Here is a 98,198-nt window from a genome sequence, read left to right as displayed (position 1 = left end):
CCTTGCCAGCCCGCTCAAGATGTGTATAAGAGACAGAGTCGGACCTGTGCGCGAAAGACGTAGTGGGCGTCCATTCCGGCTCAGGCGTTGCGTTCGGCTTCGATCAGGTCGGCCATCTCGATGTCGGCGTCGGTGATGCCGCCTTCCTCGTGGGAGGTCAGTCGGATCTCGACTTCGGCGTAGCGGATGACGATCTCGGGATGGTGAAACTGCGCCTCGGCGATTTCGCCGACCATCTGGGCGAAGTTGACACCACGGAGGTAGTCGTCGAACTCGTAGGTGCGGACGATTTCATCCCCCTCGCGCGTCCAGTCGGCTGGAAGCTGCGCCTCGATTTCATCGTCGGAAAGCAGGTCGGCCATGGTCGGTCGAACGGAACGCAATCAAATAATGATTGTGCCACGCGTGGTCGAGACGGACCCAAACCCGACGTTCGACGGGTCTTCATTCGCCTCGGCATTTGACCTCACCGACAGGGACTTACCGGCGAGTCGAGTACGTGTTGACAGTGTAATGTGTGATCTGTCTGCGGATTGCTCGAACGACGAGACCTGCCAACTCGTGCTCCGAAACGAGCACACCGGCATCAAAACGACAGAGTACTACTGCAAAGCCCATCTCGTTTTGCGAATCTGGGAAGTCGAAGACGACGATACGTTCTGCATCGTCAACGCGACCAAGCTCTGGCGCTGACCACCCCTCGCTCGTTGCTGTCTAATCGTCGTCAGTCGCCTCAAGAAGGGACTCGGAGACGACCGAGCCGGCGTTCATCGGTGGGGCAATCGGTCCGTCGTCGCCGCTGAAATCCGGATCGAAGAGTTGGAGAGCGGTGTTGATCGTGCTCCAGTCGTCTTCGGCGGCAGCCTCTCGTAGGCTTCTGGTTGGCGGTGCAAGCAACTGGTTGACCAGTGCGTCGGCCATCGCCTCGACGACCTGACGCTGCTCGTCGGTGAACTCCTCGCCTTCGAGACGTGAAAGTGCGGTTTGGAGTTCGCGTTCTTTGATCCGGTCTGCGGATTCGTACATCGCGGCGATCACCTCATCGGCACGCGCTCGCTTGTACTGTTCACAGAGCAACGCGAACTCCTGATCGATCATCGACTCGACCTCGCGGGCCGCATCGGCGCGCTGTGCTCTGGTTTCCTCGGTGATCGTCTCGAGGTCGTCCAGATCGTAGACGGTGACGGTCCGTAGCGAGTCGGTCGCCGGAACGACGTCGCGCGGCTGGCCGAGGTCGACGACGACTGTGGCGTCGGCAGCGTCGGCATCGAACTGGTTGGGGCCGAGTATCGGCTCCTCACTGCCGGTCGCCGTGACGACGACATCCGCCTCGCTGGCGGCAGTGTCGAGCGCCTCCAGCGGGACCGCACGGGCTTCGACCTCGAGTTCGGTCGCGAGGTGGTCGGCGTGTGAGACCGTTCGATTGGCGACGACGAGCTCCGAGATGTCTTCGGCGGCAAGACTTCGGGCGGCGAGTCGTCCCATCTCGCCAGCCCCGACGACGAGGGCACTCGCGCCCTCGAGCGGGACGGTTCGGCCGGCGAGTCGCGTCGCGGCAGAGCCAAGCGAGACGACGCCTTCGTTGATTTCGGTCTCCGTTCGGGCGCGTTCGCCGACGTGAATCGCCTTCGTCACGGCGGCTTCGAGCATCTCGCCGATGCCGCCGGCACTGCGGGCGTCCTCGTAGGCGGTTCGGACCTGTCCGATGATCTGGTCTTCGCCAAGCACCACCGACTCGAGGCCGGCGGCGACCGAAAGCAGGTGACGCAGGCTCTCGTCGTGGTCGGCCAGGACGACGGCGTCGTCGTCGACCGGATCGAAAAACTCGGCGAGGGCGGCCTGCCCGACGGCGCTGTCGGTGGCGACGACGTAGGCTTCGACGCGATTGCACGTCGAGAGCACGTACGCCTCCTCGACGGATGGGACGGACAGCAACTCGGCGACGGCGAGTCGCTGGCTCTCAGGCGTCACAGCGGCGAGATCGTCGACACTGCCGCTCTCGTGGGTAACTCGTGCAGCAGTGACGACTCCTGCCGGAATCACTGCCGGTCACCCCCAGCGGACAGTTCGGCGTCCAACACGTCCTCAATCACTTGGCAGCTATTGGAAGTACCTGTACGTAAAGCTGTCCAAATATCCGGCGAATTGACGACATCGGTAACGATCTCGCGTCGCCGTCCGGGGTCGACATCGCGCGATTTGAGCTCCGTCCGAAGTCGGCCACAGACCGTCGCCATCGGGCCAGCCCCCGCAAGCGTCTCCTCGAGGTCCCGTCGAAGATGCTTGCTCAGTGCCGGGGCCGTCCCACCCGTTGCGACCGAGACGACGACGGGGTCGTCGCGGACCGTCGCGGGGACGACGACGCTGCCGGGGTCGCGCTCACCAGCCTGATCCGCACGATTGCGAAGGATGCCGCGGTCTCGAGCGGCCGTCGCGACGGCGTCGTTGACCGCTTCGTCGTCCGTGGCGGCGACGACCAAGGCGGGGTCGGTTCGCTCGAGCCAGCCGCCGATCTCATCGGGTGTCGGCGCAGCCCGAACCAGTTCAGCTGTGCCGAAATCGCGGTCAGCGAACGCGGGGCTGATGACGAGTACCTCGGCTTCGCGGGCGAATCGACGGGCCTTGCGGGCACCGACCGGACCGCCGCCGAAGACGAGCACCGTCGTCCCCGTGAAATCGTGCAGGAGTGGAATCATGGGTACAGTGGAGGGACAGGGTCGCGTTATGCGGATTCGGTGTTGGCCGCCGCACGCTCGTCCAGCCGAATGCCGGTCTTCTTCAGGATCTGGGTCGAGAACAGCGAGTCCCAGTCGTCGTCGGCGACGTCCCAGTAGCCGGCCATCGTCTCGCGGACCTGCTCGATCCGGCGCTGACTCTCGGCCTCGCTGCGGCCGTGGGTCATCGCGAAGAAGTTGTACGGCCAGACGCCGTCGTGGCGGGGCCGTTCGTAACAGTGGGTGACGAAGGGGAGAGCGGCGACCTCGGGACCGATCTCGTCGACGACGTCGTCCGGGACGTTCCAGACCGTCATCCCGTTTTCAGTGTAGCCGAGCGCGTAGTGGTTCGGCACGACGCCGATACGGCGGATCTTTCCTTCCAGTTCGAAGCGTTTGATCGTCTCGAGGACCCACTCGAGATCCTCGCCGAGCGCGTCGGCGACGTCGGCGTAGGGCGTCTCGGTGACGGGGAGGCCGCCCTGAACCTCGAGGACGAGGTCGCGTTCGGCCGGCGACAGCGTCGACGCCTCGGTCGGGGAGACGTCCGGGCCGAGGGCAGTACAGTCGACGCCGGCGGGGCCGTCGCTCCCGTCGAGTGGCCCGTCGACGTAGAACTTCGCCTCGACGCGGAACTCCTGTTGTTTCGGCAGGTTGTACGTCTCCTGTCCGGTTTCGGCCTCGATGTCGTCGAGGACGGTCTCGACGCGGTCCTCGTCGGCAACGCTGACGACGAACCAGACGTTGAGGTGTGGGTGTTCGCGCTCGTAGTTGTGGGCTACCTCGCGGTGGTCGTTGACCATCTCGACGACCTCGTCGAAACGGGCTTCGGGGGCGTGCATGGCGACGAGCGTCGCTGCGCCGCCGATCTCTTGGGCGTTGACGAGCGGGCCGAACCGAGAGAGGACACCACGCTCGTCCAACTCGCGGATCGTCTCGAGCAGTTCGGTCGCGTCGATGTCGACCCCGCGATCACACATAGCGTCGGCAGCGGCTTCGAAGGGGCGCTCCGTGACGGGAAATCCGCCCTGAAACGCGTTGACGACCGCCCGTTCGCGCTCCGTCAGGTCGACGTCCGTAGTCATAGCTGGAACTCGGAACTGACCACCTATAAGGAAATCGGACATGGTGTGCTATCGACACACGAAGCCGTGTCCGAACCCACGTTCGCCGTCGACGTACGTACGGCTGGTGTCAGGTACCGCCACGCACCGATGCCGCCCGTGATCGGCGGGATATCGGGACCACAGCCCGTCTCATACTACTGGACAACAATCAGTAAACACTCAATCGCGCTGTGACCGGCCGTCGGACCGCTGACGGCCGGTCGCGTGCGATCGGTGTGTGAACCGTTTTGTCCGGTAGTATCAGTCGCCGCGGACGCCCGTCACTTCGTGGCCGAGGTCGCGGATATCCTCGAGGATCGCCTCGTGGTCGGCGGTCGCTCGGTAGTAGATGACGATGTCGAACGAGCCCTGACGCAGCAGTTGCTGGCACTCCCAGACGAATTCCTCGTCCTCGAGGGTGAGTCCCTGATGCTGATTCGAGGAGAAATCGGTGTCGTCGTTGCCCGAGTAGACGTAGCAGTCTTTCGGGTCGTGACCCGAGTGTTCGGCGATGATGTTACCGACATCGATCGTCGCCTGCATCATCTGGACGTCTGCTTGCCCATCGTAGTCGGTGTGGACGATCGCGCCGTTGAGTTCGATCTCGCCGGGCTCGAGCAAGGCTTTGGTCCGCTGATAGAGGTCGTCGTCGATTGCGTCTGCCATTGGCCGGGGTGACGGCGGCTGGACTGATAGCCATCACGATTTCCGGGGCGCACTCGAGCGGAATACGGCCTCCCTCGAGATCGCTGTCGTGTCTCCGTGTGCCACACAAAACACATAGGGTACCATAACATACAGCCGTGCAATGAAGCGGTGGCTCCGTCGGCGTGTCGATGCAGCCTACGAGCGGGTGCTCTCGCGAGAGATCTCCGGTGCACCGACACACGTCGCGGTGATTCAGGACGGGAACCGTCGGTACGCTCGCGGCAAGGGAGCCGACGCTCCCGACGGCCACCGCGCAGGGGCCAAAACGACCGAACGCGTCCTCGAGTGGTGTCAGGACATCGGCGTCGAAGAGCTGACGCTGTATGCGTTCTCGACAGAGAACTTCGAGCGGCCGGACGAGGAAAACGAGGCGCTGTTCGACCTCCTCGAGACGAAGCTTCTGGAGTTCGCCGACGCCGACCGCGTCCACGACAACGAGGTCCGCATCCGCGCACTCGGCGAGGTCGAGCGACTCCCCGAACGGGTCCGGAGAGCCGTCGACTACGCCGAAGCGCAAACCCGCGGCTACGACAGATTCGTCCTCAACATCGCCCTCGCCTACGGCGGGCGCTCACAGCTGCTCGAGGCGGTCTCCGGCGTCGCTGACGACGTCAAGGCAGGTGCGCTCGAGCCCGACGAGATCGCTGTCGAAACGATCGAAAACCGACTCTACGACCAGCCGGTTCGCGACGTCGACCTCATTATTCGAACGGGTGGCGACGAGCGGACCTCGAATTTCCTGCCGTGGCACGCAAACGGCAACGAGGCCGCGGTCTTCTTCTGTACCCCCTACTGGCCGGAGTTCTCGAAGACGGACTTCCTGCGCGGGATTCGGACGTACGAACACCGCGAGGAGTCGTGGCGTCGAACTCGCGCCCGACGAGCGCTCGCGTTACTCGGGGCGATCAGCGACCCCGAACTCGTCGAGGCTCGGTCGGTCGTCGAGCGATTCCGTGATTCGTTGCCGACGGCCGAACAGCCCACGTCGGAGGAGTTAGCGGGTCTCGACGCCGACTCGAGCGACGGGATCGACTCGAGTAGTCAGACCGCAGACTGAGAACCGGATACACCTCGGGGGACAAGCCTCGAGGCACTCGTCCTGTTCTATCTGTAGACATTACAGCGACCGCTTCGCGCTACTGTCCGAACCGACGGGATCGGTTACAGTACTCCCGGACCGCGCGCAAGAAGTCTCGCTTGCGGAAATCCCGCCAGTTGACGTCGGTGAAGTACAGTTCCGAGTAGACCGATTGCCAGATCATGAAATCGGAGAGTCGTTCCGCCCCGGTCTTGATCACGAGATCCGGCTCCGACGGAAAGATCAGGTGCTCTTCGACCTGTTCGTCGTCGATCTCCTCGGGCTCGAGTGCGCCCGCCTCGACGCGTTCGGCGAGGGTCCGAACGGCGCTGGTAAATTCGTGTTTGCCGCCGAGTCCGATCCCGATACGGATCGGTGCGTCCGCGCGGGTTCGGTCGTCCGGGCCGCGGACGGCCACCTCGCGCGGCGCGTCGATCGTCTCGAGTTCGCGGCGCAACGCGGGGACGGCCGCGGCGTCGAGGACGCTGACGTAGACGGTAACCTGCGAGGCGTACTCGAAGGCCCAGTCGAAAAAGTCCGTCAACGTCTCGTACGCCCCGCGCTCGAGGAGGTCCCGTTCGGTGATCACGAGCGCGATGTGATCCGGTGGATGGCCGTCATGGCGGCGAATCCTGAGGGCGAGATACCGTTCGTACAGTCCCACGCGCTTGCGTTTCCGGGCTAGTCGTATAGGGCTACGGATTTTGACGCCCCATTGATTCCGAGCGACGAACGGGACAGGAATATACGCTCGCCGCGGCTCACTCGTGACGACACGGCACGGTTTGATCGGCGTCGTGTTCGGTCCGGTCGCCGTTGAAGACGTTCTGTCGTTGGAGACAGACCGTTTTTCTATCGGATCACATGTTTGCCGTCGAACAGGGTTGAGACCCGCAAAAACGGCCACAGCGTGGTTCACGAACCTTCAAGTGAACGCCACAGAAAGGACTCGATATCGTGACAGCACCCGTCCGGCGAGCGAGCGTCTTTGCGATCATCAGTACGTTCGCACTCGCCGTCCCCTTCGGTGGTCCCTGGGCCGGGGCTGCACTCGCAGCCGTGGTGATCCTTGGGGCGCTTGCAGTAACCGATGGCCCCATCTTCGATCTGCTCGCCTATCCGAGCGACTACGAGGACGGTCGGCTGTACGGACTCATTACGTTCGTCCTCGCGGCCGTTGCGCTCGGACTGATTGCGGTGACGACGTCGATGACGCTCGCCGTTTTCGCCGGGACAGTGTTGCTCGTCGGCTACGGCAACGCCGCAGCGCAACTCGTTCGCCAGCGGACGGACAGCGACGTGGCAATCGTCACCGCCTTCTGTCTGGTTGCGACCGTCGCCGCCATCGTCGGACAGGCCGTTACGGTCGCGCTTACCGACGGCACTGGAACGCTCGAGGCGATCAGTTCGACAGGTCCAGTCATGGTCTTTCTCGGCGGGAGTGGCGCGTTGCTCGCTGCCTTACTCCGCGATGTGCTGTATTCGAACGACGATCCCATCGTCATGCTCTCGGTTGGGTTGCTGTGTTGGCTCCTCGTTGAACTCGAACCGACGCAGACGATGCCCGGAATCGTCGCCGCCCTCGCCGTAACGATCGCGCTCGGATACGTCTCTTACGCGCTCGAGACGGCCTCGATCGCGGGGATGCTCACCGGCATCCTGCTCGGCCTGCTGACGATCGTCCTCGGCGGCTACGGCTGGTTCGTCGTCCTCATCTCGTTTTTCGCCATCGGTGGGCTCTCCTCGAAGTTCCGTTACGAACAGAAAGAGACGATGGGCGTCGCCGAGGACAACAACGGCGCTCGCGGCAGCGGTAACGTCCTCGGCAACGCTGCTGTCGCGATCGTCGCCGTCCTCGGCTATGCGGCGAGTTCGGCAGCACTGATGCCCGGCGATCCCGATCCCGGCCTGTTTCTCTTTGCCTTTGCCGGCTCCGTCGCGACCGCCATGAGCGATACGCTCTCGAGTGAGATCGGCAGCGTCTTCGAGTCGCCGCGTCTGATTACGACGTTAGAACCCGTCGAACCCGGCACCGACGGCGGCGTCACTTGGCAGGGCGAAGTCGCCGGTCTCGCCGGTGCCGCGGTCGTTGCCAGCATCTCCTACGTGCTCTTTCCGGAAGTCACGACCGTCGGCGCGGGAATCATCGTCGCCGCCGGGGTCGTCGGCATGACTGTTGATAGCCTCCTCGGTGCGACCCTCGAGGGAACCGTCCTCGGCAATCAGGGCGTGAACTTCCTCGCGACGCTCTCCGGTGCGCTGATCTGTGCGCTGTTGGGGCTGTCGTTTGCCGTGCTCGGCTAGGTCTGACAGGTTCTCGAGTAGCCTTCGATGTGTCTCGAGTCGAAACACCAGTGCCGATCGGTGCGATGAGTGGGGACACCCACCCCACGTTTCCGACGTATCGTGGCGAGAACGGTGGGTGGGGTGGGAACGAGTTGGTGGTATCCACCCACCCCCCGCGTTTCCGTCGTTTCTGGAAACCAAGCCGGCCGGTTACCCGATGGGGGCAATCACACCTAAAAGAGTCCGTGAACGTATATCTGGAGTGGTGCTACCGAGAGCCAAGCAGTAATACAGCCCAACGGCGGAACAGCGAATAGTGAGGCGAAGCAGCGAGCAGTAACGAACAGCAAGTAACGAGACAACGCAGCAAGTAGCGATTGGGAACAGATGAATTGGGAACAGATAGATTGAAATGTGGTTGTTGAGAACACCCCAGTGACTGTACTTCGTGTACTGATAGAACAAGGAACCTTCGTTCTATCGGACGAACAAACGCCTCTCGAGGTCTCGCTGACTTGTTCTTGAGACTGCAGTACAACGGCGCGTACCGCCACTTTTCGTTTTCGAACGAGCTCTTCAACTCGAGCCCCCACTCGCGGACGAATTACGACGGAAACGTGGGGTGTGTGGGAAACGCAACGCAGCCGACGATCCCACACCGATTGCCCACAGTCCCATCACACCAATCGAACCAAGAAACGCACGAAATCGAGGAGGACACCACGCACAGCCGTCGTTCGACGGGGTGTCCAGTGACGGTCAGTGACACCGCGATTCGTTGCAAAACGTCGGAAACACGGCCATCATGACAGTAAACTGATTTCCTATACAGAACACCTCTTAAGGCCCAATCCACCAGTTCTACGTCGGAAACGTGGGGTGAACGACTTCACCAGTTTTATACGCACTCAACACTCACGGCAGTATACTAGATGACGCCAGATTCCTCATCCAGTTCCGTCGACGACCCGCTTTTTGACTCCGGACACCGGATCTTCTCGAACAAGGACCTCCTGAAGATCGGTCACGTCCCGGAAGCCGATCGGATCGTCGGCCGTGATGAGGAGATTTCGAAGCTAGCGAAACGACTGAACGGCGCCGTTCACGGCTACTCGCCGGAGAACGTGATGATCTACGGGAAAACGGGTGCTGGAAAGTCACTGGTCTCGAGACACGTCTGCCAACGGGCTCGAAACGCGGCCGAGGCGGGTGTCGACATCGGGACGGCGTACATCGACTGTGCGGAGGACAACACGGAGACACAGGCGGTGTCGTCGCTGGCGGCGAAACTGAACGATGACGCGATCACCGAGATTTCGGTTCCCCATACCGGACTGAGTACGTCGAAATACTACAAACTCCTCTGGAAGGTGCTCGATGCGCAGTTCGACTCCGTGATCATCATCTTAGACGAGATCGATCTGATGAACGATGACAGCGTGTTGATGAAGCTCTCTCGAGCCGAGGAGGCGGGGAAAATCGACTGTAGCATCGGCGTCATCGCGATCAGTAACAAGATCCAGTACATCGACAAGCTGAACGAACGGGTACGAAGCAGCTTCCAGCACAAGGAACTGTTCTTCAAGCCGTATGATGCGAACCAGCTCCGTGAGATTATGGCCAACCGAAAAGACGCCTTCCGAGACGGCGTTCTGTCCGAGGAAGTGATTCCACTGTCCGCCGCCTTCGCCGCCCAAGAACACGGTGACGCCCGGAAGGCAATTGATATCCTCCGCCACGCTGGCGAGGTCGCCTACGAAGACGGGGCCGAGACAGTACAAGAGAAACACGTCCGACAGGCCCAACAACACGCCGAAAAAGACCGCTTTCGCGAACTCGTCAACGGCGCACCCACACAGGCGAAAGCCGCGTTACTCGCCCTGACCGAGCTCAGCATCAACGCCGACGATGACGCGTTCCTCACGAGTCGGGTGTACGACCAGTACGAACGGATCTGCGACCACCTCGAGATGGACGTGCTCTCGGTTCGTCGCTTCCGAGATATCCTGAAAGAGCAGGCGTTTCTCGGCGTCGTCGAAATCGAGAAAATCAACAAGGGAAGCGCCGGTGGCATTCATCTGCAAAACCGACTCATCGAAGACCCACACGTCGTCCGCGAAACGATTCTCGAGGATGCATGGATGCAAGACTGGGCCACGGAGTGACACTCCTGCCGAGTCGACCAACGACAGAAACCCGGGGTGGGCCGGGGTGGGCCGGGTTGAAACGACGGAAACATGGGGGGAGCAGGGGCAAACAGACGTCGGAAACGTGGGGTGCGACGGGGACGACGAGCCGGACAGAAACGTCGGAAATGAGGGGTGTGGGTCAGTTCGACTCCGTCTCGGGCGCGTGTTCTGCAACGTCGTCAATCGCGTGAATCCGGACCGCCGTCGGCCGTTTGGTAAACTGTCCGAGCGAGCGGGCGATGATCCGATCGACGCCGCGGTCGGCCGCCACGTCGAGGAGCTGCTGTCCGAGAATATCATCGAGGATGATCGTCGATGGGGTACCCTCGAGTGACTCGAGGGTCTCGAGGGTGTCGCCCGCATCGGCTTCCTCGAGGACGGTGCCGTCGGCATCGAGAAAGCGGACGTGGCCGGTTCGGTCCCGGATAATCACTGCAGCGTGGCCGTAGACGGTTTCAGGCTCGGTTGGCTCCACCAGCGGTTCGTCGGCCGACTGCCCGTCGAACTCGGTCGGCTGTGTCGCCGCCGCGCCTGTGCCGTCGGTTCCGAACGCACCATCAGCGCTGCCGGCGACGGTCACCTCGGAAGCGGGCGATGGTGAACTCGTGGACGTGTCGTTTGAATCGGGTACCGTGTCGGTCGCCGATTCGACATCGGCCCCATTGCGGTCGGTGTCCGTCGGTGCTGGAGCGGGCGTTGCGCTGCCATCAGTTGCAGCGACGGCTTCTCGAGGTTCGTTCAGTTCCGAGACCGTATCGTAGGGGACCTTGTTTCGAAGCGCTGCAAACAGCTGGTGGTGGTCCAGATCCTCGACTGAGGTGCCCGAGGGTGCGAAGGCGACGTAATCGATGTCACCGACCTGCGAGAGCTCCTCGAAGATGAGATCGCCGCCGCGGTCGCCGTCGAGGAAGGCAGTGACCGTGCGGTGGCGTGTGAGTTCGGCTACCGAATCGGGGACGTTGGTCCCTTCGACCGCAATCGCGTTTTTGACACCGTACTTAAGAAGCGTGAGGACGTCAGAGCGCCCCTCGACGACGATGATCGCGTCACTGTCGGTCACACGGGGTCCGGCTGGAAGCCCCTCGTATTCGGTAATATCCTCGACGCGGACGTGCTGGCGAACCTCCGCAAGGATCTCTTCGGAGGTCATCACGCTGTCGTCGAAGCCGGTCCGAAGCAGTTCCTTGGCGCGTTCGACGACCTCTTTTCGTTTGGCCGCTCGCACGTCCTCGATCTCGGTGACCTCGAGGTCGGCCCGGCAGGGACCGACCCGACTAATCGTCTCGAGGGAGGCCGCGAGCGTCGCAGTTTCGACCTTGTCGAGGCCGGTTGCGATGGTGAGGTGGCCGTACGACTGGCCGCCGGTGCTCGTTATTTCGACGTCGATACGACCGACTTTCTGTGACTGGCGGAGATCGCGCAGATCGAGTTCGTCGCCGAGTAAGCCTTCGGTCTGCCCGAAGATGGCACCGACGACGTCGCTGCGCTCGACGACCCCGTCAGCCGTGACGTCCGCGTGAATGAGGTATTTCGAGGTGTCTTCCATGGGAGATCTGTTACGTGAGACCGCGAACGCGGTCCCACAACGGGTTACGTGTATTTTGGATCGTGACGGGGAAATAGCTGTTGACCTGTCGACGACCGCGAGCGCTCAGTACGACGGGCGGAACCAGTACCAGAAGATCGTGACCGCGGACAGGACGACGAGGCCGCCGAGGAAAAAGAGCAGTCCCGGCGGAATGGTTGCAAACACCGCTTCGACCGTCTCGGCACCGCCGTCAGCGACCGCCTCGACGGAGTCGGTTCCGTCAGCCGACGTCGGATCGTCGGCAGCCACGTCATCGGAATCTTGGGTTTGGCTGTCCCCTTCGGTATCCGCTGTCTGGTCGTCCCGTTCGTCATCCGTGCGCTGTGCACCGAACTCGTCGGCTGTGTCGTCGCTCTCGCGTTCGCTCGAGTCGTCCTCGTCCGCACCGTCCGTCTCGCCCGTTGCACCCGTTTCGGACGCTGTCTCGTCCGTCCCAGCGGCTCCGGCCGGAGCCGTCCCAGCCGACGAATCCACGGCCGACTCGGCCCATCGAACGAGCCCGTACTGGACCAAGAGGCTCGCGCCCGCAAGCACGCTGAGGCCGCCGAGAAACCGGGAGAGCGCGTCGCGCAATCGGCTCGCTGTCGACTCGTCGCTCGTCACGATCAGCGGCCCGTCGGTCGCCGCGTAGACGCTCATCTCGTTGCCCCGCGAGGAGTACCACGTGTCGACGACCTCGATCAACCCAGCCTCCTCTAAGTTCTCGAGGTGGTAGCGGACGTTCTGGATCGACGAATCGACCGCGTCGGCGACATCGCTCGGCGTTCCGGGTTCGGCCTCGAGTCGCGCGTAGATCTGTCGGGCCGTCGTCGACGAGAGGGCGCTGAACACCGCGTCGGCGTCTTCACCCTCGAGGTCGACAACGCGTGGGTGGCCCTCGGACTGATCAGGGTCGGAACGGAACGGGAACAGCCGGGCCATGTCAACTCGACTTGCACTCGCCTGCCGACCACTATACGTTTTTTCCTCCCTGAAAGAACGATTTCACCCACGGAAACCGCGGGACGTGATGCCTGCGACAGACTGATGGTGAAATTTCTTCAAAGTGTGCTGTTGAAGGGAAACGGTTACCAATGTCGGGCCCAACAACCCGATATGCGACGTCTGGAACTGGGTGGCTGGGCCGTGATCGCGCTCGTCCTCTGTGGGCTGGCGATCCCGTGGTTCCTCTGGGGATCGGCGACGGTCGTTGCCGGCTTGCCGCTGTGGCTCTGGTGGCACATTGGCTGGATGGGGCTTGCGTCGATCGTCTTCTGGCTATTCACGAAGCGGGCCTGGGGCATTGGTATCGAAACCGACGCGACGGACTCGAGCGAGGATCATCGGTCGACGCCGCCGTCACGCTCGGCAAATGGGGGTGAGCAGCCGTGAGCCTCACCCTCCAGTTGGGGATCATCGTCGGCTATCTGCTGCTGGCGCTGGCCGTGGGACTGGTCGCCTATCGGTTGACCGACCGAACGGCAGAGGATTTCTACCTCGCGAGTCGAACGTTCGGGACCATCGTCCTGCTGTTTACGACGTTCGCGACGCTACTGTCGGCGTTCACCTTCTTCGCCGGCCCGAACATCGCCTACCAGCAGGGTCCCGAATGGATCCTCGTGATGGGGCTGATGGACGGACTCATCTTCGCCATCCTCTGGTACGTCATCGGCTACAAACAGTGGCTGCTCGGGCGGGCGTACGGCTACGTGACGCTCGGGGAGATGCTTGGCGATCGGTTCGCCTCGAGGCGACTCCGGGGGCTCGTCGCGGGCGTCAGCCTGCTCTGGCTCTTTCCGTACGTTATGCTCCAGCAGGTCGGGGCTGGCACTGCCTTACAGGCCCTGACTGACGGCGCTGTTCCCTACGCCGTAGGGGCTGGACTCATTACCGCGTTCATGATCCTCTACGTCGTCATCGCTGGGATGCGCGGGATCGCGTGGACCGACACCCTGCAGGGCGTGTTCATGCTCATCACCACCTGGGTCGCGCTGCTGTGGGTGCTCGCCGCCGTCGGCGGTCCGACAGCGGCGACGTCGACACTCGCCGACACCGATGCGACCGCGACGTTCCTCTCGCTTGGCAGCGCCTACTACACGCCCCAGTGGATGCTCTCGACGGCGATTACGATCGGCTTCGGCGTCGCGATGTTCCCGCAGGTCAACCAGCGCTTTTTCGCTGCCGGCTCGAAAACGGTGTTCAAACGCTCGTTTGCCCTCTGGCCGATCCTCTGTGTCCTCCTCTTTGTCCCCTCGTTCATGCTCGGCGTGTGGGCCCGCGGCCTCGAGGTGACGATTCCAGCTGGGGACAACGTCTTGCCCGCCGTTCTCGCCGAGTACACGCCGATCTGGTTCGCCGCGCTGGTTATCGCCGGTGCGATGGCCGCGATGATGTCGTCGTCGGACTCGATGTTGCTTTCGGGCTCCTCGTACTTTACGCGGGACCTCTACCGACCCTTTATCGACCAGCAACTCGCAGCACGCCGGGAGGACATGCTGGCTCGAGTCGGCGTCGTGATCTTTGCGACCGCCGCGTTCGCCGCCAGCCTCTGGAACCCGGCGACGCTGTTCGAACTCGGTGACGCGGCCTTCAGCGGTTTCGCCCAACTCGCCCTCCCCGTGCTCGTCGCCCTCTACTGGCGACGGACGACTCGAGCCGGGATCACGGCCGGGATCGCCGTCAGTCAGGCGTTCTACCTCTCGAGTCTCTTTCTCGCCGTCGTCCCCGCCGCCTACCTCGGCTGGACGTCGGGTATCGTCGGGATGGGACTCGGACTCGTCGTCACCGTCGTCGTCTCGCTGCTCACGTCGCCGGCAGCCGACGAACGGCGCGCGATCTACTTCGACGGGTTGAGCGCGGACTGAGACGGTGTACTGTAGTCAATTACCGCCGAGACCGAGTCGTTTGCCTGCGACACCGGGCCTTTGTCCCTCCCCATCGTGGCCTTGCGTATGGATCTCGATCTCGACGGCAACAGCGCACTGGTAACGGCCTCCTCGAGCGGCCTCGGCTTTGCGAGCGCACAGGCACTCGCCGAGGAGGGGGCGAACGTGATGCTCTGTGGTCGCGACGAGGGGCGACTGGAGGACGCACGTGAGGAACTCGCCGAGACGGCCACGGGAGAGGTTCGGGCGACGCCCACGGATCTCACAGACCCGGATGAAGTTTCCCACCTCGTCAGCGAGACGGTCGACGCCTTCGGCGGCCTCGACCACCTCGTCACCTCCTCGGGCGGCCCGCCGAGTACGACCTTCCTCGAGACGGACGAACAGGACTGGTACCAGGCGTACGACCTGCTGGTGATGAGCGTCGTCTGGACGGTCGAACAGGCTCACGAGCACCTCCTCGAGTCGGAATACGGCTCGATCACGTGTATCACGTCCCGAACGGTCAGAGAGGTCGCCGATGGCCTCCTGCTGTCGAACTCGGTTCGCCGGGGTGTGATCGGCCTCGTAAAGACGATCTCGCGGGAGTTCGCACCCGAGATCCGGGCCAACGCGGTCCTGCCGGGAACGATCGAGACGCCCCGAATCGAGGAACTGATCGAGGCCAACATCGAACGCGGCGTCTACGACGACTACGACCACGGACTGGCGGAACTTGCAAGTGAGATTCCGATGGACCGAATCGGCGAGCCCCGCGAACTGGGCGATATCGTGGCTGTGCTCTCGAGTCCACGCGCAAGCTTCGTCAACGGCGTCGAAGTGCCGATCGACGGCGGGCTGTTGCGGAGCTAACGACGACCCGACGGCGGCGAATCGAAACGCTCTCATCGGTCCTTTTTGTGATTCGAGTCGTGTACCGTCCGGCCCAGTTCGGTGGCTACGTCGCGTTACTGCTGACAGCTGGCGCGTTGCTCGCCGGCTCGCTGGTCGCGTCCGTCGAACTGCCGACCGGAACGGTCGGCGTGCAGGTCGGGCTCGTGCTCACCGCGGCCGTCGCCGGCGTGCTCGAGCACAAACGACTGCTCGGCCCGTTCGAAACGACCGGCTTCGACCGGGCGGATGTGACCAACGCGCTCGCGGTCGTCGCCGGTGCCGTCGTCACCTACGTGCTGAGCGTCCACGCCGGGTTCGGCCCGGTGCTCGCCTCCGCGCTGGTCGGCCTGCTCGCCGGCCTCGCGCTCCCGCGCATCGACGTGCCGGCGTACTGTGGCTCGTTCGTCGGCATGGCCTCACCCGTGGCGTTCCCGTCGCTCGAGTCCGTTGTTCTCGCGGGGCTCATCGCTGGCCTCGGCTTCGTCGCGACGACCGAGACGTTCGGAGGCGTGGGCGGTAAACTCGGCACGCTCGCGTTCTTTGGCTGTCTCACGGCGGCCGCGTTCGTCGGCCTCGAGTTCGACGCCGCAGGTGCGCCGCAGTGGGACCTCGTTTCGTTGATCGTCCCCGTTGGGGCTGCCGGAGCTGCCGCGACGGTCGTCTCGAGCGTCCGCCTTGAGTGGGGGCCGGTCGTCGGATCGGCTGTCGTCGGCGTCGTCGCCGGCGTGGTGTTTCCGCTCGCGGTGCCGGAACTCGGGGCGACGCTGGCTGCCGTCGCGTTCTGTGCGTCGTTCGTGGGGATGTCGAATCCGGCGCGGCTGTCGCTCGGCGCTGTCGTCCTCGCTGGTGGGCTCTGTGGGGTCGTCTTTCTTGTAGTCACACCCGCGTTCCCCGGCGCTGGTGGGAAACTCGGTACCACGGCGTTCGTCTCCTGTCTCGCCGTCCTCGGTGGACGAGAGCTGTACGACGGCGTGGTCAGCGTTCTTTCGTGGGTTCGTAAAACCGCCGAGACAGGCGTCTAATCGGCCGAAATCTCGCACGTGCCCTCGTACGCGACGTCCTCGATCGACTCGATCGACGGCTCGTCACCACAGACCGGACACTCCGGGTTCGACAACACCTCGACCGTCTCGAACGTCATCCCCATCGCGTCGTACATGAGCAACCGACCCTCGAGTAACTCGCCCGTGCCGAGCAGGTATTTGACGACCTCGGTCGCCTGAATGCAGCCGACGGTGCCGGGGAGGACGCCGAGCACGCCGGTGGTCGCACAGTCGGGAACCGTCCCGGGCTCGGGTGCCTCGGGGAAGACACAGCGATAACACGGCGGCTCGTCGCCGCCACTCGTCGCACCGTCGCGCGTTTCTCCGCCGCGGTCGTTCGTAAACGTCGTCACCTGTCCTTCGAACCGGTAGATCGCACCGTGAGACAGCGGCGTTCCGGTGAGTACACAGTGGTCGTTGAGCAGATATCGGGTCGCAAAGTTGTCGCTGGCGTCGAGGACGATGTCGTACTCGGCGACGAGGTCGGCAACGTTCTCGGGTGTGAGCCGCGTCTCGTAGGTGTCGACGTCGATGTCGGGGTTCAACGTCGCGACGTAGTCGGCCGCGCTCTCGACTTTCGGCCGGCCAACGTCGTCGTCGCCGTGGACGATCTGCCGCTGGAGGTTCGATCGCTCGACGACGTCGTCGTCGACGATTCCCAGCCGGCCAACGCCTGCGGCTGCGAGGTACTGGATCGCCGGCGAGCCGAGCCCGCCCGCACCGACGATCAACACCGACCCCTCGAGCAGCCGCTGTTGGCCCTCGGGGCCGATCTCGTCCATGATTACGTGTCTCGAGTAGCGATCGAGCTGGGTCGCATCGAGGCGCAGGTCACTCATACGCATGGGTTGGTGAGAGACGGAGAAAAAGCCGCGGGTCGAACCGGCCTGATACGAACTGCTGTAACGAGTTACAGCAGCCCGTATGAACCGACGTGAGGACCGACAGAACCGCACTCGAGTGGGATAGTCGGACGACTAGGGGATAGTTGCGAAACGTCGATATCGAGGTCGATAACCGTTCGTTCGAGGGTTCTGCCGTCGACACCGGGTACCGGATGGTGTTCGTTTCACTCGAGGCAGATCTGTGGGTGAACCCGATGATTTAATACTGTGGCAGATATTAACATGGTTATGGCAACCTCACCCAATGATGCCGGTGACGACGTCATCGACCAATTCCTTTCGGATCGCGGTCACACGGTAGAACGAGTCGGGTGGGAACGAGACTATAACAAAAAGCAGTGTCCAGAGTGTGGCGGCCTCCACGACACTGCTGCCAGCACCTGTACCGTCTGTGGGTGGGAACCGACGCCGTAGTCCAGCCGTCCGATCGGTTGTTTTGTAGCGTCACGTGCCCTCAGCGGTGCCCGGATGGGCACCTGTCGATTTCCGAGCGACGACTGCGCTGATCCGGTGTCTGCCCACACCGGCATCCACGCTCGAGTAGTACCAACCCAGTTATGCGATAGAACTATACTGTATTACTTTCCAATAGGAACACAAGAAGGACAATGCCGGAATGCCAGAACTGCGGTGCGTTCGTGACGGATGCGTACGCTCGCGTGTTTACCCCGCCCGGTGTCGACGACCCTCGAGTCTGCCCCAACTGTCAGGACAAGATCCGCGACGGTGCGGAGATTCGGGCCGCACGCTCCTCGAGAAATCAGTAGCGAGCCCGTCGTGTGCCGGCCCGTTCTCATCTCGTCTACCCCCGATGCTGTCCGGCGAATTCGTCGGCCACAGCCGCCCATGAGATCCCTTTCTATCGCCGAAAACCCACGTGACTTATGGGTATTGCGCTCTTGAACAGCTACAATGAGTACTACGGAGACGAAGGTGACCCGGTTGTTCGGTGGGCCGGGCAGCGGGAAGACAACCGCTCTACTTGACCACGTCGAAGAGATCCTCGAGCAGGATGGCGTGACGTTCCGGGATATCCTCGTCGTCTCGTACACGCGAGCGGCTGCACAGGAGGTTCGCGAACGACTGGCAGAGCGACTCGACGAAAGCCCGCGTGCACTGCAGGGTAACGTCTGTACGATGCACGCGAAAGCCTACGAACTGCTTGATCTCTCTCGAAGCGACGTCATCGGCGAATCCGACAAAGAGGAGTTCTGCGAGGAGTTCGGCATCGAGTACGAAGACGAGTACAGCGGCGCTGGACGCCGCACCGCCCGGTCGACGACGATCGGGAACAAGGTCATCGCGACCAGCCAGTGGCTCCAGCGAACTGGCCGTGAGGTCTCGGAGTGGTACGACGTTCCCTTCCAGTGGGACGAAGAGGAGGTCCGACTTCCACCAGATATCGACCCGAACGCCCAGGAAGGCAACAAGTACACGCCGACTTGGCCCTCCGACGACGACCGAATCGACGTCCCCGAGGCGATCCGTGGCTGGCGCAACTACAAAGGCGAGCAGGGAAAAATCGGCTTTGCGGATATGCTCGAGCGTGTGGGCCAGCGCTCACTGCTGCCGAACGTCGATTATCTGGTGATCGACGAGTTTCAGGACATCACGACGCTCCAGTACGACGTCTATCAGGAGTGGAAACCGCACATGGAAGAGGTGCTGATCGCCGGCGACGACGATCAGGTCGTCTACTCGTGGCAGGGTGCAGACCCCGCGCTCTTGCTCGAGGAGGAAGTCGACGAGGACGTTATTCTGCCAAACTCCTATCGGCTCCCCTCGAACGTCCTCAACGCGGTCAATCAGGAGATCCGCCACATCGAGACCCGTCAGGACAAAGACCTCAAACCGCGCAAGGAAGGCGGCGCTGTCGAGGCGCGTCGGAACGCCTCCATGCTCGACGTCGTCCGGAACGTTCGCCGGACGCTCATCGAGGGCGACGGAACCATCATGATCCTGTTCCGGGCGCGCTACCAGATGTTCCAGTTCATCGACGAGTTCATCACCGAGGGCGTGCCGTTTACGTCGCTGACCGACCAGCGGATGTGGACCGACCGGCTCACTCAGTACGTCCGTGCCGTCGAAGCCATCGACCGCGGCGAGGACGTCACCGGCCTCCAAGCCCGCCGACTCGCCGACATGCTTCAGGAGTCGGCCTTTGGCACCAACGAGCGCGACGACCTCTTTGACGAGATCGACGACCGACAGGAAGAAGCCGGCATCGACGACCTCGCAGAGCTGATGATCCCCGCTGAGGTCATTCAGGACCACGCGCCGTTCATGCCCGGCCCGGCGTCGGCCGGCGACATGGTTCGGAAGGTTACCAACTTCCAGAAGAAAAGCATCCGCTCGTACTTCGCGATCGGCGAGTATCTCGGCATGGAGACCGACCGCGTCCGCGTCGGCACCATCCACTCCGCGAAGGGTCGTGAAGCCGACCACGTCATCGTCGGCACCGACCTCACCGAGAAGGTCGTCGAGCAGATGGTCGCCACTGTCGACGATCCAACGGACGTTCCCGGCGTCGAGGAGTTCACCAAAAGCACCTCCCCGGTCCCCGTCTTGACCGATAACGAACGCCGCGTCTTCTACGTCGGCATGTCACGGGCTCGAGAGCGACTCGTCTTGCTCGAGAATCTGGTCGACGGCGCGCCAACGCTGCCGATCGACGTCCTGCTCAATAACCGGCTGACCGAGACGCCACTCGAGGAACTCATCGAGGAGGCCCAGCAGCCACAGGACGCCGCTGCCGGCGACGAGGTCGAAGCCGAAGCACCGTGACCAACGCCGAGTCGACTGCCGGTATCGACGCCGACACGGCTGCCGTCGCGACACACCTCGAGTCGCTGCTCAGCGAGACGCTCGAGGCCCGCGAGGCCGTGGCAGTCGTCCACGCCGGTTCGGATTGCGATCCCGCGGTGTGCTACTGTCGGCCCCAACTCGCAGCCGAGAACGGACTCGCCGCCGTCGCCTTCGATGGCGAGACGTGGCTCGTCGAAACGGCCACAGACGCTGCCGGCCATCCAGCCGAGGCGCTCGCTGCAACCCTGTGTGAACGCGTCGGCTCGGGAACGATCTTGACGCCGGCCCGACTCCCACACGATGCCGCACTCTACCTCGAGCAGGCCGGCTTCGACCTCGCCTCGACCGACGTCATCGAGCGCGCTCGAGCGACGAAAACCGAACGCGAGCGCGAGCGAATCGCCAGTGCACAGAGGGCTGCAGCCGCCGGCGTCCGCCGCGGGGCATCGCTGCTCGCGGACGCGACGATCGAAGATGGTCACCTCGTCGTCGACGGCGAGATGCTGACGCCGGATCGGCTTCGAATCGCGGTCGATGCGGGCATCGTCTCGGCAGGGGCGTTTCCGGCGGGCAACACCGTCGTCAATCCCGACCCCGACCACCGGCCCTCGTCGCTCAACGCTGGCGGCGAGGCATTGTGTCCCGGCGAGCCGATCGTCCTCGAGACGGCGCCCCGAGGCCCGGCAGGCTACCACGGCGGGCTCGTTCGAACGTTCGTCGTCGACGGCGACGGCGGCCGGGAGCGCCGAGCCCACGTCGGCGTGACACAGTCGTTTCACTCCGCGGCGGCAATGCTGACCGCGGATACCGAATCGGTGACGGCCGTCGAAGCCGACCTCGAGGCCGAAGTCCGCGCGTTCGGTTTCGAAGACGCCGACACCGTCCAGACGCGGGTTACTGGTGTGGGCCTCGAGCCCCGTGAACGGCCCCGGTCGGGCGGCGACGGGATCGACCCCGGCAGCGTCGTACGACTCGAGTCGGCCGTCAACGTCGCCGACGGCCAGTGGCTGCAGATCGCCGACCTCCTCGTGAAAGGCGACGAGGGCGAACGAGCCGCCTATCTGCCGGCGTGCTCGCGGTCGCTCGATCCGGCGGCAGTGCTCGAGGAGTAATCGTCCGCAGCGACTCGAAGCCAATCAGCGGTCGTCGGTGGCGCGTGTTGTCGTCTCGGTCTCCTCGTCCGACTCCGGGTCGGAATCGCTCGTAACAGTGCCGACGATCCGTTTTGCAGCGACTCCGGGGAGGTCGGACGGTGTGGTCAGTCGCTGCTGGATAACCACGAGCCCAACGGCGAGAACGAGAAGAATCGCCCCAGTCGTCGTCTCACCGCGAACGAGCAGGAACTCGAGTCCGGCGAGCGCGGCGGGCAGCGCGAGCACGAGCACGCCCGCGAGTTTGATCGTATCGATGATCCCGGCCATTGCCACGGTGTAGCGGGGCTATGGCCAAAAGAGCGACGACTGTGTGTACGCACAACTGCGTTGGGGCGTTGGTCACGGAACTGGAACGCGTCTCGGTGTCGGAACGGCTTTATTCGCCGACTCGCATCTCCGAGTATGTTCACGGGAATCGTCGAGGAAACCGGCGAGATCGTCGCTCGAGAGCGAACCGAAGACGGCCTGCGACTCCGAATCGGGGCCGACGAGGTCGCGACGGGCCTCGAGCACGGCCAGAGCATCAGCGTCAGCGGGGTCTGTCTCACGGTCGAGCGCTTCGAGGAGGAGTCGTGGTTCGAGGTCTTTCTCGCGACTGAGACCGTCGAGCGGACGTATCTCGGCGACCTCGAGGAGGGCGACGTGGTCAATCTGGAACGAGCGATGCCCGCCGACGGCCGCTTCGACGGCCACGTCGTGCAGGGCCACGTCGACGCGGTCGCGACGGTTTCGACCATCGAATCCGTCGATGAGGACTGGTTCTTCGAGTTCGACCTGCCCGAGGGGTACGGCCGCTACGTCGTCGAGAAGGGGTCAATCACGCTCGATGGAATTAGTCTCACCGTCGCTGATCTGGATGCAGCGGACGGGCGAGTGACCGTCGCGATCATCCCGACGACCTACGAACTCACAACGCTTTCCGAAAAAGACGTCGGCGATCCGGTCCACCTCGAGGTCGACGTGCTCGCGAAATACGTCGAACGGCTGCTCGAGGCCCGATTCGAGTAAGGAACCGTGTTCAGACGCCCGGAACGCCGAACGCACCGACACCGAGACCGAAGACGGCGTTGAGTACGAAGAGGATCACCAGCGCGGCGATCCACGCCATGACGCCGATGAGCGCAGCGGTGAGCCAGCCGCCGGGATAGCGTCGGTTGATGACCCAGATCCACGCCAGCAGTGCGAGCAACGGGCCGAACAGCGGGATCCACGCCGTCAACGCCCACGCGATCGCGCCGACGAGCGCCGTGACAAGCGCGTGAGAGTAGTCCTCGACGTCGACGACGACCGACGCGCCGACGTAGATCGCTAACCCACCGACGAGCAGTGCAACGAGAAAAGCAACGAGTGAACCGACGATTGCAACCATCACGAAGCCGTATTTCCTCGAGCGGGATATACACTGTGACCGCGACCGAACGGTCGCTGGTGGTTCTCAGTTATCGTTGTGGGGGGTCGAACTCCGTCCGCCCCGGCGTGGACGGGACGCCGGTATCGTCTCTGACCGTGCGGTACGTCCGGCGGTAGCGAACGATTTTGCGGTAGAGATAGTAGCCGACGGCCAGATCGAAGAGGATCACGTAGGAGACGAAGGCCAGCCCGAAGCTGATGGGGTAGAGCGAGGAGACGACGGTGGGGACGATCCCGACCGTGACGTTGTACGTCCCGTGGACGAACGCCGCGATCAGGAGCCCCTTGACGACCAACGGCCCGGCGTATTCGGAGTTGAACTTCGCCAGTCCGAGATAGTAGCCCGCGATCGCGGAGTAGATGACGTGACCGGGGCCGACAAGCGCCCGGACAGTCGCGATGCCGGTCGCAGCCGTGACCGTCCCGACGCCGGCTTGGGCGACCGTGCCGGCGATGTAGATCGCGTTCTCGATCGCGGCGAAGCCGAGTCCCGCAACCGCGCCGTAGACCGCCCCGTCGATGACCGCATCGAACGTCTGGCTTCGATAGGCGAAGACACGAACGGCCAGCAGCTTGACGGCTTCCTCGACTGGGCCGACGATGAGGTAAAAAAAGAGGAGCGTCCCAACGACGGGAATCGCCTGTAACGATGATCCGACCGTCGAGTTCACGACGGCTGCAAACGTCGCAAAGAGCACGGCGAGGACGAACGTCGCAACCAACAGCCCGAGCGGTTCGTTCGTCGTGATATCCGAGTACCAGATAAACGCGGCAAGCAGGGCCGCAGGAACGATCGAGAGTCCGAAGAACACAGCAAGCGACGGCTCCTCGAAGACGAGCACCGCTGGCTGGGCGAGCAACACGAGGGTGATCCCGAACGCCACCGCGAGCACGATCGTCTGGAGCCCGTAACTGATCCCGTTGTACACCGCACACGCAAGCCGGTCGACCATCGATCGTGGTTCCCACGTCGAGACGTCATAGAGGTCCCGCGACTGCTCGTTGGCCCGCTCGACCGGGTCGCGCTTTCCCTGCATGGGCGTGTCTACGGAAGCCGTGCCGGTAAGCGTTCGGCGCGAACGCGGCGAGACAGTCGCCGTCCAATCGACGCGGACTCGGAATCCACAAAGGCCCACCGTCCTAACTGCCAGGTATGCACTTCGATCAGCGAACCCAGCAGGCGCTTCGCGACGTCGGCCTCGAGACCGACGACTTGCAGGCCGCCTCGACCGCCATCGCCGAGGCCGTCGAGGACGATGCATCGACACTCGAGGCGTTTTTCGAGACCCACGACACCGTCTACTCGGATATGGACATGGCGCATTCGGCCGCCGAGTTCCCCGAGCACACGGTCGACCATCTCGATCTGACGACCCACGCCGCCGAGATGCGGGGCTGGCTCCGGTTTGACTCGTGGGGGGTGTACGTCGAAGACGGGCGCGTACTGCCGGACGACACCGTCGAACTGACACTCGGGCCAACGATCAACGACCGCGTACGGTTTGCACCCGACCGCGAGAGTCTGCAGTGATCGCCATGAGCGACCGCCAGACAGCCGACAGCGCCGTGACGGAGGAAGTCCGATGACGACGGCTCGAGTGCGCGGGATCTACACCACGGCGATCACACACCGACTCGGCGAGAACGGCCTCGAGATCGTCCAAGCGTCCGAGCCGATTCGGGAGCGCTTCGACGACTCGTTCGACACGGCCCCAGCCGATGTCGCCATCGAGACGACACGCGACAGACAGGGTGTCGAGATTTCGGGCGTGCCGGAGACGGTCGAACGGATCGCTGACGACCTCGAGTCGCTCGCGGTCGATACGTTCCGCTGGGCGTCGCCTGTCCCACGGGGGGCAGTGTTCGACGCCGAGGTGCTCGACGCTAGCGGTGGGAGTGGTGCCGTCGTCGACCTCGGCGAGGGCCGCCGGGGCTATCTCAACTACGACGACGTCGACGGCTACGTCGACGAGGGCAATCGCTACCGAGTGCAGGTCGCCGAGCCCACGCCGCCGTGGTCAGACGACGAGCCACGGGTCGTCCCCACACTGACGATTCAGAGCGGTCTCTGTACGCTGTCACAGGATCGGACCGGCGTCTCGGCAGCGCTGCGTGGCGACCGAGCCGACGAGCTCGTCGGCATGACCGACCTCCTCTCGGTCGACATCCTGGAGGGGTGGGGGCTTCGCTGGCAGCAGGCCGCCGCCGATGCCGACCTCGAGGCGATGGGGACGGCCGTCGAGCAGGTCGTAAACCGAGCGCGAGCGCTCGAGTCGACACTCGCAGACGCCCCCGAAGCGGGCGGTAAGCCAGCGCTGCGTGCGACACCGCGGGAAACGACATGGTGTTGGTTCGGTCGTGAGACCCGATTTGCACTGGACGAACTTCGCCGCGCAGTTGAGACGACGATGCCGGGCCACCATCGAACCAAGGCCGCCGACCGAGGCGCAAGCGCGGCGGTCGACTTCGCAGAGGCCGTCTGCGAGTCGACCGGGATGGGTGGCGGTGACGAGTTCCCCTTCGGGGCCGTCAGTCGACAGTTCGGGCCGATGATGGGTGATCGGCTCGCGATCGACCACGGCAAGCCCGACGGGCGACTGTTCACGCTGGGCCGCGGCGATGTGACCGACTGGGACAGCGACGGCTCGCTCACCCTCGAGCGCCGGATGCGCGGCGGGGGTAGCTACGACGCTCTCGGCGTTCCAAAGGAAGACGGCGACGTCGCCGTGACGAAGTTCCGCGAGGGTCGATGGTGGTATCCGACGACGTACAAAGACGCACAGGGGAACGCGAAAGGGACCTACGTCAACGTCTGTACGCCAGTCGAACTGTTCCCGAACGCTGCACGCTACGTCGACCTCCACGTCGACGTGATCAAGCAGACGGACGGCACGGTCGAAATCGTCGACGCGGACGAACTCGAGGCCGCAGTCGATGCGGGCCACATCTCGGAGCCGTTAGCGGAGAAAGCGATGAGTGTCGCCGACGCCGTCGAGCGCGCGCTCTCGAACTGATCAGTCGGAGACCGTGGCGGTGTCTTCGGGGAGAGAGACGTTCGGGAGCAGGTGGACGTAATCGTCGAGTTCGAGTGCGAACTCCTGTGCCGTCGTTGGCTGCACCCAGTGGCAATCGAACTCGGAGCCGTGCTCGTCGCCGCCATCCAAGACGGTGTGGCTCCACTGATCGCGAGGCTCGTGGACCGTTGCATGAAAGAAGTGGCGAACGTATCGCTTCGGCGGCGACTCCCGGCGCGTCCAGACGTCCGTCGTGAGATGTGTCACCGAGTTCAGCGTTCCGAGACCGGTCTCCTCGATGACTTCCCTGAACAGCGCTTCGCGCGGTGATTCCCCTGACTCGAGGGTGCCTTTGGGGATCTGGAGGCCGTCGTGACCCGGCCCATCGAAGACGAGTAGTTCGCCCGTTTGGCGTGTAATGTACGCACACGCCTTCTGGACGTACGTGACAGTATCCATGATACGACAACACACTGCCCCGACACATAAAAGGATGCCACCCAATCCTTTAGATCGGATCGCCGCGCCGATCAGTCGGCACCGACGGCTGTCGTCTCGTCCGCGGCGGGCGTCTCGCCGGGTGCACCGGTCACGCACTCGACGAATCCACAACGAAGTGGGTGCTGGCCACTGGACCGCCACAGACGGGACAACCGCTTGACAGCGTGGCCTCACGCATCGGATCGGTCACCGTGAAATCTTGACAGCAGTCCGGGCAGGTGAACTGATAGGTTTGCATGATCGTGTCCCCTCTACCTAGAACGACGCCTGCTTCGTGGAAAGGAGTACCACCCCGATATAGAGGGAACCTGTCGAGTGGAACGCGGTGGCGTCGCCGTCGCGCCGTCTGCATCCGAGACGGCCACCAATGCCGTCTCGAGCGCCGGTCTCGAGGCCGCCGATCAGTCGGCGGCGAGTTTGTCGAGGCCGGCAGATTCGATGTCTTCGCCGCCGACCGACGAGCGAAGGGCGTCCATCCCATCGTCGCGGTCGATGTCGAAGTTGTTTGCGTACAGTTCCTCGACGCGCGCCAGCTCCTCGTCGGAGAGTTTCGGCACGTCGCTTGCGGCCGCCCACTCGTCGATGTCGGCTTTCGTGCGGAACGTCGGCGTCACACAGGCGACGGGGTCGTGGCTGAGCAGCCACGCGATCGAGGCCTGGCCCATCGTGCGCGCCCCATCGCGCTCTTCCGCGCGCTCCAAGAAGCGCAGTTGCTCGAGTTTCTCCCAGCCCGTCTCGTACCACTCGTCGGGACGGAAGCCGCGGTGGTCACCCTCACCAAGTTCGGTCTCGGGGGTGACCTGCTCGTTCAGAATGCCCGAGGAGTGAGGGACGCGAGGGATCAGGCTCGTCGACGAGCCTGTCTTCTCGATCGTCTCGAGGAAGTGGTTGCCGACCTCCTGTTCCAGAACGTTCCAGACGAGTTGGACGGAGTCAAACTCTTTTTCGATCGCGAGGTCGCCTTCGGCGAGCCAGCCAATCGAGGGGCCAAGTGCCAGTCCCGTGGCGTCGATTACGCCCTCCTCCTCGAGTTCGTCGAGCAGTTCGAGCACGTCGGGGGTGATCTCCTCGACGTTGGCGTTGTGCAGTTGGAGCACGTCGACCGACTCGAGGTCGAGTCGCTCTAAGCTCTTCTCGACGGCCTCGCGGAGATACTCGGGGTCCATCTCCTTTGGCAACTCGCCGTGGCCGGCCTGTGGATTGTTGTAGAAGTCGTAGCCGACCTTGGTGGCGATCGTCACCTCGTCGCGGACATCAGCCAGCGCCTGCCCGAGCAGTTCCTCGCTGCGGCCGTGGCCGTAGACGTCGCCCGTGTCGAAGTAGGTGATGCCTTGCTCGACGGCGTACTGGACCATCTCGATGGCGTCGTCTTCCGAGCGGTCGCCCCACCAGTCGGTGCCGACGACCCACGCGCCGAAGCCGACTTCACTGACCTCGACGTCGGAGTCGCCGAGTTGCTGATATTGCATGGCTAGTGCTTGGGAGCGAGGGGACTTATTGCGTGCGGAAGCAGTCGCAGCCGCCGGCGGTACCACCCGAATACGTTCGATCAGTGTCGGGCGAACCGGTTGGTCCGGCCGCCTCGAGCGCGCTCGTTCGACCCCCCAGCTACGCGTGTCGGTCTCGAGTGCCAATTCGAACGGTTCATGGCCGCGGGCCGACAACTGTCGGTATGTCCGACGAGCGCTCTCGAGGCCGCGGGCGTGCGCTTCTCACACAGACACTCGTGTTCGTCGCCGTGTTGCTCTTCGTGCTCGTACTCGTCGCGCTGTTCGTCGTGGGCCAGTCAGCGTCAGCGATCCCACTCGAGGCGATTCCCCAGCGTGTCAGCGTCAGGACGGTCGTCCTCGGCGCAGTGCTCGTCGTCGGTGCGATCGCGCTCCCGGCGTACCTGCTCGCTGGCTGGCAGTCGGCCCAGCGAGATGCGACTCGAGACCACCAGCAGTAGCCGACAGACCGAGACGAGCCACGTTCAGCCGGAATAAGTTCGGGACGTGGCTCGACTACTGTCCGTCGTCATCGGATTCGTCTCGAGACTCCGCTGCCGTTTCGCTGTCCTCGTCCGGTTCGACTTTCATGTCCGAGGCGTCTTCGTCGGGCGACTCCTCGGGTTCGATCGCATCGGTCTGTGTCGGCTGGGCCTGTTCGGGATCGGGTCCCGTCGCCTCGCTTACCTCCTCGGCCATCGCCGAGTCGGAGACGTCGATCTCGACCGACTCGTCGTCAGTGTCGCGGCGAGGGTCGTCAGCCCCGTTCACGTCCGGTTTCGATCGCGGTTCCGCCTGTTCCGTATCGTCAGTGAATTCGATCCGTGACCGTTCGTCGCTGTCGCGCTCGTCGCCGAGCTGTGCCGAGTCGTCGATCTCGCCGCCGGCGTCGATCTGAGATTCCCGACCGGAATCGAGACGCTTGGCAGCGGCGTGTGCCTGATCGGAAACCTCCTTACCATCAGTCCCGCCGTCGATCTCGTCCAGTGTCGGCTCGAACGTCGACGAGTCGCTCGAGGCGCGATTTCTGAGGGCGTAGCCGAGCAGCCCAGCGCCGACGATCCCTTTCGGAATCGCCCGGAGCTGGCCCCGTCCGAGCGATCGAAGGGCCGAAAGCAACACGACGCCGCCGCCGAGCAACGGCACCACCTCGCGTTTGAGGTCGCCGGTGGAGATCGACAGTGCTGTGTCTATCGGGCTCGGTGTCTCGAGGTCGTCCATCGGGACGTCCGCTTCCAGATCGTGGTCGTGTTCATCAGCCATTGAATGAGCCTCCGCGCACGCTGCGCTTTCGGAGTGTACTGGCGCCACACGGTTGAAGGTTGGACCGGCACCTGAACGCCGAGGTAGCCTCGTCGACTATCGTCGCCACTGACCGTCACTGCACACCGTATCGCACGACGGGAGCGCGGGTCGGAGCGTGCACGGGTCGGAGCGTGCGCAGGTCGAAGCGAACGACGTGAGCGAGACCCGCGGAAACGCGAACGGGGAGGAACGACCCGTGAGCGAACGACGTGAGCGAGAACCGCGAACTGGCGAGCGGGNCGACGTGAGCGAGACCCGCGGAAACGCGAACGGGGAGGAACGACCCGTGAGCGAACGACGTGAGCGAGAACCGCGAACTGGCGAGCGGGGGACGACGTGACCCGTGCGCTGTGCGATGCGTGTGTCAATCGGTTCAGTTGGTACGATCCCACTCGAACCGGTCCGGATCGCGAGCTGCCAGTGCCGTCCGGACGGCGGCGACGTTCTCGGGAACGTCGTGGACGCGAACGATGTCGGCCCCGCGGTCGGCCGCGATCGCACTCGCCGCAACGGTCGACTCGAGTCGGTCGCCAGCCTCGCGGCCGACGTGCTCGAACATCGACTTGTGGGAGTGACCGATGAGCACTGGACAGCCAAGGGCGTGGAACTCGTCGGCGCGGCCGAGCAGTTCGAAGCTCTCGCGGGCGGATTTGCCGAAGCCGATGCCGGGGTCGACGACGATCTTCTCGCGGTCGACGCCGGCTTTCTCGGCGAGCAGGATTCGTTCGGCGAGGTGGTCGATCGCGTCCTCGACGACGTCGTCGTAGTCGACCTCGCGGTCCGGGACAACGATCGAGTCGATGCTGTGCATCACGACCAGTCCCGCGTCGTGCTCGGCGACGACAAAGCGCATCTCGGGGTCCTCGAGGCCCGAAACGTCGTTGACGATGTCGGCACCGGCCGCAAGGGCGGCGTCGGCGACGGCGGCTTTGCGGGTGTCGATCGAGATGTGGACGTCGAGGTCTGCGATCCGTTCGATGACGGGCGTGACGCGGTCGATCTCGTCTTCGACCGGGACGGGATCGGCACCGGGACGGGTCGACTCGCCGCCGACGTCGATCACGTCGACGCCAGCCTCGACCATCGCCTCGGCGCGGGAAACGGCGTCCTCGAGCGCGTCGTACTCGCCGCCGTCGTGGAAGCTGTCGGGCGTGACGTTGAGAATGCCCATCACGGCCGTGCGATCATCCCACGGATACTGTGGACCGGCTGTGTCGGCTGCCGGCTCTGACGCGCTCGAGTCGAGCCCGAGGGTCTCACGAAGGTCGCGGGCGACATCGGCCAGCCCGCCTGCATTGGCGTCGACCGCAGACGGCTCCGACTCGAGCGTGTCGACGAGCCGTTCGAACTGCGAGAGGGTGGCCATCAACACGGCGTCGACGGCCTCGTCGTCTTGCTCGAGGCCGGAAAGCGCACACTCGCCGCCAAGGCGCAACAGCTCCTGTTTGACGGTCGTCGCCTGCGTCGGGCCGAGCGTCGTCTTGACTACGCGGTGGACGGCGTCACCCCGAAGCCGGCGGCTGCCAGCACCGGGGACGTTCGCCGTCGTGAACGCCTCGCTGGCGTCCTCGCGGTTTCGAATCCGCTTGGGGACGCCGGTGCTCGTCCAGCGCGAGCGCGCTTCGGCGACGGCGAACAGCGAGCCGGTGACGAGGATGCAGTCGTCGCTGTCGGCCTCCTCGAGAGCGGTCTCGAGGGCGTCCGGGACGGCCGCGCTCGTACGAACGTCGTCGACGCCGGCCTCGGTAAACACCGTCTCGAGGACGGCAGGGTCTTCAGCGCGCTGGAGCGTTGGCTCCGTCGCGATCACCGAATCGGGCGTCGGCAGCGCGGCGGCCATCTCGCGGTGGGCTTTGTCGTGCATGGCCCCGAAGACGAGCGAGAGGTCGTCGTAGTCGTAGGTTCCGAGCGTTTCCGCGAGACCCGCACACGCACCGGGGTTGTGTGCGCCATCGAGGACGACGAGTGGCTCCGTGTCCATCACCTCGAACCGGCCCGGCCAGTGGGCGTTTCGCAGCCCGCGGGCCAGCTCCGCATCCGAAATGTCGGTGAGCTGGCGGGCGAGTGTGGCCGCGATGCCGGCGTTCTCGGCCTGGTGCGTACCCAGGAGGGGAATCCGCGTCTCGAGCACGCAGTCGTCGGTCTCAACCGTGACGGCCGCCTCAGTGTGGTTGACTCGGCCGTCGTAGCTGACTCTGACGTCCGTAGGCGGCGCGTCCGACCCGGCTGTCCGTGAGCCGACGGTGACGACATCCCCGGCCACGTCTCGAATCGCCTCGAGCGCGTCGCCTTTGACGCCGGTGACGAGCGACCTGTCGGCAGGGGCGACGTGGGCTTTGTCGTGGGCGATTTCGGCCTCCGTGTCGCCGAGAATCCCTGTGTGTTCTAACGTGACGCTCGTCACGGCGCTTGCGACCGGGTTGACGACGCTCGTCGCGTCGTACTTCCCGCCGATACCGACCTCGAGGACGGCGACGTCGACGTCCTCGCGGCCGAAGTGCCAGATCGCCAGCGCCGTCATCGTCTCGAAGAAGGTGGGCGAATCGCCGTCGGCACCGCGGCCCGTGATGTACTCGCGGGCGGCCTCGACGTACTCACAGACCGCTGACCGTGGGATCTTGCGGCCGTCGACGCGGACCCGTTCGCGCAGATCCTCGAGATGTGGCGAGGTGTACAGTCCGACCGAAAGCCCGGCTTCGCGGAGGCTCTGCTCGAGCATCCGCGCCGTGCTCCCCTTCCCGTTCGACCCAGCGATCTGGACGAACTCGACGTCTTCGTGGGGGTTCTCGAGGTGGGCGAGCAGCCGCGATGTCGACTCCGTCCCCGGTTTCGGGCGGAACCGCCGCAGATCGAATAAAAAGTCCGCGGCCTCGTGATACTCCATATCTGACCCAGAGAGTCCGCGCGCTTAGGGGTGTCGGACTCGCCGCTGGTCGGCGTCTCGACGGCGGTGTGGGCAACACACAGCGATTACGACGGAGCGTGGAGACCGAATGTCAGCCGCCGAGATGGCGGGTTCTGTTGACGAGGTAGCCCACCGACAGGAACCAGAGCGTACCGAGAAAGCTGTAGCTGGCGTATCCGGGCGGGTACGATACCCCGCGAACGACCCCCAGCAAATAGACGGCCACAGCGACGCCGATCGGGCTGCCAACGTATAGCCACACGCTCGGGAGCCAGTCAGTCGCGCGGCTCCGGGGTGTGGTTGCGTCGATGAACAACCCCACGAGAGCCACGATCGAAAGCGGGACCAGAACGAACAGGCCCGCGACCATGAGACCGACTTCGAGACCGCTGTCGGGGCGCACCCCGAGGGCGTAGTACAACACGACCGGGGCAGCGAGTGCGTAGACGGCGACGACCAGCCACCACCTCGAGTCGGCGACGGCTGTCTCACCGGCATCCGCAGATTCCACCACTCGGTGTTCGCTGTCGACGCGCGTCCGCACCCAGTCAGCGAACGCCGCACTGACCATCGTGACCAGTACGCTGATCCCACCGCCGAGTATGATGGCACCCGGCATGACGGCGACGGCAACGACGGTCTGCCTCGAGGACAGCGTTCCGATCGACGCGAGCGTGTTGGCGGTGAAGATGAAAGCCGTCGCACTCGAGCCGATGAGACCGGTCCAGAACCCGGCGCGACGACTCTCAGTCGCTCGATCGTGATACAGGGAGCCGACGAACAACCCGGCCAGTAGCAGGGGAATCCCCGAGATGGAGCCGCCGATGACGACGCCGTCGCCACTCGACACCGATCCCCACGAGAGGGCGATCGTGAACGGAATCGAAGCGAGACCGACGAGGATCGCAATCCGCAGCGAGTCGTCGGTCAGGCCGTCGCGGAGCGAAGACAGCCACGACATGCTACTCCATCGACGGCTCCCCTGAATGGCCCACTTCGCCGTCGGGCGTCTCCTGAGTCACCTCGAGGAACGCGTCCTCGAGACTCCGAGCCTCGCCGGTTTCGGCGCGAGATTTCAGCGTTTCGGGGTCACCTTGCGCGACCAGTTCGCCCGCTCGGAGGACGCCGATCTCGTCGGCCAGTTCGTCGACGACGGGGAGGATGTGCGTCGAGAGGAAGATGGTCATCTCCTGATCGGCGAGGTCGGCGATCGTCTCCCGCATCGTCCGGGCCGCACGGGGATCGAGTCCGCTCGTCGGTTCGTCGAGGAAGGCGACGGCGGGTTCGTGCAAGACCGCCTGAATGACGCCGACTTTCTGGCGCATCCCCTTCGAGTAGCCCTCGATCCGTCTGTTGGCGTCCTCGAACAGATCGAAGCGCTCGAGCAGCGAGTCGATGCGCTCGCTCGCCTCGGCTTCGGGGAGGTCCCGCAGGCCGGCGGCGTACTCGAGTTGTTCGCGGCCGGTGAGTTCGTCGTAGATCGGCGGTTCCTCGGGGAGATAGCCGATGTGGGGTGTGACGGACTCGCGGTCGGCGATCGAGTGGCCGGCGACGCGGGCCGTCCCCGAGGTGGGTCTGGTGAGCGTCGTCAGCATCCGCATCGTCGTCGTCTTGCCCGCGCCGTTGGGGCCGAGAAAGCCGTAGACGGTGCCGCGCTCGACGGTCATCGTCAGGTCGGAGACGGCCGTCGTCTCCCCGTAGCGTTTCGTGAGGGCGTCGGTTTCGATGGCGGGGGTCCCAGCAGGGCTCATACCCGTTTTGTTTCGTCGCGATCTGTATAAACGTACACATGTTTCGGCCGGCTGGCGGTCGGACACGGACTCGAGCACGTGTGAACTGTGCCGGTCCGTCCGCGACGGCCGAGATTGGTTGCTGGAAACGAATGACAAAAAGCGAACTATTTACTGAATGCGGAACGCGCTCCCGACTATGGTCCTCCACACGACCCACGAGCGACGAGTTGGCGGTGGTCGCTGATGTTCCGTGTTCCCCGCACCGTTGCCAGCACGGAGGTTCGGCGAACGATACGAGCGGTCTCGACAGAGCGGACGAAACTGCTGTTGATGGCGCTGCTCGCACTGTTCATGATCGGGCCGGTCACGGTCGTCGGTGGCTATCTCCTCCCCAGTCTGGGCGCAGAGTTCGCCGGGGAGACGCCCCCTGCAGACACGGCGATGGTGACTGGCATTCTTACGGGCGGTGTCGCCGTCGGCTGGCTGTTTCTGGTGTTTATGGCTGCCATCCGTGCGTTCACGGCCACCGCAAAGGTCGATAAGCCGGCGTTTCTGCTCACCTCGACGACGGTTCGAAATACGGTTATCGGCGTCGTCGGTGCCGAAATCGTGCTATTTTCACTCTGGGTTATGCCACCAACGCTGGTGCTTTCGAGTGCGTTTGCCTCCGGGGCGGGAACGGTGCTTCCGGTTCCGCTCGCGGTGCTCGTCGTCGCGCTCGCGCTCGCGAGCGCCGTGCCCGTTGGCTTCGTGGTCGGCATCTGTGCCAAGCATCTGGTTACCGTCTACGAGCCGATCGCTCGCTACCGGACGGTTCTGTTCGTCGGCTTCTGGGCGCTTTACTTCGGTGCGCTCGCGACCGGCCGGTTCGATCTGGTCATGAGCCAACTGTTTACCACGCTACAGGACAGCCCACTCGGCTGGCCCGGCCACCTTCTGGTGGCTGGACTCCCACACATCCCCGCCTCGAGGCCACTCGCACTCGGTGCAGTCGTCGGTACGGTCGTCGTCGGCACCGCTGCCGTCGCCGTCGGCATCGCCGTCGCGCGGGTCCACTGGTTCGCCGATCCGGCGCGGTTCGAGGACGCCACCGAATCAGCGGCGACCGACTCCTCGAGTCGGCTCGCGGGCGTGCTCTCCCGTGGCCTGCCACGGCCAGTTCAGACGGTAACCGTCACGGCGATCCGCCGAACCAGACGCGCCCCGATCCGGCTGGCGTACGTGGGCTACCCGCTGTTCGGCGCGATCGGATTCGTCCAGAGCATCATCCAGAGCGGCACGGTTCCTGAACACGTCGCCGTCATCCTCTCGCTGTACGTCGTCTGGGCCGCCGGCGCGCTGTTCACGTTGAACCCTCTCGGCGACCTCGGGCGGGCGCTTCCCGCGGTTGTCACCTCGACGCTCACCGGCCGCCAAGCCATCACCGGGCTGGTGGTCGCTGGAATGGTCGTTGCCGCCCCCATCGCACTGGTCGTCTCGCTCGTGTTGGGTGTCGTCAGTCCGCTCTCGCTCGAGCAGACCGCCGTCTTGGTCGGCGGCACGATCGTCGCCAGTGCCGTCACACCGGCGCTGGCGACTGGGATCGGCACGGCAGCGCCCCGATTTGGCAGCGTCAACGTCACGAACAACCGCGAAGCGGTGATGCCGAGCAAGACCGCCTTCATCCTCTACTCGGTCGCGATCATCCTGCCGACGGCCGCCGCAGTCGTCCTGTATACCGATTCTGCCACACTGCTCGCCAGCCTGATCACGTCGATCTCCGCGATGGCACCCGTCCCCGACGTCTCGGTTTCAGCCCGCGGGCTCACGCTCACCGCTTGGACCGTCTTGGGAATCGGCGTGCTCGCACCACTGGTATCGTACTTCTACGCCATCGAGCGATTCGACTGGTACACACTCGAGTGAGGCGAGGAACGTCGATCTCGAAGTAGCGCTCTCGAATCAGTGTTCGAAAAAGAGTCGATTCAATCCGCCGGGATTGAGCAAACCACAAGGGGTTGCGATGTTCGGCGAGTCGTTACTCCGACTTGCCCCACTTCGCGGCCTGCTTCGGACGATCTGTCACGGAGGCGACCTCGAGGTCGCCGTCGAACTCGTCGAGCGCTTCGACGTAGGCCTCGGCGCTCGCTACCGTCGACAGGTACGGAATCTCCTCTTCGACAGCCATCTCGAGCGACTCGCGGTCGCGGCTGACGACGAAGTCGACCTTGCTCTCGCGGATCGCCTGTGGCACGTCGTCGAACTCCGCGACGTCGAAGTGGTTCTCGAAGCCGTCGACGTCCAGATCGACCACCGCGGTGCCCTCGCTGACGGCGTTTCCGGCCGCCTGCTGGGATTTCCAGTAGGCCGTGCCGAACTCGCTTGCGGTGCCCATCACTTCGCCCGTCGATTTCATCTCTGGGCCGAGACGTGGGTCCGATCCTGGCAGACGGTCGAACGGGAGGACGACCTCTTTGATCGAGGTGTGGTCAGGGATCTGCTCGTCGATCTCGAGACTCGAGAGGGTCTCGCCGGCCATCACCTGGGCGGCGAGTTTGGCGATCGGGACGCCAGTTGCCTTCGAGACGAACGGGACGGTACGCGAGGACCGTGGGTTGGCCTCGAGGACGTACACTTCGCCGTCTTTGACGGCCAGCTGGACGTTCATCAGGCCTTTCGTCTTCAGCGCCTCGGCGATGTCTTCGGTGACTTCGCGAACGCGATCTAAGGTCTCTTCGTCGAGCGAGCGCGGCGGGATCATACACGCCGAGTCGCCGGAGTGGACGCCGGCGGTCTCGATGTGTTCCATGATGCCGCCGATGAGGATCGTGCGGCCGTCGGAGACGGCGTCGACGTCGAGTTCGATCGCGTCCTCGAGGAAGTCGTCGACGAGGATCGGCTTGTCCGGGCTGACGCGGACGGCTTCCTCGATGTAGGTCTCGAGTTCGTCGTCGCTGTAGACGACGTCCATCGCACGGCCACCGAGCACGTAGGACGGGCGGACGAGGACAGGGTAGCCGATGTCGTGGGCGAGGTCGAGCGCTTCCTCCTTGGAGACTGCCGTGCCACCCTCGGGCTGGGCGATTCCCAGTTCGTCCATCAGCGCGTTGAAGCGGTCACGGTCCTCCGCTAAGTCCATCGCTTCGACGGAGGTGCCCATGACCTCACAGTTGAGGCCGCGGCGTTCGATCTCGTCCTGGAGCGGTTCGCCGATGTTGACGGAGGTCTGGCCGCCGAACTGGACCATCACGCCGTCGGCGTCGATGGCTTCGGCGACGTCGGCGACCTCTTCGGCCGTGATCGGCTCGAAGAAGAGGCCGTCGGAGGTGTCGTAGTCCGTCGAGACGGTTTCGGGGTTGTTGTTGACGACGTGGGCGTCGATGCCGAGTTCACGCAGGGCACGGACGGCGTGAACCGAACAGTAGTCGAACTCGACTCCCTGTCCGATACGGATCGGGCCGCCGCCGACGACGATCACGCTCTCGATGTCACGGTCGACCTCGAGTTCGCCCGAGGCGGCGTCGCCGACGAGCGGGCCGGCCTCGAACTCGTTTTTGCGTGCGGAGTAGTAGTACGGCGTCTCGGCCTTGAACTCGCCGGCACAGGTGTCGACCTGTTTGTAGGTGCGGCCGGGGACGTCCTGTTCGACGGTGTCGACGTCGGTGCCCGCGGCGGCGGCGATGGTGGCGTTGGTCTGGCCAACGATTGCGGCCTCGGTGAAGTCACCAGCCTGCGCGGCACGCGTCGAGTCGGCGATGTTCTTGTAGCGTTCGGTGTACCACTCGAAGATACCCGTCAGGTCGACGACCTCGTCGACCGTGTAGCCGCGTTCGAAGGCCTCGAACATGGCGTACGGGCGGTCGGGCGAGGGGCGCTCGAGGTAGTGGGCCTCGAGTTCGTCGTCGGAGACTTCGTCCCAGTCGACGTCGGGCTCGTACTCCGAGGAACGGAGGGCTTTGAGCAGGGATTCCTCGAAGGTGCGGCCGATTGCCATCGCCTCGCCGGTCGACTTCATGGCCGTGGTCAGCTCGAAGTCGACGTCGTCGAACTTGTCCTTGGGCCATCGTGGGACCTTGGTCACGACGTAGTCGATTGCGGGCTCGAAGGCGGCGGTGGTCTCGCCGGTGATCTCGTTTTCGATCTCGTGAAGGCGCTTGCCGAGGGCGACCTTTGCGGTCACACGGGCGATCGGGTAGCCGGTCGCCTTCGAGGCGAGCGCGGAGGAACGAGAGACACGAGGGTTGACCTCGACGACGCGGTACTCGCCGCCGGGCGTGCCGTCGTCGCGCCAGGCGAACTGGATGTTACAGCCGCCCTGAATCCCGAGTTCACGGATGACGTCGAGGGCTGCGGTACGCATCTCCTGGTGGCCCTCGTCGGGGACCAGCTGGGAGGGGGTGACGACCGTCGACTCCCCAGTGTGGATGCCCATCGGGTCGATGTTCTCCATGTTACAGATGATGATACAGGAGTCGTCGGCGTCGCGCATGACCTCGTACTCGTACTCGACCCAGCCGGCGATCGACTCGGTGATGAGCACTTCGCTGTTACGCGAGAGGCGCAGTCCCTTGCGGACACGCTCTAGGAGTTCGTCCATCTCCTCGACGACGCCCGAACCCGAGCCGCCGAGCGTGTACGTCGTTCGGGAGATTACCGGGAGGCCGCCGACTTCGTCGACGGCGTCCTCGACGCGCCCGCGAACGTCCTCGTCGCTGAGTTCGGTGACAGACTCGCCTTCCTCGAGCGAGATCGTCGTCGACCGGGGCACTGGCTGTCCGATCTTCTCCATACGCTGGCGGAACAGATCGCGGTCTTCGGTCGCGTAGATCGTGTCCAGCGGCGTTCCCATGATCTCGACGTCGTGTTCCTCCAGGACGCCCTCTTCGGCGAGTCCAGCCGTGACGTTCAGTCCAGTCTGGCCACCGAGGCCGGCGATGACGCCGTCTGGCTGCTCTTTGCGGATGATCTCGGCGATGGCATCGGTCGTGATCGGCTCGATGTAGACCTCGTCGGCCATCTCCGGATCGGTCATGATCGTCGCAGGGTTCGAGTTGACGAGCACGACACGAGCGCCCTCCTCCTGAAGCGCCCGACAGGCCTGCGCGCCGGAGTAGTCGAACTCGGCTGCCTGTCCGATCTGGATCGGTCCACTGCCGATCAACAGGATCGTGCGTCCGTCACCTGTGTCGCCCTCGCTGTGCTGGTCCGTGCTCATTTGCTTGTTCATCCGAAGTTCGCACATCGTAATAAGCCCCACGATACAGTACGAATCTCGAAATGGCTTTTCGAAATTCGAACTGCAGTCGCGGCCGACCCGTCAGCGCGGACGACTGGCACTCTCAGCCGATCCACAGGGAGTATACGCGGTCGCTCTCGCAGGACACGAGACGACCCCGGCCGAGTAGCCAGTCGAGGTATGGGTATTTCGACCCTCGGTATCAGTGATCAAGAACCCAATCTATATTTCCATACTGGTGAGTGTGATATACGCATGACAATACCGGGCGGATCGTCGCGCGAGAACGCCCAGCAGAACACCATCCACGTGTTGTGGGTGGGCCCCACGCCGGACGGTACAGCCCGAGCAACGGGCCTCGAGCGCGCGAACGACCGATTCGAAACGAGCACGGTCGCCTCCGCGGACGCGGGTCTCGAGTCGCTCACGAAGCGACCAGTCGACTGTATCGTCTCTGTGTACGAGCTTCCCGAGACTGATGGCCTCGAGTTGTTACGCCGGGTCCGCGCGCGCGACGAGACGATTCCATTCGTGCTGTTTCCCGAAAACGGGTCCGAAGCACTCGCCAGCGATGCCATGGCTGCCGGGGTCACGGACTACGTCCTGCGAGACGAGCGGACCGGTCAGTGTTCCGTGTTGGCCGATCGAATCATCAGCGCCGTCGAAACGACACGCATCCGTCGCCAGCGAAAGCGCCAGTTTCAGGCGGTCGAGACCGCACAGGAAGGGATCAGTATCCTCGACTCGTCGGGGCGGTTTACCTACGTCAATCGGTCGTACGCCGACTGTTTCGGCTACGACCCCGACGCGCTGATCGGCGAACACTGGGAGATCCTGTACGAGGACGACGAGGCCACGTTCGTTACCGAAGAACTGCTCCCGATGGTGATGGAGTCGGGGAGCTGGCGCGGCGAGTCGGTCTGTGTCCGTGCGGATGAACGACCGATCGTCGTCGATCACACGCTTTCGCGGACCGAACACGACGATCTCATCTGTACCGTTCGCGACATCACCGACCGCAAGGCACGCGAACGCGAACTCGAGCGCTACGAGACGATCCTCGAGGCGATCCCCGACGAGGTGTACGTCCTCGATGCCGACGGCGTCTTCACGAACGTGATCCCGCCGACCGACGCGGACCTGACGACGACGGGCTATCAGCCCGACGAACTGATCGGCGAACACGTCTCGCTCGTCCTCGACGACGAGGACATCGCCGCGGGTGAGCGGGAGATCCGACGCCTGTTGAAACGCGATGACCACAAGAAGGCCTCGTTCGAACTGGATCTCCACACCAAAGACGGGAACCAGTTCCCGAACGAAAACCACATCGCGTTGCTCCCACAGGACGAAGACGGCACGTTTCGGGGAACCGTCGGCGTCCTCCGTGATATCACCGAGCGCAAGACGCGTGAACGGACACTGAAACGACAGAACGCCCGCCTCGAGTCGTTCGCGAGTATCGTCTCACACGACCTTCGAAACCCGCTGAACGTCGCACAGGGCAAACTCGAGTTGGCTCGCGAGCAGGCCGACAGCGACCACCTCGGGGCGGTCGAGGCGGCCCACGAGCGCATGCAGCGCCTGATCGAGGACATCCTGCTGGTCGCACGCGAAGACCGGCCGGTCACCGAGCCCGAACCGATCGCCCTCGCGCCGGTCGTACGGTCGTGTTGGAACCACGTCGAGACCGACACCGCGAACCTCGAGGTTACCACCGACAGCGTCGTCTACGGCGATCGATCGAGGCTCAAACGTCTCCTCGAGAACCTGATCCGAAACAGTGTCGAGCATGGCTCGACACGCCCTGACTCACACGCTCGTCAGAACAGTGTCGAGCACGGATCGACAGCACCCGCAGGACGGTCCCGACGGGACGACAGGCCAACCGACGACACGACAGCTGTCACCGTCACGGTCGGCACACTCCCGTCCGGGTTTTACGTCGCAGACGACGGCCCGGGAATCCCGCCCGACGAGCGCGATTCAGTGTTCGAAACCGGCTACTCGAGAGCCGGTGGAACCGGTTTCGGACTCGCGATTGTCGAACGGATCGCCGACGCCCACGGGTGGTCGGTGACCGTCACAGAGAGCGAGGCCGGCGGTGCGCGATTCGAGTTCCGCGGCGTCGAAACAGACGGGTGACAGCGACTCGAGGCCGGGTTCAGAGCGCGCGGTCGTGTTCGCTCTCGAAATCGCGCTGGCTGCGGTACTGCTCGACGAACTCGCTAACGTCGAACTCGAGCATCTGTGACTCGAAGTCGGTGACGGCAGTGTCGTCGTCGGCGTGGCTGATCGCGTGTTCCATGAGTTCGACGACGAGTTCGACGATGATCTCGTGGAGTCGCCGGGCGTCGAAATCGGTGACCCACACCATCGTGTAGCCGACGCCGCCCTCGTTGCTGCCGTCATAGGAGACGACCTTGTCGGGGAACTCCTCTAAGACGACGCCCATCAGGTGGGGTGTGCCGAACTCGTCGAACTCGTCGTCGGTCTCGATCGTCTCCTGCAGGACGACCACGAGCGATTCGGGGAAAAACCGGGATGGCGGATGCACGTCAGTGACGACGGCGTGTGTGTCGCCACACCCGCAGGTGTACTCGCGCATCCCGAGGTCGATCTCGTGTGGATCGATCGTCGTCCCACAGGGTAACTCGAGCGTCCGATCGCCGCCGGAACCCGGTACGCGGGGCTGTGCCATTGGCCACCGTTGGGCTGGACCGGCAATAAGGGCGGCGACTTGGGAGGTCGGCCGCCGCGTCGAGTGGTTATACTGCCAGACGACCGTCAGTAACTGCCCGATCGCGTCTCACGGCTCGCGTATTAGAAGTCCGCCTTGTTGAACAGTGAGTAGCCGACGACGACCGAGACGAGCAGCCAACCGGTGAGGATAACGAGCCCGACCTCGGGGGACGTGTAGAACGGCTCGGCCTCGGCGGCCGTTACCTCGACGCCGGCACCGGCCTGAGCCGGATCAGCGCCGACCGTTTCGGCGAGATCGGGCAACAGTGCGACGACCGCCGAGAAGTACGCCGCCGAGGGCGAGACCTGCATCACGGGATAGATCCAGTCGGGAATCGCCGTCGGAAGCGAAAACCCTTCGACGACGTAGAGGACCCCCATCGGGATCACGTCCCAGAGCAGTTCGAAGACGACGAAGAAGCCAAGCGCAAGCGTTGTGGCGCGTGACGTCGACCCCGTCGTCGCCGATATACCGACGACGATCGACGCGTAGACCGCCGTAAACGCGAGCGTAGCGAGGACGAACACCAGTACTGCGAGGACATCGAGGTCGCCGAGTAACACGGCACCGAATCCGAGGCCGACGATGAGCCCAACGCCGAGGCCGAACGCGAGGACGGCGGCTCGACCGACGACTTTCCCGACGAAAACCTGTCCACGCGTCGTCGGCAGAGAGAGCAACAGCTTGATGCTCCCGAGTTCGCGCTCGCCAGCGAGCGATTTGTAGCAGACGACGATCGATGCCAGCGGGACGAACAGGCCAACCAGCCCGATCGTGAAGAAGATCAGCCCGCCGAACGTTGCGCCACCCGGCGTGCCGAACATCTCGGGCAGTTCGACGTATGCGTACGTAGAAATGACCGAAAGGAGCACGAAGACGGCCACGAGCGCCCACAGCGCCCGCGATTGGACGGCATCCCGGAAATCCTTCTTCGCGACGGTGAACCACGTCATGCTTCGACCTCCTTCCCTTCGTTCGTGTAGCGGACGAACAGATCCTCGAGCGACGATTCGACGACCGAGAAGTCCTGCACCGCGGCCACCTCGTCGATGGCGTGTAAGACGGCGAACTTCGAGACGCCGTCGACGGCCACCCGCAGGCGGCCGTCGTCGATCGCCGCGGCCCCGACGCCCTCGAGTCCCCGGACTCGCTCAAGGACACGCTCGTCGAGCGTCGAGACGTAGACGTACAGCGTTTCGCCGATCTCCGTCGCGTCCCGAAGGCCGTCGATCGTATCGACGGCGACGAGGTGGCCGCCATCGATGATCGCGACGCGGTCACAGACCGCTTCGACTTGCTCCATGATGTGACTCGAGAAGAAGACGGTCGTTCCGCGTTCGTTCTCCTGTCGGATGATCTCGCGCATCTCGCGGGCCCCGTTCGGATCGAGTCCAGTCGAGGGCTCGTCCAAGACGAGCAGGTCGGGGTCGCCGACCAGCGCCATGGCGAGCACCAGTCGCTGGCGCATCCCCTTCGAGTAGCCACCTGCTTTCCGGTCGGCGGCGTCGGCGACCCGGACGCGCTCGAGCAACGCCTCGGGGTCGTCGTCGACGCCTTTCATCTCGATGGCGAACTCGACGTGCTGGCGGCCGGTCAGGCGGTCGTAGACGTGGTAAGCGTCGGGGAGCACGCCGGTTCGGCTCCGGACCGTTTCGCCCTCGGTCTGGGCATCGTGGCCGAGGACGGTCACAGTGCCCTCGGTCGGGCGGATGAAATCAAGGAGCATGTCGATCGTCGTCGACTTCCCAGCCCCGTTCGGGCCCAGAAAGCCGAAGATTTCGCCCTCCGTGACCGTCAGATCGAGGCCGTCGACGGCGACGACGTCGCCGAACCGTTTCGTCACCCCCTCGAGTTCAATCGCAGGCATACTTGCCCCCCTGAAGTGCAGTCACAGTAGACGATGAAATGGAATGCATGGAGTACGCATAAGCGGCAGAGACAATAAGTATTGTCGTATATATTATATATTGGCAGCGAGACTACTCAAAGATATTTGAGCCGGGACTGATACGGATTGCTGTCCCTGTGTCCTGCCGATCGCCAGCACAGGTCGGCAAATCGGGAGTCAGTGACGACAGTAACCCGTATGAAACACGACTTGGCGGCGTCGATCGACGCTCATACTGTCGGACGGAAGTCAGTAAGAAGTCGATCGCGAATTCGCGGCCGTCACTCTCGGGACGGCCGCAGTAGAGCGATCGATCTTCGAATAGTTCTGTCCGACAGTATCAGTAATCGACAGTCGGAATGGGGGTGACTCGAAACGAGTCGTCGATCGCGAGCCGGAGCGTTTCGTCATCAACCGTGATCTCGACCACCGCCTCGAGCGGAGCAGTGCTCGCGACGTCGGTCGTGATCGTCTCCGTGACGATGAACTCGAAGAACTCCCAGAGCGGCGTCTCGAGCATCGAGATGCCGTGGCCCCACAAAAACCCCACCGCGGCGGGGTGAAACGCTGCCGTCACCTCGAGGGGCATATGAACCATAAACCGACACTCACGACACGTGTGTGCGAGCGTGTACGCCGTGACGTCGTCGTGGTCGTGCGCGTCGACGGCGGTATCGACCACGCCGTAACACTCGGGACAGACATCCCCGCGAACCAGCGTGTACGTGCTCCAGATGCGGTACCCGACGCTGTCGACGACGGCCTGCGGGGACCGATTTCGCGTCTGGCTCCGCGGTAAGTGATCGACCAGCAGCGGCGTCTCGCAGTCGCGACACCGAACGACGAACCGCTCCTCGTCGACCGTTGCAACAAGCGAGTCGCCACCGCAAAACACACAGCATCCACCGACGGCGACGTCGTCGAACGCGGGGGTACTCTCGTAGAGTCCGGAGCAGATCGTCCGCACGATTTTGTCGCCACCGTAGGTCAACCGATACCCCTCGGGCGTCTCAGCGATAAACCAGCCGAGTAGCTGCTCGAGGTGGTAAGAAAACTGTGACGTACTCGCGATGTCGACGGCATCGTAGAGTTCCGTAAACGACATCGTCAGCCACTGCTCCTGACGTTCCCACTGTGCATCGGCGAGTGCGAGAAGAATCTCGAGTCGACTGCGGTTGCCGAGCGAGCTGAGTGCATCGACGATCTCGTCGTCGATCTGCGGGTCGGGTGCTGGACTCATTGTCGGACGATGCGATGGGGGCTGTCTGCGTGCATCGCTCGAGAGAGATTCGTCACTCGAGCGGACAAGCGGTCGATTCGCGGTGCGCGCCGGCTGCGAAGTCGGTTTTCGTGCCGTTAGGGCCAGTCGTCCCGAACCGGCTCGGGATCGTCGTCCTCGCTTTCGACGTTCGTCGCGAGAATCCAGTCTGCAGCCTCGGCGGCGTCTTCGACGGCGAGATACTCCCAGTCGACGTCGTCGGCCAACTGTTCGTCGTCGTCACTCGAGCCAACGAAGACGTATCGGTCGGTGTCGAACTGGCCTTTGACGCCCTCGAGACTTTCGGCTTTCCCGCGCGGGCCGGAGAAGAAATCCTGCCGGATGCGGTTCTTTCGGGTGAAGTTCGTCACGACGTAGGTCGGCTTTTCGGAGACGACGCCGATGTACTCGGTCCAGCCTCTGGCGTCTTCGAAGACGGTCTCGGGGGAGGCGAGTGCTTTCAGCGCCTCGAGTTCAAACGCGAGGGTCATGTCGCTGCCGCCGTTCATACGCTATCGAAGACGTGCGTGGGGGAAAACGGCTTCGATACTTCCGACAGCCGACCGGAGTCGGACTCGAGTGACGTGTCGTTACATCAGATCGACTCTGTAGTACTCGGGACCAACGATGATATCGCCGGCGTTGAGTCCGATTTCGGCGGTCGTGATCGGTCGGTTCCCCTCGAGTGCCGTATAAAACGTGTCCAGTGTCTCCGACTCGAGTTGGTCGACGTGGCGGACGGTCGCGTCCGCGCTAACGGACTCGATTCGCGTGAGTTTGAGCGACGAACCTCGGAGTTCACTGGTTGCCATGTGCATTGGTACCAAATGTCTGTATCATACTTAACAGTTGTGCCTCCGGAAAAACGAGAGTTACCGGCCGAAATTACTCTCGAGCGATCCTCGAACGTAATATTTCGGTACTCTCGGCGGGTGAGGGTGTCGGCTGTTCGTCCATCACGGCCGTTCGGCCGCTGGTCGCACTCGAGTGACAGCGAAAGCCACTGCAAACGTCTCACGGGATCAATTGTCGCCGAGTAGCGCGTGGGCCACTGACGATTCGACTCGAGGCGGTCGTCTGGCGCAAAAAAACCTGCGTCGGTCGTTGTCGTTACTGCTCCTGTGTCGGGGCGAGCTCGTCGAGGTCGACGGACGGCTCGAGCAGGACCTCTTTCTGGTCGGCGACGACGCGCTGTTCGCGCATCAGCTGTTTGAACGCGGTCTGTGGCGAGAGGTCGCCGATGAGGACGCCGCCGACGATCTTGCCGTCTTTGAACGCGATACGACGCCACTCGGTGTCGCTGTACTTGCGTTCGGCGTAGTCGTCGCCAAGCGTCGGGTGACCGAACGACAGGAACGGGAAGTCGAAGTGGGTGATCGAGTACGAGGACACCCACTCGAACTGCTCGGCTTCGTCGTCTGCGGCCATGTTGACAGCAGCGATGCGACCCTGTTCTTTCGCCGAGCCCCACGAGCCGTTCTGAGCCTGCTCGCCCAGCAACACGTCGTAAAAGCGCGTGAGGTCACCGGCAGCGTAGACGTCGTCGACGTTCGTCTGCATGAACTCGTCGACGATGAGTCCGTTCTCCTCCTCGAGGCCGGCTCCACGGAGGAACTCGGTGTTAAAGGAGAGACCGATCGCGACGCCGGCGAAGTCACACTCGTAGCGCTCGTCGTTGGGGTCGACGGCAGCCGTGACGTGACCGTCGTCGTCGGTCTCGAAGTGGTCGACGCCGCTGTCGAAGACAGGTTCGACGCCGACATCGCGCATTCCCTCGTGCATGATCTCGGCACCGTCGGCCGAGAGCGCGTAGCGCCACCAGCGGTCGCCGCGCATCAGGTAGTTGGCCTCGATCCCCTGTGCCCCACAGACGGCCGCGAAGTCGATGCCGAGTAGGCCAGCACCGACGATGACGCCCGTATCCGACTGTTCGGCGTGCTCGCGGATGCCACGGGCGTCTTCGAACGTCCAGAAGTGGTGGATGCCGTCGGCGTCGCTGTTGTCGACCGGCAGTTGGGTCGGCGTTCCGCCCGTCGCGACGAGCAGCTTGTCGTACTCGAGGTCGCCGCTGTCGTGAGTGTGGACGACCTTCGCGTCGGTGTCGACGCTCGTGACGTGGGTGTTGAGCGAGAGGTCGATGTCGCGTTCCTCGTACCACCCTTCGTCGTGGATCGAGATCGGCGCTTCGGGGAGTTTCCCTTTGGCGTGTTCTTTGATCAGAATGCGGTTATACAGTGGCTCCCCCTCATCGGTAATAACGGTAATCTGCGCGTCCGGGTCTTTCTCCCGGAGGGTCTCGGCAGCCGAGCTGCCAGAGATTCCGTCACCGATGATCACGTACTGGGTCATACTATCATCGTTCGTAATACGGGTTAAAGTGGATTGCTATCTCGTCTATTTTCCCAGCCAAATCGAACCCACCCCCACAGTCGCACACCGATTTCGGCAATCGATGGTCGTGGACCGACTAAAGAGGACTATTTTCGAGATATTTTTCGAGATTGTACGATTCGAGCGGCACCACCGACCACACTGGTTCCGACATCGGGTGGCCGCCCACACCTGCGTTGTTTGCCGAACCGTTCTTTAGGCCGCTGTCCATAGACGAGGCCATGAAACTGCGCCAGAACGCTCGCCACTTCGCGTCGCGGAAAGCTCTCGAGACGCCAGTCGTCCGCTCGGTCGCAACGGCCGGACTCGTTCGCCTACACACGAAGGTCTTTCTCGGAAAAGCCGACCCGGACCGGAGAGACGAGCGCAAGGACCACCTCGACGGGCTCTTCGATGCGACCATCGATACCTACCTGCGAGCGTTGCAGGACGGCTACTCCGAGGCCGAAGCCCGCGAAATTACCCACATTCAGGCGAACTTCGACTTCTACAACCACGGCTGGACCGAGATGATGGAGTTTCCAGCCGACGAACTCGAGGCCCACTACGAGCGGTATGCGGAGTTCTTCGAGACGTGGGAGATCACGATCGACGACCCGCTCGGGCAGTTCGCGCCGCCGGCGGGGCTTCCCGAAGCCCCATCGACGCCGGAACGCCTTGAGAATCCCGAGCACCCCCACGCAGAGGGCGGGTTCGCCGACGACGTCTACGTCGAAACCGAAGACGGTGAGCTCATCGTTGGTGGGCAAGACGCTCCTGACGACCCCGACGTCTCGAAAGCCGTCGGTGTGAGCGACGAGGAAGTCGACGACCAGTAACGGCGTGTGCGTTGTGTCAACTGTGGACGAGCGTGTGACTCGAGGTCGAGTCAAGTACAGCGGGTCCGTTCAGAGCCAGTCTGGGTCGGTGTACTCAGCCGTCGCCTCGCTTTCGGGCCAGATAATCTCCTGTGTCCCCTCGCCGGTTTCGTCTGCCTGCCACTGGAAGTAGATCGGCTGCTGGGTGTCCTCGCCGTAGACGATGTCGTGGGTGTGGCCGTACGCTCTGCCCTCAGCCTGGTGGTCCTGCCCGTAAAACTCGAGCGTCCCGGTCGTTCCGGTAAAGGACGCGGCCTCGAGTTCCGGAACGAGATCGTCGGAATCGACGGTTCCGGCCTCGGCCGCTTTCTCGGCGAAGAGTTTGATTCCGTCGTAGGTGTGGTAGCCGGTGTAGACCGGATTCGCACCGTCGAACATCTCCTGGTAGTGGTTGATGAAGTCCTGTGTCTTCGAGGTGGTCGTACTCTGGGCTGTTGCACTGTTGTAACTGACACCGTACTCGGCCAGCGCCGCGTCGGTCTGTGGATGGCGGGCCTGCTCGTAGTAGGCTGGCAACTGCATCGGGACGTGAATCCCGCCGAACGCGAACGGTCGCTGGGGTGCCGCCCAGTCGGCCAGCGCCTCGTTTCCGGTGTGTGCTGCCGTAATGAACGCCACGTCAGCGTCGGCGTCTTCCACGCGGTCGTAGATGTCGGAGAAGTCGTCCGTTGCCGGCGGATACCGCTCTTCCATGACGATGTCGACGCCAGTTTCTGCGAGGTGTTCCTGATAGATGTCCCACGGCTCTTCCGTCCAACTGTAATCCTCGGCGAGGAGCGCAACGGATTCCCACCCAATCTCCGCGGCCATGTCGTCCATGAAGTCGATCTGAGATCGACCGAGATCGTAGTCGTTGATTGGACCGACGCGGAAGTGATACTTGTACTGGTCGTACGACTCGTTGACCAGCCGGCTGGCTTCCGTCGTCGCCGCCCCGGAGGTGAGATGGATCGTCTCCTGCTCGGCGATATCGTCGATAACACCCATGAGCGCCTCGCTCGCGAAAATGCCGACCGTTACGTCTGCCCCCTCCTCGAGAACGAGTCGCTGGTACTGGCGACGGGCCTCGAGTGGGCTGCCGTTCGTGTCACCGACGGCCAACTCGACGTCTCGGCCGTTGATGCCGCCGTCGTCGTTGAGTTCTGCAACGGCGACAGTCGCCGCGCGAACGATCGACCGGCCGACGTAGTCGCTGTCCGGGTTCGGCGCTAAGACGCCAATCGTGACTGGTTCAGCAGCATCGTCATCGCTGCTTCCGGCGATCGTGTCGTAGGAGTCGAGACAGCCAGCGACCGAGAGGCCGGCCGCAACGCCGGTCGTCGCCTTGAGCAGTCGGCGGCGATTCAGTGTTCGTTGCTGCCTTCCACGGTTTCCTGCTTTCCCCACCGTCGTTTCCCAACGCTCGAGATCGGTCATATTGACAGTCATTTAGACGTAGATAGCTTAGTGTTTGTGGGTACATATCAAAAATTATATTTTTGATTCGTATACGCATACGCGCGACCGGCGGTTGCGCCACCATCATCTCGCACCGCCGCCTCGAGAGGGGCAACCGAAACGGGAACTAACGGTCGCGTCGACAGATCAGTTCGGAGCGATATACTCGCTGGTTGCGTGCTCGTCGGGCCAGATAATTTCCTGGACGCCATCACCGTCGTCGGTCGGTTGCCACTGGAAGCAGTGCATCTGGTCTTTGTAGTACCTGAAGTCGTGTGGATACGACTCCTCGAGGCCTTCGAACTCGACCGTCCCGACCGTTCCGGAAAACGAGACGTCCTCGAGTGCGGCCACCAGTTCGTCGGCATCCAGCGTCCCGGTCTGTTCGACAACGTGTGCAAACAGCGTGATCGCATCGTAGGTGTGATAGCCCGTATAGACGGGGTTCGGGCCCTCGTAGGTGTCCTGATACGCCGTGATAAACGCCTCGGTGGAGCCACCGAACGAACTCTGTGCGGTCGCAGTGGTCAGCCCGAAGCCGTAGGCACACGCCCCGTTCGTCTGTTCGTAGTACACTGGCAGCTGCATCGGGACGTGGATGCCACCGAACGCGAACGGGCGTTGGTTGAGCGCCCAGTCCCGGACCGTCTCGTTTCCGGTGTGTGCAGTCGTCATAATGGCGGCATCAGCGCCGTGGTCCTGTACCTCATCGTAGACACCAGAGAAGTCGTCCATCGCCGGCGGATACCGCTGTTCCATGACGACATCGAGGCCCAGCTCCGGCAGTCGGGTCTGGTAGACGTCCCACGGCTCTTTCGTCCACTCGTAGTCCTCTGCCAGTAGCGCAACGGACTCCCAGCCGACCTCGGCGGCCATATCGTCAAGAAAATCGACCTGTCCCTGTCCGAGGTGGTGGTCGTTCGGTGGGCCGACCCGGAAATGGTACTTGTACCGGTCGTAATCCGCGGCGATACGCTCGCTTGGGGTCGTCGTAGCCGCCCCGGAGGTGAGATGGATCGTCTCCTGCTCGGCGATATCGTCGAGGATGTTGACGAGCGATGGACTGTCGAACACGCCAACCGTCACGTCGGCAGCCTCCTCGAGGACGAGTCGCTGGTACTGGCGGCGCGTCTCGAGTGGATTCCCGTTCGTGTTTCCGACGGCCAACTCGACGTGTCGGCCGTTGATACCGCCGCCGTCGTTGAGTTCGTCAACCGCGAGCGCGGCACTTCGCTGCATGGACCGGCCCACATAGTTGCTGTCGGGCTTCGGGGCGAGCAGTCCGATCGTGATCGATTCGTCGTCGTCAGTGTCGGCTCCAACAACGGACTCGGCAGAGTCGAGACAGCCCCCGAGGGCGAGTCCGGCTACCCCACCGGTGGTCGCTGTGAGAAGGCGACGACGGGACATCGAACTCCGTGACGATGTGTTCTCACTCATCAAGTAAACTCACCTACCGTATACTGTTTAATATTTGTGACTGTTCTAATAGTCGATACATTCGGTCGTAGAATCAGCCGAATCCGACGTACGAACTATCCACTCGAGCGAGCGAACGGTGTCGTCCTGATACCGAACGTCACGACCACAGCAGGGCGTTCCCGTCGTCCGGTTATCACTTCCGATAACTGTGGAACACCATTTATGTAGGGACACTCAGATCCGTACTATATCTATGGACGTCCTTCGACGACTGGTACCATCAGCTATCCGCCGCAGATATGCGGTCAAGTTCGGAATCGTACTATTGATACTTGGGTTGGGTGTTGGGATGGTCGGCTTCGTCGCAACCGCTGGCATCACTGGACAGGTCGAAGAGCGTGTCCAGAACGACCACACGTCGATCGCCAGCCAGGAAGCACAGAATCTCCAGATGTGGAACGAACAGAATGAACACACGATTGGGGTGATCGCCTGGTCAGAAGTCGTTGCCAGTGACGACTCGGCAGCGATCGAAGATCGGTTCCTCAACTGGCAGGAACACCTCGATGCGGACACCTTCGCGATTAGCTACGTCGACACCACCGATGAAACGGTGCTTGCAAGCACCGACAGCGACGTGCGTGGCGCTTCAGCAGAGCAGATCGAAGGCGTCCCACTCGAGGCCTACGATGATGCGACGAGCGACGTGCCGTGGGTCTCGAGTCCGTACACGGTCGATCGTGAGTTGGGCGACGACAACGTCGCCGTCATGAGCTACGTCCTCTCCGTTCCCGGCGAAGACGACAGAGCGATCGTCTACACGGCTGAACTCGAGGCGTACGCGAACCGCCTCGACGACGATGCAGGTGTGACGACGATGGTCCTCGACGGAAACAACGAGGTCTTGCTCGACAATGCCGGATACGGTGACGACCACGAGACACTCGGGCTTGCGTACAGTGAGTCCATCGTTGGAGACATCGTCGAGCCGGCACGAACTGAGGGGGCCGGCACCCATCAGATCGCCGGCTCCGCGTTGAGCTTCGACACGACGGCCTACGACTTCGGCAGCGACGATTACGTCGTCAGCTCCGCACGTGTGCTCGGAACCGATTGGGTCGTCGTTACACACGAACCCGAAAGTCAGGCCTACGGGTTCGTCAACACCGTCAACGACTGGGGATACATCGCGACGCTGATCGGCGTCCTCCTGATCGGGCTGATCGGTGCCGTGCTCGGCCGAAACACGGCCGTCTCGATCGACCGTCTCACCGATAAAGCGAGCCAGATGGAGGAAGGCAATCTCGACGTCGACTTAGAGACCAAACGCGTCGACAACATCGGCCGACTCTACGATGGCTTCGACTCGATGCGCGCCGCCTTGCGCGAACAGATCGAAGCGGCCGAAACGGCCCGCAAAGAGGCCGAACACGAGCGCGAACGGGTCGAAGAGATCAATGAGCATCTCGAGGCGAAAGCCGGAGAGTACTGCAGCGTCATGGGTGACGCTGCTGACGGCGATCTCACGGCTCGTGCAGACACCGACAGCGAGAACGAAGTGATGGCACAGATCGGTGAGGACTTCAACCAGATGCTCGAGGAGATCGAGCAAACCGTCGCCGAACTCAATCGGTTCGCAACCGACGTTGCGACCGCCTCCGAGCAGGTTACGGCCTCGAGCGAAGAGGTTCGCTCGGCGTCCGAACAGGTCACCGAGTCGGTCCAGGAGATCTCCGACGGCGCCGAACGACAGAACCAGTCGCTACAGTCGGCCAACCAAGAGATGAGCGGCCTCTCGACGACGACCGAAGAGATCGCCGCCTCGTCGAACGAAGTCGCCGATATCGCCGAGCGGACGGTCAACACCGGCGAAGACGGACAGGAGGCTGCCCACGCAGCGATCGCTGCGATGGACGAGATCGAAACCGAAGCAGGCGGTGCCGTCGACGAGATCCGCCGTCTCGAGGCGGAAGTTCAGCAGATCGACGAACTGCTCGCGACGATTTCCGAGATTGCGCGCCAGACCAACATGCTGGCACTGAACGCCAACATCGAGGCCTCTCGGTCCGCCGGTGGCAGCGACGACGAAGGCTTCTCCGTCGTTGCAAAAGAGGTCAAGGCCCTTTCCGAAGACGTCGCAAAAGCGGCCGACGAAGCCGAAGATCGCCTCGAGGCGATCCGTAACCGGACCGAACAGTCCGCCGCCGAGGTCGAAGGGACCAGCGACCAGATCGAGAACGCAGGCGAACAGGTCGAGGCAGTTGTCGACGCCTTAGAAGAGATCGTCGACCTCGCCGAAGAGACGAACATCGGCGTGCAGGAAATCTCGGCGGCAACCGAAGAACAGGCCGCATCGACTCAGGAAGTCGTCGCGATGGTTGATGACGCAGCGACTATCTCCGAGGAGACGACCGCCGAGTCCGAAAACGTTGCCGCCGCCGCGGAGGAACAGACGACTGCACTGACGGAAGTGACGAAGTCCGCATCGAACCTCTCCGGACAGGCCACACAGCTGTCCGCGGGACTCGACCGCTTCGAGACCGATGTCGACCGATCGGACCTCGAGATGGACTTCGAGATGCCGGACGATGACGACGGCCCCGGATCGGCCGCATTGGCGTTCGACACCGGCTCGGAACTCGATGAGTCGGACGAGAGCCACACCGACGGCATCACACTCGACTCCGGGACACTGGAGACGGACACGGAGTCGGCTGACGGGATGGGATCACTCGAGTCCGCATCGATGACGACCGACACCGAATCGGTGTCCGACGCTGCAGTCGACACACGAAACGAGCCCGAGACTGACGTCGGTGAAACGGACGAGCCAGCCACCGAACTCGGTGCCGAGGAGATTCTCGGAATCGACAACGAAGCCGACACGGCTGCCGAATCCGAGGCGTCAGAACCGACCTCGGACGAGTCAGCCAGCGCCGGCACGGACACCGCCACCGAGCTATTCGGAGACGCTGACCCGCTCGGTGGAACCGATCCGTTCGCAGCCGACTCGACCGACTCACTCGAGGAGGCTGCACAGTCGCTCGAGGAGGGTGAAGAGACGGACGAAAACACCGCCAGTACGTCGTCTGAAGAGGCTGCACAGCCACTCGGTCCAGTCGGAGATGTGGACGACTCGAGCGAAGACGACGTGACAGAATCGTCCACGGACACCGCACAGCCACTCGGCCCAGTCGGGGATGCGGATGACTCGAGCGAAGACGACGTGACAGAACCGTCCACGGACACCGCACAGCCACTTGGTCCAGTCGGGGATGTGGACGACTCGAGCGAAGACGACGTGACAGAATCGTCCACGGACACCGCACAGCCACTCGGTCCAGTCGGGGATGTGGATGAGACGGATGAAGACGACGATCAGCCGTCACTCGAGTCCGATGCAGACGGCGACTCAGAACGAGCCGACGAGGACGCTGACGAAGCCGACGACGACGCTGACGACGTGTTCACGTTCGGTAACACCGACGAGTGAGGCGGCTTCGCCGCCGAAGGTCGTTGCATCATCCGGTTTGATTGCTATCGGCGCCGTGGGAGACGATCCCATTTCAGAGCCGACGATGTCGTTCGTTCGGTCGTCGCGGTCCGCTACCTTTTTGACCGCAGTCTCGGAAGGAATCGGCATGCTCACCGTGCGGGCACCAGCGACGAGTGCGAACCTCGGGAGTGGTTTCGATGTCTTCGGTGTTGCCCTTGGAACGCCCGCCGACGTGATCCGGGTCGAACGCGCACCGGAAACGCGGATCACCGTTACTGGGGCAGGTAGCCAGTACATTCCAGAGGACCCGAAACAGAACACCGTCGGCGCGGTCGCCGACGCTCTCGATGCACCGGCACATATCAAGATCGACAAAGGCGTTCGCCCCTCGTCCGGGCTTGGCTCGTCGGCCGCGAGCGCGGCCGGTGCTGCAGTCGCCCTGAACGCCCTCTACGATCGCGGGCTCTCACGCGAGGAACTCGTCCCGATCGCTGCAGAAGGCGAAGCGCTCGTCTCCGGGGAGGCCCACGCCGATAACGTCGCCCCGTCGCTGCTCGGCGGATTCACGATCGTAACCGACGACAGCGTCACGCAGGTCGACACCTCGATTCCGGTCGTCGCCTGTCTCCCTGAAACGACAGTTTCCACGCGCGACGCACGCGGCGTCGTGCCGGAGTCGGCACCGCTCGAGGACGTCGTCACCACCGTCGGCAACGCGGCGACGCTCACCGTCGGTATGACTCGAGACGATCCCGACCTCGTCGGTCGTGGGATGAACGATCAGATCGTCACCCCGCATCGACGGGCCCTGATCGACGGCTACGATCGGGTTCACGAGGCCGCACTCGAGGCCGGTGCGACGGGCGTCACGGTCAGCGGTGCCGGGCCGGGCGTCCTCGCGGTCTGTCACGAGCGCGACCAGAACGCGATCGCCGGGGCGATGATCGATGCCTTCGATGCGGCCGGTATCGAGAGTCGGGCCTACCAGACACACGTCGGCGAAGGAGCACAGCTGTACAGAGACTGATACGGATTGCTGTCCCTATTTGCCGGCGATCGGCGGGACGTGACGACAGGAAACCGTATGATGCTGTCGGACAGTATGACCACGGCTCGAGAAACTGATGGGTGCACGAATCGATGTGGTGCTAACACTGATCGTGCTGTTCGCTGCGAGTGTCGCGGTCGTGACCGTCGACGCGACGCTGTCGCCGCTCGCTGTCGGCGGCGGCGCGCTCGGCACACTCGGTTTCGAACTCGTCGCAACTCGAGATCCAGCCGCTGTTCGTCGCCACTGGGAACGGCCAGCCGTCTACGTGCTTGCCGTTGCGACCGCACTGATCGGCATCGCTATCGGGGCGGTCGTTGCACCCTCGAGCGTGCTGTCGTTCGTCCTCGGCGCGTTGGTAACGTATCTCCTCTTTGTTGGTGTTGTCCATGGATACCAGTCCATCACAGCCGACGCACGTCGCCACTGACCGGGAGTGTGTACCCACGCAACCGACGTTCGACAGCGAGAGACAGCCGTTTCAGTTGTCACGAGAGGGTGTGATGCCGAACGCCCGGCCGGTGAGGTCCTGTGGGACCAGTCGGTAGAACTCGAACGAAAGGGCCTCTGTTGGCGAGTCGGGGCTGACGTTGAGCGTCGGGATCGTCGCGTTTGCCGCGATCGCACTCGAGGCACGCGCTCGATCCGCGTCGGGGACGGACTCGAGCGGGCCGCGAACCAGTACGCTTCGTGCGGGCGTGTCGGTGAAGACGGTGAGGGTTGCGACGTCGGTCGTTTCGATGAACGCCAGCTTCTCGCTGTCCGGTTCGGAGACCAGTTGGAAGTAGAGGTCGCCGCCGTCGTAGCCGAACGACTCGGGGACGGCATACGTTTCTGCTCCATCGGTTAGCGACAACACACCGGAGCCCTGTTCGCGGAGAAAGGCATCGATTTCATCCCGGGTGAGTGCAGTGGCTGTCATCAACGGGTGTTCTTCCGGGACCGAATTTATAATTTAATGTACCTGTTTATGGGAGTATCCCAAACAGCTAAGTTATCGTGCCAGCCGTGAGAGAGGCGGCTTCGAGACGGTCGCTGCGGCGACAAAAAATCGATCTCCTGATAATACTGACGTCTAGACGCCGCGACCCTGCATCTTCTCCTCTTCGGGGAGGTCGACGTTCGCGTCGCCTTTCATGCCCTTGCCAAGGTTCTTCGAGATGTCCGCGAGTCGGTCGGGGTCGTCCCAGTTGTTCGTCGCTTCGACGATCGCTTCGCCCATCGCTTCGGGATGCTCCGCGCCGAAGATCCCACTGCCGACGAAGATGCCATCGCATTCGTGGTGCATCATAAGCGCGGCATCAGCAGGCGTCGCAATCCCGCCAGCAGCGAAGTTCACGACTGGAAGGCGACCCATCTCGGCCGTTTCGTGGACCAGTTCGGCCGGCGCTTCGATCTCGCGAGCGTAGGCTTCTCGTTCCTCGTGGCTCATGCCCTCGAGTTTGCGGATCGCGCCTTTGATCGTCCGCTGGTGGTGGACGGCCTGATTGACGTCGCCCGTTCCCGCTTCGCCTTTCGTGCGGATCATCGCCGCCCCCTCGTTGATGCGCCGGAGCGCTTCGCCGAGGTTGCGCGCGCCACAGACGAACGGAGCCGTGAAGTCGCGCTTGTCGATGTGGTAGGCGTCGTCAGCCGGAGTGAGGACTTCCGACTCGTCGATCATGTCGACACCGACGCTTTCGAGGATTTGCGCCTCTTTGGTGTGGCCGATTCGGGCCTTCCCCATCACGGGGATCGAGACCTCGTTGACGATTTCCTCGACGTCTGCCGGGTCTGCCATCCGGGCAACGCCGCCGCGTTTGCGGATATCCGCCGGGACCGCTTCCAGCGCCATGACGGCGACTGCACCGGCATCTTCAGCGATACGAGCCTGTTCTTTGTTGACGACGTCCATAATAACGCCACCTTTCTGCATCCGGGCGAACCCGCGTTTGACGAGTTCGGTTCCGCGTCGCAGTTCCTCGAGATCGGTGTCTTCGCTCACAGTGCGCCGTTAGGAACCACTGTACTTACGCGTGTCCGTTCGATACTGCATTTGCCGATAGTCGTGGCGGCTGCCGTACATGGTCCCAGTTAGGGCACAGCGCATGGCTCGCCGTCGAACAGGCGGGCACGGACTCGAGAGCCGGACAGTTGCACAAGCGGCCGATTCCAGCAGCCGAGTTCGGCCTGCAGTTCGGGATCGAGTTCGAGTGTCGTGTCTCGTGGCAGGCCAACGCTGAGCTCGCCCCGGAGTCGTGCCCGCGTGCGGATCAGTTGGCCGTGCAGCGTCGTGTAGCTCCACAGCGACCAGTCGCGACGCATAGTGGTTATTCGAGTGCGCGGGCGTGAAACCTCGAGTCGGACCCATCTCCCATCGCTGCCATCGACGGCAGTGTGAGTCCCGTGTGGCCCGGGTGTGACCGAGATCGCGGCTCGTTCCTTCGGATAGCCCCAGATCTCGCGGCCGAGGGCGACCGACGGCTCGGTCGTGACCGGGAGCCAGTGGACGTAGCCGCCGAGTTCGGTACCGACGAGCTGGGTGACCGGCAGCGTCGTCCGACCGCCGCGGACGGCAGGAATGATGACCGCAAACTCGTCGTACGGCTCGAGACCGGTGTCGGCGTCGACCGCTCTCGAATCAGTGTCGTCGCTCGAGCCGCCGACACGGTGGTAGTGGATGCCGGCGAGCACGACACAGCCGACGCCGGGCGCGATCGCCACCGCAGAGAGGTCGGCTGGGAGGAGGGTCTCGAGCCGCCGCCGGCGGGCCGGAACGACTGCGCCACCGATCGCAAACGAGAGATCCAGCGGGAGAGAAATCTCGTGGCCGGTCGAAAGCGTCACTCGGGATCGACCGCCGGTCGGAGAGTCCATACGGCGACGAACGGCATAGTGGCAGATATATCCGGGGACAGGACGGGACAACCGCTACTGTTTTGCGGGTGTCGACCGTCACGCCGGATGAAACGATGTCCGCGACGACTGGGTTGCCCGACCGGGACTCACTGCCGACGTATCTCACACCGCTGCCGAAGGCGATCGAAGACTTCGGATTGCGGTTTGCATGGCTCATCGTCGCGATCAATCTCATCGGGACAGCGTTTGGCTTCTGGTACTACTCCGGGCAGTTCGCCGCCACGGCGACCGTCATGTGGCCGTGGGTTCCCGACAGCCCGATGGCGACCCTGTTTATCGCGCTGGCGATCGCGGCATGGAAACTCGGCTACGAACAGCCGTGGCTGACGTCGCTTGCGTTTTTCGGCAACATCGTCCTCGGGCTGTGGACGCCGTACACGCTGCTTGCGTTTTATGACTCGTACTCGTATCTCCATCCGCTGATGTTCCAGTTTCTGTTCTGGAGTCATCTCGCGATGGTCGTGCAGGCGTTCGTGCTCCATCGAATTTCCGACTTTCCCGTCTGGGGCGTTGCCGTCGCCGCCGTCTGGTATACGAGTAACCTGATCGTCGACTATTTCATCCCGATCGTCGGCGAGCCACACCATACCGTCATCCCCGTCGCGCGCGATGAACCGATGTTCCTCGGCGCGGACGCACTCGGCGTCATCGCTGCGGGCGAAGTGACGTTCGTCCTGCTGGCGCTTTTTCTTGCCCTGGCGACGCGAGTCAAAAAGTGTGAGGCGACGTCTACTCAGCGCACCTAACGCAGGTCATCGGCAAACGCGAGTTCGAGATACGAATCGAGCGCACGAGCCGGCGGCTCGCGCTCGATCGTTTCGGCGGCCGGATCGTACGCCACCACACCCGATTCGGTCAGTTTCGGGAGATGGTTGTGGTGGAACTCGAGGCGGATCGCTTCGCGTCGGTCTCGTGTCGACGCGCCCTCTCGATGGGCGAGTCGGTCGACGACGTCCTCGAGCGCCACTGCGCCGATCTTGCGGGAAAGGTAGTACAACATGTACCGACGTCGGTCCTCGAGCAACAGTTCGAAGACCGTATCCGTGGGGAGACCAGCGTCAGTATCGGCGTGTTCGACAGTAGTGGTATCGGTGTTCATGGTGCTCTGTACTCGGCTTACGCGGCGGCAAACGACGGCTCGGCTCGGAGCGACTTCAGCAGAGCACAGCAGAGGTTTCGCCAGCGCAATTATAACTTTTCTCCAATGGTTCGTGAATCAAACTCGTTCAAACGAGACAGTCTCCGCCACTGGACGATCCAAAACGGCTGACTATCAGTGACGCAGGCCACACGACGAGATAGAAAAACGAGTGAGAAGAAGGAGACTGTTCGGTTAGTCGTGTTGGAGGATAACGACCGCCGACTCGGTCTCGATCATCTCACCGTCGCCCGAGTACGTGCGCTCGAGCGAGACCTCGAATACGTCGTCCTCGAGTTCCTCGCCGGCGACTCGCAACACGCCAGCGTCGTCGTCGATTTCGTACTCGCCGCTGTCGATTCCGGCGTCGATCTCACCGACTTTCGAGCCGAACTTCGGCCCGAGCGTCGAGTACTCGAGGTCGATCGAGGCGACCTCGGTCGTCACCTCGGGTTCGGCCTCGAGGACCGACAGCTCTTGGACGTGCATCACGTGCTGGATGGCATCCTCGAAGCCCTCAATCGGGCCGTACACCGACACCGACTCGAGGTCGGCGTTCAGCGGCAGCTGGTTCTCGCTCTTGTAGCGCCGCAGCGCCGAGATGACCTCCATTGCGGTCTCGCCGGCCTCGAGGTCGGCCTCGTACCCCTGTGGGGTGGGCCACTCGCGGGTATGGATGCTCTCGAGGGCATCCGTGTCCGCGGCATACACTGCCTGCCAGATTTCTTCGGTCACGTGGGGCAAGAACGGGGCCCACAGCTCGAGGAAGGTCCGATGTGCCGTCCGCAGCGCGTACTGGGTCGACGGCTCGTCCTCGCGAGTCTTGGCAATTTCGAGGTAGTCGTCACAGAAGGTGTTCCAGAAGAACGTCCGCAGACGGTCGCGGGCCTTGGCGAACTCGTAGGCCTCGAGGTGGGCCGTGAGATCGGTGACGGCGTCGTCGAGTTCCGCGAGCAGCCAGCGGTCGATCGCCTCGAGCGTCTCGGGCTCGTCGGGGTCGCGGGGAGCGAGCGTGTCGACGAGTTTCGAGGCGTTCCAGAGCTTGCGCAGGAGCTTTTCGCCCGCGGTCAGGTCCTTCTCCTGATACGGGAAGTCGTCGCCGACGGCGGCGCTGGCTGCCCAAAAGCGCACGGCGTCGACGGGGTACTCCGCGAGCACTGCGTCGGGTTCGACGACGTTGCCTCGCGATTTCGACATCTTCTCGCGGTTCTCGTCGAGCACGTGACCGTTGATCATCGTCGCGTCGAAGGGGACCTCGCCGGTGTGCTCGTAGCATTTGATGACGGTGTGGAACAGCCAGAAGGAGATGATGTCGTGGCCCTGTGGGCGCAGATCGAACGGGTAGAGTTCGGGGTTGTCCATCGTGAACGCTTCTTCATCAGCGTCCCAGTCCCAGCCCGCGTTGATCAGCGGCGTGAGCGAGGACGTCGCCCACGTGTCGAAGACGTCCTCTTCAGGGACGAACTCGTCGTTGCCACATTCGGGACAGGTGTCCACTGGCGGCTCATCAGAGAGGGGATCGACCGGCAGCTCCTCCTTTTCGGCGAGGATCTCGTGGTCGCACTCGCGACAGTACCAGACCGGGAAGGGGATGCCCGAGTCACGCTGACGAGAGATCAGCCAGTCCCACTCGAGTCCCTCGATCCAGTGTTCGTAGCGGGTGAACATCTTCTCGGGGTACCAGTCCATCTCCTGGCCGGCCTCGAGGTACTCGTCTTTGTGATCTAAGACCTCGACGTACCACTGTTTGGAGACGCGGTACTCGACGGGGGTGTCACAGCGTTCGTGGACGCCGACGTCGTGGACGATCTCGCGGCGGTCACGGAGGTAGCCGTCGTCGTCTAAGTCCTCGACGATGGCCTCACGGGCGTTCTCGGTCGAGAGGCCTTCGTAGTCGCCGGCGAGGTCGGTCATCGTCGCGGTCTCGTCGATGGCGACGCGCAGGGGCAGGTCGTGGGCTTGGTACCACTCGATGTCGTTCTGGTCACCGAAGGTACAGCACATGACGATCCCGCTGCCTTTCTCCATGTCGACGCGCTCGTCGGCGATAACCGGCACTTCGTGGCCGAAGATCGGAACGCGGGCGGTCTCGCCGACGAGGTCTGCGTTGGCCTCGTCGTCGGGGTGGACGAAGACGGAGACACACGCCGGAATGAGTTCCGGACGAGTCGTCGAGATGACGAACTCCTCGCGCGGGGCGTCGTCGCCGGCGAGTTCGAACGCAATATCGTTGAAGTGGGCGTGGCGCTCGTCGTCTTCGGTCTCGACTTGCGAGATCGCGGTCTCACATTCGGGACACCAGATCGCGGGTGCTTTCTTGCGGTACTCGCGGTCTTTCTCGTAGAGATCGATAAAAGACAGCTGGGAGATGCGCTGGACGCGTGGTTCGATCGTCTTGTAGGTGTGTGACCAGTCGATCGAGGTGCCGAGTGATTGCATCTTGTCGGTGAACTCGGCTTCGTACTCCGTACAGACCTCCCGGCAAAGCTCCTGGAACTCGCGTCGTTCGTAGTCCTGGTGGCGAATGTCGAGTTCCTTCTCGGTCAGGCGCTCGCTGGCGATCCCGTTGTCGTCGTAGCCAAAGGGAAAGAGGACGTCACCGTCGGCCATTCGCTGGAAGCGAGCGGCGAAGTCCTGCAGCGTCGAGCCATAAAGGTGGCCCATATGCAGGCTGCCCGAGACCGTCGGCGGCGGCGTATCGATCGCGTAGGTCGTGTTCGGATCTTGGCCCGGCTCGCCCTCGTAGGCGTAAGTCTCCTCGTCGACCCAGCGCTGTTGCCAACGCGTTTCGACGGCGTCAGGGTCGTAGCCGCCCTCGAGCGTCGGTTCGGTCGCTTCGGGGTCGTCCATGCTCATGCTCTCACCGCCCGCAGTGGGCGTCGTCGATACGTCGTCGTGACGTGGGAATGGTGTTCGTCCATTAGTGATACCGGTCGTTGTTCGGTGAATGCTGGTCGCCGACAATACATCCGTCGAAACGGGGTGGGGAGTGTGGGGCTAGGCCGCCCCTACGAAAACGGCGGTCCACGAGCCATCGAACGCGTCGACCGCGACGGCGTCGGACATGGCTGAACGTAGCGCCGGGCACGGTGTTAGGTGTTTCGTCGTCCGGCGTCCGGCATCGGTTCGCGAACTCGTCCATTCGCGTGGTCGTTTCAGTACTGGTCGTCCGCATCCCCAGCCGTCCCCTCGAGGCGAATCACTGCCCGCGAGTCGTTGATGCGCTTGAGTTCACCGTCGAGATACGACGCCAGTCGCTCGAGGAAGCCATCGGGCGTCTGCTCGTCGCCGGTCCTGACCAGCGTGATCCGGTCGTGGCTGCGTGCATCGTACGTGCCTTGCATGACGAGCGAAAACAGCTCTCTGGGTGTGACGGGCTCGCCCGCGTCCAGTTTCGCGGCAACACCCTCGAGTGAGGATTCGACTGTCGTCTCGACGCCGAAGGTGACCGAAACCGAGACGTTCGCCTCGCGGTCGGTCGCCGCGAGATACTCCTCGGAGCTTCGGATCGCGGGCTCGAGAAGTTCCTCGAAGTCGACGCCATACTTCTCGGTGCCGAGATAGAGAAAGGCAACCAGTGCTCGCAGGCCGTCCAGAAACGCCTCGTCGGTCGTCGTCCGCTCGAAGAGCTGTTTGCGGTCTTTCTCGGGGAGCGTATGCAAGAGCAAGTCGAAATCGAGCACCGCCGCGTGAATCCGCCGTCGGATGCGCGCCTCGGCGTTGCGTTTTGACTGCTCGTGGCTCATCTCCCGCTCGCCGAGGAGGTAGGCTCGGTCCGCGGGACTCAACACGCCGCGTTCGCGGTCGAGGTCAGTGTTCATAATCGGATATGGATTATACAACACCCGATACCATCCGAACTGCTATGACTCTCCCGGTCCGAATGGCAGCCAATGCATTCGTTTCCTGATACTGTTGCGCGGACGCCACCGGGAGCAGTCAGACGGGTTCCTGTCCAGTCGGGTGGCCGACGCGCCAACGGGAGTGACCGATGAGTGGGTCCGTTGCAGCCAGATACGCGGACACGATCGTCTCTCACAGCCGGCTCGTCATCGTCCTCGTCTTACTGCTGACCGCCGTCGTCGCCGCTGGCGTCGCCTTCGGCGAGAGCGAAGACGGCGAGATCGGCCAGTTCGAGACCGATTCCGAAGAGACCGACGCCTTAACCGAGATCGATGCGACCTACGGCACAGACGACGGCGTCGTCGCCCAACTCGTCGTCCGCGATGAAGGCGGGGACGTCCTCACGCGCGAATCGTTACTCGAGGGGTTGCGCCTCCAACAGGAGATCCGCGAGAACGACGAGTTGAACGCCACACTCGAGGACGAGGGCTTCGTCGGCCTCGAGAACATCGTCGCGACGGGTGCGGTGTTCGAGGATCGAGCCGCTGCCGGCGGTCCGCCGGACACGAGCGAGCCGACCCTCGAGGAACAGATCGAAGCACTCGAGGACCGCTCTGACGAGGACGTCGAGGCGCTGCTTGCTGACGTGCTCGATCCCGACGCCGAGCAGGGTGGGGAGGACGCCTACGAGTTCCTGCCGACTGACTACGAACCGGGCTCGACCGAGGCTGAATCGCGGATCACGTTCATCTTCCAGGTCGACGACAGCGGCCCCGACGAGGACCCACAGGCAGCCTACGACGCACAAGTCGAGATCGCCGACCTCGTCGACCAGCGCTTCGACGACGCCTTCGTCTTCGGGCAGGGGATCACCGACGCGGCATCGGCGAGTGCGGTCGGTGACAGCTTCGCGATCATCACGCCCGTCGCGCTCGTGCTCGTCCTCGGTGTGCTCGCGATCACGTACCGAGACGTCGTCGACGTTCTCATCGGACTGTTCGGCATCGCCGTCGTGATGGCGTGGCTCGCGGGCATCCAGGGCTGGCTCGAGATTCCCTCGAGTCAGCTATTGATCGCCGTCCCCTTCCTCCTGATCGGGCTGAGTATCGACTACGCGCTCCACGTTGTGATGCGCTACCGGGAGGCCAGAGCCGGCGAACTCGAGGCCTCGAGCGAGGCGCAGGCGAGGGCTGCGAGCGACGGTGGATCGATCATCGGCGCACGCGCTGGGATGACACTCGGGCTGACGGGCGTCGTGCTCGCACTCGCCGCAGCGACCGTCTCGACGGGCGTCGGCTTCCTCTCGAACGTCGTCAGCCCGCTGCCGGCGATTCAGGACTTCGCAATCTTGAGCGCCGGTGGGATTCTCGCGACGTTCGTCGCCTTCGCCGTCCTCGTGCCCGCGCTCAAGGTGACCGTCGATGATTTCCTCGAGACCCGGTTCGACCGCAACCGAGCGAAACCACCGTTCGGGACGGGCACCAGCGTCGTCAACCGCGTGCTCTCGAAGTTCGTCACGGTGGCTCGTCGGGCACCGCTTGGGATCGTGTTCGTCGCGCTCATTCTGGCCGTCGGCGGGGCCTACGGCGCGACGGGGATCGACACGGAGTTCAATCAGGCTGATTTCCTCCCCGAAGACGCCCCCGAGTGGGCCAAATCCCTCCCCGGACCGCTCGCACCGGATACCTACACGATCAGCGACGACGCCGCCTATCTCGGCGCGAACTTCGCCGACCGTGGCGAAGGGAGTCAGACACAGATACTGATACGCGGGGACGTCACCGATCCGGACGCGCTCGTCGCGATGGACGACGCGATCCGTGACGTCGACGGCCACGGAACGATCGTCGTTCGGCCGGGCGGGCAGGCCGCCATCGACGGCCCGCCAGCAGTGATCCGCGACCTCGCAGCCGAGAACGAAACCGTCGCCGCCGCGCTCGAGGAACGCGATACGAACGACGATGGCCTGCCGAACGAGGACGTCGCCGGCTTCTACGACGTGCTGTTCGAGGTCGATCCGGATCGTGCCTCCGAGGTCCTCTACCGGGGCGACGACGGCGGGTACGAGTCGGCGCGGCTCCTCGTGAACGTGCAAGGTGACGCCGCCGCACAGACCGTCGCCGACGACACCCGCGACGTGGCAGCCGCGATCAGTGACAGCGGCGTCGTCACGGCGATTGCGACGGGTGGACCCGTGACGACGGCCGTCGTCCAGGATGCGCTGCTCGAGACGCTTGTGCAGGCCTTTGCCGTCACGCTGGTGGTAATTCTGGTCTTCCTGACGGCCCTCTACTGGGTGCGCCACCGCGCGCTCTCGCTCGGGGTAATCACGCTTGCGCCCGTCGTCGCCGCGCTCGCGTGGCTGCTCGGAACGATGGCGCTACTAGATCTCCCGTTCAACAGCGAGACCGCAGTGATCACGAGCCTCGCGATCGGCCTCGGCGTCGACTACAGCATCCACGTCGGCGAACGGTTTATCGCCGAACGAGACGAACGGGAGTCACTCGAGGCGGCGCTGGCAGCGACGATAACCGGCACTGGCGGAGCGTTGCTGGGGAGTGCGGCGACGACGGCCGCCGGCTTCGGCGTCCTCGCGCTGGCCCTCGCACCACCACTGCAGCGCTTCGGACTGGTGACTGGCCTGAGCATCATCTTCGCGTTTATCGCCTGTCTCACCGTGTTGCCGTGTCTGCTCGTGCTTCGTGAACGGGTGCTCGAGCGCGTTAGTGCGTGAGTCGGTCGCTGAAACCTTTTTGCTGGTCGGCGATGTCGCGAGATAGCGCACAATGAGCATGAACGCATTTGTCATGGATGGGATCGGCGAGACGGGAATTACGGAGAAGGAGCCGCCGGAGCCGGGACCGGCGGACGCGATCCTCAAGCCCACGAAGGGGCTGATCTGCACCTCGGACTGCCACACCGTCCACGGGGCGATCGGCGATCGCGAGAACCTCACGCTGGGCCACGAGGTTGTCGGCGTCGTCGAGGAGGTCGGCGACTCCGTGAGCGACTTCGAGCCCGGCGACCGCGTCGCTGTCGGCGCGATTACGCCCGACTGGAACTCGAAAGCTGCACAGGACGGCCACTCCTCGCAGTCGAACGGGGCGCTTGGCGGCTGGAAGTTCGCGAACGTCAAAGACGGGACGTTCGCTGAGTACGCCCACGTCAACGACGCCGACGGGAACCTGGCACACATTCCAGACGATGTCAGCGATCACGAGGCACTGTACACGACGGACATGATGTCGACCGGGTTCGCCGCGGCCGAAAACGCCGACATTCCGATCGGTGGAACTGTCGCCGTCTTCGCCCAGGGACCGGTTGGGCTGATGGCGACGACGGGGGCCGAGTTACAGGGCGCTGGCGAGATCATCGCCGTCGAAACGGTCGACAAGCGCCAAGAGCTTGCCCGAACCTACGGTGCTGACCACGTCGTCGACTTCCAGGAGGTCGATCCGACCGAGGCGATCATGGACTACACCGACGGCGAGGGCGTCGACGCCGCCATCGAAGCGCTCGGCACCGATCAGACCTTTCAGGACTGTATCAAGGCCGTCAAGCCTGGCGGGACCGTCTCGAACGTCGGCTACCACGGGGAGGGCGAGTTCCGGCACATCCCCCGCGAGGAGTGGGGCGTCGGGATGGCCGAGATCGACATCGTCACCGACCTCTGTCCGGGCGGCCGGCTCCGTATCGAACGACTACTGCGACTGCTCGAGAACGACCGGGTCGACCCGACCGAGATGACGACCCACGAGTTCGAGTTCGACGAGATCGAGGACGCCTTCGAGATGATGGACAAGAAAGAAGACGGGATCATCAAGCCGCTGATCCACTTCGAGTGAGACGGCCCCCTGTGCCGGTGTGCCGGCGCACTCGCGGGACGGTTCGCGGTTGCCGGCACCGACGAACAGTCGTCCAGATGATCCTACGGCCGCGTCGTCAGTTCTGGTGTGTCACTTCTCTCGAATCAACAGCCCTTCAGCGATTTTCCTCGAGAATCGGCCAGCGAAGGTCACGGGCACAGGGCGTCGTAGCCGAGTGTGAGGCCGCCGCCGGCCGCGACGAGCGTCCGCCCGGTGTGACCTGGTAGATGCCGACGACAGCGTGGTCGCCATAACAGTAGTTTGTAATCGGTTTCTTTATTCAAAGTGGCTTGTGAAACTCGAGTTCAGTGGAGGCTGAGACGGTATCACTAGCAACCGCGAGCGAACGGAGTGAGCGAGCGGGCCAAGGAATCCCTCGAAGCCGCGCCAACGGCGCGGCTGAGGGGGTGACGCCGTGCTTTTCATCAACGTTTTGCCGAGTGCGGTCGCTTCGCGACCGCACGCAGAGCAAAAGGTTGGCACGTGTAGTGATCCAACTGTCTGATTCAGTTTCAGGTATAATTCTGAATGAAGAAACCGCGCTACAATCTACTGACGATAACGAGATTCGACGACGAGGCTCGTGGCCACCGGAGGCCGACGACGATACGTGCAACTCGAGGTGAGAAACCGTGTTCTTCCGACCTGTTACTGCTCGAGGCCGCTATCAGAGTGGGCCCGGACCCATAACTCACCGATGCGGGAGAGACGCGTTCGGTAGGATTTCCCGTGTTCTTCGCGTTCGATGTAGCCTTTGCCGCCGGGACCGAGTCGGTCGACGTTGTAGATCACTTTCGAGCGGAAGCTGTCCGTATACTCTTCGTTCAGTTCGCGGGCAAGCGCTTCGGCGAGCTCTGACACCGAGTCGAACTCGCCGTCCTCGCCGAGTTTGTACAGGATGAGTTCCTCGAAGGGTTTGACGTTCGAGAACGACGCGACGGGCAACTCGACGATGTGTTTGCCGCCGATCTCTTTCGCACCGATGGTCGTCCCGCGTTCGTCGAACTCCGAGAGGAGGTCCCGTGCGCTCTCGAGGCGATCGTCGACCCGATCGTCCTCGAGGTCGTTGGCGCCGTTGAGTTCCTCGAGCAGCGTGATCTGTGCGCGCAGTTCCTCGGCGAGTTCCGTCTCGAGGTACTTCTCGGGGGCGGTGTAGTAGGTGTGGATGTGCTCGCGGTCGTCCTGTCGTTCGACCATCAGCGAGTGGGCGGCGTTCGCGAAGGCGAAACTGACGGTTCGCGGCATCGCAGCGACGTTGACCCAGACCTCGTTGCCGTCGTCGAGTTCCGCGGTGATGAGTTCGTAGGCCTGCTCGAAGGCGGCGTCGTAATCGTAGACGTCAGCCAGCACGAACCGTTCCGTACTCGCCCCTAACAGGTTTCGAAAATCCGTCTCGAGTTTCTTCGAGAGCCGACGCGAGTACTCGACGTTGGCCTCGCTGCCGACGGCACCCTCGAGCAAAATGACGCTATCGACGTCGATCTGATCGCGAACCAGCGGCGCGATCAGCCGGTCGTAGTCGAAGCCGACCGGGACGATGTGGGTTTGCATACGCGGTACGTGGGACGACAGCATAATCAATCCCGCCACGTTGGACGCGGCGTGGGTCACGGTCTCGGCGGTCAGGGATCGTCTGCCGGTTCCCGGTCGAGCAGCGCCGGCTCCTCTAAGATCGCGGTGATGAGTTTTCGCTGGGCCGTCCGAAGGTGTTCGTGAAACGTCGCGGGCGTTACACCCATCGCGTCGGCGACTTCCTCGCCGGAGCTGTGACGCGGCCACTCGAAGTAGCCGCCGAAGTAGGCCGTCTCGAGGGCCACTTGTTGGCGGTCGGTCAGCGTCTCCGCCAACCGGGTCCGGAGCTGTTCGATCGACTCCCTCGAGGGGGTGACGCGACGGCGGGCGACGGTCCGCATCCCGGGATACACAGCGGCGATCTCGTCGACGACGTCCCGAACGTCCGTGCCGGTCGAAAAGCGGACCGTCGTGGTGTAGTCGCCGTCCTCGATGGCTGCCGACTCGACGTAGCCGCCGTGGGCGTCGATGACGCCGATCATCGGCGGTGCGCTGATAGTTAACTCGAAGGTCACTTCGCCGGCCGACTCGTCGATCACGGTGACGCCCTCCCAGTGTGGGACGGACTCGATGAGGGTTTCGACCACTGGCAGCGTCTCGGCGGCTGTGGTCCCGTATTCGAGATACCGTTCGTCGTCGATCCGGACGACGCGGTCGAACCAGACCGAGTGGCCGCACATCGAGGGGCCGTCGAAAATCTCGACGGCGTCGTCGATCACGAGTTCGAGCTCGATCAGTTCCTCGCCCAACAGCACGCGCCGTCGCTCGAGGGCGGCGATCGCATGGCCCAGAATGTCCCCGAGCTGACCGATGACGTCCCGTTCCTCGTCGGTGAACGCGTTCCGGCGGGCGCTCGTCACGCCGAGGACACCGTAGAGGACGTCGTCGTGTGTGATCGGGATCGCTGCCGCCGAGGCGTAGCCGTGCTCACGGGCGTCCTCGTACCAGGGTTCGAACGACGGGTCGGAAAAGACATCGTTCGACACCTGCATCGTTCCGGTCCGAATCGCGGTCCCGGCCGGTCCACGGCCGGCGGGATCGTCGGCGTCCGTCGACAGCGGAATCGTCTCGACGTAGTCGTCGATGCCTGCCTCGACCCGGTGTGTGATCTGTTTCGATCTGGCGTCGATGTCCGCGATAAACGCGAACTCGTACGACGGCGAGTCCGCCAGCGACTCGCAGGCGACCTGTTCGAGTTGGGCTCTGTTCGAGCCGTCGACGATCGCGTCGTTGATCTCGCGGACGACGCGATTGACGTGATCGAGCGCCGACAGCCGTTCGCGCTGGCGCTCGAGTTGGCGTTTACGGCGGCGGCTATCGGTGACGTCCCGAAGGATGACGAGATGGGCCCCGGGCAGCACGTCGGCAACAGCGGTGTACTCGACGACCCGTTCGGAACCGTCGGGCCGAATCAGCGAGACCGAGTCCCGAAGCCGTCCCTGCTCGAGAAGCGCCGTCCGGGCCGACTCGATGTCGTAGTCGTCGTGGACGAACTCCTCGAGTGACCGGCCGGACAGCGCCGAGCGCTCGAGGCCGAGCAACTCGCTTGCGGCCGGGTTGGCCGCGACGATTTCGTCGGTGTCGCCGACGACGATCGCGTCGTGTGCGTCCTCGAAAACCGATCGCAGCCGTCTGTTGCCGTCAACGAGCGCTTGCTCCTGTGTTTTCCGCTCGGTGATGTCACGAACCAGAACCGTCACGCCGGTCTCGCCCGGATAACAGCGGGCTTCGAACCAGCGGTCGCTGGAATCGTGGTAGGCGTCGACCGTCAGGGGACGCTGTGACTCGAGTGCGCGTGTATGCGCGTCCGAAAAGAGCGAGTGAACGGCGTCGGCCGTGGCGGTTGCACTCTCGGTTGCTCGAGTGAAAAGCGCCTCGGCCCGTTCGTTGATGAACGTACACTGGAACTCGGAATCGAGCGCGTAGACGGCGTCGGAGACCCTCGCGAACACGTCCGCAGAAGGAATAAACGAGTCGCTCGACGGCTCGGCGGTGGTCTCGGTCGAGCGCCGGTCGTCCTCCATACGAATACCGTGCTAGCTACTGCCAAAAGCGTAGTGGGTGTCACGGCTGACTGACAGGAACGACCGAAATGGGGTACACCCCATCGTAGGACCGCCGTACGAGAGGTGTGAACCGACGAGCAGTGGCTCCTCTCGTTCAGTGTTCGGCGTTATACGGATTACTGTCCCTGTGTCCCGCCGATCGCCGACCCGTGCTGGCAATCGGCGGTCAGTGACGACAGTAACCCGTATCAGTCGGTCTCGGTATCGGTCTCGAGGTCGATCGTCCGAATCAGCTCTGCGATCGTCTCGCGGTCACGCGCCGGGTCGACGTCGAGGTGGACCGGCAGTTCCTCGAGCGTCAGTTCCGCTCCGGCGGCGACATCGGCAACGCTCTCGAGGGGGACCGTTCCGCCGGCCATCCCGTAGCTCGTCTCGGTCGGCCAGACGGCGACGTGGACCTCGGCGTCGATCGGCTCGAGGGCAGCGCCAACGAGGTCAGGATCGACGGGGTAGCTCGCGTCGATGACGTACCAGACGCCCGCTTCGCCGTTTGCCGCTTCGAACTCGAGGGTAGAACGGGTGCTATCGACGTGTACCCCCTCGTCTTTGATCGTCTTGATGAACTGTCGTTTCGCTTTGGGTGCGGCCTGAGCGAACACCGTCGACGGCGGGATACCGACGTTCGAAAGCGGTGGCGAAAACGTCAGATAGACGGTAAACAGCGAGCGGACCGGTATCTCGCTCGTGCCGACCGATTGCATCCGGTCGGCGCTGTCGATCGGTTCGTACAGCGTCGTCTCCGCGGTGATCGAGAGCAACAGGACGTTCGACGTCCCCGTTCGGGTGCCATGCTGGCGCCACGAGTCGGCCAACGACGCCGGCAGATCAGACGGCATGACGAGCGGCTACGAGTCCGGTGCCTTTCGGTCTGGCGATCAACGCGCCCCGATTACTCCTGATAGCGGACACGCACCATCCCCTCCGAGGTGACCCCAACGATCAGCGGCGTCGAAATCTCGCGGCCGGACACCGCAGCGCCGGCGGCATCGCTGACGGCCTTCATGAGATCCGGCGCGGTGTGATCGACTTTGACGCCCTGTTCGTCGCAGGCTTCGTAGACGAGTTGTGGCACGTCATAGAGGTCGGTGCCGGACGGAACACGAATCCGAACCGGTGCCCGAAGCGCTTCCGCGAAGGCAACCGTCTCGCGCGCCTTCGAGACGTTCTCTCTGGCGCTCGATTCGATCGAAGAGACGTTCGCACGTGACGTCCCGAGTGCGTCGGCGATATCCGCCTGCGAAATACCGCGTTCACGCAGCGCAAGCACCTGTGCCTGTCGATGCGTCAAGACGCTCGTCTCCGGTTCGAAGCCGATCTCCTCGAGGAGTTCCTCGACCTCGTCGATCACGACAACCGCCTCCACTCTCGATCCGAGTCCCGCGTGCGCATATACAAAGAGTAAGACGGCGACGGGATCAAAGCTTCCCCGGTCTGGTCGCAGAACGGCCGAACCGTATATGGCGATCGCGTGATTGTCATCGAACATGAACGTTGCTGCGGCCGCCGACGCGTGCGACGACGTCCTCGAGGAGATCGGGACTGCCGTCATCGGCACAGATGAACTGTTCGAAACGATCTTGACGGCCGTCGTCGGTCAGGGACACGTCCTCCTCGAGGACGTCCCCGGAACCGGAAAGACGCTGACCGCACGCTCGTTGGCGACGGCACTCGACCTCGAGTTCGCGCGGATTCAGTTCACGCCCGACCTGTTGCCGGCCGACATCACCGGGACGCACGTCTACGACGAACACGCTGGAGAGTTCTCGTTCGAAGCCGGCCCGATCTTCGCAAACGTCGTGCTGGCAGACGAGATCAACCGTGCACCGCCGAAAACGCAGGCCGCCTTGCTCGAGGCGATGGGGGAGCAGCAGGTCTCAATCGGCGGTGAGACCCGCGAGCTTCCGGAGCCGTTTCTCGTCATCGCGACGCAAAACCCGGTCGAACAGGAGGGGACGTTCCCGCTCCCCGAAGCGCAGGTCGACCGCTTTATGATCAAAACCGAGATGGGATACCCCGACCGCGACGGCGAACTCGAGTTGCTCGATCGGCGGGCAGACCGCCACTCGCGGACGCCGACAGTCGGCCGTGTCGCCGACCGAGAGTCGGTGCTCGAGTTGCAATCGGTTCCGGAGACGGTCAGCGTCGAGCCGTCGATTCGGACGTATCTGGTCGACGTCTGTCGGGCGACCCGCGAGGACGACCGCGTCGACGTCGGCATCTCACCCCGCGGACTCCAGCGGCTGTTCGAGGCGAGTCGTGCCCGCGCCGTCCTTTCGGGTCGGGAGTACGTCGCGCCCGAAGACGTCCACGCGGTCGTCCACTCCGTTCTCGACCATCGGCTCGTCCTGACGACGGAGGCGGCTGTCCGCGGCGTCGATCCACGAACGGTCGTCGAGGGCGCGGTCAACGACGTTCCCGTGCCGTCGATGGAGCGCTAATACTCGAGTGGCCACCGCTTCTCGTCGCTCGCGGCAAGTTCGTCAGCGACGCCGTCGGCAAGCCGGTACTCGGTGCCCGCCCGGACGACGGTTCCCGCCCGCTCGAGGTGTGTTAAGTGGGCGTCGGACTCGCCGGGGCCATGGAGAATGTGGATGCTTTCGAGGTCACCGAACAGGTCGTCGCTGACTGTCCAGGTGTCACAGGGCCCCTTCCGATCGAGGGCATCGAGTACCCGCCACGAGCGCTCCTCGTGGTGGTCGATGATGTACTGTGCCCGCGCGGCCGGGTCGTCGATCGGGTCGCGATGGCCCGGCCACGCCCGGTCGTAGTCGGCGTCGACGATCCCCTGCAGTGCGCGCAGGTACTTCTCGAGCGGGCGCTCGACGCGAACGTCCGCGCCGCCGACGTTCGGCGTGTACACGGGAAGCAACGCATCCCCGGAGAAGACCTCACGGCGGCCCTCACGGGTAAACTCGAACATACAGAGTCCAGCAGCGTGCCCGGAGGTGTGGACGACCTCGAGGTCGATGCCGTTGACAGAAAACGTCTCGCCGTCTTCGACGGTGGTCACCGTCGGTGACTCGCCCGTCGGCTTCCCACCAGCCAGCACTTCCCGGAGGGCGTCCCGTTTGGCGTCGGGCATTCCCCACTGCTCGAAGGACTGTTCTTGCAGGTCGGACAGCTCGGCCCACGCGTCCTCGTCGCCCTCGATGAGCGGTGCATCGGCAGTGTGTGCATAGACCTCGGCCCCGCTTGCGGCCTGTAACTCGCCTGCCAGCCCGGTGTGGTCGCCGTGCCAGTGTGTGAGGAACATACGGTCGATGTCCGAAAACTCGAGCTCACGCTCGTCGAACGCGGCCTCGAGTTGCTCGCGTGTCGTCGCCATCCAGTCGCCGGTATCGATCAGGACTGTCTCCGGACCGTCGGCGAAGAGATACGTGTTGTTGTTGCCCTCGAACGCGGAGTTCGATAGTGAGAGTCGTTCCATGTGGGTATAGCACACGGATAACGTGAAAACTGTTGTGAGAGTTGAAGATGGACGAGGGTCACCCTCGAAGCACCCACACGACGAAGGCAACGGCGAGCAGCCCCGTTCCGACGGCGACCGCTGCGTGGGCCGGCACACTGATCGAGAGTTCCGGTAGCAGCCACCGATAACAGGCGACGGTTGCGACGGCGACGACTGCCCCCGTCGCCGCTGTCCCGCCGATATGGACGAGTTCCGCCCGTAGCGTCGCCGCCGCACTGCCCAGTTCCGTTCGGACGCCGTCAGCGTACTCGCCGATATCCCACAGCACGAACGCCGCCGCCGCCGTAATGATCGCGGCCTCGACCTGCCCGACGATAGCGATCCCGGCCGCGAGCACACCCATCGCTCCAGCCGCAAGCGCAGCCCCGATCGCTCGTGGCGGCAGGAGTCGGAACGCCCGCATCATTGTCACAGCCCAGAGCATCGACGCGAGGAGAGCCAGCGTCACCACGAGCACGACCGCCGCCACCGCAAACGCCGGCAACGCCTCGAGCAACTCGAGCACCGATGGCGGTGCCGTGCCCTCGAGTGCTCCCGTAAGGTCCGCCTCGAGTGCCGAACCGGGCAGTGCGCGTGCAGCGACGAGTGCAACGACAGCCCCGCCGACAACCGGGGCGAGCAGTCGGGCGCAGACGCGAGCGATGTTCCGACCGAGGAGGCGACGTCCCCACTCGAGAACCGAGAGCGAGAGCATGACGACGAGGACGATGCCGAACACGAATCGCAGCCCCGACGACGTCACAACCGTTGCGAGGCCGGAGCCGACGGGGTCGGGGAGTCCCGTCTGCAGTTCCGCGGGCGTCACTGGTCTCGTCTCGAACCGCGCGCTCACCGACGACGCGCCAACGGCCACGATCGACAGGACGAGCGCACCACGACCCACGCGCGAGCACACCCACCGAAGTCGTGTACTGCCAGTCGCGAACGAGCCGCGACGGTCGGGCGGGACGAGTCGATCGAACGGGACGTATCGAAGCGCCCGACTCGAGACGACGGCTGTGACCACCACCAGACCGGCAAAGGAGACGACCGCCCAAGCGTCGTTTGCGGCGACGAAATCGCCAGCAGCGCCCAGCACGTCGACCACGGCAGCGCCGGCACGGTCGCGAACGGCCGACTCGGGGACGACTCGGAGAACGACGACACCGACCACGCCGATCGCAGCGAGCGTCGTCCCCGTTGCACCACGGCGGACGCCACCGGTTCCGAGTCGATCCCACGGGGCGACGCCTGCCGCGAACGCAGCGATGACGAGCGACCAGACGGTGAGCGCGGAGACGACGCCAACGGTCGGCGACGTCACTGCGAGGATAGCAGCCACCAACACGGGAGACGACAACAGGACCGACGCGGGGACGGCGAGCGCCCCACCAAACCCGCGAACGAGCGGGCGTGAACTCCCGAGCAGGATCGTCGTCAGCGCCACACCGAGTCCGGCACCCATCGCGAGGGCAGCCAGTTCGAACCCGACGAGTCGCGACCCGATTCCGATCCCGACCGCGAACGTACACGCGATCATCGCCACGTCGCTGACAGTCGGCCGAGCGAGCGCTCGCCAGAGCCCTCGCCTGCCCGCCGTCAGCGCGTTTTTGCCCGCCTCGAGGGCGGCCGAGCGAGGCGAGCGGTCGGTCGATCGCTCGTGGCCACGCTCAGTGCCGGAGATCGAGTCAGGCGTCACGCCGACCCACCCCCAGCACCGGCCCGAAACGCCCGCGCAAGCGCGATCGAGATGGGCTCCTCGAGGGACCAATCGGCAACGGTGACGCCGATCCCACGGAGTGCATCGATTCGGTTCGCCCGCTCGAGGCCGGCGATCCGCGCCCCCATCGAGGGCGTCGTCGTCGCCAGCCCGTCGGTCACGTCAGGTGTGATAACGGTGACCGCGCGGCCTCGGGTTCGAAGCGTCTCGACGAGGGCGACCACGTCGTCATCGAGCAGCGGCGTACAGAGCGCGACCTGTGCCTGACGTGGCAGCCGTCGCTCGAGGTTGACCGCAAGCGAATCGTCGTCGCCGGCACGTTCCGACGACGGGTAGTCACCGCCGTCAGCAACAGCGTGGCCGTCGTCGACAACATCGTCGATCCGTCGGCGAACGCCGCGTCCGGCACCCGGCTCGACCCACGCCGACCCCGAGAGCATCGCCAGTCCGGTTCGGTTCCCCTCCTCGAGCGAGGCCACGACGCCACGCGAGGCGGCATACAGGGTGAGATCGAACGAGTCGGGACCGCCGCCCGGAGTCTCGCGGTGGTGTGTGAGTCGGTCGTCGATGACGAACACGATCGTCACGGCTCGTTCTTCACGGTATTCGACGGTCGCGAGGTCGCCAGTCCGGGCGAACCGGTGCCAGTCGATCCGGTTGATCGGGTCGCCACGGCGGTAGTCGCGCGTCGAGAAGAACTCGATGCCGCTGCCGCCATCGTCGGTCGGTGTCTGCCCGACGAACTGGATCGTTCGGTCCTGAAACGGGATCGAATCGAGCAGCGTCTCACACGTGAGCGACGTGTCGCCGCCCGGTTCGCGCTCGTCGGTCGTGATCGCCGTCGCCGGCAGTGAGCGCAGCCGCAGCGTCGTCGTCCCGAACTCGTGTTCGCCTCGCGGTGGCGTGAGTTCGTACTCGTGTGTGACCGTCTCCCCCGGCGAGACGGCCGTTGCGAACACGGGCGAGCCACGTGTCACGGCCACGTCTGCCGGGGGTTCGTCCGCGATTCGAACGTCCGGCAACACTCGTGTTCCCTCGTTCGTCACTGAGAGCGTTACCGTCACCGACTCGCCGGGCCGGACGCGGGTTTCCTCGAGCGACCGCTCGAGGCGAACGACAGCGGCCGTCTCGGCATCGGTCTCGGGGGCCGCAGTGTCGGCACCAGCCCCCAGCGTGGGTATCGAACTCGCCTGCCCGACGAGGACGAACCCCAACCCGACGACCGCGAGGAACAACAGGGCTGGAACGCCGAGCACGACCGCGAGCAAACTCGACAACAGCGCACCGACGAGCGCGGCCTGCCAGCGTGCCTGTCGACTCGTGTCAGTCACGACGACACCCCCTCGAGCCCGCCATCTGCCGGTGTCGGCTCCGTCGGTGTGTTTGCCCCCGTCGTCGACTGTATCCGCTCGATCTCCTCGAGTGTCCGCTCGAGGCTCCGTTCGAACGGCTCGCCAGTACTGACGAGGTCGAACAGCCAGAGCCACAGCGGCATCCGCGGCCCGTCCGCGGTCGCGAGGAAGGCACTCGCACGTGGATCGTCGGTCCACGTCCCGGCTTCGATCGCCGCCATCGCGTCGTCACCACGGTCCGTGTGGGTTTCGTAGGCCGTCGCCGCGATCCGACGAAGCGACTCGAGAAGGGCCAGCCGCGCCTCTTCGCGAGTGGCTCGCGGTTCGTCGTCGTACGCCGTCGCCACGGTAACCAGTTCCTCGGCAGTCTCGCCGACGACGGGCTGTCGGTCGGACTGGGACGGTCCCTCGTCGAACCGCGATTCGGCCTCGAGTGACGGCTCGGAAGCGACGAGCGAAGTCGTCGATGACGACCGACGGCGTCCCGTGATCCCGAGCGTCGGTGCGAACAGCACGAACACCACGGCGAGTCCGAGGACGACGAGTTCGGGATCGACGCCCTCGAGCACCACCCCGAGTTCGGGCACGGACTCGAGGAGCAGTCCCGGCCGAACGGCGACGACGGCGCCAGTCGCGACGAGAAGCATGCCAAGGAGCGTTCCCAACACGAGTCCCACCGTCGACGGCGTTCTACTCATCGGTCTCACCCTCCTGCCCGCCGGCTTCGTCCGCGGCAGGGGTCGTCTCCGTCGATTCGGTCGCCTCGAGCGCCGACTGGAGCCGGTCGTGTGCAGTCGTCGTCCGCTCGAGGTGCGTCTCTGGATCACGACCGCCGTACTCCACGTCCCGGAACGAGTGGGTGATCGTCTCGACCGGTTCGTCGGGCGCACCGGCATCGCGGGCACTGCGGGCCACGTCGGTCGGCGTCGCCGTGGCGACACGCTCACGGGACATCGGTGCGGCGTCGATTACGCTCTCGAACGCCGCTCCGATCCGTTTGCGTGCGCTGGCATGTCCGCCGGCAGCGTCAGCCGTCGACGCATCGACTCGGCCACCGAACAGCGACGAGCCGACAGTTCGGATTCTGACGCCTGTCCTATGGAACGCGCCGACGAGCGTCGCAGCCACGAGCCCCGGTAACTCGGCGATCGACCGCAGCCCGTAGAGTGCGCCGATCGCCCGCTCGAGCGCCTGCGAGCAGGCAACGACGCCCGAAAGCGCGGCCGAAACGAGCCGGCCGGGAATCGAGAGCACCGCCGCGGTCGGGTTCGATCGTGTGGCGAAGACGTACGCGAGAGCCACGAGTCCACCCACGACGAGACCGCCCATCACCACGCCGTCAGAAAGGCCGGGGACGGCGTCCTCGAGACTCGAGTCGTCGCCATCAGCGTCCGCATCGGCTGTGGGCTCATCGGTGGTCTCATCGACATGGCTTTCACTGTCACTGCGTTCGGACTCGCCGCTTTCGGTGTCGCGATGTCCGTCAGCACCGCTTTCGGTGTCACTCCGTCCGTCAGCACCGTTTCCGTCGTCCGAACTCCCCTCGCCGGGAGTATCCGCTTCAGCGCCGCTGGAAGCAAACTCGTCGCCACTGTCGCCAGCGATATCACCGCTCGAGTCACCATCGAGCGCGGAGAACAACGCAGTCAGTCCGTACAGCGCCGTTTCGGCGATCGAGTGCTCGCTCTCGGCGGGACGATCACCGACCGCTCCACCAGGAAGATTTGGCAGTTCTGTGTCGATATCGAGGGGTCCCCCAGCGCCATCGACGTCCATCGCGTGCTCGTCCTGTTCGAACGCGGTCTCCGTCTCTGTCTCCCGTTCATCGGAATCGCGATCGACGAACTCGCTTGCCGGCGATTCCGACGCGATCATCGGCATCGCACTCGCGGCGAGAACGAGTCCACAGACAGCACAGAGAACGGCACTCATCACGAGCAGTCGTCTCAGCTCCGATCCAGCAGCCATCAATCAGGCTACAGTTGACACAACTGATACTTACGTCTTGTTGCCAAAAACCGAGATCGCGATCGAGCGTCTTCCCGTGACTGTCCACTCGGCGGAACGCACTCGACGCCTATGAGCCCCAGAAGTTATCGCGGCTGCCGAGCCGTTCACGCCGGGTTTCTTTCGCGTCTTCGTCGTCGGAGTCGTCCGTCTCGGCGTCCCCAGCAGCCGCCGTGTCGTCGCTGTCCGTTTCATCGGCATCGGCATCCTCATCGGGGTCCATCGGCAGCAACTCGAGTTCCTTCGCACGTGCGTGATTGCTGTGAACACGGGTGATTTCGACTCGAGCGCGGGCTTCCGGAAGCACGCCGTCGACCATCACGATGAAGCCATCGTCGGTCCGACCGACACCAGCTCCGCTTTCGTGCATGTCGACAACGTCGACGATGACCTCCTGACCCGGCTTGACAGGTTGGGTTTTGAGGTCCTCGATCGGCTGGCTGTAATGATTGCACCACTCCTTGCCACCCCGATCTCCGTAGTGGCTACACCCCATTCCAGAGATCCGTTCGGAGAAGCTCGGACAGTCGTCGGAAAGTGGACAGTCTGCCATACGGCGTACTACCAGTGGCGCCGTTAAACCGTTTCCGTCTCGAGGATCGAACCCGTACCGACTAGAAACGCTGGTAGCGTCTCCCCCGACACACGCAAGGAGTCGTAATCGTCCAGCGGGAGATCGGCAACGCTGGTAAATGAACGGCGCTCATCCGACGGGCCGTTTCGAAAAGGTTTACGGTACGGACGTAGCAGTGATAGATGATGAAAATCCTCGTTACGGTCAAAGAAGTCGCGACCGTCGAAGACGAGTTCGAGATCGAGGGTACTGAAATCGCATCCCAGTACCTCGGTGCCGACCTCAACGAGTGGGACGACTACGCCGTCGAAGAAGCCGTGCAACTGCAAGAAAACGGCATCGCAGACGAAGTCGTGACGGTCACGATCGGACCGGAAGACTGTGAACAAACCATCCGTCAGGCACTCGCAAAGGGTGCCGACCGCGCGATCCGCGTCTGGGACGACGCCCTCGAGGGCGTCGACTTACTCGACGTCAACGCGAAGACGGAGATCCTGAGCGCCGTCGTCGAGGCCGAAGAGCCCGACCTCGTGCTGACGGGCGTGCAGGCTGGCGACGACAGCTTCGGCGCGACCGGCGTTTCGCTGGCCGAAGAGATCGGCGCGCAGTGGGGCGCCGTCGTCAACCACCTCGAGCACGACCTCGAGGACGGCGTCGCCTCGGTCCGGCGTGAACTCGAGGGTGGCGTCGAGGAGCTGACCGAGATCGACCTGCCCGCAGTCCTGACGATCCAGACGGGGATCAACGAGCCACGGTATGCGAGCCTGCGAGGCATTCGACAGGCCCAGCGCAAGGAACTCGACGTCCAGGCGCTCGCCGACATCGGCGTCGACGAAGGGACGATCGAATCCGAACTCGAGCTGACGGAGATGTACGAACCAGAGAGCGAAAGCGACGTGACGGTCTGGGAAGGCAGCGCCGACGAGACCGCCGCGGAACTGGGTGAACTGCTTCGCGAGAAGGGGGTGGCACAATGACGGACGTCCTCGCAGTCACCGACCACCGCCGCGGCGACCTCCGCGACGTCAGCTACGAGATCATCACCGCGGGCCGAGAGCTCGCCGACGAGACCGGCGGCAACCTCCACCTGGCCGTCATCAGCGGCACCGTCGACGAGTTCGCAGACGACCTCAACCGCGAGGGCGTCGACGCCATCCACACCGTCGACCACGGCGAGGAGTTCAACCACGACGTCTACACGCAGGCGATCTCACAGCTCTACGACGAGCTCGCCCCGCAGTACGTCGTCGCACCCAACAGCGTCAACGGGCTCGACTACGCGCCTGCCGTCGCCAACGAACTCGATCTCCCGATCGTCACCGACACGATCGGTCTCGAGACCGACGGCGAGACGCTGCTCGCCACCCGCGAAATGTACGGTGGCAAAGTCGAGACGACCAACGAACTCGAGGGAGCGGCCGTCGTCACGATTCGAAGTGCCGAGTGGCCCAAAGCCGAAGGCACCGGTGACGCCTCGATCGAGGCCTTCGATGCTGAGATCGACGAGGACGCGATCGGCTCGACCGTCACCGGCTTCGAGGAAGTCGGCGGCGGCGACGTCGACATCAGCGAAGCTGACGTGCTCGTTTCCGTCGGCCGTGGGATCGAAGAGGAGGACAACATCCCGCTGATCGAAGACCTCGCTGAGGCGCTCGACGCGACGGTCTCCTCGTCGCGCCCGATCGTCGACAACGGCTGGCTGCCCAAGAACCGGCAGGTCGGCCAGTCCGGGAAGGTCGTCACGCCCGACGTCTACATCGCGATCGGTATTTCGGGTGCCGTCCAGCACGTCGCTGGCATGAAAGGCTCCGATACGATCGTCGCGATCAACACCGACCCCAACGCCCCGATCATGGACATCGCCGACTACGCGATCCACGACGACCTCTTCGACGTCGTCCCGGCGCTCACCGAGGAGTTCCAGTAACTGGGCCGCACGCGGCTTTTTTGAGCGATCTTCGAACCGCGTGAGCGGCTGCAGTGGACGCAATGTCCTCGCCAAGAGACGTTCAGACGGAGTGATAGATACGAACGCGTGGAGAAAATCTGCACTGTGATCCGTCACCTACTTTTTACCCCCGTCCTAAGCGCTGGCAATGGAACGTCTGGAGCGTCGTCGGGCGCTGATCGAAACGCGTCTCGTCGAGGTGGTCGACGGCCTCGAGCCGGACACGCTCAGGGAGGAAGTCCGCCACACGGCGCTGTCGGGCGGCAAGCGCGTCCGGCCAATGGTGACGCTGTTAGCCTGTGAAACCGTCGGTGGAACGGCCGAGGAGGCGGTCGATTTCGGTGTTGGGATCGAACTCGTTCATAGCGCCTCGCTCGTGATCGACGACATCATCGACCGCTCGGAGCTCCGTCGGGGCACGACCAGCGCATGGGCTGAGTTCGGCTACGGTCCGGCGATCGTCTCGAGCGATGGGTTGCTCGGAGAAGCGTTCGCCCTCTTTTCGGCCGACCCTGACGCGATGCAGGTCGTCGCCGAGGCGATGGTCGAACTCGGAGTCGGCGAAGCGACCGAACTCTCGGCACAGCCGACGAACGAAGCGGAGTATATGACACTGGCTCGCCGAAAGACCGGCGCACTCTTTCGAGCCGCTGCCGAACTCGGGGCCATCGCTGCCGGCTCCGATCCGGTCACCGTCGAGGCGCTCGGGGAGTACGCCGAGCGGGTCGGCGTCGCCTTCCAGATCAGAGACGACGTCCTAGACGCAATCGCGGATGCCGATGATCTGGGGAAACCGACCGGCCACGACGCCGCTTTGGAGCGACCGTCGGTCGTCCAGGTGACCGATCTCACCCCCGAGGAAGCCAACGCCCGCGCTCGAGCCGAGTCCGACCGAGCGATCGACGCCCTCGATCGGGTCGAAGTCGCTGATCCCAGTGCCCGCGCGTATCTGGTCGAGCTCGCGGAGTTCGTCGTCGAACGCGAACGCTAATCAGACGCGACCGAGTTGTCGCGTTTCACTCTCCGTGTCCTGCTCGTCGTCGTCCGGCCCGGATAATCGTGATTCGGCAACAGCGAAGGTGAGCGTGCTCACGATTCCCAACAGCGTGCCGGCCGTCAGCGCGGCTGCCAGATAGCTGATCCCGACCTCATCGAGGAAGAAGGCACTCACCGCGTGCAAGACGACGGCGATCGAGAGAACGTAAAAGGGCGCGTTGAGATAGCGCCACTCGAGCGTGCCGGCGATATACTCGTCGGTGATCTGGCCGAGACTGGTCGTCACACCCGCCGCAGCGAGCCACTGGATCGAGCCGTAGACGACTGCCGCGAGCATGACCGGGACGCCAACGTCGCCGGTCGTCGCGTTCTGTTCCGCCTCGAGGGTGTTTATCCCGCTGACACCGCCGAGGACGAACAGGGTCGCGGCGACGACGTAGGCGAGCAACGTCGTCCGACCGGCGTACAGCGACCGGCGGGCGCGCTCGACGGCGTCGTCGAGTTGCTCGCCGAGTCCGAGTCCACGGGAGATGAGATAGAGGCCGAGCAGTGCCGACGTCGTTCCGAGCACGAACCCCGGCATCTCGAGGACGGTCCCAATCAACGCGAGCGGATAGATAAGTAGGAGGATACCGAGCGGGATCAACACCGTCCCGCGCGTTTCGGGGTCGTTCAGCACCTGTTTGATCGTATAATACATCGACTCTAAGTTCTGTGCCTGCCGGACGACGACGCGGCGAACACCGTCGATCGGCACGCGTGATCGAATAATCGGGATGACGGATTCGTCCTGTGCGCCGTCGGTGACGACGAGCGCGGTCACGTCCTCGGCAGTCGAGAGACTCGCGAGGACGGTATCGACCTCGTCACCGACTTCGCGGTTGGCGCTGACATCGCCCTCGTCGTTGCCAGTGACGACGGCTACCTCGACGCTCTCGTCGCGGGCATCGAGATCGTCGTAGATGTGCAGCCCCTGAAAAATCACGTTGACGTCGGAGTCCTCCGGGTCCGCAGTCGCGAGCGCGACGGCTGCCGCTTCCGCCGACTCGCGGCCGATAACGGGCGTCGAGAAGCCGGTTTTACGGCCGAGGTCGTCGTCGAGATCGACACAGAGGACCAACAGCATTGGGTCACACGTTCGAGCGCAGGGTATTTCCATCTTCTGGGGACGACAGAATGCGAGACGGACACTCGAGGCCACCACGGTCGTTTCGCACGGCTTTTGTGAGTCGGCCCAGTATGTAGCGTTGAATGATCTCGAAGGGCTGTGAGCAGTGCGCGGAAGGTGGCAAGATGGTGCTGTTCGTCTACGGATACTGCGACCAGCGTGACTGCTTTTACTGCCCACTCGGTGAGAACCGCAAGAACGTCACCGACGTCTACGCCAACGAGCGCCGCGTCGAACGCGACGAGGACGTCCTCGAGGAAGCCCATCGGATGGATGCACTGGGAACGTCGATCACCGGCGGTGAACCACAGGAAGCCCTCGAGCGCACCTGTCACTACCTCGAACTGCTCAAAGACGAGTTCGGCGAGGACCACCACACCCACCTCTACACCGGCATCACGGGCGGCCGCGAGAACATGCGCCGCCTCTCAGAGGCCGGTCTCGACGAGATTCGGTTCCACCCGCCACTCGAGCAGTGGGGCGAGCTTCACGGCACCGAGTGGGAGGACATCCTGTATATTGCCCGCGAGGAAGGACTCACACCCGCGTTCGAGATTCCCGGCATCCGCGCCGAAACGGAGTTCCTCGAGTTCCTCGATGAGGGGGCAGCCGAGTTCTGTAACGTCAACGAGTTCGAGATGAGCGACGGGAACTATCGCCGCATGCAAAAGGAAGGGTACGAACTCAAAGAAAACCACATGAGCGCCGTCGACAACGACCGCGACGGCATCCTCGACGTGATGGGCGACCACGAGCGAGTCTACTTCTGTACCTCCGTCTTCAAAGACGCCGCCCAACACCGCCGTCGGCTGAAACGCATGGCCCGCAACGTCCGCCGGGAGTTCGACGACGTCACCGACGACGGCACGCTCGTCTACGGCAAGACGTACGCCGACCCCGAACGCTTCGAGGCGCTTGGCGTCCCCGAGGAGTTCTACACCGTCAAAACGAACCACGTCGAGGTCGCTTGGTGGCTCCTAGAGGAGATGATCGAAGAAGGCGACCTCGAGGACGGCGAAATCGTCGAGCAGTATCCGAGCTACGACGGACAAGTTGTCGAGCGGACGCCGCTGGCGTAGGTTTCAGACCACGAGCGAGCAAAGCGAGCGAGTGGCTTTTTCGCGTAGATTTTTGGAGGAGGGTGAGCGAAGCGAATCCGACGAGAAAAAGGTACACGTGGCAGGTCGTCGAGCGGACGCCGCTGGCGTAGGTTTCAGACCACGAGCGAGCAAAGCGAGCGAGTGGCTTTTTATCTGATCTCGGTTGGATCAACGTTGGGGAGCGTAATGAGGTTCTCGCGGCCGATCCGAAGCTTCTCGATTTCGTCGTCGTCGTCCATCTGTGAGAGCAGTTGTGAGACCTTGGCGTTCGACCAGCCGGTCTCCGACACGATCGAGCCCTGCTTCATTCGGCCACCGTTTCGTTTGAGCAGCCGAAGGACACGCTCCTCGTCGCTCAAGAGTTCGGGATCGATCCCGTCGTCGACCGGCTCGTCGTACTCGAGTTGCGTGCCGGATTCGGCGGGCGAGCCGACACCGGCAGCGTCGGCCCCGCGTTCGGTGGCTGACTGCAGTTGGTCGCGGTCGCTGTCGGGCGTGACCGACGCGTCGGGTGGCTGCTCGTCGGACCCGCGTGCACGGAGTTGGCGGATACCCGGAAGGGTCACGACGTGTGCTCGCAGCCGAGCGATCGGTGCCGGCAACTCACCGGCTGGCCGTCGACGCGCGAGGAGATAGCTGCCCACACCGACGGCGATGACGAGTCCGACAACACCAGCGAGCAGCCAGTCGGGAACGGCGGCTGTCGGGACGGCACCAGCGCCGGTCCCACTGGCGCTGCGAACGAAGATGATCTGGAGATCGTCGTCGCTAAACTGGGCGGGACCGGTCCACTGGAGCGAGGTCGATGCCTCCGCGCTGAGCGCGTAGCCGGATGGCGATTCGATGACGAGACGCTGGTCGTCGGTCAGCGAGAACCAGACGCCGGTGTCCGCCTGAAAGGCATCACCGAAGTAGATCCGGTCGCCGTCGACGGCCGCAAAGTTCGTCCAGGTGAACGAGTAAGCGATCACGCCGACACGGATTTCGGAGTCGTCGTCGGTCTCAGGTAGCGATTGCGCATCGAGACCTGCCTCTTCGGGTGAGACGATCCGTGGATCGTCCCAGTCCGCGTTCTCGAGTGACATCTCACGGTCGGTCGCCTGCTGGGCGGTCTGGCGGAACGGCTCGAACTGCTGGACGTCGTACGTCACATCCCGTTGTCCGCGTGTCACCTCGTCGGCGTACTCGTCAAACACCGCGTGTTCGTCGTCGTCAGTGAGGAGGAAGTAGCTCTCGATCGTCCATCTCGCATCCCCGGAGTCGGTGACGTTGATCCGAACGACCTGTTCTGACTGGGGCTCGTCGATTGTCGCCTGTGTCGGTGCCAACTGTGGCGCAGTTGTCGGCTCTGAGGGCGTCGTCGAAGACCACGCTAGCAGTGGCCGATCGGCGGCTGTGTCCGTCTGGAGCGGCTCGGACGTGGAGGCGGCAACAGCCGGTGTGGCGACCACCGCCCCGAGGAGGGATGTCGTGAGGAGGACTACGAGGGCGACTCTAATGGCGGTGGATACCCGCATACGTACCAACAGGGTGGTCCCCCCGGGGAAAAAACCCTTTCCATCGAAAAATAAAGCGTTACCAGCGGCTGTAAAGCGTCTCTGTGGGCCGAACGGAACTTCGAATACGGACGAAACGAGATGAAACGGCGGTAAACAACGCTTAATTCACGACTCTGACGGTGTGATCGCTGTAGATGTGAGTGCGACCAGTTTTTGTATCAAGAGTTCATACAGTGGATCGATGAACAGCGCGACCCCCGCCCTCCTCGCGTTGCTTCTCGTCTTCTCGCTCGTCGCACTCCCGGTCGCAGCGAGTCCTGGAGATGGGATGCAAGCCCAGTTGCAGGCGGAGCTACAAGACCAGACGACGAACGACGACGCGGCCGACGAGACGACCACCCGCCTCTCGCTCGAGGGTGAGGTGAGAAGCGATACCGTGACGTACGGACCCGACCTCGGAACGGTGCTTGCGGGCACGGAAGACGAGTTACGAACGGACTACGCCCAGTATACGATCGTCGACCACGAGTTCGAAGACGCAAGCATGACCAAACGTGAAGTGTTGGTTGAGGACGCCTACGATCAGGTCATGGACCGGGCGGACGAACTCGAGCAACGGGAGCAAGACGCCGTGAGAGCGCACGCTGCAGGCGAGCTGTCGACGACGGAACTCCTCCAGCTCGTGCTTCGAAACCACAACGAGGCAGCAGTCCTGACGGACACCCTCGACGCGCTCGAGGAGCGAACGAACCGGATTTCCGACTACTCGCTGTCGGTTCAAGACGAACAAAACGCCCTCGAGATGCATCAGACACCAGTTCGGTCACACCTCGAAACGGCAGCCCGTGGCGTCGGAGCCGAGACGATGGTGACGGTCCAGACATCCGAAACTGGGTACACGCTCTCGATGCTCGACGGAGAGTACATCCGTGAAACGACCAGATTCGACAACCGCGAGGCGGCGTGGGGAAGCGAGTTCGATGATATCTCTGATGCCTACGAGTACGCTGGCGAGCTGTACCCGTGGGTGTTCGAGAACAGACAGTCCGCAGGCGCACGGGAGCACACGGCGGTGAACCTCTACCAGATTCAGGCCACCCACGATCAGGGTCGACTCGAGGCGTATCTCGACGGGGGGACCGGGAACGTCCACCGTGAAGTACAGGAGCTGAGTTACACCTCGCTGCCGACGGAGACCGAAACGGTCTGGGTCGACGGTGAGCACCGACTGTCGCTCAACGAAACGCCAGCAAACGGCCCGACCATGCTCATCGTGACCGACGCCGACGGCACCGTCTCCGAGACAGCAACGGTCGCGGTTGATGGGCTCGAGATCGGTGAAACCGACAGTGACGGGATCATCTGGTTCGTCCCGCCGGCCGAATCATACCAGTTGTCAGTAACCACCGAACAGGGCAGTAGCGACGTTACTGTCGGCAACTGATACGGACTGCGGTCCCGTTTTATCGTCGATTACTGGGTTGGTAACCAACGATCACGACGACAACAGTCCGTATGAGCACGCTCTTGTAGGTACTCGAGGAGTACGGGAGCAGTGCCGGTGATAACGATCGAGCGAACGTTTATATTCGAACGAGCAACCAAAGCGGTGCGTGACCGATCGTCCAGATGCGAACCACCCGACTGCCACGCTCGGCGCGAGCCGAGGGCTCAGTCCACTCGTCGGTCTCGTCGCCCTGCTCGCACTCACCGTCGCATTGGCGGCCGTCGTCGCCGTCGGCGTCGGCGCGCTCTCGCTCGAAGCAGGCGCACCGACCACAGCGTTCGACCTCGCTGTCGACGGCGAGACGTCGACGATCACGATCGAACACGTCGGTGGCGAACCGATCGATGTGACGGCGCTGTCGATGACGGTTGCCGTCGACGACGAGGACCTGACGAACCAGCCACCCGTCCCGTTCGTCGGTGCAACCGGGTTCGATGGAACGCCGACTGGTCCGTTCAACGCGGCGACGGACTCCGAATGGCGGGCCGGAGAGCGTGCAACCGTCGTCGTCGCCGACACGAACGACCCCCACATCGAAACCGGCGACGTGGTCACCGTTACGCTCACCGTCGACGACGCTCGTATCGCAGTGCTCGAGGCGACGGCGAGATAACCGCGGCAGTCGTCCGTTACTCGGGTGCGCGACCGATCGTCGTGATCGCGACTTCGGGGTCGTACGCAGGACCCTGGAACATGTGTTTGACGTCTTCGAAGCCGGCTTCCTTGAACATTCGATCGGCCTCGTACTCGTCATAGAAGAGCATGATCGAGTCGGCGAGTTTCTGTGCGATCACGTTGTCAGGGTAGTTCGGACCGACGACGAGCACCTGCCCACCGGGTTTCAACACGCGACGGAACTCCCGGAGCGCGAGGATCGGATTCGGCCAGTACTCGATCGAACCGGACGACCAGACGACGTCGAACGTATCCGTCGCAAACGGCAGCCGTTCGGCGTCACCACGGTGGAAGTGGACGGGTGGTGCGCGCTTGCCGAACTTCGCGTAGGCTTTCTCGAGTTGGTGTTCACTCTGGTCGAGTGCATACACCTCGTCGACGTGCTCGAGTAAGCCCTCAGTCGCAAAGCCGGTGCCACAGCCGACGTCGAGGACGGTCATCTCGTCTTCGAACTCGAGCAGTTCGAGAGCCTCCGTTCGCATCTCCTCGTTCCAGATGAAGGGGTTGATCTGGTCGTAGACCTTCGAGAGGTACTTATAGAACAGTCGAGCCCGAGCCTTGTTCTCGAGGATTCCCATTATGCAGTCGTTTCGACCGGACCGGGATAGGTCTGCTGTTCCGTGCGATGGAACCCGTGGCCAATCGAGGAGCAACGACCCGATTTCCCCTTGCAAATACTGAACGACTTTCGCAACTACCATATACGCGCTCTGGTAAACATCCGTTTGCTTAGAGTATGCCGAGGCCAGAGGTTCTCGAACGAATAAAGTCGGCGGAAGAGGAAGCCGACGAGATCGTCGCATTGGCACAAAACGACCGCGACGAGCGAATAGCCGAGGCCCGGAAACGTGCCGAGGAGATTCGCACGGAAGCGGAACAAGAAGCGCGGGATCTCAAAGAGCGCCGTCTCGAGGAGGCGCGCGAGGAGATCGATGCGGAAAGCGAACGCGTCCTCGAGAGCGGAGAACAGGAGCGCGAGGCACTCGCCGAGCGCGCCCAAAGCCGGGTCGACGAAGTGACTGACCACGTCGTCGAACTGTTCCAGGAGGACGTGCATGCTCAGACCTGAACGGATGAGCAAGGTCTCGGTGACCGGTTCCAAGGGCGTCATGCCCACGGTCATCGAGACGGTACACGGACTGAACCTGGTCCATCTCTCGGACTACGACGGTTCCTGGGAAGGCTTCGACAACGGTAACCCGATCGAGGGTGCCGACGACGCCTCACAGAAGCTGGTCACCGTCCGAGCGCTCGAGAGTACCCTGGAGCTGTCGGCCGACGAGGCCGAACCAGGGACGCTCGGAGACAACTGGGAAGACCGAATCGAGGAGATTCGAACCCGAGTCAACGAACTCGACGACCAGCGTGCGGAGGTCCGCGAGGAGCTTCGACAGGTCGACGAGAAGATCACCCGTGTCGCTCCCTTTGCGGAACTGGGGATCGACCTCGACCTCCTGTCGGGGTATGACTCGGTCGAGATCGTCGTCGGCGAAGGGCCACAGGACCAGATCGAAGCGGCTGTCGACGCTGCAGACGACATCGACGCCTTCGAACTGTTCACCGGTGGCGACGTCGTGGCGATCGTGGCCGCGCCGACAGACGGCGCCGGCTCGGACCCGCTCGGCGATGCACTCGTCGGGATCGAGTTTACCCGGCATCCGGTGCCGGAGACCGAACAGACCCCGAGTGCGTACGTCGACGAACTCGAGGAGCGCAAACGCGAACTCGAGTACGAAATCGAAGACATCGACGCGGAACTCGAGGAGATCAAGCTGGCGGAAGCCAGCTTCCTCCTTCGCGTCGAAGAGAAGCTGACCATCGACGTCCAGCGTGCGGAAGCACCGCTGCAGTTCGCGACGACGGATCGCGCGTTCATCGCTGAGGGCTGGATCCCGAGCGATGAGTACGAGCGCCTCGTTGCAACGCTCGACGACGCCGTCGGTGACAGCGTCGAGATCGAAGAACTCGAGCGCGCGAGCTACGACCGACACGGTGGCTCACACCACGAAACGGTCGCCGACGACGAGCAGCCAACAGCGGACACCGAAGACGACGGCAAACAGCAGAAAGCCGTCACCGACGGTGGCTCGACCGTCACGATGGACGATCAGCCACCGACGATTCAGAAGAACCCGTCGGCTGCCAAGCCGTTCGAAACGCTCGTTCAGGCAGTCAACCGACCGAAATACAACGAACTCGATCCGACGATCTTCATGTTCCTGACGTTCCCGCTGTTCTTCGGGTTCATGATCAGCGACGTCGGCTACGGACTGCTGTACGTCCTGGTCGGGTTCTACATGTACCAGAGCTTCGACAGCCCCGGGATCACGAGTCTCGGCGGTGTTGCGATGTGGTGTGGTGGGTTCACGATCTTCTTCGGCATACTGTTCGGAGAGATCTTCGGGATCCACGAACTCGGCTACATCCTGTTCGGAGATGCCGGTGCACCGATGGGTGACAAAGGACTCTCACCCGCCACGCTTGACTTCGCGTTAGCGTGGCTCATCGTGAGTCTCCTGTTCGGTATCATCCACCTGAACATCGGTTACATTCTGGACTTCGTCGAGAACATCCAGCACGGCCACGGTCTCTGGGGAGCACTTACCCACAGCGGCTCGTGGATGCTGATGCTCAACGGGATCTGGATCTGGGTGTTCACGCCACAGGCAGCGGACGTCAAACCTGAGTTCCTGTTCACCACGTTCGACGGCGCAGCCTTCGATCTCGGTTTCGATGGCTTCCCGATGATGACGCTCGTCGAACTGCCGATTGCAGGCGGCTTCGAGCTGACCCTCCCGTTCCTGTTGGTCATTATCGGACTCGTCTTGCTCGCACTCGGTGACCCCGTCGAACTCGCCGAGTTCGCGATTCCGTTCGCTCACGGTGTCTCCTACGCCCGAATCGCTGCAGTCCTGCTCGCAAAGGGTGGGATGGCGTTCGTCGTCAATCTGCTGGTGTTCGGCGGGATCCAGACGCCCGAAGGGAACCGTCCCTTCCTGGCGCCGTGGACCGGATACACTGCTGAGGACGGACAGGTAATGTTCGAAGGACTCTTCCACATGGGCGATGGCGCCGTCGCGATCGGGGCGTTCATCGTCGGTGTGCTCGTGCTGGTCGTCGGACACATTGTGGTCTTGTTACTTGGTATCACAAGTGCCGGATTGCAGGGTATCAGGCTCGAGTACGTGGAGTTCTTTGGGAAGTTTTATGAAGGCGGTGGAAAGAACTACGAACCGTTCGGAACCGATCGAAACCACAGCGAGGACTAACTAACAATGGCAATTGAAAACGTACCAGAACTGGCGGAACTTGCACTGCAAGCAGAAGAAATGAGCGGCCCAACCCTCGAGAACGAGGGTGCAGCGGCACTCGCAGTCGGTCTTGCCGCACTCGCAGCAGGATATGCAGAACGTGGTATCGGCGCAGCCGCAGTCGGCGCAATCGCCGAGGACGACGACATGTTCGTCCCAGGCCTGATCATGACCGTCCTTCCTGAGACGCTCGTGATCCTGGCGCTGGTCGTCGTCTTCGTCGTCTAAAACCGCACCCCTTCTCTTACCAATGAGTTTGGACACAGTCGTAGAAGACATTCGAGAAGAGGCCCACGCGCGTGCGGAGGACATCCGTGCCGAGGGCGAAGCGCGCGCCGAAGAGATCGAATCGGCCGCCGAGGAGGACGCCGAGGAGATCGTCGCCGACGCAGCAGACGCAGTCGATCGTGAGATCGAACAGCTGCGTGAACAGCGACTCTCCAGCGCCAAGCTGGAGGCGAAACAGAAGCGTCTGGAGGCCCGCCGCGACGTCCTCGGCGACGTCCACGACCAGGTCGAAGACGAACTCGCATCCCTCGAGGGAGACAGCCGCAAAGAGCTGACGCAGACGCTGCTTGAGGCTGCAAGCGACGAGTTCGACGCCGACGACGACGTCAGCGTCTACGGTCGTGCCAGCGACGAGGACCTGCTCGAGGAGATCCTCGAGTCGTACGACGGCTACTCGTTCGCCGGCGAGTACGACTGTCTCGGCGGCGTCGTCGTCGAGAGCGAACAGTCCCGAGTCCGAGTGAACAACACGTTCGACTCGGTTCTCGAGGACGTCTGGGAAGACAACCTTCGGACGATCAGCAACCAACTCTTCGAGCAATGAGTGTAGGTGCCTCGAATCCGGAATACGTGAACGCTCGCGTTCGGTCACGCCGAGCCTCGTTGTTCGCGGACGAAGATTATCGGAAGCTGATCCGGATGGGGCCGAGCGGGATCGCACGGTTCATGGAAGAATCGGAGTACGAACGCGAGATCAACGAACTCGGCGCACGCTTCTCGGGTGTCGACCTGATCGAGTACGCGCTCAACCGGAATCTCGCAAAACACTTCCATGATCTGCTTGATTGGTCGAACGGGCAACTGTACGACCTCATCTCGCGTTACCTGCGAAAGTTCGACGTCTGGAACTTGAAGACCATTATCCGCGGGATCTACACCGAAACCGACCCCGAGGAGATCAGGACGGACCTGATCATGGCCGGCGAACTCGAGGAGGCAACGATCGATCGTGTGCTCGAAGTCGACACGATCGAGGACGCGATCGAAGTGCTCAACCGGACGATCTACTACGAGCCCCTCTCCGACGCCTACGAGGAGTTCGAAGAGACCGGTGCGCTCGTCCCGCTCGAGAACGCGCTGGACCGGGAGTTCTACGAGCACTTGCTCGACGATCTCTCCCGCGGTCCGGCAGCCGAGCCACAGGAGGGACCGGAGGCGAAGTACGTCGAGTTCCTGCAAGCGGAGATCGACTTCCGGAACGCCCGGAACGCCCTGCGACTCGCTCGCAGCGGTGCCGATCTCGACCCCGCGTCCTACTACATCGAAGGCGGCGTGCTGTTCGATGAGTCGGAGCTGAACCGACTCGTCAACGACTACGATGCGCTCGTCGATCACATCGGCGAGAACAAACGCTACGGCAAGCGCCTCTCGGGGGCGATGGATCGGCTGCGCAATGCTGACAGCCTTATCCAGTTCGAGCACGCACTAGACGCTGCGTTGCTCGAGTACGCAGATACGCTCTCGAGCATTTATCCGGCCTCCGTCTCGGCCGTGCTGTCGTATATCCTCGCGAAAGAACGCGAGGTCGAAAACATCCGTGCGATCGCGCGCGGTCGAGAGGTCGGCCTCGAGGAAAGCGAGATTGAAGAAGAGCTGGTGATCCTATGAGCCAGGAAATCGCAGTCGTTGGCAGTCCGGAGTTTACGACCGGCTTCCGTCTTGCGGGCGTCCGCCGGTTCGAGAACGTCCCGGACGACGACAAAGGAGCGGAGCTCGACGATGCCGTCACTGACGTCCTCGATGACGAGGGAGTCGGAATCGTCGTCATGCACGACGACGACCTCGAGTATCTGTCGCGAAACGTGCGCCAGACCGTCGAAACAAGCGTCGAACCGGTCGTCGTCACCATCGGCAGCGGAACCGGTGGCGGCGGACTGCGCGAGCAGATCAAGCGTGCGATCGGTATCGACCTAATGGAAGAAGACAGCGAGTAACACAATGAGCCAGGCAGAAGACATCGAAACCGTCGACGAAGACGGTGTAATCGAAAGCGTGAGCGGTCCAGTCGTGACCGCTGCGGACCTCGACGCCCGGATGAACGACGTCGTCTACGTCGGCGACGAAGGGCTGATGGGAGAGGTCATCGAGATCGAAGGGAACCTGACCACAATTCAGGTCTACGAAGAAACCTCCGGCGTTGGACCGGGCGAACCCGTCGAGAACACGGGCGAGCCCCTGAGCGTCGACCTCGGACCGGGTGTGCTGGACGCCATCTACGACGGTGTCCAGCGTCCACTCGACGTCCTCGAGGAGAAGATGGGAACGGCCTTTTTGGACCGTGGGGTCGACGCCCCCGGTATCGACTTCGAGACGGAGTGGGAGTTTACGCCAACCGTCGACGAAGGCGATACCGTCGGCTCCGGTGACATCGTCGGTGAAGTCCCCGAGACCGAAAGCATCACCCACAAGGTGATGGTGCCGCCGGATTACGAGGGTGGCGAAGTCACGTCGGTTGAAAGTGGCGAGTTCACGGTCGACGAAGTCGTCGTCGAACTCGACTCCGGCGAGGAGATCACGATGCACCAGGAGTGGCCCGTTCGACAGGCCCGTCCTGCTGATACGAAGGAAACGCCGACGGTACCGCTGGTCAGTGGCCAGCGCATCCTCGACGGTCTGTTCCCGATCGCCAAAGGCGGGACGGCCGCGATTCCCGGTCCGTTCGGTTCCGGGAAGACGGTCACCCAGCACCAACTCGCCAAGTGGGCCGACGCGGACATCGTCGTCTACGTCGGCTGTGGTGAGCGTGGCAACGAGATGACTGAGGTCATTGAGGACTTCCCTGAACTGGAAGACCCGAAGACCGGCAAGCCGCTCATGTCCCGGACGTGTCTCATTGCGAACACGTCCAACATGCCCGTCGCAGCCCGTGAGTCCTGTATCTACACGGGAATCACCATCGCGGAGTACTTCCGTGACATGGGCTACGACGTCGCACTGATGGCCGACTCCACCTCCCGGTGGGCAGAGGCCATGCGTGAGATTTCGAGCCGACTCGAGGAGATGCCCGGCGAAGAGGGGTATCCCGCCTATCTGGCCGCCTCGCTCTCGGAGTTCTACGAGCGTGCCGGCAAGTTCCAGAACATCAACGGGACCGAAGGCTCGGTGACGGCGATCGGCGCTGTCTCGCCACCTGGTGGCGACTTCTCCGAGCCAGTGACTCAGAACACCCTGCGTATTGTCAAGACGTTCTGGGCACTGGACGCCGACCTCGCAGAGCGTCGGCACTTCCCATCGATCAACTGGAACGAGTCGTACTCGCTGTATCGACAGCAACTCGACCCGTGGTTCCGAGAGAACGTCGAAGAAGACTGGCCGGAGGTCCGTCAGTGGGCCGTCGACGTGCTCGACGAGGAGGACGAACTCCAAGAGATCGTCCAACTCGTCGGGAAAGACGCGCTGCCGGAAGACCAGCAGCTCACGCTGGAAGTCGCACGCTACCTGCGTGAGGCATGGCTCCAGCAGAACGCGTTCCACGACGTCGACACCTACTGTGAACCGAAAAAGACCTACCGGATGCTTCTCGCGATCAAGACGTTCAACGACGAAGCCTTCGATGCACTCGAGGCAGGCGTCCCAGTCGAGGAGATTCAGGATGTCGATGCCACGCCACGCCTGAACCGGATGAACACGTCCGATGAGTGGAACGAGTTCATTGACGAACTCGAATCGGATCTCGAAGAACAGATTCGGAGTCTGTACTAACCATGAAAGAATACCAGACAATCACTGAGATCAGCGGCCCGCTGGTGTTCGCCGAAGTCGACGAACCGGTCGGCTACGACGAGATCGTCGAAATCGAAACCGACGACGGACGAACACTCCGCGGACAGGTGCTGGAATCGAGCGAGGGACTCGTCTCGATCCAGGTGTTCGAAGGGACGGGCGGTATCGACCGCAACGCGTCCGTTCGATTCCTCGGCGAGACGATGAAGATGCCCGTCACCGAGGACCTGCTCGGTCGGGTGCTTGACGGGTCCGGACAGCCGATCGACGGCGGTCCGGAGATCGTCCCCGAATCCCGTGAAGACATCGTCGGCGAAGCAATCAACCCCTTCTCCCGGGAGTACCCCGAAGAGTTCATCCAGACCGGTGTCTCCGGTATCGACGGGATGAACACCCTGGTCCGTGGCCAGAAGCTGCCGATCTTCTCTGGCTCTGGACTCCCCCACAACGACCTCGCACTCCAGATCGCCCGGCAGGCAACCGTGCCGGAAGAAGAGGAAGGCGACGACGAAGATGGCTCGGAGTTCGCAGTCATCTTCGGTGCGATGGGAATCACGCAAGAAGAGGCAAACGAGTTCATGGACGACTTCGAGCGCACGGGCGCACTCGAGCGATCGGTCGTCTTCATGAACCTCGCGGACGACCCCGCAGTCGAGCGGACGGTCACGCCGCGACTCGCGCTCACCACGGCCGAGTACCTCGCCTTCGAGAAGGACTACCACGTGCTCGTCATCCTCACTGACATCACGAACTACTGTGAGGCGCTTCGTGAGATCGGTGCCGCACGTGAGGAGGTTCCGGGCCGACGTGGCTACCCCGGATACATGTACACTGACCTGGCACAGCTCTACGAGCGTGCCGGTCGAATCGAGGGGAAGGAAGGATCGGTCACCCAGATTCCGATTCTGACGATGCCCGGCGACGACGACACCCACCCGATCCCTGACCTGACCGGCTACATTACCGAGGGCCAGATCGTGATGGATCGGGACCTCAACAGTCAGGGTATCGAGCCGCCGATCAACGTCCTGCCAAGCCTCTCGCGGCTGATGGACGACGGGATCGGTGAGGGTCTCACCCGCGGTGACCACGCCGACGTCTCGGACCAGATGTACGCCGCCTACGCAGAGGGTGAAGACCTTCGCGACCTCGTGAACATTGTCGGTCGCGAGGCGCTGTCCGAACTGGACAACAAGTATCTCGACTTCGCAGACCGCTTCGAGACGGAGTTCGTCGAGCAGGGGTACGACACCAACCGCTCGATCGACGATACGATCGAACTCGGCTGGGATCTGCTGTCGGACCTCCCGAAAGAGGCGCTCAACCGCATCGACGAGGACCTCATCGAAGAGCACTACCGCGAAGACACCGAGGAAGCAGAAGCGGTTCAGGCCAACTGAGCACCACTGCAGTTTCCCGCGGAACCCGTTTTTTACGATGGATACGCGCTGGCGAGACACGCGTACGTCTCTGACGGGTGCGTGTCGATCTGACAATATGACTGTGAGGTAGTATATCGAAACAATCGTATACCCGGTGGCTGAATTATGGCATGTATGCACAAGCCACTGCTCGTGCCGGAGTTTTTAGACCGGGCACGAACGCATTACGGGGACAGCGAGGCGGTTATCGCCACGACGGGGGAACGGTTTACGTACGACGAACTCGGCGAGCGGGCCGATCGGTTCTCGGCAGCGCTGCAGGAGCGTGGGATCGAGAAAGGCGACCGTGTCGCGGTGTTGGACCCGAACACTCACTACCACCTCGAGGCGGCGTACGGAATCATGCAGACAGGGGCGATCCACACCCCGCTGAACTACCGACTCACACCGGATGACTTCGCGTACATCCTGTCGGATGCCGACGTCGACGCCATCTACGCCGATTACGAGTACGCCGAAAACATCGAGGCGGTTCGCGACGACGTGCCAACGGAGACGTTTATTACGAACGACGTCGACGCCGTCGAGGGAGAGTGGGAGAGTTTCGATGCCGTCCTCGAGGATGCCGGGACAGAGTACGACCGGCCCGAGATGGACGAAGACGAGATCATTACGATCAACTACACCTCGGGGA

The 98,198-nt window shown here is 63.4% G+C and carries 89 protein-coding genes (1 of these 89 cut by a window edge); 41 read left to right on the top strand and 48 right to left on the bottom strand.

Annotated elements, in window-relative coordinates; translation table 11 throughout:
- Positions 1-80 precede the first annotated feature (80 nt).
- A complete protein-coding gene (locus C495_RS09620; RefSeq protein WP_008162356.1) occupies positions 81-362 on the bottom strand; it encodes a 4a-hydroxytetrahydrobiopterin dehydratase in 282 nt (93 codons plus the stop codon).
- A gap of 151 nt (positions 363-513) precedes the next feature.
- Here C495_RS09620 and C495_RS09615 point away from each other — a divergent pair, with 151 nt between their 5' ends.
- Complete coding sequence (locus C495_RS09615; RefSeq protein WP_008162355.1) at positions 514-693, top strand: hypothetical protein; 180 nt, start codon at positions 514-516, stop codon at positions 691-693.
- Between the two features lie 21 nt (positions 694-714).
- Here C495_RS09615 and hemA read toward each other — a convergent pair whose 3' ends face one another.
- The 4 genes from hemA to C495_RS09595 form a co-directional block, all read right to left on the bottom strand.
- The gene (gene hemA / locus C495_RS09610) at positions 715-2,043 is read right to left on the bottom strand and encodes a glutamyl-tRNA reductase (RefSeq protein WP_008162354.1); all 1,329 of its coding nucleotides are present in this window, start codon (positions 2,041-2,043) and stop codon (positions 715-717) included.
- A complete protein-coding gene (locus tag C495_RS09605; RefSeq protein ID WP_008162352.1) occupies positions 2,040-2,696 on the bottom strand; it encodes a precorrin-2 dehydrogenase/sirohydrochlorin ferrochelatase family protein in 657 nt (218 codons plus the stop codon). The genes hemA and C495_RS09605 overlap by 4 nt, the downstream gene beginning before the upstream one ends.
- A gap of 26 nt (positions 2,697-2,722) precedes the next feature.
- Positions 2,723-3,799: a siroheme decarboxylase subunit beta gene (gene ahbB, locus C495_RS09600; protein WP_008162350.1), complete on the bottom strand. Its 1,077-nt coding sequence runs from the start codon at positions 3,797-3,799 to the stop codon at positions 2,723-2,725.
- A 282-nt stretch (positions 3,800-4,081) separates the two neighbouring features.
- Positions 4,082-4,486 carry a DUF5778 family protein gene (locus C495_RS09595; protein ID WP_008162348.1) on the bottom strand — a complete coding sequence of 135 codons (405 nt, stop codon included), beginning with the start codon at positions 4,484-4,486 and terminating at the stop codon, positions 4,082-4,084.
- Positions 4,487-4,628: 142 nt separating this feature from the next.
- Here C495_RS09595 and uppS point away from each other — a divergent pair, with 142 nt between their 5' ends.
- Complete coding sequence (gene uppS / locus C495_RS09590) at positions 4,629-5,585, top strand: polyprenyl diphosphate synthase (protein WP_008162346.1); 957 nt, start codon at positions 4,629-4,631, stop codon at positions 5,583-5,585.
- A 79-nt stretch (positions 5,586-5,664) separates the two neighbouring features.
- On the opposite strand, the gene C495_RS09585 is transcribed toward uppS, so the two are convergent.
- Positions 5,665-6,270, bottom strand: coding sequence for an undecaprenyl diphosphate synthase family protein (locus C495_RS09585; protein ID WP_008162344.1), 606 nt, complete (start codon positions 6,268-6,270; stop codon positions 5,665-5,667).
- Positions 6,271-6,563: 293 nt separating this feature from the next.
- Between C495_RS09585 and C495_RS09580 the strand changes: the two genes are divergently transcribed.
- Positions 6,564-7,910 (top strand): DUF92 domain-containing protein, encoded by a 1,347-nt coding sequence (locus C495_RS09580; protein WP_008162342.1) that lies wholly within the window; start codon positions 6,564-6,566, stop codon positions 7,908-7,910.
- A gap of 914 nt (positions 7,911-8,824) precedes the next feature.
- Positions 8,825-10,057, top strand: a complete 1,233-nt coding sequence (locus tag C495_RS09575) for an orc1/cdc6 family replication initiation protein (protein ID WP_008162341.1) — start codon at positions 8,825-8,827, stop codon at positions 10,055-10,057.
- Between the two features lie 163 nt (positions 10,058-10,220).
- Here C495_RS09575 and dnaG read toward each other — a convergent pair whose 3' ends face one another.
- Together dnaG and C495_RS09565 are read right to left on the bottom strand one after the other, a co-directional pair.
- Positions 10,221-11,627 carry a DNA primase DnaG gene (gene dnaG, locus C495_RS09570; protein ID WP_008162333.1) on the bottom strand — a complete coding sequence of 469 codons (1,407 nt, stop codon included), beginning with the start codon at positions 11,625-11,627 and terminating at the stop codon, positions 10,221-10,223.
- A 105-nt stretch (positions 11,628-11,732) separates the two neighbouring features.
- On the bottom strand, positions 11,733-12,590 hold the full coding sequence (locus tag C495_RS09565) for an ArsR/SmtB family transcription factor (protein WP_008162331.1): 858 nt from the start codon (positions 12,588-12,590) through the stop codon (positions 11,733-11,735).
- A gap of 174 nt (positions 12,591-12,764) precedes the next feature.
- Between C495_RS09565 and C495_RS09560 the strand changes: the two genes are divergently transcribed.
- From C495_RS09560 to C495_RS09545, 4 genes are all read left to right on the top strand, one after another.
- Positions 12,765-13,040 carry a DUF3311 domain-containing protein gene (locus C495_RS09560; protein ID WP_008162328.1) on the top strand — a complete coding sequence of 92 codons (276 nt, stop codon included), beginning with the start codon at positions 12,765-12,767 and terminating at the stop codon, positions 13,038-13,040.
- Entirely contained in the window at positions 13,037-14,512 is a 1,476-nt protein-coding gene (locus tag C495_RS09555; protein ID WP_008162325.1) for a sodium:solute symporter family protein, read from the top strand. Before C495_RS09560 ends, C495_RS09555 begins: the two co-directional genes overlap by 4 nt.
- An 87-nt stretch (positions 14,513-14,599) precedes the next feature.
- Positions 14,600-15,385, top strand: coding sequence for an SDR family oxidoreductase (locus C495_RS09550; protein WP_008162324.1), 786 nt, complete (start codon positions 14,600-14,602; stop codon positions 15,383-15,385).
- A 59-nt stretch (positions 15,386-15,444) separates the two neighbouring features.
- Positions 15,445-16,428: a hypothetical protein gene (locus C495_RS09545; protein WP_008162322.1), complete on the top strand. Its 984-nt coding sequence runs from the start codon at positions 15,445-15,447 to the stop codon at positions 16,426-16,428.
- On the opposite strand, the gene ubaA is transcribed toward C495_RS09545, so the two are convergent.
- Positions 16,425-17,288, bottom strand: a complete 864-nt coding sequence (gene ubaA, locus C495_RS09540; RefSeq protein ID WP_008162315.1) for an SAMP-activating enzyme E1 — start codon at positions 17,286-17,288, stop codon at positions 16,425-16,427. The two genes, C495_RS09545 and ubaA, sit on opposite strands and share 4 nt — an antisense overlap.
- A 294-nt stretch (positions 17,289-17,582) precedes the next feature.
- On the opposite strand from ubaA, the gene C495_RS18355 reads away from it, so the two are divergent.
- The 4 genes from C495_RS18355 to C495_RS09530 all read left to right on the top strand — a co-directional run bounded on the left by C495_RS18355 (position 17,583) and on the right by C495_RS09530 (position 21,271).
- Positions 17,583-17,768, top strand: a complete 186-nt coding sequence (locus C495_RS18355; protein ID WP_083902471.1) for an HVO_0416 family zinc finger protein — start codon at positions 17,583-17,585, stop codon at positions 17,766-17,768.
- 194 nt (positions 17,769-17,962) lie between these two features.
- Positions 17,963-18,121, top strand: a complete 159-nt coding sequence (locus C495_RS18095; RefSeq protein WP_168927081.1) for a DUF7563 family protein — start codon at positions 17,963-17,965, stop codon at positions 18,119-18,121.
- Between the two features lie 145 nt (positions 18,122-18,266).
- The gene (locus C495_RS09535; protein ID WP_008162313.1) at positions 18,267-20,138 is read left to right on the top strand and encodes a UvrD-helicase domain-containing protein; all 1,872 of its coding nucleotides are present in this window, start codon (positions 18,267-18,269) and stop codon (positions 20,136-20,138) included.
- Complete coding sequence (locus tag C495_RS09530; protein ID WP_008162312.1) at positions 20,135-21,271, top strand: M24 family metallopeptidase; 1,137 nt, start codon at positions 20,135-20,137, stop codon at positions 21,269-21,271. The genes C495_RS09535 and C495_RS09530 overlap by 4 nt, the downstream gene beginning before the upstream one ends.
- Before the next feature lie 24 nt (positions 21,272-21,295).
- On the opposite strand, the gene C495_RS09525 is transcribed toward C495_RS09530, so the two are convergent.
- Complete coding sequence (locus C495_RS09525) at positions 21,296-21,580, bottom strand: DUF7533 family protein (RefSeq protein WP_008162311.1); 285 nt, start codon at positions 21,578-21,580, stop codon at positions 21,296-21,298.
- 135 nt (positions 21,581-21,715) lie between these two features.
- Here C495_RS09525 and C495_RS09520 point away from each other — a divergent pair, with 135 nt between their 5' ends.
- A complete protein-coding gene (locus C495_RS09520) occupies positions 21,716-22,321 on the top strand; it encodes a riboflavin synthase (protein WP_008162310.1) in 606 nt (201 codons plus the stop codon).
- 10 nt (positions 22,322-22,331) lie between these two features.
- Here the strand turns inward: C495_RS09520 and C495_RS09515 are convergent, their stop codons facing one another.
- Together C495_RS09515 and C495_RS09510 are read right to left on the bottom strand one after the other, a co-directional pair.
- Positions 22,332-22,682: a hypothetical protein gene (locus tag C495_RS09515; RefSeq protein ID WP_008162308.1), complete on the bottom strand. Its 351-nt coding sequence runs from the start codon at positions 22,680-22,682 to the stop codon at positions 22,332-22,334.
- 70 nt (positions 22,683-22,752) lie between these two features.
- Positions 22,753-23,760, bottom strand: coding sequence for a PrsW family intramembrane metalloprotease (locus C495_RS09510; protein ID WP_008162306.1), 1,008 nt, complete (start codon positions 23,758-23,760; stop codon positions 22,753-22,755).
- A gap of 116 nt (positions 23,761-23,876) precedes the next feature.
- Here C495_RS09510 and C495_RS09505 point away from each other — a divergent pair, with 116 nt between their 5' ends.
- Positions 23,877-24,254: a DUF7532 family protein gene (locus C495_RS09505; protein WP_008162304.1), complete on the top strand. Its 378-nt coding sequence runs from the start codon at positions 23,877-23,879 to the stop codon at positions 24,252-24,254.
- Positions 24,255-24,306: 52 nt separating this feature from the next.
- Positions 24,307-25,737 carry a DUF402 domain-containing protein gene (locus tag C495_RS09500; protein WP_008162302.1) on the top strand — a complete coding sequence of 477 codons (1,431 nt, stop codon included), beginning with the start codon at positions 24,307-24,309 and terminating at the stop codon, positions 25,735-25,737.
- Here C495_RS09500 and C495_RS09495 read toward each other — a convergent pair whose 3' ends face one another.
- The 3 genes from C495_RS09495 to C495_RS09490 form a co-directional block, all read right to left on the bottom strand.
- Complete coding sequence (locus C495_RS09495; protein WP_008162301.1) at positions 25,738-26,196, bottom strand: NUDIX hydrolase; 459 nt, start codon at positions 26,194-26,196, stop codon at positions 25,738-25,740. It abuts the gene before it with no gap.
- 130 nt (positions 26,197-26,326) lie between these two features.
- Positions 26,327-26,476, bottom strand: a complete 150-nt coding sequence (locus C495_RS18620) for a DUF7560 family zinc ribbon protein (protein ID WP_008162298.1) — start codon at positions 26,474-26,476, stop codon at positions 26,327-26,329.
- A gap of 163 nt (positions 26,477-26,639) precedes the next feature.
- Positions 26,640-27,707: an aldo/keto reductase gene (locus tag C495_RS09490; protein WP_008162297.1), complete on the bottom strand. Its 1,068-nt coding sequence runs from the start codon at positions 27,705-27,707 to the stop codon at positions 26,640-26,642.
- Positions 27,708-27,910: 203 nt separating this feature from the next.
- Between C495_RS09490 and C495_RS09485 the strand changes: the two genes are divergently transcribed.
- The gene (locus C495_RS09485; RefSeq protein WP_008162295.1) at positions 27,911-28,186 is read left to right on the top strand and encodes a hypothetical protein; all 276 of its coding nucleotides are present in this window, start codon (positions 27,911-27,913) and stop codon (positions 28,184-28,186) included.
- Positions 28,187-28,241: 55 nt separating this feature from the next.
- On the opposite strand, the gene C495_RS09480 is transcribed toward C495_RS09485, so the two are convergent.
- The 4 genes from C495_RS09480 to C495_RS09460 form a co-directional block, all read right to left on the bottom strand.
- Positions 28,242-28,988, bottom strand: coding sequence for a hypothetical protein (locus C495_RS09480; RefSeq protein WP_008162294.1), 747 nt, complete (start codon positions 28,986-28,988; stop codon positions 28,242-28,244).
- A gap of 415 nt (positions 28,989-29,403) precedes the next feature.
- Positions 29,404-31,914 carry a dihydropteroate synthase gene (gene folP / locus C495_RS09470; protein ID WP_008162290.1) on the bottom strand — a complete coding sequence of 837 codons (2,511 nt, stop codon included), beginning with the start codon at positions 31,912-31,914 and terminating at the stop codon, positions 29,404-29,406.
- A gap of 112 nt (positions 31,915-32,026) precedes the next feature.
- Positions 32,027-32,896: a hypothetical protein gene (locus tag C495_RS09465; protein WP_008162289.1), complete on the bottom strand. Its 870-nt coding sequence runs from the start codon at positions 32,894-32,896 to the stop codon at positions 32,027-32,029.
- 1 nt (position 32,897) lies between these two features.
- Positions 32,898-33,686, bottom strand: coding sequence for an ABC transporter ATP-binding protein (locus tag C495_RS09460; RefSeq protein WP_008162287.1), 789 nt, complete (start codon positions 33,684-33,686; stop codon positions 32,898-32,900).
- Positions 33,687-33,911: 225 nt separating this feature from the next.
- Here C495_RS09460 and C495_RS09455 point away from each other — a divergent pair, with 225 nt between their 5' ends.
- On the top strand, positions 33,912-35,573 hold the full coding sequence (locus tag C495_RS09455) for a hypothetical protein (RefSeq protein WP_008162285.1): 1,662 nt from the start codon (positions 33,912-33,914) through the stop codon (positions 35,571-35,573).
- 112 nt (positions 35,574-35,685) lie between these two features.
- Here the strand turns inward: C495_RS09455 and carB are convergent, their stop codons facing one another.
- Positions 35,686-38,862 carry a carbamoyl-phosphate synthase large subunit gene (gene carB, locus C495_RS09450; RefSeq protein WP_049890244.1) on the bottom strand — a complete coding sequence of 1,059 codons (3,177 nt, stop codon included), beginning with the start codon at positions 38,860-38,862 and terminating at the stop codon, positions 35,686-35,688.
- A 276-nt stretch (positions 38,863-39,138) separates the two neighbouring features.
- Between carB and C495_RS09445 the strand changes: the two genes are divergently transcribed.
- On the top strand, positions 39,139-41,028 hold the full coding sequence (locus tag C495_RS09445; RefSeq protein WP_008162281.1) for a hybrid sensor histidine kinase/response regulator: 1,890 nt from the start codon (positions 39,139-39,141) through the stop codon (positions 41,026-41,028).
- A gap of 19 nt (positions 41,029-41,047) precedes the next feature.
- On the opposite strand, the gene C495_RS09440 is transcribed toward C495_RS09445, so the two are convergent.
- The 7 genes from C495_RS09440 to C495_RS09410 all read right to left on the bottom strand — a co-directional run bounded on the left by C495_RS09440 (position 41,048) and on the right by C495_RS09410 (position 47,121).
- A complete protein-coding gene (locus tag C495_RS09440; protein ID WP_008162279.1) occupies positions 41,048-41,584 on the bottom strand; it encodes a DUF5815 family protein in 537 nt (178 codons plus the stop codon).
- A gap of 122 nt (positions 41,585-41,706) precedes the next feature.
- On the bottom strand, positions 41,707-42,579 hold the full coding sequence (locus C495_RS09435; RefSeq protein WP_008162278.1) for an ABC transporter permease subunit: 873 nt from the start codon (positions 42,577-42,579) through the stop codon (positions 41,707-41,709).
- Positions 42,576-43,493 (bottom strand): ABC transporter ATP-binding protein, encoded by a 918-nt coding sequence (locus C495_RS09430; RefSeq protein WP_008162276.1) that lies wholly within the window; start codon positions 43,491-43,493, stop codon positions 42,576-42,578. Before C495_RS09430 ends, C495_RS09435 begins: the two co-directional genes overlap by 4 nt.
- Before the next feature lie 361 nt (positions 43,494-43,854).
- Positions 43,855-44,754 carry an ArsR/SmtB family transcription factor gene (locus C495_RS09425; RefSeq protein ID WP_008162274.1) on the bottom strand — a complete coding sequence of 300 codons (900 nt, stop codon included), beginning with the start codon at positions 44,752-44,754 and terminating at the stop codon, positions 43,855-43,857.
- A gap of 116 nt (positions 44,755-44,870) precedes the next feature.
- Positions 44,871-45,281, bottom strand: a complete 411-nt coding sequence (locus tag C495_RS09420) for a DUF7124 domain-containing protein (protein ID WP_008162273.1) — start codon at positions 45,279-45,281, stop codon at positions 44,871-44,873.
- Between the two features lie 81 nt (positions 45,282-45,362).
- Positions 45,363-45,590: a hypothetical protein gene (locus C495_RS09415; protein WP_008162271.1), complete on the bottom strand. Its 228-nt coding sequence runs from the start codon at positions 45,588-45,590 to the stop codon at positions 45,363-45,365.
- 292 nt (positions 45,591-45,882) lie between these two features.
- On the bottom strand, positions 45,883-47,121 hold the full coding sequence (locus C495_RS09410) for an NAD(P)/FAD-dependent oxidoreductase (protein WP_008162268.1): 1,239 nt from the start codon (positions 47,119-47,121) through the stop codon (positions 45,883-45,885).
- A gap of 263 nt (positions 47,122-47,384) precedes the next feature.
- On the opposite strand from C495_RS09410, the gene C495_RS09405 reads away from it, so the two are divergent.
- A complete protein-coding gene (locus C495_RS09405; protein ID WP_008162266.1) occupies positions 47,385-47,981 on the top strand; it encodes a DUF6149 family protein in 597 nt (198 codons plus the stop codon).
- Between the two features lie 69 nt (positions 47,982-48,050).
- Here the strand turns inward: C495_RS09405 and C495_RS09400 are convergent, their stop codons facing one another.
- On the bottom strand, positions 48,051-49,436 hold the full coding sequence (locus C495_RS09400; protein ID WP_008162264.1) for an ABC transporter substrate-binding protein: 1,386 nt from the start codon (positions 49,434-49,436) through the stop codon (positions 48,051-48,053).
- Between the two features lie 168 nt (positions 49,437-49,604).
- Positions 49,605-50,897: an ABC transporter substrate-binding protein gene (locus C495_RS09395; RefSeq protein WP_049890243.1), complete on the bottom strand. Its 1,293-nt coding sequence runs from the start codon at positions 50,895-50,897 to the stop codon at positions 49,605-49,607.
- 235 nt (positions 50,898-51,132) lie between these two features.
- Here C495_RS09395 and C495_RS09390 point away from each other — a divergent pair, with 235 nt between their 5' ends.
- The 3 genes from C495_RS09390 to C495_RS09375 all read left to right on the top strand — a co-directional run bounded on the left by C495_RS09390 (position 51,133) and on the right by C495_RS09375 (position 55,853).
- Positions 51,133-54,372, top strand: coding sequence for a methyl-accepting chemotaxis protein (locus tag C495_RS09390; RefSeq protein WP_083902470.1), 3,240 nt, complete (start codon positions 51,133-51,135; stop codon positions 54,370-54,372).
- Between the two features lie 148 nt (positions 54,373-54,520).
- Positions 54,521-55,402: a homoserine kinase gene (locus tag C495_RS09380; protein WP_008162257.1), complete on the top strand. Its 882-nt coding sequence runs from the start codon at positions 54,521-54,523 to the stop codon at positions 55,400-55,402.
- Positions 55,403-55,499: 97 nt separating this feature from the next.
- Entirely contained in the window at positions 55,500-55,853 is a 354-nt protein-coding gene (locus C495_RS09375; RefSeq protein ID WP_008162255.1) for a hypothetical protein, read from the top strand.
- 51 nt (positions 55,854-55,904) lie between these two features.
- On the opposite strand, the gene C495_RS09370 is transcribed toward C495_RS09375, so the two are convergent.
- From C495_RS09370 to C495_RS09360, 3 genes are all read right to left on the bottom strand, one after another.
- On the bottom strand, positions 55,905-56,345 hold the full coding sequence (locus C495_RS09370; protein ID WP_008162253.1) for a pyridoxamine 5'-phosphate oxidase family protein: 441 nt from the start codon (positions 56,343-56,345) through the stop codon (positions 55,905-55,907).
- A 153-nt stretch (positions 56,346-56,498) separates the two neighbouring features.
- Positions 56,499-57,407: a pyridoxal 5'-phosphate synthase lyase subunit PdxS gene (gene pdxS, locus C495_RS09365; RefSeq protein ID WP_008162251.1), complete on the bottom strand. Its 909-nt coding sequence runs from the start codon at positions 57,405-57,407 to the stop codon at positions 56,499-56,501.
- Between the two features lie 89 nt (positions 57,408-57,496).
- On the bottom strand, positions 57,497-58,279 hold the full coding sequence (locus C495_RS09360; protein WP_008162250.1) for an acetoacetate decarboxylase family protein: 783 nt from the start codon (positions 58,277-58,279) through the stop codon (positions 57,497-57,499).
- 95 nt (positions 58,280-58,374) lie between these two features.
- Between C495_RS09360 and C495_RS09355 the strand changes: the two genes are divergently transcribed.
- Positions 58,375-59,067 (top strand): DUF1405 domain-containing protein, encoded by a 693-nt coding sequence (locus C495_RS09355; RefSeq protein ID WP_008162245.1) that lies wholly within the window; start codon positions 58,375-58,377, stop codon positions 59,065-59,067.
- On the opposite strand, the gene C495_RS09350 is transcribed toward C495_RS09355, so the two are convergent.
- From C495_RS09350 to C495_RS09340, 3 genes are all read right to left on the bottom strand, one after another.
- On the bottom strand, positions 59,064-59,420 hold the full coding sequence (locus C495_RS09350) for a DUF7344 domain-containing protein (protein WP_008162243.1): 357 nt from the start codon (positions 59,418-59,420) through the stop codon (positions 59,064-59,066). The two genes, C495_RS09355 and C495_RS09350, sit on opposite strands and share 4 nt — an antisense overlap.
- A 234-nt stretch (positions 59,421-59,654) precedes the next feature.
- The gene (locus C495_RS09345) at positions 59,655-62,423 is read right to left on the bottom strand and encodes a valine--tRNA ligase (protein WP_049890241.1); all 2,769 of its coding nucleotides are present in this window, start codon (positions 62,421-62,423) and stop codon (positions 59,655-59,657) included.
- 191 nt (positions 62,424-62,614) lie between these two features.
- Positions 62,615-63,280, bottom strand: coding sequence for a hypothetical protein (locus C495_RS09340; protein WP_008162239.1), 666 nt, complete (start codon positions 63,278-63,280; stop codon positions 62,615-62,617).
- A 170-nt stretch (positions 63,281-63,450) separates the two neighbouring features.
- Between C495_RS09340 and C495_RS09335 the strand changes: the two genes are divergently transcribed.
- Both C495_RS09335 and C495_RS09330 read left to right on the top strand, forming a co-directional pair.
- Positions 63,451-66,036 carry an efflux RND transporter permease subunit gene (locus C495_RS09335; RefSeq protein WP_008162237.1) on the top strand — a complete coding sequence of 862 codons (2,586 nt, stop codon included), beginning with the start codon at positions 63,451-63,453 and terminating at the stop codon, positions 66,034-66,036.
- Positions 66,037-66,094: 58 nt separating this feature from the next.
- A complete protein-coding gene (locus tag C495_RS09330) occupies positions 66,095-67,147 on the top strand; it encodes a zinc-binding dehydrogenase (RefSeq protein WP_049890240.1) in 1,053 nt (350 codons plus the stop codon).
- A 669-nt stretch (positions 67,148-67,816) separates the two neighbouring features.
- On the opposite strand, the gene C495_RS09325 is transcribed toward C495_RS09330, so the two are convergent.
- From C495_RS09325 to C495_RS09310, 4 genes are all read right to left on the bottom strand, one after another.
- Positions 67,817-68,719, bottom strand: a complete 903-nt coding sequence (locus tag C495_RS09325) for an HFX_2341 family transcriptional regulator (protein WP_008162232.1) — start codon at positions 68,717-68,719, stop codon at positions 67,817-67,819.
- 71 nt (positions 68,720-68,790) lie between these two features.
- Positions 68,791-70,764, bottom strand: a complete 1,974-nt coding sequence (locus C495_RS09320; RefSeq protein WP_008162230.1) for a bacterio-opsin activator domain-containing protein — start codon at positions 70,762-70,764, stop codon at positions 68,791-68,793.
- Positions 70,765-70,994: 230 nt separating this feature from the next.
- Positions 70,995-71,642, bottom strand: a complete 648-nt coding sequence (locus tag C495_RS09315) for a hypothetical protein (protein WP_008162228.1) — start codon at positions 71,640-71,642, stop codon at positions 70,995-70,997.
- Between the two features lie 53 nt (positions 71,643-71,695).
- Complete coding sequence (locus C495_RS09310) at positions 71,696-72,154, bottom strand: Tfx family DNA-binding protein (protein WP_049890257.1); 459 nt, start codon at positions 72,152-72,154, stop codon at positions 71,696-71,698.
- A gap of 136 nt (positions 72,155-72,290) precedes the next feature.
- On the opposite strand from C495_RS09310, the gene C495_RS09305 reads away from it, so the two are divergent.
- Positions 72,291-73,244 (top strand): AAA family ATPase, encoded by a 954-nt coding sequence (locus C495_RS09305; protein WP_008162224.1) that lies wholly within the window; start codon positions 72,291-72,293, stop codon positions 73,242-73,244.
- Here the strand turns inward: C495_RS09305 and C495_RS09300 are convergent.
- The 6 genes from C495_RS09300 to C495_RS09275 all read right to left on the bottom strand — a co-directional run bounded on the left by C495_RS09300 (position 73,241) and on the right by C495_RS09275 (position 79,886).
- The gene (locus tag C495_RS09300; protein WP_008162222.1) at positions 73,241-74,233 is read right to left on the bottom strand and encodes an MBL fold metallo-hydrolase; all 993 of its coding nucleotides are present in this window, start codon (positions 74,231-74,233) and stop codon (positions 73,241-73,243) included. The genes C495_RS09305 and C495_RS09300 overlap by 4 nt on opposite strands.
- 58 nt (positions 74,234-74,291) lie before the next feature.
- Positions 74,292-75,953, bottom strand: coding sequence for a DUF7519 family protein (locus tag C495_RS09295; protein WP_008162219.1), 1,662 nt, complete (start codon positions 75,951-75,953; stop codon positions 74,292-74,294).
- Positions 75,950-77,305 (bottom strand): DUF58 domain-containing protein, encoded by a 1,356-nt coding sequence (locus tag C495_RS09290; protein ID WP_008162217.1) that lies wholly within the window; start codon positions 77,303-77,305, stop codon positions 75,950-75,952. The genes C495_RS09295 and C495_RS09290 overlap by 4 nt, the downstream gene beginning before the upstream one ends.
- Complete coding sequence (locus C495_RS09285) at positions 77,302-78,024, bottom strand: DUF7269 family protein (protein WP_152418895.1); 723 nt, start codon at positions 78,022-78,024, stop codon at positions 77,302-77,304. Before C495_RS09285 ends, C495_RS09290 begins: the two co-directional genes overlap by 4 nt.
- Positions 78,017-79,258: a hypothetical protein gene (locus C495_RS09280; protein ID WP_152418894.1), complete on the bottom strand. Its 1,242-nt coding sequence runs from the start codon at positions 79,256-79,258 to the stop codon at positions 78,017-78,019. Before C495_RS09280 ends, C495_RS09285 begins: the two co-directional genes overlap by 8 nt.
- A 145-nt stretch (positions 79,259-79,403) precedes the next feature.
- Entirely contained in the window at positions 79,404-79,886 is a 483-nt protein-coding gene (locus tag C495_RS09275; RefSeq protein ID WP_008162211.1) for a TRAM domain-containing protein, read from the bottom strand.
- Between the two features lie 206 nt (positions 79,887-80,092).
- On the opposite strand from C495_RS09275, the gene C495_RS09270 reads away from it, so the two are divergent.
- The 3 genes from C495_RS09270 to C495_RS09260 all read left to right on the top strand — a co-directional run bounded on the left by C495_RS09270 (position 80,093) and on the right by C495_RS09260 (position 82,846).
- Positions 80,093-80,884 carry an electron transfer flavoprotein subunit beta/FixA family protein gene (locus C495_RS09270; protein WP_008162210.1) on the top strand — a complete coding sequence of 264 codons (792 nt, stop codon included), beginning with the start codon at positions 80,093-80,095 and terminating at the stop codon, positions 80,882-80,884.
- Entirely contained in the window at positions 80,881-81,834 is a 954-nt protein-coding gene (locus C495_RS09265; RefSeq protein WP_008162209.1) for an electron transfer flavoprotein subunit alpha/FixB family protein, read from the top strand. Before C495_RS09270 ends, C495_RS09265 begins: the two co-directional genes overlap by 4 nt.
- A gap of 169 nt (positions 81,835-82,003) precedes the next feature.
- Positions 82,004-82,846 carry a polyprenyl synthetase family protein gene (locus tag C495_RS09260; RefSeq protein WP_008162208.1) on the top strand — a complete coding sequence of 281 codons (843 nt, stop codon included), beginning with the start codon at positions 82,004-82,006 and terminating at the stop codon, positions 82,844-82,846.
- On the opposite strand, the gene C495_RS09255 is transcribed toward C495_RS09260, so the two are convergent.
- Positions 82,847-83,977 carry a DUF373 family protein gene (locus C495_RS09255; protein WP_008162207.1) on the bottom strand — a complete coding sequence of 377 codons (1,131 nt, stop codon included), beginning with the start codon at positions 83,975-83,977 and terminating at the stop codon, positions 82,847-82,849.
- A 125-nt stretch (positions 83,978-84,102) separates the two neighbouring features.
- Between C495_RS09255 and C495_RS09250 the strand changes: the two genes are divergently transcribed.
- Positions 84,103-85,098 carry a radical SAM protein gene (locus tag C495_RS09250; RefSeq protein WP_008162205.1) on the top strand — a complete coding sequence of 332 codons (996 nt, stop codon included), beginning with the start codon at positions 84,103-84,105 and terminating at the stop codon, positions 85,096-85,098.
- A gap of 170 nt (positions 85,099-85,268) precedes the next feature.
- Here the strand turns inward: C495_RS09250 and C495_RS09245 are convergent, their stop codons facing one another.
- Complete coding sequence (locus tag C495_RS09245; RefSeq protein WP_152418893.1) at positions 85,269-86,636, bottom strand: helix-turn-helix transcriptional regulator; 1,368 nt, start codon at positions 86,634-86,636, stop codon at positions 85,269-85,271.
- A gap of 223 nt (positions 86,637-86,859) precedes the next feature.
- Here C495_RS09245 and C495_RS09240 point away from each other — a divergent pair, with 223 nt between their 5' ends.
- Together C495_RS09240 and C495_RS09235 are read left to right on the top strand one after the other, a co-directional pair.
- On the top strand, positions 86,860-88,062 hold the full coding sequence (locus tag C495_RS09240; protein ID WP_008162201.1) for a DUF7096 domain-containing protein: 1,203 nt from the start codon (positions 86,860-86,862) through the stop codon (positions 88,060-88,062).
- 169 nt (positions 88,063-88,231) lie between these two features.
- Positions 88,232-88,738: a type IV pilin gene (locus tag C495_RS09235; protein ID WP_008162199.1), complete on the top strand. Its 507-nt coding sequence runs from the start codon at positions 88,232-88,234 to the stop codon at positions 88,736-88,738.
- A gap of 16 nt (positions 88,739-88,754) precedes the next feature.
- On the opposite strand, the gene C495_RS09230 is transcribed toward C495_RS09235, so the two are convergent.
- Positions 88,755-89,378 (bottom strand): methyltransferase domain-containing protein, encoded by a 624-nt coding sequence (locus C495_RS09230; RefSeq protein WP_008162197.1) that lies wholly within the window; start codon positions 89,376-89,378, stop codon positions 88,755-88,757.
- A gap of 158 nt (positions 89,379-89,536) precedes the next feature.
- On the opposite strand from C495_RS09230, the gene ahaH reads away from it, so the two are divergent.
- The 9 genes from ahaH to C495_RS09185 form a co-directional block, all read left to right on the top strand.
- Positions 89,537-89,869 carry an ATP synthase archaeal subunit H gene (gene ahaH / locus C495_RS09225; RefSeq protein ID WP_008162196.1) on the top strand — a complete coding sequence of 111 codons (333 nt, stop codon included), beginning with the start codon at positions 89,537-89,539 and terminating at the stop codon, positions 89,867-89,869.
- Positions 89,856-92,069 (top strand): V-type ATP synthase subunit I, encoded by a 2,214-nt coding sequence (locus tag C495_RS09220; protein WP_049890239.1) that lies wholly within the window; start codon positions 89,856-89,858, stop codon positions 92,067-92,069. Before ahaH ends, C495_RS09220 begins: the two co-directional genes overlap by 14 nt.
- 6 nt (positions 92,070-92,075) lie before the next feature.
- Entirely contained in the window at positions 92,076-92,339 is a 264-nt protein-coding gene (locus C495_RS09215) for a hypothetical protein (protein WP_008162194.1), read from the top strand.
- A 22-nt stretch (positions 92,340-92,361) separates the two neighbouring features.
- The gene (locus C495_RS09210; RefSeq protein ID WP_008162193.1) at positions 92,362-92,943 is read left to right on the top strand and encodes a V-type ATP synthase subunit E; all 582 of its coding nucleotides are present in this window, start codon (positions 92,362-92,364) and stop codon (positions 92,941-92,943) included.
- Positions 92,940-94,007: a V-type ATP synthase subunit C gene (locus C495_RS09205; protein WP_008162191.1), complete on the top strand. Its 1,068-nt coding sequence runs from the start codon at positions 92,940-92,942 to the stop codon at positions 94,005-94,007. Before C495_RS09210 ends, C495_RS09205 begins: the two co-directional genes overlap by 4 nt.
- Positions 94,004-94,333 (top strand): V-type ATP synthase subunit F, encoded by a 330-nt coding sequence (locus tag C495_RS09200; RefSeq protein WP_006066297.1) that lies wholly within the window; start codon positions 94,004-94,006, stop codon positions 94,331-94,333. Before C495_RS09205 ends, C495_RS09200 begins: the two co-directional genes overlap by 4 nt.
- Positions 94,334-94,337: 4 nt before the next feature.
- Positions 94,338-96,101, top strand: coding sequence for an ATP synthase subunit A (locus tag C495_RS09195; RefSeq protein ID WP_008162188.1), 1,764 nt, complete (start codon positions 94,338-94,340; stop codon positions 96,099-96,101).
- Between the two features lie 2 nt (positions 96,102-96,103).
- Positions 96,104-97,522 carry an ATP synthase subunit B gene (locus tag C495_RS09190; RefSeq protein ID WP_008162186.1) on the top strand — a complete coding sequence of 473 codons (1,419 nt, stop codon included), beginning with the start codon at positions 96,104-96,106 and terminating at the stop codon, positions 97,520-97,522.
- Positions 97,523-97,678: 156 nt separating this feature from the next.
- Positions 97,679-98,198, top strand: partial view of a long-chain-fatty-acid--CoA ligase gene (locus C495_RS09185; protein WP_008162184.1) — the 5' end (the start) only. It continues 1,094 nt past the right edge of the window; 520 of the gene's 1,614 nt are visible here — the first part of the coding sequence; the start codon lies at positions 97,679-97,681; its stop codon lies beyond the right edge, outside the window.

The sequence above is a fragment of the Natronorubrum sulfidifaciens JCM 14089 genome, assembly GCF_000337735.1.
Classification (GTDB): Archaea; Halobacteriota; Halobacteria; order Halobacteriales; family Natrialbaceae; genus Natronorubrum; species Natronorubrum sulfidifaciens.
This window is presented reverse-complemented; position numbering and strand designations above follow the sequence as displayed.

What these genes read in the sequence shown, in the direction of transcription:
- C495_RS09620 (WP_008162356.1), bottom strand. Translation starts at nt 362, where the DNA reads ATGGCCGACCTGCTTTCCGACGATGAAATCGAGGCGCAGCTTCCAGCC.
- C495_RS09615 (WP_008162355.1), top strand. Translation starts at nt 514, where the DNA reads ATGTGTGATCTGTCTGCGGATTGCTCGAACGACGAGACCTGCCAACTC.
- C495_RS09605 (WP_008162352.1), bottom strand. Translation starts at nt 2,696, where the DNA reads ATGATTCCACTCCTGCACGATTTCACGGGGACGACGGTGCTCGTCTTC.
- ahbB (WP_008162350.1), bottom strand. Translation starts at nt 3,799, where the DNA reads ATGACTACGGACGTCGACCTGACGGAGCGCGAACGGGCGGTCGTCAAC.
- C495_RS09595 (WP_008162348.1), bottom strand. Translation starts at nt 4,486, where the DNA reads ATGGCAGACGCAATCGACGACGACCTCTATCAGCGGACCAAAGCCTTG.
- uppS (WP_008162346.1), top strand. Translation starts at nt 4,629, where the DNA reads ATGAAGCGGTGGCTCCGTCGGCGTGTCGATGCAGCCTACGAGCGGGTG.
- C495_RS09575 (WP_008162341.1), top strand. Translation starts at nt 8,825, where the DNA reads ATGACGCCAGATTCCTCATCCAGTTCCGTCGACGACCCGCTTTTTGAC.
- dnaG (WP_008162333.1), bottom strand. Translation starts at nt 11,627, where the DNA reads ATGGAAGACACCTCGAAATACCTCATTCACGCGGACGTCACGGCTGAC.
- C495_RS09565 (WP_008162331.1), bottom strand. Translation starts at nt 12,590, where the DNA reads ATGGCCCGGCTGTTCCCGTTCCGTTCCGACCCTGATCAGTCCGAGGGC.
- C495_RS09560 (WP_008162328.1), top strand. Translation starts at nt 12,765, where the DNA reads ATGCGACGTCTGGAACTGGGTGGCTGGGCCGTGATCGCGCTCGTCCTC.
- C495_RS09550 (WP_008162324.1), top strand. Translation starts at nt 14,600, where the DNA reads ATGGATCTCGATCTCGACGGCAACAGCGCACTGGTAACGGCCTCCTCG.
- ubaA (WP_008162315.1), bottom strand. Translation starts at nt 17,288, where the DNA reads ATGAGTGACCTGCGCCTCGATGCGACCCAGCTCGATCGCTACTCGAGA.
- C495_RS18355 (WP_083902471.1), top strand. Translation starts at nt 17,583, where the DNA reads ATGGCAACCTCACCCAATGATGCCGGTGACGACGTCATCGACCAATTC.
- C495_RS18095 (WP_168927081.1), top strand. Translation starts at nt 17,963, where the DNA reads ATGCCGGAATGCCAGAACTGCGGTGCGTTCGTGACGGATGCGTACGCT.
- C495_RS09535 (WP_008162313.1), top strand. Translation starts at nt 18,267, where the DNA reads ATGAGTACTACGGAGACGAAGGTGACCCGGTTGTTCGGTGGGCCGGGC.
- C495_RS09525 (WP_008162311.1), bottom strand. Translation starts at nt 21,580, where the DNA reads ATGGCCGGGATCATCGATACGATCAAACTCGCGGGCGTGCTCGTGCTC.
- C495_RS09520 (WP_008162310.1), top strand. Translation starts at nt 21,716, where the DNA reads ATGTTCACGGGAATCGTCGAGGAAACCGGCGAGATCGTCGCTCGAGAG.
- C495_RS09515 (WP_008162308.1), bottom strand. Translation starts at nt 22,682, where the DNA reads ATGGTTGCAATCGTCGGTTCACTCGTTGCTTTTCTCGTTGCACTGCTC.
- C495_RS09510 (WP_008162306.1), bottom strand. Translation starts at nt 23,760, where the DNA reads ATGCAGGGAAAGCGCGACCCGGTCGAGCGGGCCAACGAGCAGTCGCGG.
- C495_RS09505 (WP_008162304.1), top strand. Translation starts at nt 23,877, where the DNA reads ATGCACTTCGATCAGCGAACCCAGCAGGCGCTTCGCGACGTCGGCCTC.
- C495_RS09500 (WP_008162302.1), top strand. Translation starts at nt 24,307, where the DNA reads ATGACGACGGCTCGAGTGCGCGGGATCTACACCACGGCGATCACACAC.
- C495_RS09495 (WP_008162301.1), bottom strand. Translation starts at nt 26,196, where the DNA reads ATGGATACTGTCACGTACGTCCAGAAGGCGTGTGCGTACATTACACGC.
- C495_RS18620 (WP_008162298.1), bottom strand. Translation starts at nt 26,476, where the DNA reads ATGCAAACCTATCAGTTCACCTGCCCGGACTGCTGTCAAGATTTCACG.
- C495_RS09490 (WP_008162297.1), bottom strand. Translation starts at nt 27,707, where the DNA reads ATGCAATATCAGCAACTCGGCGACTCCGACGTCGAGGTCAGTGAAGTC.
- C495_RS09485 (WP_008162295.1), top strand. Translation starts at nt 27,911, where the DNA reads ATGTCCGACGAGCGCTCTCGAGGCCGCGGGCGTGCGCTTCTCACACAG.
- C495_RS09480 (WP_008162294.1), bottom strand. Translation starts at nt 28,988, where the DNA reads ATGGCTGATGAACACGACCACGATCTGGAAGCGGACGTCCCGATGGAC.
- folP (WP_008162290.1), bottom strand. Translation starts at nt 31,914, where the DNA reads ATGGAGTATCACGAGGCCGCGGACTTTTTATTCGATCTGCGGCGGTTC.
- C495_RS09465 (WP_008162289.1), bottom strand. Translation starts at nt 32,896, where the DNA reads ATGTCGTGGCTGTCTTCGCTCCGCGACGGCCTGACCGACGACTCGCTG.
- C495_RS09460 (WP_008162287.1), bottom strand. Translation starts at nt 33,686, where the DNA reads ATGAGCCCTGCTGGGACCCCCGCCATCGAAACCGACGCCCTCACGAAA.
- C495_RS09455 (WP_008162285.1), top strand. Translation starts at nt 33,912, where the DNA reads ATGTTCCGTGTTCCCCGCACCGTTGCCAGCACGGAGGTTCGGCGAACG.
- carB (WP_049890244.1), bottom strand. Translation starts at nt 38,862, where the DNA reads ATGAGCACGGACCAGCACAGCGAGGGCGACACAGGTGACGGACGCACG.
- C495_RS09445 (WP_008162281.1), top strand. Translation starts at nt 39,139, where the DNA reads ATGACAATACCGGGCGGATCGTCGCGCGAGAACGCCCAGCAGAACACC.
- C495_RS09440 (WP_008162279.1), bottom strand. Translation starts at nt 41,584, where the DNA reads ATGGCACAGCCCCGCGTACCGGGTTCCGGCGGCGATCGGACGCTCGAG.
- C495_RS09435 (WP_008162278.1), bottom strand. Translation starts at nt 42,579, where the DNA reads ATGACGTGGTTCACCGTCGCGAAGAAGGATTTCCGGGATGCCGTCCAA.
- C495_RS09430 (WP_008162276.1), bottom strand. Translation starts at nt 43,493, where the DNA reads ATGCCTGCGATTGAACTCGAGGGGGTGACGAAACGGTTCGGCGACGTC.
- C495_RS09425 (WP_008162274.1), bottom strand. Translation starts at nt 44,754, where the DNA reads ATGAGTCCAGCACCCGACCCGCAGATCGACGACGAGATCGTCGATGCA.
- C495_RS09420 (WP_008162273.1), bottom strand. Translation starts at nt 45,281, where the DNA reads ATGAACGGCGGCAGCGACATGACCCTCGCGTTTGAACTCGAGGCGCTG.
- C495_RS09415 (WP_008162271.1), bottom strand. Translation starts at nt 45,590, where the DNA reads ATGCACATGGCAACCAGTGAACTCCGAGGTTCGTCGCTCAAACTCACG.
- C495_RS09410 (WP_008162268.1), bottom strand. Translation starts at nt 47,121, where the DNA reads ATGACCCAGTACGTGATCATCGGTGACGGAATCTCTGGCAGCTCGGCT.
- C495_RS09405 (WP_008162266.1), top strand. Translation starts at nt 47,385, where the DNA reads ATGAAACTGCGCCAGAACGCTCGCCACTTCGCGTCGCGGAAAGCTCTC.
- C495_RS09400 (WP_008162264.1), bottom strand. Translation starts at nt 49,436, where the DNA reads ATGACCGATCTCGAGCGTTGGGAAACGACGGTGGGGAAAGCAGGAAAC.
- C495_RS09395 (WP_049890243.1), bottom strand. Translation starts at nt 50,897, where the DNA reads ATGAGTGAGAACACATCGTCACGGAGTTCGATGTCCCGTCGTCGCCTT.
- C495_RS09390 (WP_083902470.1), top strand. Translation starts at nt 51,133, where the DNA reads ATGGACGTCCTTCGACGACTGGTACCATCAGCTATCCGCCGCAGATAT.
- C495_RS09380 (WP_008162257.1), top strand. Translation starts at nt 54,521, where the DNA reads ATGCTCACCGTGCGGGCACCAGCGACGAGTGCGAACCTCGGGAGTGGT.
- C495_RS09375 (WP_008162255.1), top strand. Translation starts at nt 55,500, where the DNA reads ATGGGTGCACGAATCGATGTGGTGCTAACACTGATCGTGCTGTTCGCT.
- C495_RS09370 (WP_008162253.1), bottom strand. Translation starts at nt 56,345, where the DNA reads ATGACAGCCACTGCACTCACCCGGGATGAAATCGATGCCTTTCTCCGC.
- C495_RS09360 (WP_008162250.1), bottom strand. Translation starts at nt 58,279, where the DNA reads ATGGACTCTCCGACCGGCGGTCGATCCCGAGTGACGCTTTCGACCGGC.
- C495_RS09355 (WP_008162245.1), top strand. Translation starts at nt 58,375, where the DNA reads ATGTCCGCGACGACTGGGTTGCCCGACCGGGACTCACTGCCGACGTAT.
- C495_RS09350 (WP_008162243.1), bottom strand. Translation starts at nt 59,420, where the DNA reads ATGAACACCGATACCACTACTGTCGAACACGCCGATACTGACGCTGGT.
- C495_RS09340 (WP_008162239.1), bottom strand. Translation starts at nt 63,280, where the DNA reads ATGAACACTGACCTCGACCGCGAACGCGGCGTGTTGAGTCCCGCGGAC.
- C495_RS09335 (WP_008162237.1), top strand. Translation starts at nt 63,451, where the DNA reads ATGAGTGGGTCCGTTGCAGCCAGATACGCGGACACGATCGTCTCTCAC.
- C495_RS09330 (WP_049890240.1), top strand. Translation starts at nt 66,095, where the DNA reads ATGAACGCATTTGTCATGGATGGGATCGGCGAGACGGGAATTACGGAG.
- C495_RS09325 (WP_008162232.1), bottom strand. Translation starts at nt 68,719, where the DNA reads ATGCAAACCCACATCGTCCCGGTCGGCTTCGACTACGACCGGCTGATC.
- C495_RS09320 (WP_008162230.1), bottom strand. Translation starts at nt 70,764, where the DNA reads ATGGAGGACGACCGGCGCTCGACCGAGACCACCGCCGAGCCGTCGAGC.
- C495_RS09315 (WP_008162228.1), bottom strand. Translation starts at nt 71,642, where the DNA reads ATGCCGTCTGATCTGCCGGCGTCGTTGGCCGACTCGTGGCGCCAGCAT.
- C495_RS09305 (WP_008162224.1), top strand. Translation starts at nt 72,291, where the DNA reads ATGAACGTTGCTGCGGCCGCCGACGCGTGCGACGACGTCCTCGAGGAG.
- C495_RS09300 (WP_008162222.1), bottom strand. Translation starts at nt 74,233, where the DNA reads ATGGAACGACTCTCACTATCGAACTCCGCGTTCGAGGGCAACAACAAC.
- C495_RS09285 (WP_152418895.1), bottom strand. Translation starts at nt 78,024, where the DNA reads ATGAGTAGAACGCCGTCGACGGTGGGACTCGTGTTGGGAACGCTCCTT.
- C495_RS09280 (WP_152418894.1), bottom strand. Translation starts at nt 79,258, where the DNA reads ATGAGTGCCGTTCTCTGTGCTGTCTGTGGACTCGTTCTCGCCGCGAGT.
- C495_RS09275 (WP_008162211.1), bottom strand. Translation starts at nt 79,886, where the DNA reads ATGGCAGACTGTCCACTTTCCGACGACTGTCCGAGCTTCTCCGAACGG.
- C495_RS09270 (WP_008162210.1), top strand. Translation starts at nt 80,093, where the DNA reads ATGAAAATCCTCGTTACGGTCAAAGAAGTCGCGACCGTCGAAGACGAG.
- C495_RS09265 (WP_008162209.1), top strand. Translation starts at nt 80,881, where the DNA reads ATGACGGACGTCCTCGCAGTCACCGACCACCGCCGCGGCGACCTCCGC.
- C495_RS09260 (WP_008162208.1), top strand. Translation starts at nt 82,004, where the DNA reads ATGGAACGTCTGGAGCGTCGTCGGGCGCTGATCGAAACGCGTCTCGTC.
- C495_RS09255 (WP_008162207.1), bottom strand. Translation starts at nt 83,977, where the DNA reads ATGCTGTTGGTCCTCTGTGTCGATCTCGACGACGACCTCGGCCGTAAA.
- C495_RS09250 (WP_008162205.1), top strand. Translation starts at nt 84,103, where the DNA reads ATGATCTCGAAGGGCTGTGAGCAGTGCGCGGAAGGTGGCAAGATGGTG.
- C495_RS09245 (WP_152418893.1), bottom strand. Translation starts at nt 86,636, where the DNA reads ATGCGGGTATCCACCGCCATTAGAGTCGCCCTCGTAGTCCTCCTCACG.
- C495_RS09240 (WP_008162201.1), top strand. Translation starts at nt 86,860, where the DNA reads ATGAACAGCGCGACCCCCGCCCTCCTCGCGTTGCTTCTCGTCTTCTCG.
- C495_RS09230 (WP_008162197.1), bottom strand. Translation starts at nt 89,378, where the DNA reads ATGGGAATCCTCGAGAACAAGGCTCGGGCTCGACTGTTCTATAAGTAC.
- ahaH (WP_008162196.1), top strand. Translation starts at nt 89,537, where the DNA reads ATGCCGAGGCCAGAGGTTCTCGAACGAATAAAGTCGGCGGAAGAGGAA.
- C495_RS09220 (WP_049890239.1), top strand. Translation starts at nt 89,856, where the DNA reads ATGCTCAGACCTGAACGGATGAGCAAGGTCTCGGTGACCGGTTCCAAG.
- C495_RS09215 (WP_008162194.1), top strand. Translation starts at nt 92,076, where the DNA reads ATGGCAATTGAAAACGTACCAGAACTGGCGGAACTTGCACTGCAAGCA.
- C495_RS09210 (WP_008162193.1), top strand. Translation starts at nt 92,362, where the DNA reads ATGAGTTTGGACACAGTCGTAGAAGACATTCGAGAAGAGGCCCACGCG.
- C495_RS09205 (WP_008162191.1), top strand. Translation starts at nt 92,940, where the DNA reads ATGAGTGTAGGTGCCTCGAATCCGGAATACGTGAACGCTCGCGTTCGG.
- C495_RS09200 (WP_006066297.1), top strand. Translation starts at nt 94,004, where the DNA reads ATGAGCCAGGAAATCGCAGTCGTTGGCAGTCCGGAGTTTACGACCGGC.
- C495_RS09195 (WP_008162188.1), top strand. Translation starts at nt 94,338, where the DNA reads ATGAGCCAGGCAGAAGACATCGAAACCGTCGACGAAGACGGTGTAATC.
- C495_RS09190 (WP_008162186.1), top strand. Translation starts at nt 96,104, where the DNA reads ATGAAAGAATACCAGACAATCACTGAGATCAGCGGCCCGCTGGTGTTC.